An 89515-nucleotide genomic window follows, 5' to 3' on the forward strand; every position below is an offset into this window, starting at 1 on the left:
TGGCCGTTCACGACCGCGTAGGCGCGGACCGGGAAGGTGCCCATGCCCACCACCATCGGCGGGACGGCGTGGAAGCGGAAGCCGGTGTCGGGGAGCGCGCCCAGGCCGGTCATGTGCTCCACGATCGGGATGCCCGCGCCGAGCAGGAGCGTGTGCGCGGGGCGTTCGCCGCGCGGCGGGGTGTCGTCGATGTTCAGCGTGTCGATCCCGACGAGCGCCGCGCCCTGGGCCACGAGCCACCCGGCCGCCGCGGGTTCGAGGTAGGGGTGGCCGTGGAAGTAGTCCTCGGTGCCGAAGTGCCGGTCCCAGCCGGTCTGGACGAGCACGGCCTTCCCCCGCACGTCGTGTCCGGCGAACCGGTCCAGCCCCACCGAGCGCAGGCCCTCGGCCCGCACGACCACTCCCGGCAGGTCGGCGATCGCCTCCAGCGGCACCCCGGACAGGTCGGCGCCGTCGGGGTAGCGGTGGTACGGGGTGTCCAGGTAGGTGCCGGTGTTGGCGACCAGCTCGATGCTGCCGATGTGGAACTCGGTGCCGGGCGCGTAGACCTCGCGCGAGGCCTCTCTGGTCAGGTGCGCGCCGAGCCGCGGTCCGGGGACGCCCGGATAGGTACGCATGCCCTCGGTGATGGGGTGGCTCAGTTCGACCAGCCGGGTCATGGGGTGTTCACCGTCTTCTTCCTGGGTCTGGTCCTGGCCATCCGGGTGACGGCCGCCAGGCCGATCACCCCCCAGACGACGTTGAGGATCGCCGAGGGCCAGGCCGAGTGGTAGGCCGTATTGATCATCAGGGCGACCGCCCCGACGAGGTTGATCGTCTGGTACGGCATGCCGTCCCCGGCCATCCGGGAGGCGGACACCATGGCGTAGCCGTACAGCATGAGACCGGCGCCGATCCAGCCGAGCACGTTGACAAGGACGGACATCGAATCACATGCCGGTTGAAAAGGGGTGCATGCCGCAATGATCCCCGGCTGTCTCACTGAAGGGCAAGTTAAGCCTCCTTAATATCCGCGTAAGCTCAGCTGTATGGATATCGACCCCCGGCGGCTCCGGATACTCCATGAGGTCGCACGCCGCGGCGGCGTCATGCGGGCGGCCGAGGCGCTGCACCTGACCGCCTCGGCGGTCTCCCAGCAGCTCGCGCTCCTGGAGCGGGAGGTCGGGCTGGCGCTCCTGGACCGGTCGCAGCGCAGGATCACGCTCACTCCGGCCGGGCGGGTCCTCGCCGGATACGCCGAGCGGGTCGAGGAGGAGCTGGCCGAGGCGAAGCGGGAGCTGACCCGTTTCGCCGAGCTGCTGGCCGGGCCGGTGTCGATCGCGGCGTTCCCGACGGTCATCAAGCACCTGCTGGTGCCCGCCCTGGGCACGCTGGCCGAGCGCCACCCGCAGATCAGGCCCCGCATCCGCGAGCTGTACGGCCCGCCGGCCCTGGAGGAGCTCCGCCTGGGCGGCATCGATCTGGCCATCACCGAGCAGGACGCCGACAAGCCCGCCCCGGCACGCTCCTCGATCGTCTCCCACCGCCTCTACGTGGACGAATACCGCATCGTGGTGCCGCCGGGCTGGACGGAGGTCCCGCGTGAGGTCGCGGAGCTGGGCGGCGTGCCCTGGGTGGCGGGACCGCCGGACCAGGCGTGCGGGCACGCGCTGGAGCGGCTGGCCGCCCTGCACGGCTTCACCCCGCACCGGGCTCACGTGATCGAGGAGTTCCCGCCCACCCTCGCCCTGGTGGCGGCGGGGCACGGGGTGGCGATCGTGCCGTCGCTGGCCCTGCTGGAGGTCCCGGCGGGCGAGGTCGTGGTCACCGACATCACCGGCGTCGGCGCCCGCCGCCTGAACGCCGTCACCCGCGTCAGCCGTACCCGGTCGGGGGAGCCCGGCCCGGTGCAGGCCGTGGTCGTCGCCGCGCTCAGAGAGGCCGCCGAGGGGCTGCCCGCGCGGCTCGGTGAGCGCTACGGCGCCCGCTGACCGGCGGTCCCGGTGGTGTGCGGCCCGGCGGCTCCGGTCAGTCGGTGACGCGGGGGCCGCTGACCCGCTCCAGCAGCCGGGCCAGCCGGTCACGCAGACCCGGGCGGCGGTCGGTCTCGCCCGCCGCCATGCTGATCAGGTGCTGGGCCCCGTCGAAGGAGATCGGGGCCTGGCCGGGGACCGTCAGCGCGTCGTGGGCCAGCCCTTCCAGCTCGGGGTCGCCGCCGTCCAGGGCCAGGATGGTGGCTCCGGTGCGCCGGGCGTCGCTCACCCGTTCCAGCAGGGACCCGGGGGCCCGCTCCTCGGCCACGACGAACAATGTCTCGCCCCGCCCGGCCTGCTCGATCCGCTCCAGCCCGACCCGCAGGTGCGCGGGCGAGCCGGGGACGGGCGCCCAGCGCACCAGCGTGGGGGCGAGCTGGGGCAGCCCGGCGAGCCGGGCCTCATCACCGAGGTGCGCGGTCAGGTGCCAGGGCTCCTCCTCGGGCGTGCCGACCACCAGCAGGCCCCCGGGGGATCGCGTCGCGCGCAGGGCGAGCCCGAGCCGGCGGGTGTGCTCCACCCAGCCGGTCGAGTCCAGGATCTCGCGCAGGAGTGCCACCGACCGAGCGTCCATGTGCTCCATGGTGCCCCAGTCACCCCAGGTTGGTCCCGGGAACACGGGCCCTGGCATGATCTGAGCATGCCGTACGGCCGGGCGGACCCGGCGCCGACGGACCAGGACGACGAGGAGCGACGGGTGAGCACTGACAGTCTGGACGTGAGCGAGATCACGATCGGGATCCTGGGCGGCACCGGCGATCAGGGCAAGGGCCTGGCCAGGCGGTTCGCCATGGCGGGCCACACCGTGCTGATCGGCTCGCGCAGCGCGGAGCGGGCGCGGGAGGTGGCGGCGGGCCTCGGGGTGCCGGCCGGCGGCGCGGACAACGCGACAGTGGCGGCCGAGGCCGACGTGGTGATCGTGGCGACCCCGTGGGAGGGCCACAGGCCCACCCTGGAGTCCCTGCGGGCCGAGCTGGCCGGCAAGATCGTCATCGACTGCGTCAACCCGATGGGCTTCGACAAGCAGGGCGCCTACGCGCTGGCCGTCGAGGAGGGCAGCGCCGCCCAGCAGGCCGCCGCGGTCCTCCCGGACAGCCGTGTGGTCGCCGCCTTCCACCACGTCTCGGCCGTCCTGCTGCTGGACCCCGAGGTCGCCGAGATCGACCTGGACGTGCTCGTCCTGGGCGACGACCGTGCGGCCACCGACACGGTCCAGGAGCTCGCCGCCCGGATCCCGGGCGTCCGCGGCGTATACGGCGGCCGCCTGCGCAACGCCCACCAGGTCGAGGCGCTGACCGCCAACCTCATCTCCATCAACCGCCGTTACAAGGCCCACGCCGGCCTCCGCGTCACCGACGTCTGACACCGTCCCGACATCTGACTCCCGCACCGACGTCCGGCCCCCGCACGGGCCCGTCCGGAACGGCACGCAGCGGGCCACCCGGTGGCGTCACTCCCTCTGGGAGCTCGGCGTCCACGGGCCCTGAACCCGGGCGGCCGGCGCCGGACCGCCGGCCCGGACGGTGAGAGCCGTTCCTGCGGACCCCGTGCCGGCAGGGCCCGCGGGACAGGTCTCAGATCCAGCCGACGTCCTCGGCGATCCGGACCGCGTCGATCTTGTTGCGGGCGCCGGTCTTGGTGATGGCGCTGGTCAGGTAGTTGCGCACCGTCCCGGTGGACAGATGCAGCCGTCCGGCGATCTCCTCGGCCGGGGCGCCCTTCGCGGCCTCCCTGAGCACGGTGGCCTCGCGGGGGGTCAGCGGGCTCGCGCCGTACTCGATGGCGGCGGCCACCAGCTCGGGGTCCAGCACCCGCAGGCCCTGGGCGGTGCGCCGGACCGCCTCCGCCAGGTGGTCACCGGGGGCGTCCTTGACCAGGAACGCCTCGATGCCCTCCGCCAGCGCCCTGCGCACCTGGCCCGGCTGGCCCATCGCGGTGAGGATCAGGATCCGGCAGCCGGGCAGCGTCCTGCGCAGCTCCGCCGAGGCGGTGATGCCGTCGACCCCGGGCAGGTCGATGTCGACCACCGCCACGTCCGGCCGGGTCCGCAGGGCCTCGGGGACGATCCGGTCGCCGCGGACGACCTCGGCGACCACGTCGATGTCGGGCTCCAGCCTCAGCAGCGCGCTGAGCGCCGCCCTGATCATGTGCATGTCCTCGGCGAGCAGCACACGGATCATGCCGGCACCTCCATCGCGAGCCGGAACCCGCCGTTCTCGGTCCGCCCGGCGCTGACCGAGCCGCCCAGGCCGTCGGCCCGTTCCTTCAGGCCGGTCAGCCCGTTGCCGTCGGCCGAGCGCCCGTGGGCGCGGTCGTTGACCAGCTCCAGCCGTACGGTGCCGGCCCCGGCGGAGGTGGTGATCGAGCAGATCGTCGCCCGGCTGTGCCGCACCACGTTGGTGATCCCCTCGCGCACCGCCCAGGCCAGCGCCTCGTCGACCGGCCGGGACACCCGGAGCTCGGCGAGGTTGGTCTGGCAGCTCACCCCGGACGCCTCCAGCAGCGCGACCGCCCGGTGCACTTCCTCCCGCAGCGACATCTCCCGGTAGCCCCGCGCGACCTGCCGCACCTCCTGGGCGGCGTCCCTGGCCACGTGGACCAGCTCCGACAGCTCCGCCCGCGCCGCCTCGGGGTCGCGCTCGACCAGCCTGCGGGCGAGGTCGCCCTTGAGGGCGACGGCGGTCAGGCTGCTGCCCAGCCCGTCGTGCAGGTCCCGGGAGATCCGCAGCCGCTCCCGCAGCACCGCGGCCTCCGCCAGCTCCGTCCTGGCCTGCTCCAGCTCCTTGCTGACGACGACCAGCCGGACCACCCCGTAGATCACGAATCCGGTGACGAAGAGGGTGGTGACGGCGGAGAAACCCACGAGCGGGTTGAAACCCTGCGGGTCGGCGCTCCCGGCGGCTATGAAGTCGACCACCGCCATCGGGGCCAGGCAGCCGAGGGCCAACGGCAGCCGCAGGCGCAGCAGCACCGAGCCGAGCAGGATGGCTTGGGTGCCCCACCAGAAGCCGCCGACCTCGGCCGGGAGGATCACCATCGGGGCGTAGGCGGAGACCGCCTGCACCACGAGCCCGGCGACCGGTCCACCCGGCTCGGCGCCACGCAGGGCGGCGCGGACGTGCAGGAAGTGCGGAATGAAGAAACCGGGCAGCACGGCCGATAGCACGGCGGCCCCGGCCGCTCCGCCGTACCGGGCGATCACGATCACCGGGGAGACAGTGAAGCCCACGGAGAGCAGCACGATCACACCGATCGCCAGCCGCTGGGGGGTTATCCGCATATCAGCGAACCTATGGCCTTCGGGTCTCCCACCGGAACCAGCGCGCCGTCGCGAGGAGCCCGGCGACCCCCCAGACGGCCAGCTTCAGGGCCGGTACGGCGGCCGCCCGCAGGTCACCGGCGAGGGTGCCGTCCGCGGCGTAGGCCGCCTGGGCCGCCTCGACGAGGGCGCCGGTGGGCAGCAGGCCGAGCACCGTGCCGACCCAGCCGGGAAGGATCTCCAGGACCGGGCCGAAGCCACCGGCGCCGACACCGCTCAGAAAGAAGACCGGCATGGCCATGACGGCCGCCAGCTCCGTGCGGGGGACGATCGCGGTGAACGCCGTTCCCAGCAGGCACAGGACGGCGGCGCCCGCGACCACGAACACCAGATACAGCAGCGGGTCGCGCGGCGCGGGCAGGCCGGTCAGCGAGTACAGCGCCACCGAGACCACGGCCGTCAGCAACGTGCTCTGGACGACCAGGTTGCCGATCTCCCCGCCGGGGATGGCGGGATCGCTCAGCCCGGTGGTCCGCATCCGCTTGAGGACGAGCTGGTCGCGGCGGGCGGTGAGCGTGACCGCGATCTGGTTGAACGTCGCGAGGGTGAGGACCATCGCGAGCACCCCCAGGTGCTGGTTCAGCAGGAACTCCGGGTGGCCCGGACGGACCTTGTCCATCATGAACGGCAGCCCGATGCCCAGGCCCAGAAACAGCAGCACGGACGTGCTCAACGCGGTGCGGTCCCGCCAGAAGAGACGGCCGCTGAAGCGGGTCACCACCGCCAGATCGCGTGCGGACATGGTCATGCCACCTTCTTGTCGTTCTCCTCGCCGGCGGCGAGGTCCAGGAACAGGTCTTCGAGCGTCGCCGTGCGGACCTCCAGGCCGCGCAGGCGCAGGCCGCGCTCGCCGGCCCAGCCCAGCAGGGTCTGGGCGGCGAGGTCGGGGTCGGCGGCGCGGCAGACCGCGGTGCGGCCCTCCACCGAGGTGACGGGGATCGGCAGGTCCTCCGGGGCGACGGCGGGAGGAAGCTCGAAGGCGACCCGGCCCGTCTGGGAGGCCAGGGTCTCGGCCATGCCGCCGTGCGCGACGATCAGCCCCCGATCCATGATCGCCATGCTGGCGGCCAGTCGCTGGGCCTCCTCCAGATAGTGCGTGGTGAGCAGGATCGTGGTGCCCTGCCCGGCGAGGTCCCGGATGACCTCCCAGGTGTTCTGGCGCGCCTCCGGGTCCATCCCGGTGGTGGGCTCGTCGAGGAACAGGACGTCGGGCCGGCTCAGCAGGGCCAGGGTCAGGTCCAGGCGGCGCTTCTCCCCGCCGGAGAGCTGACGCACCTTCGTGGCGGCCCTGCCGCCCAGCCCGGTGAGCTCCAGGGCCTCCGCCCGCGAGCGGGGAGCGGCGACGAACTCCCGCCAGGCGTCCACGGTCTGTGCCACGGTCAGGTCGGGGAAGAATCCCGCCTCCTGGAGCATGATCCCGGTGCTCGCGCGGACCTTGGCCCGGTCCCTGGCCGGGTCGAGGCCCAGCACGCGCACCGTGCCCTCATCCGGAACCTGGAAGCCCGCAAGCACCTCCACCGTCGTGGTCTTCCCCGCACCGTTGCGCCCGAGCAGGGCGAAGATCTCGCCGCGCGGGACGTCGAAGGAGATGCCTCCGACGGCTACGAAGTCTCCGTAGCCCTTGGTGAGCCCGTCCACCTGAATCGCTTTCATGTCTCCGATCCTGGAGCCCGGCCTCCCCCGGCGACAGTGAGGAATTCACGACTCCGCTCAGACGACGAGGGCCCGCAGGGTGTGGGGGTGGCGGGCCCCGTCGTAGTCGTGCCAGGCGGCGGCGAGCCTGGTGACCGACTCGGTGAGCGTCTCCTCGGAGAACAGGAACGGCAGCCGCAGCCGGTCGCCGTGGCCGCCCGAGGGGTCGAAGGAGCGTCCCGGGGCCACCGCCACCCGGTGGCGGAGGGCCACCTGGGCGAAGGCGTCGGCGTCGCCGTGCGGCAGCCGCACCCAGATCGTCTGCCCGCCGAGCGCGGGTCCGGAGGTCCAGTCGGGCAGCAGTCTGGCCAGTTCGGCGCGGAGGTGGTCATGGCGCCGGCGGAGGAGGCCGGTGCGCTCGCGGCGCAGCTCGTCGACGCGGGACAGCAGCCAGGCCGAGGCGAGCTGGGCGAGCACGTCGCCGCCGAGGTCGTGGACGGCCCGCAGCCGGGCCAGCCGCGAGATCAGCGACGGCGCCGCGCGGATCCAGCCGACGCGCAGGCCGCCCCAGACCAGCTTGCTCAGCGAGCCGACGGTGATCAGTTGCTCCGCCGTCCCGTAGCAGGCCAGCGGGGGAGGGGGCTCGCCGGCGAAGAAGAGCTCGGCGGGGACCTCGTCGTCGATGACCGGCACGTCGTGCTCGCCGGCGAGCGCGGCCAGGCGGCGGCGGGTCAGCGCGGGCATGACCGCGCCGGTCGGGTTGTGGCCCGTCGGGACGACGTAGCCCAGGGCCGGCCGGTCGGCCAGCGCCGCGCAGAACTCCCCGGCGTCGGCGGCCGTGCGGAACAGGGCGGCGGCGTCCCGGAACGACTCCAGCGCGCCGGGGTAGGTGGGCGCCTCGGTCAGCACGGTGTCACCGGGGGATACCAGCAGGTTCGCCAGCAGGGTCAGCGCCTGCTGCGCGCCGTTGGTGACCAGGATCTGCCCGGCGGCGGTGGGCACGCCGCGCGCGCGGTAGTAGGACGCGAGGGCCTCGCGCAGCGTCGGGTGCCCGGCGGGGTGGTAGCCGATGTCGTGCCGGACCCGCGCCAGCCGGGCCGCCGCCGCCTGGTAGGCCTCGATCAGCACCGGGGGAGGCTCGTCCGGCGCGGCGCAGGTCAGCAGGGTGACGCCGTCCGGCGGGGACAGCAGGTGCAGGAGCAGGGGGTTGACCACGCCGCTGGGGGCGAGGCCGCGGGTGGCGGGCAGGTCGGCGGCGCAGACCCGGGTGCCGCTGCCCTGCCGGCGCACCACCTTGCCCTCCTGCTGGAGCTGGTCGTAGGCCGCGACCACGGTGCCCCTGCCCACCGCGAGCCACCGCGCGAGGACCCGGTCGGGGGGCAGCAGGGTGTCCGGAGGCAGCTCGCCGTCGTCGATCAGGGTGCGCAGCCGTACGGCGAGCAGGAGGTACAGGGGGCCCCGACCGGACGACCAGCGTCCGAGACGGGCGACAAGTTGCTCAGAATTGGCTCGCATGATGAACCAATCTTGCCCGATTGGCTCTGACAAGCGGCCAATCAGCCGGACATTCTTGATGCATGACTGAACTTCGTCCGGAGACCCGTGCCGTCCACCTCCCCCAGCCGCAGCTCCAGGGCAGCCGGCCCATCGCGGTGCCGCTCTACCAGACCTCGGGGTTCGTCTTCGACGACCCGGCCGTCTTCGCCGACGGGATGGGCCGCCCCGACGGGGCCTTCGTCTACGGGCGGCTGTCGAACCCGACGGTCCGGTCGCTGGAGGAGGCCGTCGCGGGTCTGGAGGGCGGCGTCGGCGCCGTCGCCACCGGGTCGGGCATGGGGGCCGTCAACTCCGTGCTGCTCGGTCTGCTCAAGCCCGGCGACCACCTGATCGCGCAGAAGCCGCTCTACGGCGGCACCGCCGCGATGATCAACGACCTGGTGGCGCGGTTCCAGATCACGGTCTCCTACGTGCCCGAAGACGACCCGGCGGCGCTGCGCGCGGCCGTGCGGCCCGAGACCAGGCTGGTCTACCTGGAGACGATCGCCAATCCGGTGACCCAGGTCGCCGACCTGCCGGGGATGTGCGCGGCGGCCCGCGAGGCCGGGCTGGTCTCGGTGGTGGACAACACCTTCGCCTCGCCGATCCTGTGCCGCCCGCTGGAGCACGGCGCCGACATCGTCGTCCACTCCACGACCAAGTATCTGAGCGGGCACACCGACGTGGTCGGCGGCATCGCGGTCTTCGCCTCCGAGGAGCTCTACCGGAAGGTGTGGCACTTCGCGGTCGAGCTGGGCGCCACCGCCGACCCGTTCGCCGCCTGGCTCACCCTGCGGGGCCTGCAGACCCTGCCGCTGCGGATGGAGCGCCACTGCTCCAATGCCCGCGAGCTGGCCGTCCGCCTGGACAACCACCCGGCGGTGTCGGCCGTGCACTGGCCGGGCCTGCCCTCGCACCCCTCGCACAAGCTGGCCACGGAGCTGCTGCCGGACTTCGGCGGCGTCTTCTCCTTCGACCTGACCGGCGGGCGCGCGGCGGGGGAGCGGTTCATGAGCTCGGTACGGCTGGCGCTGCTGGCGCCCTCGCTCGGCGGCGTGGAGACGCTCATCCTGCACCCGGCGACCACCTCCCACCGCTCACTGACGGCCGAGGAGCTCGCCCGCCACGGGATCGGCGAGGGAACGGTCCGGGTCGCGGTGGGCATCGAGCACATCGAGGATCTCTGGGCCGATTTCGCTCAGGCGCTTTCCTGATTTTTCACGTAATGCCACTGTGTAGAGCGAAAAGTCGGCCCTTTCGGAAGGTGGATCGATGCCGCTGAAGAGCTACGGGGTTCTCGTGGGGCGGGCCGTGGACAGCCGGCGCGAGGACGGCGCCGACACTCCGCACTACCAGGTCCACCTCGTCGACGGGGCGGGGACCTCCTACCGGATCGCCGTCAACGTCGAGTCCCAGCAGGCCCCTTCGGAGCTGCTCCATCTCGTCGACGAGGACTTCCGGCACCCCGTGACCGAGTTCCTCGCCCAGGCCGCCGGAGGCTGGAACGCGCTGCCGTCCCGTCCCGGCGGCGCGGCACTCGACTACATCCGGGGCAACCTGTTCGACCCCGCGGCCCTGCGCCCGCTCCCGCCCGACCTGCCGGGGGTGGACAACGACCTGGCCGACAGGCTCGACCACTACGTCCAGCGGGCGATCGCCGACCCCGGGGCGACCGTATACGCCTTCGGCGAGCGCTGGGGCCCCGAACCGGCGACCCCCGACAAGGTCTTCGGGTTCCGGCCCGGCAACGGCGTGCACGACATCCACATGAACCAGGGCAACTCCCGGCGCTTCCGCGGGGACGACGGCGTGTGGCAGGACGGCGGCCTGCTCCTGCGCTTCCCCGCCGAACCACGCTGGATCGCGATCTTCCTGGCCTTCCAGTCCCAGGCCTGGCACACCGACGACACCACCGGGCACGCCCTGGACGGCGCGCCCGAGCGGCCCGCCACCGGCCAGGAGCCCGTCCGCGTCCTCGCCGCGCTGGTCAACCCCGCCGGGCCGGCGCCCGAGCGCGAGGTCGTCACCCTGCTGAACGCCTCCCCGGAGCCGGTCGACCTCACCGGATGGCGGCTGGCCGACCGGCAGAAGAACGCCTTCCCGCTGCCGCCCGGCCCGCTGCCCCCCGGCGCCACGCTCCCGATCGCCGTCGGCGCCCCGTTCACGCTGGGCAACGGCGGGGGAGCGATCACGCTGCTCGACGCCGCCGGGCTCAAGGTCCACGGGGTCTCCTACGGCGCGGAGCAGGGCGGCCGGGAGGGCTGGACGGTCACTTTCTGAGCCGGGCGCGGATCCCGCGCGGGGCGTGGACGGGCCGCCGCCCCGGTGCTCCGGGATCTCCCGGGGCGCCGGGGCGGCGGCGGCGCGTCAGTGGTAGCTGTGCTCGGGGGTGGGGAAGGCCCCGCTGGTCACCTCGTCGGCGTAGGCGCGGACGGCCCTGTCCATCTCCCCGGCCAGGTCGAAGTATTTCTTGACGAACTTGGCGGGGTGGGCGGTCAGCCCCATCAGGTCCTGCCAGACCAGGACCTGGGCGTCGGTGGCGGGACCGGCGCCGATGCCGATGGTGGGGATCGACAGGGACGTGGTGACCCGCTCGGCGAGGTCGCTGGGGACGCACTCCAGGACCACGGAGAAGGCCCCGGCGTACTCCAGGTCCTTGGCGTCGGCCATGAGCTCGTCACCGGACTGGCCGCGGCCCTGCACCCGGTAGCCGCCGAAGGCGTTGACCGACTGGGGGGTCAGGCCGAGGTGGGCCATGACGGGGATGCCGGCCGAGACCAGGGCCTCGACCTGGGGGAGCACCCGGCGGCCGCCCTCCAGCTTGACCGCGTGGGCGCCGGCCTCCTTCATGAAGCGGGCGGCCGTCTCCAGCGCCTGCTGCGGTGAGGACTGGTAGGAGCCGAACGGCAGGTCGGCGACCACCAGCGCGCGCGACGAGCCGCGCACCACGGCGGCCGTCAGCGGCATGAGGTCGTCCACCGAGACCGGCAGCGTCGAGTCGTAGCCGTAGACGACCATGGCGGCCGAGTCGCCGACGAGCAGCACCGGGATGCCTGCCTCGTCGAAGACCCTGGCGGTCATCGCGTCGTAGGCGGTGACCATCGGCCACTTCTCACCCCGCTCCTTGGCGGCGGCGATGTCGCGGACGGTGATCCTTCGCCCTGTCTGGCCGCCGTAGAGAGCGGTCGGCCGACTGGTGACGGAAGAGGACATCAAACCCTCCAGAAGAGTCTCGAGGCGCCCCAGTGGCGTCCCCGGACGTTTCCGATGATTGCACGCGGTCGGCTGGTTAAACACCCCCGACCCCGGCGGTAATCCGGTGGCGGAAGTGTCGGTGCCGTACGCCACAATGCATGCGGAGGTAAGCAATCAAAATGGCTATCGAACCTTACCGTCGCCTGCTCGCCCTTCCGGGCGTGCGGACGTTGCTGCTGGTGGGCCTGGTGGCCCGGATCCCGTCCACGGCGACGGGCATCACGCTGACGCTGCACATCCGCAGTCTCGGCATGGGCTGGCTGGCGGCAGGGGCGGTCGGCACGGCCACCACGGTGGGGATGGCGGTCGGGGCGCCGCTGGCCGGACGGTTCGTCGACAGGCACGGCCTGCGTCCGGTGCTGGTGGTGACCACCGTCGCCCAGCTCGCCTTCTGGTCCTGCGCGTGGGCGCTTCCCTACCCCGCGCTGGTGGTCGCCTCGGTGGTGGCCGGGCTGCTGGGTCTGCCGGTCTTCAGCGTGATCCGGCAGTGCCTGACGGCCCTGGTCCCGCCCGCGCAGCGCAGGATCGGCTTCTCCCTTGACTCGATCATGGTCGAGCTGTCCTACATGACCGGACCCGCCCTCGGGGTCGTCGGGATCACCTCGCTCGGCAGCACGTGGACGATGTGCGTCGTCGCGGCCGGTCTGACCGGCGCCGGCGTGGCGTTGATCCTGCTGAACCCGCCGATCCGCTCGGCCGAGGAGCTCCAGGAGCCGGCGGAGAAGGTCCTGCGGCGCCAGTGGCTGACCCCGGGCCTGATCACGCTGCTGGGCACCGCGTCGGCGGCCACCTTCGTGCTGACCGCCACCGAGCTGGCGCTGGTGGCGACCGTCGAGCAGGCCGGTGACACGGCGTGGACCGGCCTGGCGATCGGACTGTGGTGCGTCTACTCGATGGTCGGCGGCTTCGTCTACGGCGGGCTGCCGCGGGGCTTCTCCCCGCTGGTCCTGATCGGTGCGATGGGCCTGTTCACCGTCCCGGTCGGCCTGGTGGGCGGCGACTGGCGGTGGGTGATCGTCGCGCTCGCCCCGGCGGGATTGCTGTGCGCCCCCGGCCTGTCGTCCACGATCGAGACCCTCAGCCGCTGGGTCCCGGCGGGTGCCCGCGGGGAGGCGATGGGCCTGCACGGCACGGCTCTGCTCATCGGCGGCGCGGTCTCGGCGTCGATCGCCGGAGCGGTCATCGACGGTGCCGGCGCGGGCTGGACCTTCGCCCTCGCGGGCCTGGTCGGCATGGTGATGGTGCTGGTGGCACTGCCGTTCTGGCGGCGGATCCCGGCGGCGGCCGAGAAGCCGGTGCCCGTCACCGTCTGAGCCCCCATCCGTTGACACGGGATGAATACGAAACGAAACTGTTGCGTATCGAAAAGATGAGCGCTACGGTTGCGTTGCGAAACTTTACCGTATCGAAAATGGGGTCCCATGGAACAGCAGCTTGGCCACCCGAGGCGGTGGCAGGTCCTGGGGGTGCTGGTGTTCAGCCTCCTGGCGGTCGTGCTCGACAACACGATCCTCAACGTCGCCCTCAAGACGATCGCCGACCCGGTGGAGGGCCTGGGCGCCACCCAGAGCCAGTTGGAATGGGCGATCAACTCCTACACCCTGGTCTTCGCCGGCCTGCTGTTCACCTTCGGTGTCATCGGCGACCGCACCGGGCGCAAGCGCATGTTGATGATCGGCATGGTGCTCTTCGGCCTCGCCTCGCTGGCCAGCGCCTACTCCCAGGATCCCGGGCAGCTGATCGTGGCCCGGGCGTTCATGGGGATCGGCGGCGCCGCGATCATGCCGGCCACACTCGCGATCATCTCCAACGTCTTCCCGCCGCAGGAGCGCGGCAAGGCGATCGGCATCTGGGCCGGCGGCGTCGGCATCGCCGTGGCGATCGGCCCGATCACCGGCGGTCTGCTCATCGAGCACTTCTGGTGGGGCTCGGTCTTCCTGATCAACCTGCCGATCGTGCTGATCAGCATGGTGCTCATCGCGCTGGTCGTGCCCGAGTCGCGTGACCCCAAGCCGTCCAAGCTCGACCCGGTCGGGGTGATCCTGTCCATCGTGGGTCTGGTCGCCATCACCTACGGCATCATCCGGGGCGGCGAGCTGGCCACCGTGGCCAGCGCCGAGGTGCTGGTCCCCACGCTCTTCGGCGTGGCCGTGCTGGCCGCCTTCGTCTGGTACGAGCGCCGCATCGACCACCCCGCCTTCGACGTCACCTACTTCCGCGACCCCCGCTTCGCCACCGCGGTCGGCATGATCGGCATCGTGTTCTTCGCCATGATGGGCGCGATGTTCTTCCTGGTCTTCTACCTGCAGATCGTGCTGGGCTTCAGCGCCCTGCAGGCGGGCGCGCTGATGATCCCGTTCGCCGCCGCGCAGATCATCTTCGCCCCGCTCAGCCAGCAGCTGGCCAGGCGCTTCGGCGGCAAGCTGACCGCCACCGTGAGCATGGTCATCGTGGCCGGCGCGCTGGCCGCCTACGCCCTGATGGACCAGAACACCTCGATCCTGGCGATCGAGATCGTCTTCTTCGTCCAGGGCGCGGCGATGGCCAACCTCATGCCGCCCGCGACCACCGCGATCATGGAGGCGCTCCCCCGGGAGAAGGCCGGCGTCGGCTCGGCCATGAGCAACACGGTCCGCCAGGTCGCCGGCGCGCTCGGCGTCGCCCTGCTCGGCTCCCTGCTGTCGGCCATCTACCGCGACGGGATCGCCCCCTCGCTGGCCGGCCTGCCCGAGCAGCTCAGGCACATCGCGGGCGAGTCGCTGACCGGCACGCTCAACGTGGCCGGCGGGCTCGGCGAGCGCGGCGCGGCGCTGATCGAGCCCGCCAAGCGGGCCTTCATGGACGGCATGCACACCACGGCCCTGGTCTCGGCCGTGGTCGCGCTGCTCGGAGCCCTGGTGGTGCTGAAGTGGCTGCCCGGCAAGAGCCCCGCGCTCCCCCCTGTCGAGCACATGTCCCAGGACAAGGAACCGGCAGTAGTGTAGGCACACGATGACCACGATTGACGAGACGCAGGCGGCCCGCCCGGCGGGCCGCCCCCGCAGCGCGAGGGCAGAGAAGGCGATCATCGACGCGACCCTCGACCTGATAGGCGAGGGGATGAACGTCTCCGAGCTGTCCATCGAGGCGATCGCCGCCCGGGCCGGGGTGGGCAAGACCACGATCTACCGGCGCTGGTCCAACAAGGAGGACCTGTTCGTCGACGCCCTGGCACAGCTCAAGTCGCCGCTGCCGCAGATGGGGGGCAGGTCGGTCCGCGAGGACCTGATCGCCTACCTCGAGGTCGTCCGGCGCGACGCGTGCGACGCGCGCAGGCGGTGCGTCATGAACATCGCGATGAACGACGCCGAGCGGCATCCGCGCCTGGTGGAGCGGATCCGGCAGGCCACGATCGAGCCGCGCAGGGCCGCGATGGTCGCCGTGCTGGAGCGCGGCGTCGCGACGGGCGAGCTCCGGGCGGATCTCGACGTGCCCGTCGCGATGGCGACGCTGGTCGGCACCATGATGTGGTACGTCCGCAGCGTGGGGTTCGGCGAGGAGCAGGAGATCCCGGACGACATCGCCGGACAGATCGTCGACCAGCTCATGGCCGGCCTCGGCCCCCGCTGAGACCGCCGCGGACCCCGTAGGCCGGCCGCCTGGAGCTTGACCGACCCGTCGGAGCCGGACCGCCGGATCCGCCCGGCGCCCAGTGGCCGCACCCCCGGGCGCTCCGGCCGCCCTCGGGGTGCCGGCCGGGCGTGGCGGAGGGCTCCGGGGCTCAGGCGATCGTCTCGCGCCAGTGGTTGGTGATGGGCAGGCGGCGGTCGCGGCCGAAGTTCTTGGGAGTGATCTTGGGGCCCGGGGGATACTGGCGGCGCTTGTATTCGGCCAGGTCGACCAGGCGGATGATCCGGGCGACGAGGGCCGGGTCGTGGCCGGCGGCGATCAGCTCGGCGGAGCCCATGTCCTTTTCGACGTAGTCGTCCAGGAGGCGGTCCAGCACGTCGTACTCCGGCAGGGAATCGGTGTCGCGCTGGTCGGGGCGGAGCTCCGCGCTGGGCTCCTTCTCGATGGAGTTCTCCGGGATGGGCGGCACCGCGAAGCCGTACAGGAACTCACCCGACGTCCCGGCCTGGGCGTTGCGCCAGCGCGACAGCTTCCACACCAGGGTCTTGAGCACGTCCTTGATGGGCGCGAAGCCGCCGGCGGAGTCGCCGTAGAGGGTGGAGTAGCCGGTGGCCAGCTCGCTCTTGTTGCCGGTGGTGAGGACCAGGTGCCCGTGCTGGTTGGACAGGCCCATCAGGATCATGCCGCGGACCCGGGCCTGCAGGTTCTCCGCGGCCAGGCCGGACAGCTCGATCTCCTTCTCGAAGCTGTCGACGATGTCGGCGATCGGCACGAGCTGGGCGTTGATCCCCTGCCGCTGCACCAGCTCCCGGGCGTCCTCCAGGGAGTGCTCGGAGGAGTAGCGCGAGGGCATCATCACCACGTGCACCCGGTCGGGGCCGATCGCGTCGGAGGCGATCGTGGCGGTCAGGGCCGAGTCGATGCCGCCGGACAGGCCCAGGATGACCGACTGGAAGTCGTTCTTGGTCACGTAGTCGCGGACCGCGAGGACCAGCGCCGAGTAGACCTCGGCGATGTCGTCGAGGTGCGGGGCGATCGAGGGCGGCTCCGGCGCGTACGGCTCGACGGGGAAGGCCGACAGCTCCAGCCGCTCCACCGTGATGACGGTCCCGTCGCCGGCGTCGACCTGGAAGGTGCCGAGGCCGCCGAACCTGGCCTCGGGCAGCTCCAGGTCCGTGATCAGCAGCTCCTCTGCGAACTGCGCGGCCCGCGCGACCAACTCGCCGGAGGCGGAGACGATGATCGAGTCGCCGTCGAAGACGAGCTCGTCCTGCCCGCCCACCTGGTTGGCGTAGGCGAGGGCGCAGCCCGCCTCCCGCGCCCGGCGGGCGACGAGCGCGAGGCGCACGTCGTCTTTCTCCTTCTCGTACGGCGAGGCGTTCGGCACCACCAGCAGCCCGGCTCCGGCCTCGGCCACCACCGCGACCGGCCCGCCCTCCTGCCACAGGTCCTCGCAGACCGCGATCGCCACGTCGACCCCGTGCAGCCGGAAGATCGGCAGCCGGTCGCCGCGCACGAAGTAGCGGTATTCGTCGAAGACGCCGTAGTTCGGCAGGTGGTGCTTGGCGGTCTTGGTGACCACCTGGCCCCGGTGGAGCAGCGCGGCCGCGTCCAGCGGGGCGCCCTTGGGCTGCCCCACGCGCGGCGCCAGGTCCGCCCGGTCCACGTAGCCCACGACCACCGGGACCTCGCCGAGGCCCTCGTCGGCCAGCCGCCGGGCGAGGGCCCCGACCGCGGCGATCGAGGCTTCCACGAACGAGCTGCGCAGCACCAGGTCCTCGACCGGATAGCCGGTCAGGAACATCTCGGTGAACACCACCAGGTGCGCGCCGCGGTCGGCGGCGCGCCGGGTCCATTCGACGACCTTGTCGGCGTTGGCCGCCAGGTTGCCGACCACGGGATCGGTCTGAGCCAGGGCGATACGGAGTTGAGCCACGTGCTCCACCTTATTCCCGGTCGCGCGGAGAGCCGTCCAGGGTGATCGACGTCGCGAGGCGCGCGACCGGCTAGCCGAGGACGCCGAGCAGGCCGAGATCCCTGGCCCTGGCGGGCTCGGTCACGCGCTGGAGCTCCTTGCCGGAGGCGTCCAGGACCACCAGGGTGTGGGCGGTCGCGCCCTTGACGCGGACCGCGAGGCGGCCGTCGCGCAGGTGACGGGCGCCCAGCAGCGTGCCCTTGACGGGGATGGCGATCTTCTTGCCGGTCTCGGTGTCGTAGATCGACGGGGTGAACGACAGCGGCCAGGAGCCGTCGCCGCCGGGGGCGTCGGGGCCGATGGCGTTCACCACGACCCGGCGGGCGTCGGGGGACAGGCTCTCCACGTGGTTGGCGAGCTTGACGCCGGGGGCCTTGCCGGAGACGCGGGACCTGGTATCCAGCAGGTGGACGCCGACGGTGTCGCCGGCGTAACCGGCGAGCGTCCTGCCGTCGGCCGACCAGGTCAGGTGGCAGGGGCCGAGGGTCCTGCCGGAGTCGACCGCGCCCTTGCCGTCCGCGCCGACCACGATCACGGTCGTGGCCGCGGCCGTGCCCTTCTTCGGGTAGGCGATCCGCTTGCCGTCGGTGGTCCAGGCGGGGGTCAGGCAGGGGCCGCCGTAGGCGGCGTCCTCGGCGATCACCTTGTCCCCGCCCGCGGACCTGACGTGCAGGCGGCTCCTGCCGTCGATCCAGGCGATCCGCCTGCCGTCGGGCGCCGCCGAGAACTGCCCGGCGAAGCTCCCGCCGCCGACGGCCAGGCCGCTCCAGCCGCCCCGGTGGGTCAGCACCTCGACCTTGCCGCCCTTGTGGCCGACGTAGAGGGCGCCCGTGACCGGCGCCGTCTGCGACGAGGCCAGGGCGGGAGCGGCGACGGCGGCGGTCGACACGGCGAGTGCGGCGCCGGCGGCCATGGCCCAGTGCTTCACAACGATCTCCTCAGATCAGTCCACTGACAGCTAGTTAGAGATCTGGGCGGCCGGAAAGGTTTACATCCGGCCGGCCGGAATCGGCAGGACAGCCTCGACCACCGTGCCGCCGCCGGGCGCCGCGCCGATCACGCACGTCCCGCCGAGCTCGGCGGCGCGCTCGCGCATCGACAGCAGACCGACGCCGGACCGCGGCCCGGCGGGCAGCCCGTGCCCGTCGTCCTGGACGCGGACCACCAGCGACTCGCCGCGCCGCAGCGAGACCACCGCCGAACGGGCCCGCGCGTGCTTGCGGATGTTGGTGAGGCCCTCCTGCGCGATCCGGTAGGCGGCCACCTCGGCGGCCGCGGGCAGGTCGGACAGGTCGCCCTCGGTCTCGACGGCCACCCGCGGCTCGCCCTCGACGGCCAGCGCCCGTACGGCGCCGGCCAGGCCGAGCTCGTCGAGGGTCGGCGGGCGCAGGCCGTACACCAGCTCCCTGATCTCCTGGCCGACCGCGTCCATGCCGTTGCGCAGCTCGGACAGGAGCCGGTCGGCGGAGGCGGGGGCGGTGCGCAGGCTGATCTTGGCCATGTTGATCGACATCGCCATGTCGGTCAGCGCGTGGCCGAGCCCGTCGTGCAGGTCCCGGCGGAGGCGGCGGCGCTCCTCCTCGCGCGCGGTGAGGATGCGCTCGCGGGAGCGCTGCAGGTCGGCGGTCATCCGTACGGCGTGCACCACGTCCGCCACGTAGGGGGTGACCACGGCGATCAGCCGGTCGTTGTGGGCCGCGGCGAACCGGCGGGGACCCGGGGAGCCCAGGAGCAGCCGCCCGACCGGCTCCCCGTGCCAGACCAGCGGCACCGCGCGCGGGGCCGGGCCCAGCAGGCCGACCTCCACCCGCCTGCCTCCCACGCCGTCTACCTCGACCACGACCCCGGTGACGCTCAGCCCGTCCCGGACCACGGCGGCCACGGCGGCGAGCGCGTTGGCGGGCTCGGTCTCGCCGGCCTCCTGGGCCAGCCGGGCGGCCAGGGCGCGCGGATCGCCGTGCGTGCCGTACATGAGCCGGTCGACCCACCGCCGGAGCAGGTGGCGGAGCGGGTGGAAGACGACCCCGGCGAACAGGGCCGCCGCCAGGCCGCCGACCCGGTCGTAGCCGGACAGGGCGAGCCCGGTGACCGCGCCGACCCCGAAGTAGACCGCGCTGATCGCGGTGATCAGCCCGGCGGCCACGAAGGCGCGGCTGATCACGGTGTCGATGCCGTACAGCCGGTAGCGCAGCACGGAGAAGGCGATGGCGACCGGGATCAGCCCGGTCGCGAGCGTGGCGGCCGGCGCCCAGTCCTCGCCGAGGAGCATGAAGACGATGTAGAGGGCGAAGGCGCTCAGCGGCCAGGCGATCTGGCGGCGCAGCACGGGGTCGGCCCGGCGGAAACGCAGCATCAGGGAGAGCAGCGACAGGATCGCGACGCCCATGATCAGCACCATCAGGAGCTGCTGGGGCTGCCTGCCGTAGGGGGCGAGCGCCTCGACCGCCAGCGGGTTCGGGATGACGCGGGGCAGCGGGTAGTCGTCCAGGGGCGGCGTCGGGCGCACGATCATACGGGCCGACTCCACCACCATCAGCGCGCCCGCCAGGACCACCAGCGGGCGCCAGCGCCGGGAGGGCAGCCGCCCGTCGGGGGAGTACAGCGGCAGCAGGCTCGCCAGCAGCATGCCGCCCATGATCCAGCCGATCCCCGCGGCGTAGCGGTAGTAGCCCGCCGCCGCCAGCGCGCCCTCGGCGCCCGAGCGGAGCATCATGCCGGTGGCGAAGATGTTGATCGCGCAGCCGAGCCCGCCGACGCACATCAGCCACGCGGTCGCCGGGCGTGAACGGTGGGCCAGCAGGAAGGCGCCCACCAGCGGGAAGGTCAGCCCTCCGGCGAGGTCGGGGGTCAGGAGCATGTCCGGGAACCAGCCGGGCGGCAGGCGCAGCGTGATCACGAAGCCGATCACCGTGAGCGCGACCGCGGCGGCGGCCACCACGATGATGAGGACCAGCCGCGTCGAGGCCATCAGGGCGGGCACGGCGGCCGCATCCCTCCGGCGCGCGGGCGCGGCGACACCGGCCGTGGTGTCCGCGGCCGTCCCGAGGGCGGGCGGCCGGGGAGCGGCGCTGGCCGCGGGCACCGGATCCGCCCGGGGCACGGCCCGGAGGCCCTCGGCGGCCCCGGGGGCCGGCGGCCCGGAGGTTTCCGGGGTCGCCGGAGTCCCCGGGACCTCAGGTGTTCCCGAGGTCCCTGAGGCCCCGGAGACGCCTGAGGTCCCCGAACCCGTCTCGTCGCTGTCGCGCCCCGCCACGAACATCGTTACCTGCCTATGCCACCCGGGTTGACCAGCCCCGACTCGTAGGCCGAGACGACGAGCTGGGCCCGGTCGAACAGCCCCAGGTGGTCCAGGAGCTTGGAGACCGACTCTGACACCGCCTGCTCGGAGACCGACAGGGTCGCCGCGATCTGCCGGTTGGTGAGCCCCCGGGCGACCAGCTTCATCAGGTCCAGCTCGGCGTCGCCGAGACCGGCGAGCGCGGGCGGGGCCGAGGGGTCGGTGTGCCCGGCGAAGGAGGCGATCAGGCGGGTGGTGACGGCCGGGTCGATCAGCGCGTCACCGGCCTGCGCGGCGCGCATCGCGGTGATGAGCTGCTCGGGGGCCGAGGTCTTGAGCACGAAGCCGCTCACCCCGGCCCGCAGCGCCGCGTAGAGGTTGTCGTCCGTGCCGAACGTGGTCATCATGATCACCTTCGGCGGGGACTCGTCGGCCAGGATCCGCCGCGCGGCGGTCAGGCCGTCCAGCCGGGGCATCTGGATGTCCATCAGCACCAGGTCGGGCGAGGTCTCCCGGACGGCGGCGATCGCCTGCTCGCCGTCCTCGGCCTCGGCCACGAGGTGGAAGCCGGGCTCGCTGTCGAGCACGACCCGCAGGCCGGTGCGGACCAGGGCCTGGTCGTCGGCCACCACGACGCGCAGCTCCGGCGGCCCCGCCCGCTCGGCCGTCCGCACCGGGACCGCCTCCTTCTCCTTGGGGGGAGAGGGCAGGTCCAGGTGGGCGGCCTGCGACAGCATGTCGGACTCCAGGCGCTGCAGGGTGGCGCCGAGGTCGAGGCCGAGCTCGTCGCGGAGCATCACCCTGGCCCGTCGGAGCGCTCCCAGCGCGTCGCCCTGCCTGCCGCTGCGGTAGAGCGCCAGCGCCAGCAGCCGCCAGGCCTCCTCCCGCAGCGGATGAGCCGAGGCGTGCGCCTCGAGGTCGGCCACCAGGGCGCTGGACTGCCCGAGCAGCAGCCCGGCGTCGGCGCGGCGCTCGACCGCGATCAGCCGCAGCTCCTCCAGCCGGCCCGCCTCGGTCACCGCCCACGGCAGGTCGGAGAACTCGGCCAGGGCGGGGCCCCGCCACAGCGCGAGAGCCTCGTCCAGGCGCTCCCACACCGCGGCCGGTCCGTCCTCCGTCTTGACGGCGCTCTCGAACTTCCAGGTGTCCACCTGTCCGGGGTCGGCGCGCAGGGCGTATCCCGGCGGGGCGGAGACCAGCACCTCCGCCTCCTCCCTGGGCGCGCGGCCGGGTTCCAGGGCGCGCCGCAGCCGCGAGACGTATCCCTGGATGGTGGACAGGGCCTGGGCCGGGGGCTCGCCCGGCCAGAGCTCGTCGATGAGCATGCTTACAGGGACGGCGCGGCCGCCCGCTACGAGGAGCCGGGCAAGCACCGCCATCTGGCGTTGTCCGCCGAGGTCGAGCACCACGTCGCCGTGGCGCGCCTGGAACGGTCCTAGGGCGCGAAATGTCAGCATTTCAGGCGCAAGCGTAGAGCCACCTGGTCCAATGTCATACGGCAATACCCACCATCGTTCGCAGGCTGTAAGAAATCATCGGTAGTCAGATCTCTACATTCAAGTTCAACGGCAGCACAGCTTCGACCACCGTCCCTCCTTCCGGGGGCGAAGCGATCACGCAGGTGCCGCCGAGCTCGGCGGCGCGCTCGCGCATCGACGCCAGCCCGACCCCCGAGCGCCGGCCGGGGGCGAGTCCGACCCCGTCGTCGCTCACCTGGACGCGCAGATCGTCGCCCCGCTCCAGGCGGACCCGGACCGCATCGGTCTGGGCGTGCTTGCGGACGTTGGTCAGCGCCTCCTGGACGATCCGGTAGGCGGCCACCTCGACGGCGGCCGGCAGCCCGGTCAGGTCGCCGTCCACCTCCACCACGACGTCGGGCCCGGCCATCTCGGTCAGCGCCTTGGCCAGGCCGAGGTCGTCCAGGGCGGGCGGGCGCAGGCCGTACACCAGGTGCCTGATGTCGCTGGTCACGCTGTCCATGCCGGAGCGCAGCTCGGTGAGCATGCGATCGGCGGTCTCGGGGGAGGCGCGCAGGGAGTGGCGGGCGACGTTGATGGACATGGCCATGCCGCTGAGCGACTGACCGAGGCCGTCGTGGAGATCGCGGCGCAGACGGCGGCGCTCCTCCTCCCGGGTGGCGATGATCCGCTCGCGGGACCGCCGCAGCGCGCCGACCAGCCGGACCGCGTGGGCGGCGTCGGCCACGTACGGGGTGAGCACGGCGATGACCCGCTCGTTGTGCGCGGCGGGCAGGCGCCTGACCCCGGGCGGGCCGATGAGCAGGTGCCCCACGGGCTCGCCGTGCCAGACGAGCTCGACGTCGCGCACCACCTCCCGCAGGTCACCCGCCGCGGCCTCGTCGGGTCCGCCCTCCTCGAACCGCACCGCGACCCCGGTCACCGCCAGGCCCTCGCGCAGCACGTCGAGGGTGGCCACCAGCCCGCCGACCGGGTCGGTCCGCTGCAGCCGCCGCCTGAGCTCCTCGGCCAGCGCCACCGGGTCGCCCTTGCTGCCGTAGAGCAGGCGGTCGGCGCCGCGCTGGAGCACCCGCCGGAGCGGGTGGAAGAACGCCCCGGCACAGAGCGCGGCGAACAGGCCGCCGATCCGGTCGACGTCGGACAGGAACAGGCTGGAGGCCGCCCCCACCGCCACGTACACGCCGCCGATCACGCCGACCAGACCCGCGCCGACGATCGTCCGCGTGATCAGCGTCTCGATGCCGTAGAGGCGGTGGCGCAGCACGGAGAACGTGATCGCGGCCGGGATGAGCGGGATCGTGAACGAGGCCAGCCACCACACCGGGTTCCCGATCACCCAGGGGACGATGAAGGCCGCCATCGCCAGCAGCGGCCAGAGGATCTGCCTGCGCTCCACGGAGTCCGCCCGCCGGAACCGCACGGCCAGCGAGGCGAACGCCAGCAGCATCGCCGCGTTGGTGAGCTGGTCCAGGACGACCTGGGCCCGCCAGCCGGGGGAGAGCCGGTAGGGCTCCTGGAAGGGCAGGAACTCCGCGCGGAGCGTGTCGGCCAGCAGGACGGCGACGGTGAACCAGATCAGGGGCCGCCAGCGGGGGGAGGGCAGGCGCCCGTCAGGGTAGAGCAGCGGCAGCAGCACCCCGAGGAACAGGATCGTGAGCTGCCAGCTCACGCCGACGACCGTCCAGATCGCCATGGGGGCCGCACCCCGGCCCAGGAAGGCGACGTTCACCGTCAGGCTGTTGACCGCCGAGCACATCCCGCCCAGGCAGAGCAGCCAGCCGATGACCAGCCGGGGGCGCTGGAAGACCAGCAGCGCCCCGAAGACCGGGAAGGCCGTGCCCGCCACGTCCTCCGGCGCGAACGGCAGCGGCGTGTAGGAGGGCTGCGGCAACTGCGCCGTGACCCAGATGTTGACGCATTCCATGGCCACGGACACGGCGGCGATCAACACCGCCGCCACCCGCGCCCGGACGGACGTCACCGTCGGTGACAACCGGCTCAGCCCGCGCATCGCCCCGGCCCTTCTGTGTCGTACTCAGAGGGACCCTAACGGGCGCCGACAACAATCCAATCAACAAGCGTTCAACGTGCGGCCGACACCGTACGGCGGCGCAGCGCCGGGCCGATCGCCAGCAGGCCCGCGGCGGCCACCAGGTTGACGGCGCCGACGGTCACCCAGAGTGCCACGGGACTCACCTCCAGCAGCCGGGTGCCGAGCAGCGGGGCGAGCATGGCGCCGCCCGACCAGGCGAAGCCGTACATGCCGGCGTAGCGCCCGCGCAGGTGGGGCGGGGCGAGCGCCGCCACGATCGCGCCCGCGACACCCGCGGTGACGACCTCGCCCAGTGTCCACAGGACGACCGAGACCGTGTATCCGGTGAGGTCGGAGACGAAGGCGGTCAGCGCGAAGCCCGCGCTGATGACGGCCAGGCCGAGGGCGAGCACGGTGCTGTGGTCGCGCCTGCCGAACCAGTCGCCGGTCAGCGGCTGGAGGAGCACGATCAGGACACCGTTGACGGCGATGACCAGGCCGTAGTCGACGGTGGTGAACCCCGTGTGGGTCATCGCCAGCGGCAGGGTGGTGAACGCCTGGGTGTAGGCCATGGTGGAGACGACGGTGATCAGGCTGAAGGCGACCATCAGCCGGTCCTTGAGCACGTCGGCGAAGCGGCCGTGCTCGCGCGCGCCCGGCGCGGGCAGCGTCTCCGGCACCGCCCGCCACACCAGCAGGCCGAAGACCAGTGAGGTGGCGGCGTTGATCCAGAACATCCAGCCGTACCCGACCCGGGCGAGCCAGCCGCCGGCCACCATCGCCACCGCGAAGCCCAGGTTCAGCGCCCAGAAGAGCAGACCGTAGGCGCGCGGCCGGTCGTCGGGTGAGACCAGGTCGGCCACCAGGGCGGTGGAGGCCGGCCGGTAGGCGTCCACGGCCATGCCGAGCACGAACATGGTGGCGACGATCGCCGGGAGCGAGGCGCTGTAGCCGAGCGCCACCATGGCGACCGCGGTCGCGACCATGCCGCCGGTCAGGGTGATCCGCCTGCCGAACCGGTCGGCCAGCCATCCGGCGACGATCTGCGACAGCAGCGAGCCGACGCCGAAGACCGCCATCACCGTGCCCGCGTCGGCGTAGGACATGTCGCGCACCTGGGTCAGGTAGACGCCGATGAACGGCTGGACCATCATGCCCACCCGGTTCACCAGCGTCCCGGTCCACAGGGCCCAGAACGCGCGGGGCAGGCCGCCGACCTTCGATCGCAGGAAACCGGGCTTGGCAAGGGTGGTGCTCGTCATGTGATCAGGGTTGGACACGCGTCCCGCCGTGCGCGAATCTTTTAGCCGTGCCTAAAAAGTCCTGCCACGTCGAGTGGATCTTCGCGCCGGACGACGTGGCCCGGATCCGCTTCGCCTTCTCCCCGATCTGGGAGCTGGTCACGAGCCTGCGCGCGCTGCGCGACCCGGCCAGGCACTCCCTCCACCTGCCCTGGGTGCGCGCCGTACGGTCCCGCCTGACCGGCCTCGACCTGTCGGAGCTGTTCGCGCTGGTCCCGCTCCGGGGCTATCTCGTCGACTTCGTCACCCCCACCCCCGAGACCCCGATGCCCGACTTCGCCGCCGACCTCGACCGGGTGCGGCGCACGCCCCCGGGGCGGGCGGCCGAGGAGGCGGGCCGGGTCAGCGGGTCCGACCCCCGCGTCATCGAGCGCTTCACGGCCGACCCCGAGGCGGGGGTGGCACGGGTCGCCGACACCCTGGAGCGCTACTGGGAGACGGCCTTCGCCGAGTTCTGGCCCCGGATCTACGGCCTGCTGGAGGCGGACGTGCTGCGCCGCTCCCGGCAGCTCGCCGTGGGCGGGGCCCGCGAACTCTTCGCCGACCTGCACCCGAGCGTGCGCTGGCACGGCGACCGGCTCAGCGTGGCCCGGCCCTGGCGCTACTCCGAGCCGATCGGCGGCGACGGCCTGGTGCTGGTGCCGACCGCCTTCTACTGGCCGGACACGGCCGTGATGGTCGAGCCGTACCAGCCGATGCTCCTCTACCCGGCGACGGGCGTGGGCACGCTGTGGGCCGCCGGCCCGCCGCCCGCCCCCGGGGCCCTCGCCGCGCTGCTCGGCCGCACCCGGGCGCAGATCCTGACCGCCCTGGCCGAGCCCGCGACCACCTCGGGGCTCGCCCGCCGGATGGCCCTCACCCCGGGGGCGGTCAGCCAGCACCTGGCCGTCCTGGCCGACGGGGGCCTGGTGACCCGCCGCCGCCTCGGCCGTGAGGTCGTCTACCGCCGCACCCCGGTGGGCGACTCACTGGTCTGCGCGTCCTGACCGGACGGCGGCGGGGCGGCGGGTGCGGCCGCCCGCCCCGCGCCGGGTGTCCGGCGCGCTCCGGCCCGCCGGACACGCCCCTCCACGGCGCACCGTGGAGACCCGCCAAGGCCCGCGGAGGCCCGTACGAGGCGGGCGGTCACCTCAGGTCACGCCGTACCGGCTGGACTCCAGGAGCCACTCCAACTGGGCCCGGGGAGCCGACAGGAAGGCGCACGCCACCTTGCTGACGTCCCTGGCCTGCGCCGGTGACAGCCCGAACCGGTCGAACAGCCCGGGCAGCCGCATGGCGGCGGCCCGCAGGTCCTGCGCGCGCTCGGCGATCCGGTCGTTCACCCACGCCACCGCGCCGGAGTCCGGGAGCCCGAACGCGGCGGCGGCGACCGTCACGTAGTTGTGCACGTCCCCGTTGGCGCGCTCCTTGGGGTAGGAGGCGACGTCGTTGCACCAGGCGGTGACGTCGTTGCAGGACTCCACCAGGGTCCGCCAGGTCGGGCTCTCCCGCAGCCTGGCCGGCACCTCCACCCCCAGGCACGGCTCCACCAGGTCGAACAGGTAAGGCCCGGCGGTCCCACGCCGGAGCGCCGGATACTCCCCGGCCGAGGGGACCCGTCCGGCGCGCCGGTTGTCCGCCTCCGCGCGGCAGGCCGCCCCCTGCTCCCGCAGCCCCTGGGCGAACCGCTCCCGCCACCGCGCGCTCATCCGCCCGGCGGTGATCCGCCACAGGTCCTGGAAGGCCGCTTCGACCGGCGCGGTGCCCTCCGCCCGGGCCGCCACGGCCTGCCGCTCCCGGGCCGGTACGGCCTCCCGCGGCTGGGGCGGCGTGACGCGGGCCAGGCGTCCGAGGCGCGCGAAGGCGGCCCCCACGATCTCGGCGGCGTGCCCGGCCGGTTTCTCGTCCCACTCGTCGTCGAAGTGGAACAGCCAGGTCAGCCACTTGGCGAACAGCAGGGCCGAGTCCATGCCGAAACCGGCGAAGGCCCGGCCGGCCATCCGCTCGAACCCCGCCCGCGCGGGCGTCTCCAGCCCCATCTCCCAGGACCACTCGGCGAGGGCGGTCTCGATCCGGTCGACCGAGGAGTGCATCCGGCACGGGGCGGCCATCACCGGGACCCGGTCGGCGAGAGGCAGCAGCAAGGCCGCGGCCACCGCGGGAGCCCGTTCCCGCGGTGGCCGCGTCCCCGCCTGGCCGGCCGTCCCGGTGGCCTCCCGGGGCGGCGTCTGTGTCAGCGTCTGTGTCAGCGTCACTACAGCGGACCGAACAGCCAGTTGCCGGCCGCGTTCGGGTCGGCGCTCGTGTAGTACTGCCGGACCGCCTCGACCAGCTCGCCGGAGGCGATGGTGCCGTCCCGGTCCCGGTCGAGCCGGTCGAAAGCCGTGTCCACGTCGTCGTGCGCCGTGCCGAACGCGGTCAGCAGGACCCGGAACCCGGCCGGGTCGACGAGCCCGTCGCCGTCGGCGTCGCAGAGCGCCGCGAGGGCCTCGGCGGCCGGCCTGAACGCCGTGTCGAACCGGTCTCCCTCGGCGAACGCCGAGATCATGCCGGTGCGGAACTCCTCGGGGGAGATCGCGCCGTCGCCGTCGGCGTCGATCTCGGCCGAGAGGGTCCGCCAGATCGACTCGAAGCCCTCGACGAGCCTGCTGCCGGCGGGCGAGGTCGGCGACTCGCCGAAGCCGATCAGGATCCGGGCCCCCAGGCCGAGCAGGTCGTCGCGCTCGATCTTCCCGTCGCCGTTCACGTCCATGTGCGCGAAGGCGCGCTCCAGTTTGTGCTTGAGAAGTTCAGGGCTCATCTTGACCTCCTGGTTACGTGAAGAACTCAAGCGGTTACCGCAAGTGACGATAGCGGGGTGATTCTAGGAGCAACTCCAGGTAAGCCCTGGGAATGGTCAAGAAAGCGCAGGCCACCTGGACCACCTCGCGGGAGTCGGCGAAGCCGAGCCCGTGCCGTTCCACGACCACGGGGATCGCGCGGGCGGCGGCCCACAGCTCCTCCATCCGGTCCACGACCCGGTCGACCACCCACTGCTCGGCCGCCGCGCCGCACAGGCCCAGGGAGGCCGAGGCCGCCGCCACGTAGCCGCTCCCGGCGGCCAGGTCGTCGCACCAGGCGGTCACGTCGCCGCTCGCCTCGACGACCGCCCGCCACTGCGCGCTCTCGCGGACCGGCGCGGGCACCTCCACCCCCATGCAGGGCTCCACCAGGTCGAACAGGCACTGACCGGACCGGGCCCTGCCCAGCGCCGGATACTCCTCGACCGGCGGCGTCCGGGTGTCGAGCAGCGCCGCGTGCTGGGCGCTCAGCCCGGCCAGGAACCGCGCGCGCCACTCGTCGCCCATCCCGGGCGCGCAGCTCCGCCACAGGTCGGCGAAGGCCCGCTCCAGCGGCGGCCCCGGCTCGCCGCCGCCGGCCACCGTGAGCACCCCGGCGAGCGCCGAGGGCTCCTCGCGGAAGCGGGAGGTCCAGGTCAGCCAGCGCGCGAACAGCGTGGCCGTGCCCATGCCGTACCGGGCGAAGGCCCGCCCGGCCAGCAGGTGCGCGCCCGCGCCGGGCTCGGTGTCCAGGCCGACCCTGCGGGACCAGTCGAGCACCGCGGCCTCGATCTGGTACGTCGACGGGTGCATGGGGCACGGAGCCGCCATCGCCGCCAGCCGTTCGGTGAGCGGGACCGGCAGCGTGGCCCCGCCCGATGGTCTGTCAAGTCCGGTGCGCATCGTCTCTTCCCCCGAATAGAACTTCAGCCGCTCCGGCGCACACTGTAGGAGGGGATGGGGCAGGTCACGCGGAGGCACGACGAGGCAGGTCACGCATGGGCACGGCGGCTCCGATGCCGCATCTCACCGCCGTTGCTCGTAACGTGTGCGAAACACGGAGCGGGCAGACTGGTAGAAGACCAGGCGTGTCGCACCACGTCGGAGTCGGCGATGAAGGAGAGAGTTTTGGACCGCCAGCAGGAGTTCGTTCTCCGCACCCTCGAGGAGCGCGACATCCGGTTCATCCGGCTGTGGTTCACCGACGTCCTCGGCTTCCTCAAGTCGGTGGCGATCGCCCCCGCGGAGCTCGAAGGGGCCTTCGCCGAGGGCATCGGCTTCGACGGCTCGGCCATCGAGGGCTTCGCCCGCGTCTACGAGTCGGACATGCTGGCCAAGCCCGACCCGTCGACGTTCCAGATCCTGCCCTGGCGCAGCGAGACGCCGGGCGCGGCCCGGATGTTCTGCGACATACTCATGCCGGACGGCTCGCCCTCGCACGCCGACCCGCGCTGGGTGCTCAAGCGCACCCTGGCCAAGGCCTCCGACATGGGCTTCAGCTTCTACACCCACCCCGAGGTCGAGTTCTTCCTGCTGAAGAACCGGCCCGAGCGCGGCGCGCGCCCCGAGCCGATCGACGACGGCGGCTATTTCGACCACACCCCGCACAGCTCCGGCCACGACTTCCGGCGCAACGCGATCATGATGCTGGAGTCGATGGGCATCTCGGTCGAATACAGCCACCACGAGGGCGGCCCCGGCCAGCAGGAGATCGACCTGCGCTACGCCGACGCGCTCACCACCGCCGACAACATCATGACCTTCCGGCTGGTCATGAAGGAGGTCGCGCTGGAGCAGGGCATCTGGGCGAGCTTCATGCCCAAGCCCTTCACCGAATACCCCGGCTCCGGCATGCACACCCACATGTCGCTGTTCGAGGGCGACCGCAACGCCTTCTACGAGCCCGGCGCCGACTACCAGCTGTCCAAGGTCGGCCGTTCCTTCATCGGCGGCCTGCTCGCGCACGCCGCCGAGATCACCGCGGTCTGCAACCAGTGGGTCAACTCCTACAAGCGCCTGTGGGGCGGCGCCGAGGCGATCGCCGGGGCCGGAGGCGAGGCCCCGAGCTACATCTCCTGGGGCCACAACAACCGCTCGGCCCTGGTCCGGGTGCCGATGTACAAGCCGCACAAGAGCGGCTCGACCCGCATCGAGTTCCGCTCGCTCGACTCGGCCTGCAACCCCTACCTGGCCTTCGCGGTGATCCTGGCCGCGGGCCTGAGGGGCATCGAGCAGGGCTACGAGATGCCCCCCGGCGCCGAGGACGACGTCTGGGCGCTGACCTCGGTCGAGCGCCGCGCGCTGGGCATCCAGCCGCTGCCCCAGTCGCTGGATGAGGCGATCGCGGTCATGGAGCGCAGCGAGCTGGTCGCCGAGACCCTCGGCGAGCACGTCTTCGACTACTTCCTGCGCAACAAGCGGACCGAGTGGCGCGAATACCGCCGCCAGGTCACCGAGTTCGAGCTCGGCCGCTACCTGCCGGTGCTGTAAGACCAGCGGAAGATTCTCGCAGTCTGAGGGCGCGGGGCCAACGGTGAAGGATCGTTGACCCCGGGCCGTCTCATCCGCTCCGGGCCGGCGGCGGGCCGTACGAGATATCCGATCAAACACAGGCAGCGGAGAGTTTCCCGGGAGTATGCTCTGCGCCGTGCGCGCCGGCGCTCCGTCCGGGACGGCCGGCGGCGCGCTCGTGCGGCCGCCGCCCACGGGGCGGGTCCTCCACCGTGAGCGCACGCCGGACGGCATGCCGCCCGGGTCCCGGCTGCCCGGGACCACCGACCCCTGGTTCGCTGTGTACGCAACGACTCCGGTAAAATCGGTCGGTCTGTTTAGAGTGATTTTTGAGGATCAATAGCCATATAAGGCAATAGGAGGTGCGGCATGACGACGGCTGCCGAGCTGCAGACCGTGTTGACCGTTCCGGCGCGTTTCCGCGGGCCTGAGGGCACCGCGAACGGCGGATGGATCGCGGGCACGGTCACCGAGGCGTTGCACGGCGCCCGGCACGACTCGGCCGTCGAGGTCACGCTGCACGCCCCCACGCCGCTGGAGACCGAGCTGGCCGTGCGCCACCTGGCCAACACCGCCACCCTCACCCACGGCGACACCCTCCTCGTCGAGGCCATCCCGGTCGCCGAGCAGCTCGACGCCCCGGCCTTCGTCCCCTTCAACAAGGCGGCCCTCGCCGAGAGCGGTTTCGCCGGGCTCACCGGCCACGCCTTCCCCGGCTGCTTCGCCTGCGGCATGCGCGACCCCGGCGACGGCCTGCGGATCTTCCCCGGCCCGGTGTCCGGCACCGACGTGGTCGCCGCCGGCTGGCGGGTGCCGATGACCGTCACCGACGAGGACGGGGCCGTCCCCGACTCGATCATCTGGGCCGCGCTCGACTGCGTCACCGGCTGGGCCCACTTCGGGCCCGGCGAGTCGGCCCTGCTCGGCCGGCTGACCGCGCAGGTCCACCGCCGGGTCTACCCCGGCGGCACCTACTCCGTGGTGGGCCGCGCCACCGGCCGGGAGGGCCGCAAGCTCTTCGGCGAGAGTGCCGTCTACGAGGTGGACGGCACCCTGGTGGCCGCCGCCAAGGCCGTCTGGATCATCCCCGCCTGACCCGTCCGGATCACCCCGCCTGACCCCGCCCCGGGGCCGGGACGGCGGGCCGCCCGTGACCCCCTGGAGGCCGGGCGCCGCCGGTCGGCTCCCGGGCCGAACCAGAACGATCTCTCCGGCGTCTGATCCCACATGGAATCACAGCCGTTGGCCCCCGACGACCCGCAGCGGATCGGGGGCTACCTGCTCGCGGGGCGTCTCGGCGTGGGCGGCCAGGGAGTGGTGTACGAGGCCTACGACGGGGCCGGCGGACGGGTCGCGATCAAGGCCCTGCACCCCGGCGCTGCGGGCAACGGGCAGGTCAGGGCCCGCCTCGCGAAGGAGGTGACGGCCGCGACCCGGGTGGCCTCCTTCTGCACCGCCCGGATCATCGGTGCCGATCTGGAGGCCGACCGCCCGTACATCGTCAGCGAGTTCGTCGCCGGCCCCAGCCTGCGCCAGGCCGTACAGGACTCCGGCCCGCTGGGCCAGGACGCGGTGCACCGGCTCGCCGTCGCGGTGGCCACCGCGCTGACCGCCGTGCACGCCGCCGGGGTGGTCCACCGCGACCTCAAACCCGACAACGTGCTGCTCGGCCCGGACGGCCCCAGAGTGATCGACTTCGGTATCGCGCGGACCGAGGAGATGACGCTGAGCGCGACCGGCGCCATGATAGGCACGCCGAAGTACATGGCGCCCGAGGCGCTCAACGGCGGCCGGGCGGGCCCGGCCGCCGACGTCTTCGCCTGGGGCGCGGTCGTGCTCTACGCCGCCACCGGGCATGACCCCTTCGACGCGCAGTCGGCCGGCGCCGCCATGTACCGCGTGCTCACCAGCGAGCCCGACGTGTCCGTGCTGCCCGAGCCGCTGCGCGGACTGGTGTTCGCCGCGCTCGCCAAGGAGCCGGACGGCCGGCCCGCGGCCGGTGACCTGCTGCTCGGGCTGCTCGGGCACGCCACCCTCGACGAGGGCGTGCGGGTCGCCGCCGACCTGCGCCCGGCCGGGCCCGAGGGCGCCCCGACGCTGGGACGGCTCGCCGAGGAGGTGTTCGCCCGGCTGAGCCCGCAGGAGCAGCGGCAGGTCCCCGAGGTCCTGCTCCGCCTGGTCAGCGCCGACGGGCACGGCGTCCGCAGCGCCGACCGCGGCGAGTTCGGCCCCGGGGCCGAGGGGGTGATCGCCGTGCTGTCCGAGGCGGGACTGCTCGGCGTGTCCCCGAAGGACGTGCGGATCACCCGGCCGGGACTGCTGCCGGCCTGGCCCCGGCTGCGGGAGTGGGTCGAGGTCGAACGCCCGGGGCTGGGCGTCCACGCCGAGCTGCGCGAGGCCGCCCGGCGCTGGGACCGGCGCGGCCACCGGGACACCGACCTGTTCCACGGGCCGCCCCTGGAGCAGGCCATGCAGTGGGCCGCCACCGGGCGCCGTCACCTGAAGCTCAACGACACCGAGACGGAGTTCCTCGCCGCGGCCGCCGCCCTGACCCGGCGGCGGGCCCGCACCCGCCGCGCGGTGACCGGCGTCCTCGCGGGGCTGCTCGCCGTGACCCTGGTCGCGGTCGCGCTCGCCGAGAGCCGGCGGATGGAGCTGGCCCGCTCGCTCGAGCAGGCGGAGGCGCGCCGCCTGGCGGCCTACGCCGACGACCTCCGGCAGGGCGACCCGGTCACGGCCATGCGGCTCAGCGTGGCCGCCTGGCGGCTGTCCGACGTCCGCGAGACGCGTGCGGCGCTGTTCAGCTCGCTGGTGCAGCAGGATGTGGGGGCGCTGGATCCCCCCGAGCCCGGCGCGCGGTACGCCCTGGGCCCCGGCGGCGCGACCCTGGTCGGCGTGGGCAAGGACGCCATCCGGGTGTGGGACGCCGTCACCGGGAGGCGGCTGCGGACGATCGAGACCCCCGGCCTCGGCGCCCTGGGCGTGTCCGCCTCCGCCCGTCACGCCGCCGTCGACACCCCGAAGGGGGTGACCCTGTGGGATCTGGCCGCGGGCGCCCGGCTGCCGGGCGCGTTCGGGGCCGCCGGGGACTCGGCCCGGCTCGGTCCGGCGGGGAAGGTGCTGGTCTCCTCCTCGAAGACGGAACACGTGATCCGCGAGGTGGCGACCGGCCGGGTCGTGCTCAGGGTGCCCGAGACCCCCGGCCTGTACCAGGTCGAGATCGGGGGAGACGACCGCTACGCGGCCACCACCGTGCAGGGCGGTGGCCCGGTCCACCTCTGGGACCTGCGCACCGGCAGGCGGATGCCGGTCCCGGCGGCCGGCCACGCCGTCACCGACGTGGCCGTCAGCCGGGACGGGAGGGTCCTGGCGCTCAACGGCGGCGGCAGCACGTCGTTCTGGAACCCGCGGACCGGCCGGCTGATCGCGCGGAGCGTGGACACCACGGTCGACGGGAACGTGGTGCTCAGCCCGGACGGCCGGCTCGCCGCCGTGCTCGGCCCCTACGGGCTGGAGGTCATACGGGTGGCCGGCGGCCTGTCCGTGCTCCGGCGCGGGATGGCCGTGCCCGACTCCGAGAACCTGCGCTTCACCGCCGACGGGCGGACGGTGCGCTACGCCGACCCCGCCGGCCGGGTGGTCTCCCTGGACGTCGCCACCTTCGCCGGCGGGCGCCCGGTGGACGGCGGCCTGCTGCTCGGAGCGGCCTTCCGCCCCGGCGGCGATCTCGTCGCCGTGCAGCGCCGGGTCGAGGGGGAGCGGGCCGTCGAACTGTGGGACGTGGCGGGCCGGCGCCGGCTGCGCCGTATCGAGGTGCCCGGCCCGGAGCAGGAGGGCTACCAGAAGAACGCCCTGGCCTTCAGCCCCGACGGGCGGACCCTCGCCATCGGACCCGGCGACGTCCCGGCCGTCACGCTGTGGGACCTCACCACGATGAGACGGGTCAGGGAGCTGAGATGGGAGGCCGGGGGGACTTACGGCCTCGCGTTCACCCCGGACGGCCGCCGCCTGGCGGTCGCGGGGACGGAGGGCGGCCGGAACGCGGTGCGGATCTGGGACGTCGCCTCCGGTCGCCCGGGCCGCCCGCTGGGCGTCGACGCCCAGGTCGTCGCCTTCGGGCCGGGCGGTGACCGCCTGGCGTACGGCGGCACGCGCAACGGGCTGCTGAGCCTCGCCGACGGCGCGGCACGGGACGTCCCCGGGATGGAGGGGGCCACCGCGGCCGCCTTCGCCCCCCGCGGCGGGTCCCTGGCCGTGGGCGACGGTCAGGGGCGGGTCCGGCTGTGGGACGCGGCGAGCGGGACGCCGCGGGGACCGGTCGCCGACGCCCACGTGTCCGAGGTCGGCAGGGTGGTGTTCTCTCCCGACGGGAGCCTGCTGGCCACCACGGGTGATTCCGTGCGCCTGTGGGACGCCGGCACCGGGCAGGGCTTCGGCCTGGCCGACCTCGGCGTCTCCGGGGTGATGGACCTGGCCTTCACCCCGGGCGGCCGGTCGCTGCGCGTCATCGGCTGGGACGGGGCGATCGTGGAGCGGCCGCTGGGGCCCGGCGCGCTGTCGGCGGCCGTCTGCCGGCGCGCGGGCGGCGGTCTCCCCCCGGACGGCTGGCGCAGATACCTCTCCCCGGAGGTGCCCTACCGGGCGACCTGCTGACCCGGGTGACAACTTCCACCGGATAAATCGCCTCCCGGGGTGCAGTTTCCGGCACGGCGGGCGATTAGGTTCGGCGGGCATGGCCTCCCCTTCCGCCGTGCCGCCGGACCTCGCCGCCGCGCCCGTGCCGTGGTTCGAGCGCTTGCTGATCGTCCTGTTCGTCGTCGTGCCCTTCCTCGCCGTGCTGGCCGCAGTCCCGTTCGCCTGGGGATGGGGGCTGGGATGGCGGGACGTGATCATCGCCGTGGCGATGTATCTCGTCACCGGGTTCGGCGTCACCGTCGGCTACCACCGGCACTTCACCCACCGCTCCTTCCAGGCCAGGACGTGGCTGCGGGTGCTCATGGCCGTCGCCGGGGGTATGTCGCTGCAGGGGCCGGTGATCCGCTGGGTGGCCGATCACCGGCGCCACCACAAGTACGCCGACAAGGAGGGCGACCCGCACTCGCCCTGGCGGTTCGGTCCCGGCTTCGCCGGGCTGGCCAGGGGGCTCTCCCACGCCCACGTCGGCTGGCTGTTCAGCCCCGAGCGCACCTCCAGGCGGCGCTTCTGCCCCGACCTGCTCGCCGACCGGCCCATCAGGTTCCTGTCGCACAACCTGACCTACGTGCCGGTCGTGCTGCTCTCGCTCGGTCTGCCCGCGCTGGCCGGCGGCCTGTGGGGCGGTTCCTGGCAGGCCGCGCTCACCGCCTGTTTCTGGGGCGGACCCGTGCGCGTCTTCGTCCTGCACCACGTGACCTGGTCGATCAACTCGATCTGCCACACCTTCGGCAAGGAGGAGTTCGCGGTCAGGGACCGCTCCCGCAACGTGCGGTGGCTGGCGCTGGTCTCGCTGGGGGAGGCGTGGCACAACCTGCACCACGCCGACCCCACCTGCGCCAGGCACGGGGTGCTCCGCGGCCAGATCGATCCGAGCGCCCGGCTGATCTGGCTGTTCGAGCGGCTCGGCTGGGTCTGGGAGGTCCGCTGGCCGGACGCCGGACGGGTCGCCGCCCGGCGCGTGCCCGCCGGGTGAGAGGCCGGCCCGCGGGGGAGACGCGGGCCGGGCAGGTCACGCCGCGGCGCCGCCGGTCACCGGACCAGGCGGTCGGCGACCAGCGCGGCGCAGCGGTCCTCCATCAGGATCGTGTAGTGGTTGCAGTCCTCGACCAGCTCGTCCTCCAGAGCGGGCAACCGGCCGGTCCAGACGGCGGCCAGCTCGTCGGGGATCATGCCGACGGGCTGGTCCAGCAGCCCGCGTGGGGCCCGCAGCAGTGACAGCGGCGGCTTCAGCGCGTGCAGCGCGGCGCCGATCGCCTCGCTCTCGGTGAGCAGCCACCGGCCGTCCTGGCGGACCGGCTCCTGCTGCGCCCGTGAGCGCACCGCCCCCTCGGGGCCGGCCGCGTCGTAGCGGACGTACTCCTCCACCAGGTCGTTCCAGTTGCCGGCGAAGGCCGGGTGCGCCTTGAAGAAGCCGACGTAGGCGTCGGTGCTCGGGAAGGTCTGGCTGAGCCGGGCGATGGCCGGGCCGAGCGTGGCCGACAGGACCTCGTCGGGGTCCAGGCCCGTCGGCAGGGGCAGCGGGAGCCCCCCGTCGACCAGCACGACCTTGGCGTAGTCGCGGTCGGCCGCGGCGAGCGCGGCGACGTAGGCGCCCATCGAGTGGCCGGTGAGCACGATGTCGGACTCCGCGCCCACGGAGCGGGCGACCAGGTTGACGTCCTCGGCGTGCCGCCGCAGGCCGTACGGCCCGGGCAGCTCGGCGCTGTGGCCCCGGCCCCGCAGGTCCATCGCGACCAGCGACCACTCGGCGGGCAGCCGCCGGGCGACCCCGCTCCAGGCCATGAGCGAGGCGGTGATGCCGTGCACGGCCACGATCAGGCGTGGCCCGGTGCCGAACCGGGCGACGCGCAGCCGTCCGCCGGGGACCTCGACATCGCCGAAGACAGGGCTCAAGGGGTTCTCCTCAGGGTCGGCGGGACGGATCACGCGCCGGGCGGCGGTCGCGTCTCGCCGGTCGCGGTCCCGCGCCGCTCGTCGAGCGCGGCCGTACGCACGGCCGGCCGATCGCCTGGCACCGCCTTCATGGTGGCGGGTGCCCTCAGCCGAGGTCAATGTCCGGATAATCACCTCCTTTCGGTTATATCCATCAGAGGCGTGCACTATGGATTGATATGGGTCCTGTACTACCGAAGGCCGATAATTGCCGCATGAGGATTACCGTCATCGAGCACGAAGCAGACGCCGGCCTGGGATTCTTCGCCGGGTGGCTGGCCGCGGCCGGGGCCGGCTGCGAGGTGGTCCGGCCCTATCTGGGCGAGGCGGTGCCCGAGCGGGCCGCCGACGGGCTGATCGTGCTCGGTGGCGAGGCGGCGGCCTGGGAGGACGGGCGCTTCCCCTGGCTGCCCGCCACCCGCGACCTGATCCGCGTCTCGGTCGAGGGCGGCGTGCCGACCCTGGGGATCTGCCTGGGCGCCCAGCTCATGACGCTCGCCTGCGGCGGCGCCGTCGAACGGGGCGAGCACGGGCTGGAGGTGGGCGCGCGACAGGTCGTCCCGCTCCCGGAGGCCGGCGCCGACCCGCTGTTCGCCGGGCTCGGCCCCGCCCCGGCCGTCCAGTACCACCGAGACGCGATGACCCGCCTCCCCGAGGGCGCCGTACGGCTGGCCACCGGCGACCCCTACCCCGACCAGGCCTACCGGCTGGGGGAGCGGGCGTGGGCGGTGCAGTTCCACCCCGAGGCGACCGCCGAGATCTTCACCGGCTGGACCGGCGGCTCCGCCGATCACCTGACCGCCCAGGGTTACTCGGTCGAGGAGCTCAACACGCAGGTGAAGGAGGCCGAGGAGCGCCTGGCCGGCACCTGGCGGCAGCTCGCCGAGCGGTTCGCCGCCCTCGTACGATCCGGTGGGGGCCGGAGGCGAGCGTGACCGCGGGCAGACGCGCGCCTTTCGATCCGCCGGGGTAGGGATGTCGGGGTAGGGATCGGGGAAGGGGCCGCCCGTGCTTGCGATCGACGACGACGGAGGGTCGGTGAGCGCCGTGCCCCGCATGCAGACGACCGCCGGGAGGCTGGCCAGGATCGGCTTCGCCGACGGGGCCAGGGCCGAGCGGCTGCTCGACGGGCTGGGACCCGAGGCGGTCGGCGACCTCGGGCTGCTGGAGTCCCTGGTCGCCGCGGCGGATCCCGACCTGGCGCTCACCTCGCTGAGCCGGCTGGCCGAGCAGGACCCGGGCGTCCTCGGAGCGCTCCGCGCCGACGCCGGCCTGCGGGCCCGGCTGCTCGGCGTCTTCGGCGTCAGCTCCGCGCTCGGCGACCACGTGGTCAAGCATCCCGAGCACTGGGGCCTCCTCGGCGGGGTGCAGGCCGTACGGCGCCCGAGCGCGCAGGAGCTCCGCGCCGAGCTGCTGGCCGCGGTCGGGGCCGAGCCCGACGACCCCGAGCCGCGGGCCGCGGACGCGGGCACCGCCACCCTGGTGGCGCTCCGGGCGGCCTACCGGGGACGCCTGCTCCGGCTGGCCGCCCGGGACGTCACCGGCGTGGTCTCGCTCACCGAGGTCACCGCCGAGCTGTCCGACCTGGCCGGGGCCGCGCTGGAGGCGGGGCTCGCCGTCGCCCGCGCCGAGCACGCCGAGCCCGGCTCGGTACGGCTGGCCGTCATCGGCATGGGCAAGTGCGGGGCGCGCGAGCTCAACTACATCAGCGACGTCGACGTCGTCTTCGTGGCCGAGCCGCGCGAGGGCGTCGACGAGACCCAGGCCCTCCGGCTCGCCACCCGCCTGGCCCAGGGCATGATGCGCGCCTGCTCGGCCAGCACCCCCGAGGGGTCGCTGTGGGAGGTGGACGCCGCGCTGCGCCCCGAGGGCAAGGCCGGCCCGCTGGTCCGCACCCTGGCCAGCCACCAGGCCTACTACCGGCGCTGGGCCAAGACGTGGGAGTTCCAGGCGCTGCTGAAGGCCCGCCCGGTGGCGGGCGACTCCGAGCTCGGCGAGCAGTACGTCTCGGCGATGAACGAGATGGTCTGGCAGGCCGCCACCCGCGACAGGTTCGTCGAGGACGTGCAGGCCATGCGCCGCCGGGTCGAGGAGCACGTCCGCGGGGACGGGGCCGAACGCCAGCTCAAGCTCGGACCGGGCGGCCTGCGCGACATCGAGTTCGCCGTCCAGCTGCTCCAGCTCGTCCACGGCCGGCTGGACCCGCTGCTGCGCCGCCGTGCCACGCTCTCCGCCCTGGCCGCCCTGTCCCGGGGCGGCTACGTCGGCAGAGACGACGCCAAGGCCCTCGCCGAGGCGTACACCTTCCTGCGCCGGGTCGAGCACCTGATCCAGCTGCACCGGCTCCGCCGTACCCACGTGGTGCCCGAGGGCGCCGCCGACCTGCGGCGGATCGGCCGGAGCCTGGGCATGACCAGCGACCCGGTGGGAGAGTTCACCACCCGGTGGAAGCGGCACGCGATGGAGGCCAGGCGCCTGCACGAGAAGCTCTTCTACCGGCCGCTGCTGCAGGCCGTGGCCCGCCTGCCGGAGTCGGAGACCCGGCTGTCGGCCGCCGCCGCGCAGGCCCGCCTGGAGGCGCTCGGCTACACCGACCCGGCCGGGGCGTTGCGCCACATCGGCGCGCTGACCAGCGGCGTCTCGCGCCGCGCGGCGATCCAGCGGACCCTGCTGCCCGTCATGCTCGGCTGGTTCGCCGACGCCCCCGACCCCGACGGCGGCCTGCTCGGCTTCCGCCAGATCTCCGACAAGCTCGGCGCCACCCCGTGGTACCTACGGCTGCTGCGCGACGAGACCGCGGTGGCCTCGCGGCTGGCCCGGCTGCTGGGGACCAGCCGCTACGTCACCGGCCTGCTGCTGCACGCCCCCGACGCGGTGGCGATGCTCGGCTCGGACGCGGAGCTGGCCCCCCGGCCCGCCGAGGCGCTGCTGGCCGAGGCGCGGGCCACGGTCGGCCGCCACCCCACGGAGGCCGAGAGCGCGGTGGCCGCGGTGCGCGGGCTGCGGCGCAGGGAGCTGTTCCGCACGGCGGTGGCCGACCTCACCGGGCACATCGACATCGAGAAGGTCGGCCAGGCGCTGTCCACGCTCAACGACACGACGGTCCAGGCCGCGCTGGACGCCGCGATCAGCAAGGTCGAGATGGAGCGGCGCGTCCCCCTGGGCACGAGGTTCGCGGTGATCGCGATGGGCCGCCTGGGCGGGTTCGAATGCTCCTACGGCAGCGACGCCGACGTGATGTTCGTGCACGGGCCGCTCCCGGGGGTCCCGGAGAGGGAGGCCACCGACGCCGCCTTCGCGGTGGCCAACGAGCTGCGCCGCCTGCTGTCCCTGCCCGCCCCCGACCCGCCGCTGCTCATCGACCCCGACCTGCGCCCCGAGGGCCGCCAGGGGCCGCTGGTGCGCACGCTCGCCTCCTACGCCGCCTACTACGGGCGCTGGTCGTCGCCGTGGGAGTCCCAGGCGCTGCTGCGCGCCCGCTTCTCCGCCGGCGATCCCGAGCTCGGCACGGCCCTCCTCACGCTGGCCGACCCGCTGCGCTATCCGGCCGGCGGCATCCCCGACGCGGCGGTGCTGCAGATCAGGAAGCTGAAGGCGCGGATGGAGGCCGAACGGCTGCCCCGTGGAGCCGACCCGGCCCTGCACACCAAGCTCGGCCCGGGCGGGCTGTCCGACGTGGAGTGGGTGGCCCAGCTCATCCAGCTCCGTCACGCCGGACGGCTGCCGTCGCTGCGGACCACCCGGACCCTGGAGACGCTGCGCGCGGCGGTCGCCGAGGGCCTGCTGACGGCCGCGGACGAGTCCTCGCTCGCCCAGGCGTGGCGGTCCGCCTCGCGCATCCGCGACGCCATCGTCCTGGTCCGGGGCCGCGCCGCCGACTCCATCCCGGGCGACCTGCGCGAGCGCGCGCTGATCTCCCGCGCCCTGGGCTACCCGCCCGACAGCAGCGAGGACCTCGTGGACGACTACCGCCGGGTCACCCGCCGGGCCCGCCAGGTCGTGGAGCGCGTCTTCTACGAAGACTGAGCCGGACCTTCCGGGAAGACCAGCCCGGCCCGCCGTCACGCCGGCCGAGCCGTTCGCACGGAGGGCATTGCGCTTGGCGGGACAGACGTGTATCAACGGTGCGGGTGATCCATTTTGATATCTGTTTACGTTGATCTGGCCATCGGCCTGGTGCTGGCCTTCCTGTTCCTGTCGCTTCTGGTGAGCGGGGTCAACGAGGGCTTCGTCAGGCTGTTCGGCATCCGCAGCAAGTTCCTGTGGGCCTATCTCCGCGACACCATGGACGGCGGCCCGCAGGAGGGCCGCTCGTGGATCCCGGCGAAGGTGGCCGACGTCTTCGCCAGGCTGCCCTTCTCCAAGGACGATCCGCGTCCCAGGCACGATCCGGAGCCCCCGCCGCCGGTGGTCGAGCCGGTCCCGGTGGACCCCGAAGTGGTGCTCGCCACCGAGACGCCCGCGCCGCCGGTCGACATGACCGGCCGGCTGTACGGCCGGCTCCAGGAGATCGACCGGCCCAGGGGAGCGCGGACCAGCATCGCCGACATCCCGCCCGAGCGCTTCTCCGGGGCGATGATGGAGCTGGTCTCCGCCGAGGAGGGCGGGGTCGAGGGCCTGCTCGCCAAGCTGGAGGCCATCGGCAGCCCGCTGGCCGGGCACCTGCGGGGCGTCTGGGAAGGCGCGCAGCGGGACATGGGGAAGTTCCGCAAGGGCGTGGAGTCCTGGTTCGACGGGGAGATGCAGCGGCTGTCCACGCTCTACCGCCGCTACGTCAAGTGGGTGGTCTTCGCGCTGGGCCTGGTGCTGACGCTGCTGTTCAGCATGGACGCGCTGGAGTACGGCAAGACCCTGCTGCGCGACAACGCCTACCGCGCCGGGGTGGCCGCCATCGCGGGCGGCGGCCAGGACGGCCTGGCCGCGCTCAAGGACAAGTGCGCCGTGGCCGGCGCCGTGGAACCGTACTCCTGCGTGACCGAGTCCTTCAGCTCCCCGGCCCTGGTCAAGATCTTCGACCACGCCATCGTGAGCGTGACGATCCCTCCCGACGGCTCGGAGGACCCCTCCTTCAACTGGAACGGCGGCGTCTGGTGGGACCGTCTGACCACCCCCGGCCACTGGCCCGGCTACCTGATCAGCGTGGTCGCACTGCTGTTCGGCGCCTCCTTCTGGTGGGACGTCCTGCGCCGGCTGACCGGCATCCGGGGCGGCCGCCCGTAGCCCGGCGCCCCACGGGATGCCGGGCCGGAGCGTGCGGCCACGGCTCGGGCCGGAGCCGCGCGGGCCCGTGGACGGAGGTCAGCCGTTGCGCAGCTCCGCCAGGACCCGGTCGACCTGGGGCAGGGGGTCCGGCCCGAACGGGCGGAGCACCACCGTGTCGGCCCCCGCCTCCCACAACGACCTGACCTGGTCGGCGGCGACCGCGGGGGAGCCTACCGCCATCACGACCTCGTCCGGGGCGACGTGCAGGAACTCCGCCGAACCGGCCGCCAGCCGCGCGCCCACCGAGGCGTCGTCGCCGACGTACAGGTTGGTGAACACCACCAGCTCGTGGCCGTCGCCGCCGGTCAGCTCCCGTGCCGCCGCGATCTGGGCCGGACCGACCCCCTCGGGCAGGATGGTGCCCTGGGCCGCCCGCCCGGACAGCTCCAGCGAGCGGGGCCGTACGACCCCGGCGAGGACCGGTGGCGCGGTCGCGGGCGGATGCACCAGGCTCACCCCGTCGATCCGTACGGCCCGGCCCTGGAGGGTGAGCGTCTCGCCGCGCAGCAGCGTGCGCACGGCCACGATGGTCTCCTCCAGCAGGGCCAGCGGCGAGGGGGCCAGCGCGCCCACCTGTCGCATCCAGTCCTGGACGCCGTGGCCGATCCCGGCCGCCAGGCGGCCGGGGTGCACGCGGGCCAGGTTGCCGAGCTCCATGGCCAGCAGGGCCGGATTGCGCAGCGGCGCCGGGGTGATCCCGATGCCCACGCGGAGCCGTTCGGTGACGGCGAGCGCGGTGGCCGCCGACGAGATCGATCCGGTCCAGCCCAGGTCCTCCACCACCCAGACGTCGTCCACCTCGGCCGCGTCCAGATGGCGGCAGAAGGGGATGAGTGACTCCGGGGGCAGGTCGCGGTCGAACATCACGCCCAGGCGCATATCTCTCCTACGGGTTTCTACGGGTACGGATGTCTCTACAGGTAACGGAAGTAGCCGGCGAAGCCCTTCACGGCTCTCAGTGAGTCGATCCGTATCTCGGTGCCGGTCCTCAGCGCGTTGATCATTCTGCCCTGGCCGATGTAGATGCCCACGTGGTGGGTCTTCGCCGAGCGCTTGCCGATCTTGCCGTAGAACACCAGGTCACCCGGGCGCGCCTTGGCGGCGGACACCTCCGTCAGCCGCCTGACGTGGTCGTCGGTGTTGCCCGGCCCCAGGACGTCACGGCCGTAGGCCAGCCGGTAGACCCATCTGGCCAGCCCGGAGCAGTCGAGGCCGAGGGTCCTGGTGGCGGGACAGGGACGGATCGCGCCGGTGTAGCCCTGGCAGGTGCCGAAGGAGGGGCCGGGGGCGTCGTCGTGACCGCCGCCCCAGGAGTAGGGGATCGCCCCGCCGGGCCAGCCCGGCTGCTCCTGCCCGGCCTGGATGGCGTGGGCGATGGCGGTCACCCGGTTCAGGACGGCGGGCAGCAGCGGCACCGAGCCGCTGACGGTCAGGAAGGTCCCCACGAGCACGGTCGCAGCGGCCAGCGACCGGCGGTGCACGGGGATTCCCGGGTGCCGCCGTCCGCCCAGGGACGTCCCAGCCATGTCCACCCACCTAGATTTATCACCGTAAATCACGATCATTCTGCCTAATGCGCCGCTGTTCCGCGCCGCAGGCGACCGTCGAAGGCAGGACGCCGGGGGGCGGGACGAGGAGGACGGCGCCGATGACGCCGGTGAGGTGGAGAAACGGTCATCTCCTGTCCTGGCGGAGCGCCCTCACGCCGCACGCGGGTGCCCGGAACGGCCCGGGGGCACCGCGGGGTCACCCGAGTACGTGATGGGTCTGGGTAAGTCACGACACGCTGTATTACGCACGGTGACCAATCTCCACTGCATCCCTACCGTGATGTTACTTTCGGTGACGTAGCCAACCCGGTTGGTCATCTATCCGGATGGGACGGGAGCATCGGCGATGTCAAGAAACGGCTAGGCCGGGTGGCGATGGTGACAGGCATGCTCGTGGCCGGCATCGCCAGGTCGATGGGGGAGACGAGTTCGGCGGCCAAGGCCGCGCCGGGGGAGACGGATTCGGACACCGTCACCGCGAACGTCGAGGTGCTCGGCTCGATCACGCTGACGAACCTCGCCCCCTCCTTCACCCCCACCGGCCGCCCCACGGAGACCGTCGAGACCGCCGACCCGGTGGAGTTCACCGTGACGACCAACAACTTCGCGGGCTACACCGTGACGGTCTTTCCGGCGGCCGCCGAACTCCAGGGCACCGGCGGCAACCCCGAGACCATCCCGATCAGCTCGCTGCTGGTGGAGCAGATCACCGGCGGCGCGTTCGTCCCGCTGACCTACGGGAGCCCGGTCGAGCTGTACCGCAAAACCGGTCCGTCGGCCTCGACCGGAGACGACTTCGAGCACGACTACCGGATCACGATCCCGTTCGTGCGCCCCGACACCTACTCCGCGACCCTCACCTACGTGGCCACCACCCTGTAGGCGGACCCCGTGGCAGGTCCCTCATCCCCCACCCGGACAGCGGCACTGTGGAGCCGAAGGTGACTGTATGGCCAAGGCGTGGGCGCGCCGCCGTCCTGGCCGCGCGTTCCTGCTGTGGGCGGTGGGTCCGGCCGGTCCGCTGGCGGCGGGGCCGGCCGGCGCGGGATCGGCCCCGCCCACCCCCGGAACGGACTTCTCGCTGACGGTGAGCCCGACCCGCCTCGCCGTCCAACCCGGTGACATCGGTGAGAAACAGCGGTTCCAGGTCGTCAACCAGGGCGAGCGCCCGATCGACGTCGAGGTCCGCAAGGCCGACTTCAAGCCCGACCTGGACGGGACGCTGCTCTTCCAGCCCAAGGCCCCCTACTCCGCCAGCAACTGGGTCACCGTCACCCCTGACCGTTTCCGCCTGCCGGCGGGGAGGACCAGGTCGGTGTCCGTCCGGATCAGCGTGCCGTCCGCCCCGGAGCCAGGAGACCACCAGCTCGCCCTGATCTTCAGGGTGCCCGCCGGCACCGGTGCCGGCAACATCCGGGTCAACCGGGGGATCGGCGCCCCGGTCTACATCGCCGTCCCCGGACCCGTCGACGACTCGGCGGAGGTCACGGGCCCGCGCGCCCCGGGCTTCGCGCTCGGCGGGCCCCTCACCTTCACCACCACGGTGCGCGACACCGGGACGTGCACCGCGACTTCCGCGGCGACGACCGCCTGCGGCTGCGGGTGAACGGGGAGAGCGTCACCTTCCCCGACTTCACCGTGGGCCGGGGCGCCACCCGCGAGATCGCCACCACCTTCGACCCGCCCCTGTGGTGCCCGTGCCGGGCCGCCGTGTCCATCCCCGGCCCCGGCGGGACGCCGACGGCCGCGACGGCGACCGTGGTCGTCCTCCCGCTCCACCGGCTGGCGGCCGTGAACCTGGCGGCCGCGGGCCTGTATCTCCTGGCGAGACACGCGCGCCGGCGCTACCGGGCCCAGGTGCGCGCCGCGGCCCACGCCCTGAGCGGTGCCGACGGCGAGGGTGGCCGGCCGTGTGACCGTACGCATGACGCCGGCCCACGGGGTGACACGCATGACGGCGGCCCATGGGCGGCACCCAGGTGCGAGAAGGCGGCCGACGACGAGCAGGGAGCGCTGAACAACGCCGCCCCGGCCGGCATCCGGGGATCCCGGGTTCACACTACGGGCCTGCACGCGCCTCACGCCGTCGGGGGAGGAGCGCATGCGGAAGGCCGTCGAGCGCGCCCTGAACGGACGGCCGCCCGACGGCCTCACGCGGGATGCCTGAGTGTCCGGTATGTGCCCCGGCGGATCACCCGTCAGGGTTTCCGCAGGTCACGGCCTAACCGATCAGACGTCGTAGTAGAGCTCGAACTCGTGCGGGTGGGGACGGAGCCGGATCGGGTCGATCTCGTGCTCGCGCTTGTAGGAGATCCAGGTCTCGATCAGGTCCGGCGTGAACACGCCGCCCTCCAGCAGGTATTCGTGGTCGGCCTCCAGGGCGGCGAGCACGTCGGTCAGCGAGCCCGGGACCTGCGGGATGTTACGGGCCTCCTCCGGAGGGAGCTCGTAGAGGTCCTTGTCGACCGGCTCGACCGGCTCGATCTTGTTGCGGATGCCGTCGATGCCCGCCATGAGCTGGGCGGCGAAGGCGAAGTAGGGGTTGCAGGACGGGTCCGGAACGCGGAACTCGATGCGCTTGGCCTTCGGGTTGGAGCCCGTGATCGGGATGCGGATGCACGCCGAGCGGTTGCGCTGGGAGTAGACCAGGTTGACCGGGGCCTCGTAGCCGGGGACCAGGCGGTGGTAGGAGTTCACCGTCGGGTTGGTGAAGGCCAGCAGCGACGGGGCGTGCTTGAGCAGGCCGCCGATGTAGTAGCGGGCGGTGTCGGACAGGCCCGCGTAGCCGACCTCGTCGTAGAACAGCGGCTCGCCGTCCTTCCACAGCGACTGGTGGCAGTGCATGCCGGAGCCGTTGTCACCGAAGATCGGCTTGGGCATGAAGGTGACCGTGTGGCCGTGGGCCAGGGCCGTGCTCTTGACGATGTACTTGTACAGCATCAGGGTGTCGGCGGCCTTGAGCAGCGTGTTGAAGCGGAAGTCGATCTCCGCCTGGCCGGCCGTGCCGACCTCGTGGTGCTGCATCTCCACGTCGATGCCCGCGTCGATGAGGTTGCGCACCATCTCCGAACGCAGGTCGGTGAAGTGGTCCATCGGCGGGACCGGGAAGTAGCCGCCCTTGTAGCGCGGCTTGTAACCGAGGTTGCCGCCCTCCTGGGCCTTGCCGGTGTTCCAGGCGCCCTCGATCGAGTCGATGTGGTAGTAGCTGGCGTGCGCGCTGGTCTCGAACCGCACGTCGTCGAAGATGTAGAACTCGGCCTCGGGGCCGAAGAAGACCGTGTCGGCGATGCCGGTGCCCTTGAGATACTCCTCGGCCTTGCGGGCGACGTTGCGCGGGTCGCGGCTGTAGGCCTCGCCCGTCAGCGGGTCGTGCACGAAGAAATTGATGTTGAGCGTCTTGTGCTGCCGGAAGGGGTCGAGCACGGCCGTGGTGGGGTCGGGCAGCAGGAGCATGTCCGACTCGTGGATGGCCTGGAAACCCCGGATCGACGAGCCGTCGAACATGAGGCCGTCGGTGAAGACGCCCGCTCCGAAGTTTTCCGTGGGAAAGGTGAAGTGGTGCGTCGTCCCCGGCAGGTCGGTGAACCTGACATCGACGAACTGCACCCCCTCGTCCTTGATGAACTTAAGGACGTCGTCGGCGGAGTTGAACACGCGAACCTCCCAAGGGGCACGGGCCATCAGAGCCGAACGTAGGTCTGTGCCGTTACCGCCCCGTGTCTCGTCTGTTTCACTCGTGTTAAGGGAAAGCCGCCTTCACGGTAGCCCCGCGTCCTGCCGGAGCGGGCACGAAGGGCCGTCCTTTGCCGGACTTTTCACGTCTGAACCGTCCGTTTCCGGACCTCCGGACCATCCGTTTCCCGGACCCGGACCCGGACCGTCCGGTCCCGGGTCCGCGCGCCCTCCGGCTCCTCAGGTCCGCGACACCCGTGCGCAGTCCTCGTGCTCCGGGTCGTCCTCGCGGGAGTAGGGGTCCCGGAGGGGGCCGGTGGCCTCCTCCGCCTCCCCGCCGGGACCGGAGTCCGGGTGGAGCGGCCGCACGGAGCCGTCGTCGATGTCGCACCGCGCGGGAGAGACCATGCCGCTGTTCCAGCGGGTGAGCCAGAAGCGGAGCCGGCCGCCGTCCTTCCACGCCTCCAGCGTCCCCATGCTGTGTTTGACGAGCCGCATCGTGCTGTCCGGCCGGCCCGGCCGCCGGACGGCGTAGACGAACAGGTGGTTCACCTTGACCCGGACCCCCGGGCGGCCGTCGCGGCGGAAGGCGGACAGCCGGGCGTCGCCGTCCACCTTGACGGTCTCGACGGCGAGCTCCGCCGTTCCGGGCGCCAGGCTGGTCACCCACCACCGGCTGTTGGACCCGTCCTTCCCGGGACGGTCGAGCTCCTTGACGAATCGCCTGCGCTGTTCGGGGTCGAGCAGGCCGATCAGCTCCGTGGGCCTGCCGCCGGCCAGCACCCCGCGGTCCAGGTCCGAAGCCTTCAGCAGCTTCACCGTCCGCTCCAGGGCGGCGGACACCTCCTTGGCGCTCAGCCCGCCCATCGCCCTGGCCGGCGGCATCACCAGTCCTCCGGCGCCGTCGGCGTACTTCTCGGCGGGCGAGCCGTAGAAGGGGAGATCTGCGCCGGCTCGACGGCGGCCGGCGCGGTCTCCCCGGGGGCCGCGCCGGGGTCCCGGGCGCCGGCCACGCCGGGGGACTGGCCGGTGAGGGCGGTCCGGATCCGGTCGACGACCTCAGGGCGGTAGGCGACGTACGCTCCGGCGCCCGCCACCACGGCGACCACGGTGAACGCGGCGATCCGCCTCCGGCGGCGCCGGGAACGCGGCGGGCGCGTCTGCCCCCGCCTGGCCGCCCTGCTCATCCTCCGGCGTTCGTCCTGGCTGATCTGGGCGGTGAGCGCGGCGAAACGCCGGTCTATGTCATCTATGTCAGACACTTGGGGGGTGCTCCGAGGATGTGCATGAGAGACGGTTGATCCACATGATGTACGGCTTGCGGGTGATCCGGGTAGTCGGCTCGGGCGGATGCGGGGGCGGTCCGCCGGGCGGATACCGTTTAGCCATGAACAGCAGGCAGCAGCCCCGTTGGACCCAGACCTGGCTCGGCGGCGTCAGGTCGGCCGGAGTCGACCTGGGCTACCCGGGGGAACGGCTCGGCCTGCCCCAGGAGGGCAGCGGCGCGGTCGCGGGGTTCGGCCGCCGGATCGGCGCCGTCGTGATCGACTGGCTGATCTGCACCTGGGCCATCGCGCAGGGGCTCCTGCGGGTGAACCCGGCCGAACAGGGCTGGGTCCCGCTCGCGATCTTCGCGGTGGAATACATCGTGCTGGTGGGCACCATGGGCATGACCTTCGGCATGCGGCTGTTCGGCATCCGGGTCGCCGCGCTCGGCGGCGGACGTCCGGGGCTCGTGGCGGTGCTGGTCCGGACCCTGCTGCTGTGCCTGGCCGTACCGGCCCTCATCTGGGACCGCGACCAGCGGGGCCTGCACGACCGGGCGGCGAACACCGTGGTCGTGCGCCTGTAGGTCCGCGGGGCGCCCAGAGCGGCCCGGACAGGTGGGCGGAGCGGCGGGTCTCAGGCCCGCCGCACGCAGCTGAAGATCGCGGTGCCCGGCAGGTGACGGCCGCGCAGCGGGCTCCAGCCGCCCCACTCGCGGTCATGGCCGTCGGGCCACTCCGGTTCGGTCAGCCCCTCGACGGACAGGCCCGAGGTGACGATGAGCCCGATCCAGTCGGCCATCGTGCGGTGGTGCTCGACGTAGGACGGCCGCCCGTCGTCGCCGATCTCCACATACGGTGAGCGGTCGAAGTAGGACCGGTCGGCGGTCAGCCCGCGGGGGCCCGGATCGTCGGGGAAGGCCCAGCGGACCGGGTGGCTGACGGAGAAGACCAGACGGCCGCCGGGGCGCAGCACCCGGCGCGTCTCGGCGAACACGGCCGCCGCGTCGGCCACGAACGGCAGCGCGCCGAAGGCCGAGCAGACCAGGTCGAACGACCCGTCGGCGAAGGGCAGGGCCTCGGCGTCGGCCTGGACCACCGGGAGCGGCGCGCCGGCGTCGAGGTCGATCCGGCGGGAGTGCTGGAGCTGCCGGAAGGACAGGTCGAAGGCCGCCACCCTGGCCCCCTGCCCGATCAGCCACCGCCCGCACTGTCCCGCGCCGCAGCCGATCTCCAGGACGTCTCTGCCGGCGACGTCGCCCAGCAGGCGGGCGTCGGCCTCGTCGAGGCCCTCCGGACACCAGACGAAGCCCGAGTCACGGAGGAACTCCCCGTGCTCGGCCTGGTATCCGTCCGCGGCGCCGTCCCACCAGCCGCGGTTGGCCCGGGAGGTGCCGGCGGCGTCCACCTGACGCCGGTCGACTCCTGCGAGGTCCATCAGCGCATCTTCGGGCGGGGCATCCGCGCCCCGCGCGGCAGCGGGCCCTTGGGCATCGGCAGCGTCTGCGGAAGGGCCTTGAGGCGGTTGTTGATCTCGTAGACCGCGGGCTTCTTGAGGTTGCGGGGCAGCTTCATCAGGTGGCGCTGCAGCTTGGCCAGGGGGATCTGTCCCTCGCCGTCACCGGACTGGATGTCGTAGACCGGGACGTCGAGCGCGACCCGCTGGACCCGCTTCTTCTCGGCCACCAGCATCTTCTGCACGCGGCTGCCCGGTCCCTCCGAGACCAGGACGATGCCGGGGTAGCCGACCACGCGGTGCACGATGTCCTGGTCGCGGTTGACCGCGACGGCCGGGGTGACCTCCCAGTTGCCGCGCATGCCCTGCAGGATCGCGGCGGCGGCGCCGACCTGGCCGTGCAGCATCGAATACTGCGACCTCTGGGCGATCTGGCCGAACACCACCAGGCCGACCGTGAGGGCCAGCATGATCCCGATGACGAGCAGGTACCAGAACAAGCCCGTGACCAGGCCGATCACTATGAACAGCGCGAGCGTGCCGAGCGCCGACGCGTAGACGATCGGCATCCCCTTGGGGTTGGCCTCCTTGATGATCTGAGCGATCATGCGGAGTTGCTTGATGCGCCCCGGGCGCTCTGGGTCTTCGGGCTTCTTGGCCATGTTCTGAAGGATACAAATCCATGGGTCAAGATATGAAAACGTGACCTGCCGCGCGCCGGTGGACGGACCGGTGCGCGGCCCCGGAGGCGGCCCGGCGGACAACGCGCAGGGCCCCGCGCGAAACGCGCGGGGCCCTGGGCCGAGATGCCGGATCAGGCGTGCTGACGGGCCTCGATGGCCTGCTTGTAGAGGCGGCCGGCCCGGTAGGAGGAGCGGACCAGCGGGCCGGACAGGACTCCGGCGAAGCCGATGGCCTCGGCCTCCTTCTGGAGCTCCACGAACTCCTCGGGCTTCACCCAGCGCTCCACCGGGTGGTGGCGCGGGGTGGGACGCAGGTACTGGGTCACGGTCAGCAGGTCGCAGCCGGCCTCGTGGAGGTCGCGCATGGCCTGGACGACCTCCTCGCGGTCCTCGCCCATGCCGAGGATCAGGTTGGACTTGGTCACCAGCCCGGCCTCGCGGGCCTTGGTGATCACTCCCAGGGACCGCTCGTAACGGAACGCGGGGCGGATGCGCTTGAAGATCCGCGGCACGGTCTCGATGTTGTGCGCGAAGACCTCGGGCCTGGCGGAGAAGACCTCCTCGAGCTGGCCCTGGTCGCCGTTGAAGTCGGGCACCAGCAGCTCGACGCCGCAGCCCGGCAGCAGCGTGTGGATCTGCCTGGCGGTCTCGGCGTACAGCCACGCGCCGCCGTCGGGCAGATCGTCACGGGCGACCCCGGTCACGGTCGCGTAGTTGAGGCCCATCTGCTGGACCGACTCGGCCACCCGCCGTGGCTCGTCGGTGTCGTATTCCTTGGGCTTGCCGGTGTCGATCTGGCAGAAGTCACATCGCCTGGTGCACTGGTCGCCGCCGATGAGGAAGGTGGCCTCACGGTCCTCCCAGCACTCCGAGATGTTGGGACACCCGGCCTCCTGGCAGACGGTGTGCAGGCCCTCGCGTTTGACCAGTGCCCGCAGCTCGGTGTGGTTGGGACCGGTCCTGAACTTGGTCTTGATCCACTCGGGCTTCTTCTCGATGGGGGTCTCGGCGTTGCGGACCTCCAGGCGGAGGAGCTTTCGGCCTTCCGGAGCAACGGTCATGCGACCTCCTTCGTCGGTCGCGGGACCGAGGTGCTGTCTCTATTCGCTCGCTCGCTACGCTCGCTCACCGCCCCAGCTTATGTCCCACCGGAGAATGGCCACACATGAGGGGGCGGCGCTCCGGACCGGCGGGTCCCGCGCGGGGCTCAGCGCCGGAAGAGCTCCTCCTCCGGCAGCTCGAAGGCCCGCGCGCCGAGCGCCTCGGCCAGGTGCTTCTCGGCGTACGGCATGACCTCGTCGACCACGATCCTGCGGCCGGTCTCGGCCGACAGCGAGGAGACCCCGGCGTCGCTGATCCCGCACGGGACGATCCGGTTGTACCAGCTCGGGTCGTTGGAGCAGTTGAGCGAGAATCCGTGCATCGTGACGCCCCCGGCGACCCTGATGCCGATCGCGCCGACCTTCCGGTCGGGCAGGCCGTGCGAGGGGTCACCGGCCACCCAGACGCCGCTGCGCCCCTCCACCCGGCCGGCCTGCACCCCGAAGTCGGCGCAGACGTGGATGAGCGTCTCCTCCAGCAGCCGGACATAGGAGATCACGTCCAGCGGCTCGCCGAGCCTGACGATCGGATAGCCCACCAGCTGCCCCGGGCCGTGCCAGGTGATCCGGCCACCCCGGTCCACGTCGATGACCGGGGTGCCGTCCGCGGGCCGTTCGTTCGGGGCGGTGCGCTTGCCGGCCGTGTAGACCGGCGCGTGTTCGAGCAGCAGGCAGGTGTCGGGGATCTCACCGGCCACCCGGCGGGCATGGATCCGCCGCTGGAGATCCCATGCCTGCTCGTAGGGGAAGTCAACGCCGAGACGGACGATCGCCAGGTCACTCACGTCTCAAGAGTAGTTGACCCGCCCTTGGTCATGACGTGAGAAGCCGAGGCTCGATGCGGAACTCCTTGACCCCGTTGGCCCCGTCGTGCTCCACCCGGTAGGCGTAGCCCTCCGGATCCACGCTGACGGCCTGGATGAACTCGGTGCCCACGTAGTGCAGGGCGACGCCCTCGTCGGCGGCGTAGCCGCCGGGCAGCTCGCCCGAGGCCACCGCCTCGTGCAGCAGCCGGCGGCGCTGCGGGTCGGAGTTGTAGTGGACGCCGCACGAGTGGGGGAGCAGGCCGAGACCGTCGGCCCACGTCCGCAGCGTCGGCCCGAAGGAGTCGGTGTTGCCGCCCACGTGCCAGCACAGCGCCCCCGCGCTCTGCCCGGACAGCACCACACCCGACCGCCACGCCTCCTCGAACGCCTCGTCCAGGCCGTGCAGCCGCCACAGCGCCGCCAGGTTGGCCACGCTGCCGCCGCTGACGTAGATGACGTCCTGGCTCAGGATCCACTCGCGCGGGTCCTCGACGTTGGGCATCGGGAACACGGTCAGGTGGCTGACCTCGACGTCCCAGTCGCGGAAGGCGCCGTACATCTTCAGCAGCCAGTCGGAGTCGTCGCCCAGGGCGGTGGCGAGCAGGCCCAGCTTGGGCCGGTCCTGGCCGGTCAGGTCAAGGGCGTATCGCAGCAGCGCGCTGGCCTCGATGAATCCGTGGCGCGCGGACGGGCGGAACGAGCCGCCCCCGATGGCGAGGATGTGAGACTGCCCGGACCTGCCCATATGTGATCTCTCCAATGGCTTCAGCGGAAACAGGGACCCTAGAGTACGGCGGCGAGTGCCTCGTTGAGACCCGTATGCCGGAACGCATGGCCCGCCTCCAGCAGGCGCCGGGGGATCACCCGCTGCCCCGTCAGCACCCCCTCCCCGGCGAACTCCCCGAGGGCCGTGCGCAGCAGGAAGCCGGGTACGGCCAGCGGCATGGTGGGCCGGTGCACGGCCTCCCCGAGAGCCCTGGTGAACTCCGCGTTGGTGACCGGCTCCGGCGCGGTCAGGTTCACCGGGCCCGAGATCTCCGGATCCTTCAGGACGTGCCGCACGGCACCGACCCAGTCGTCGATCGAGATCCACGACCAGTACTGTCCGCCCGACCCCAGGGGCGCCCCCAGCCCCAGCTTGAAGATCGGCAGGATCCTGGCCAGCATGCCGCCGTCGCCGCTCAGCACCAGTCCGGTGCGGAGCAGCGCCACCCGGACGCCGGCCTCCCGGGCGGGCGCCGTCTCGGCCTCCCACGGGACCACGACCTCCTGGGCGAGGAACCCGCTGCCCGGCGGCGCCGTCTCGTCCACCTCGCGGTCCCCGGTGTCGCCGTAGAAGCCGATCGCCGAGCCGGACAGCAGCGTCGGCGGCCCGGCCGCCAGCCCGCCCAGCGCCGTCACCAGCGTCCTGGTCCCCTCGATCCGGCTGCGGACCACCTCGCGCTTGACGTCGTCGCTCCAGCGCCGGTCGCCGATCCCCGCCCCGGCGAGATGGACCACGGCCTCCGCGCCCTCCAGGGCCGCCGGGTCTATGAGCCCCTTCGCCGGGTTCCAGAACGACTCGTCGGCGCCCTGCGGCGCCCGCCGCACCAGACGGACCACCCGGACGCCGTCGGTCCGCAGAGCCCTGACCAGAGCCGATCCCAGCAGGCCCGAGGACCCGGTCACGATGATCGTCATATCGTCCAATCTAGTCGACCTCCCCTGAGATCTTCGGGAGCCCGGCGGCCGGCGGATTCACCGGGTGCGGACCCGGCGGGCGAAGACCGGACCGGACAGGTCACGGCCTGGACAAGTCGCGGCCGGAGAGGTCGTGGCCGGGAGAGGGCACGGCCGGAAAAGGACCGGGCCGGCCCGCGGATGCGGACCGGCCCGGTGGGACGAGAACGGGGACTAGGCGTTGAGGCCCAGCTGGTTCTCGAAGCGGCCCTCCTCGAGACGGCGCTTGATCGTCGTCAGGAAGCGGGCGGCGTCGGCGCCGTCGACCAGGCGGTGGTCGTAGCTGAGCGCGAGGTAGACCATCGAGCGGACGGCGATGACCTCGCCCTCGGCGGTGTCCAGGACGACCGGGCGCTTGACGACCGCGCCGGTGCCCAGCATGCCGACCTGCGGCTGGTTGAGGATCGGCGTGTCGAACAGCGCGCCACGGCTGCCGGTGTTGGTCAGCGTGAACGTGCCGCCGCCGAGCTCGTCCGGGCTCACCTTGTTGGTGCGGGTGCGCTCGGCCAGGTCGGCGATCTTACGGGCGAGGCCGGCGATGTTGAGGTCGCCCGCGTCCTTGATCACCGGGACGATCAGGCCGCGCTCGGTGTCGGTCGCGAAGGCCAGGTGCTCGGCGTCGAAGTAGGTGACCTCGTTGGTCTCGCTGTTGATCGTGGCGTTCAGCTTCGGGTGCTGCTTGAGCGCCTCGATCGTGGCCAGGGCGAAGAACGGCATGAACGAGAGCTTGACGCCCTCGCGCCGCTGGAACTCGGCCTTCGCGCGGTCACGGAGCTTGGCGATCTTGGTGACGTCGACCTCGACCACGGTGGTGAGCTGGGCCGAGACCTGCAGCGACTCGACCATGCGCTTGGCGATGGTCTGACGCAGGCGCGACATCTTCTCGGTACGGCCACGCAGCGTGGTGTCCACCGCGACCGGCTCGGGGGCCGGGGCGGCGGCCTGCGGGGCGGCGGCCGGAGCCGCGGCCTGCGGGGCCGGGGCCTGGGCGGCGGCCTGCTCGCGCTGGTTGCGGGCGGCCTCGAGCACGTCCTGCTTGCGGATGCGGCCGCCGACGCCGGTGCCGTTCAGCGTGTCGAGGTCGACGTTGTGCTCGCCGGCGAGCTTGCGGACCAGCGGGGTGACGTACGGGCTGTCACCGGAGACGGGAGCGGCCTGCGGGGCCGGAGCGGCCGCCTGGGGAGCCGGGGCCGGAGCGGGAGCGGCGGCCTGCGGAGCCGGAGCCGGGGCCTGCGGGGCCGGAGCCGGGGCGGCGGCCTGCGGCGCCGGAGCCGGAGCCGGAGCCGGAGCGGCCGCCTGCGGGGCGGGCTGCGGGATCGAGGAGATCGGCTGGGCCGGGGCGGGCTCGGGCTCCGGAGCGGGGGCGGCCTCCTGGGCCGGGGCCGCGCCCGCGGAGCCGTTCTCGTCGATGACGGCCAGCTCGGCGCCGACCTCGACGGTCTCGTCCTCGGCCACGACGATCTTGGTGAGGATGCCCGCCGTCGGCGACGGGATCTCGGTGTCGACCTTGTCGGTGGAGACTTCGAGGAGCGGCTCGTCGGCCTCGACGCGCTCGCCCTCCTTCTTCAGCCAACGGGTGACGGTGCCCTCGGTGACGCTCTCGCCGAGCTGGGGCATCTGTACGGACTTCGGCATTGGGTGTCTTCTCTCGTGTTCCGAGTGAGGGCTCGTGGTTAGTTGTGGACGTGCAGCGGCTTGCCGGCCAGGGCCAGCATGGCCTCGCCGACGGCCTCGGACTGGGTCGGGTGCGCGTGGATGAGCTGAGCGACCTCGGAGGGCAGCGCCTCCCAGTTGTAGATCAGCTGGCTCTCGGTCACGAGCTCGCCGATGCGGCGGCCGACCATGTGCACACCGAGCACGGGGCCGTTCTTCTCGGCGACGACCTTGACCGCGCCCTGCGTCTGCAGGATCTGGCTCTTGGGGTTGCCGGCGAGGTCGTAGGTGAACTCGACGACCTCGTGGCCACGCTCGCGGGCCTGGGCCGAGGTGATGCCGACCGAGGCGACCTCGGGGTCGGAGTAGGTGATCCGCGGCACGCCGTCGTAGTCGATCGGCACCGGGTTGAGCCCGGCGATGTGCTCGGCCACCAGGATGCCCTCGGCGAAGCCCGCGTGGGCGAGCTGCAGGGTCGGGATCAGGTCACCGACCGCGTACACGCCCGGCACGCTGGTCTGGCAGAACTCGTTGACGGTGACGGTGCCGCGCTCGACCGCGATGCCCGCCTCCTCGAAGCCCATGCCCGAGGAGACGGCGCCGCGGCCGACGGCGACGAGCAGCAGCTCGGCGTCGAGGGTCTTGCCGTTGGCGAGCGTGACGACCACGCCGGTGTCGGTGGCCTTGACGCCCTCGAAGAAGACGCCCAGCTCCTGCTTGATGCCGCGGCGGCGGAAGGCGCGCTCCAGCAGCTTGGAGCTGGACTCCTCCTCCAGCGGGAGCAGGTGCGGCAGGGCCTCGACGATCGTCACCTCGGCGCCGAAGGAACGCCACACGCTGGCGAACTCCACGCCGATGACGCCGCCGCCCAGGACGATCACCGAGGTGGGCACCCGGTCGAGCTTGAGCGCGTGCTCGCTGGTGATGACCCGCTCGCCGTCGATGTCCAGGCCGGGCAGCGACCGGGGGGCCGAGCCCGTCGCCAGCACGATGTTGCGGCCCTCGTAGACCTCGGAGCCGACGGCGACCCGGTTCGGGCCGGCGAGGCGGCCCTCACCCTCGATGATCGTGATGCCCTTGCTCTTGAGCAGGCCCTGGACGCCCTTCCAGGCGCGGGTGACGATCTTGTCCTTGAACGCGTGGACGCCGTCCATGTCGATGCCCTCGAAGCGGGCCTTGACGCCGAACGCCGCGCTCTCCCGGGTCTCGTCGGCCACTTCCGCCGAGTGCAGAAGGGTCTTGGTGGGGATGCATCCCCGGTGCAGGCATGTGCCGCCGATCTTGTCCTTCTCGATCAGCGCGACCGTCTTGCCCAGCTCGGCCGCCCGCAGGGCACAGGCATACCCACCGCTACCGCCACCCAGGACGACGATGTCGTAGGGGCCGCTGCCATCAGCCACAGGAAAGCTCCTTGTTCGGATTCGATTACCGTCTTCACGGTCGCGCCCGCTCCGTGCCCTGGCTGGTTCGGCGGAAACTGATCCGCGTCCACGCCTCCCCCTCGGGCACGGCTCGCCGCATCGCCGGGGCCTCGCTCTTGGCCTGGCCCCGACAACCGCATCTTTTCATTTGTCTACGTCGGCTGTGACCCGCTTGCGCGGCGCCGCTAGCCCGCGTAGCGCTCGGCGAGGCCGACGAGGGTCCGGGTGATCGCCCCGGTGCCGCCCTTCGGCGTGTAGCCGTGGGGCTCGCCCTTGTTGAAGGCCGGGCCCGCCATGTCGATGTGTGCCCAACGGACTCCGTCCGGCACGAATTCCCGCAGGAAGATGGCCGCCGTCAGCATCCCGCCGAAGCGCTCGGGGTGCAGGTTGGCGATGTCGGCGACGGGGGAGTCGAGCCCCTTGCGGAGCTCCTCCGGCAGGGGCATGCCCCATGCGGCCTCGCCCTGCTCGGCGGCGGTCCGGACGATCTCCTCGCGGAGCTCGTCGTCGTTGGACATGACGCCGGCCGTACGCCAGCCGAGCGCGACGATCTGGGCCCCGGTGAGCGTGGCGACGTCCACGATCAGGTCGGGGTTGTCCTGCCCGGCGCGGGCGATGCCGTCGATCAAAACCAGGCGGCCCTCGGCGTCGGTGTCGAGGACCTCCACGGTCTTGCCCGCGTAGCTGGTGAAGACGTCGGAGGGACGCTGGGCGCTGCCGCTCGGCATGTTCTCGGCCAGGCACAGGTAGCCGACGGCGTTGACCTTCAGCCCCAGCTTGGCGATCGCGACGAGCGCGCCGAAGACCGCGCCCGCACCGCTCATGTCGGACTTCATCCAGTCCATCGAGGCCGACGGCTTGAGCGACAGGCCGCCCGAGTCGAACGTGATGCCCTTGCCGACGAACGCGACCGTCTTGGCGGCCTCCGGGTGGCTGTAGGCGAGGCGGACCAGGCGCGGCGGATTGACCGAGCCCTGGCCGACGGCGACGATGCCGCCGTAGCCCTCCTCCTTGAGGGCCTTGTCGTCCAGGACCTCCACCGAAAGCCCGGCCTCCGAGCCGGTCTGCTCGGCGATCTCGGCGAAGCGGGCCGGCCACAGGTCCGAGGGCGGGGTGTTGACCAGGTCACGGACCAGGGAGACCGATCCGGCCACGGTGGCGGCGCGCTCGACCGCGGCCTGGGCGTCGCCGGCGCCGCTCAGCACGGTCAGCTCGGCCACCGGGGCGGTCTGCTCGCCGGTGGTCCGGTAGGTGGTGAAGGAGTAGGTGCCGAGCAGGCCGCCCAGGGCGACGGCCCCGGCCCGCTCCGCGTCGGCGGCGGGCAGCGCGAGCGCGACGCGGGAGGTCCCCGCGAGGGCGCGGGTGGCGGCGCCGGCGGCGCGGCGCAGGGATTCGGCGTCGTAGCCGCCCTCGGGAGCGTCACCGAGGCCGACGACGGTCAGGAGCGGAGCGGCCAGCGCGCCGAAGGTCGGAAGCTTGGCGATCTCGCCCGGCCTGCCCTTGACGCCCATCGAGACGAGTGTCGCGGCGAGCCTGCCGCCGAGCGCCTCGTCCACGTTCTCGGCCCCCGGAGCGGGCCGCGGGCCGTCCGGACCGGTATGGACGCCGACGACCAGGGCATCGGTATCAAACGAGACAGCGTTGTCAGTTGAGTTCAGCCGCACAGTGGTCACGTCGCCCGATGCTAGTCGGGCTTGCTCAGTACGCATAAACGAGGGTTCGTCCTACGAATCACCGGGCCGGATGGTGCCAGTGCGATTAGCATCATCTGAGCGGATGGTGCTAATGTCGCTATCACTATGCTGCTCACCTTGGATCTGAACGATCCTCGGCCCCTGCACGGACAGGTGGCCGAGGCGATCCGGCGCGCCGTCGCGGAGGGCTCCTACGCGCCCGGAGACCGGCTCCCGCCGGCCCGCGACCTGGCCGAGGCGCTGGGCATCAACGCCAACACCGTGCTGCGCGCCCTGCGCGACCTGCGCGACGAGGGGCTGCTGGAGTTCCGCCGCGGGCGCGGCGTGAGCGTGCTCAGCCGCCCCGATCCCCGCAGCGTGCTGGAGGACAAGCTCCGGTCGCTGCTCGCCGAGGCGGGCCAGTACGGCTACCGGAGCGACGACGTCATCGAACTGATCAGGGAGATCTCGTGACCGGGCCGGGCGCCCGGCCGCTGGAAGGAGACGACGACATGGGTCTGCGAAGCAGGTTCGTCTGGGCGGCCGCCGGCTGGGTGGCGCTGGTGGCCGCCGTGCTGGCCGCGGTGCCCCTGGCGCTGCGCGGCCGGCTCCCCGACCCCATGGCCTTCCACTGGGGTCCCTCGGGCGCCCCCGACGGGTCGGCGCCGCTCACCGTCGCACTGGCCGCCGTGGTGGTGACGTGGCTGCTGGTCGGGTGTGGCGTATGCGTCGCCACCGCCCTCAAGCCCCGGGCGCTGCGCCGCCGAGCGGGCCGGATGGGGCTCGGGGCGGTGCTGGGCGGAGGCGGCCTGGCCTGCCTGGCTCTCCAGCTCGCCACCGTGTCGGCCAACCTCGACGCGCCCGACTGGCGGCGGGCGGGCGGCCTGTCCCTCGCCGCGCTGCTGGTCCCCGCGGGACTGGCCCTGGGCGGCTGGCTGGGCGCGCTCGCCGTCCGCCCGGGCCCCGACGAGGTCTCCCTCCGCGGCGGCACCGACGCCGACCTGCTGGAGCTGCGCCCCGGCCAGCGCGCGGTCTGGGTCTCCTCCGCCCGCAACGGCTGGCTGCTGGCCGTCGGGGCCTCCCTCACCGCCGCCGGGGCGGGCCTGCTGGTGGCCGTGGCCTTCGGTGGGGAGACCGGCCTGTGGTCCCCCCTCGTGGTCATGATCGTCGCGGGTCTCCTGGCCGTGGCGCTCAGCTCGGTGCGGGTGCGGGTCGCCGAGGACGGTCTCCAGGTCTCCTACGGCCCGCTGCGCCTGCCCCGCAGACACGTCCCGCTCGCCAGGCTCGACCGGGCCTGGGCGGAGGAGCGCTTCCCCCGTGAGGTGGGCGGCTGGGGCGTCCGGGGCCTGCCCGGCGCCGCGACGGTCATGCTCCGGGGCGGAGACTGCCTCGTCGTGCGCTACGCCTCCGGCGGCGAGCTCGCCGTCTCGGTCGACGACGCCGAGCGCGGTGCCGCCCTCCTCAACACCCTCGTCCTGCAGACCGCCCGCTGACCCGGGCCCTGCCCGCGTCCGATCCGCGCCCGTCCGCGGAGATCCCCCGAAGGTGATGTCATGCCCCGCCGTCCGACCGACCTCTGGCTGTTCCTGCTCACCGCGTACGGCCTGTCCTGGCTGTCGGCCCTCCCCATCTGGCTGACCGGCGCGTCCCTCGCCTCTCCCCTGGTCGTGGTGGTGGGCGTCGCGATGATGTTCACACCGGCGCTCGGCGTCCTGGCCGTCCGGCTGTACGGCCGGCGGCGCGCGGAGCCCGGGACCACCTGGCGCGAATGGGCCGGGCGGACGGGGCTGACGCTGGGCGAGCGCCGGGGCCGCACGCTCGCGCTCACCGCGCTGGCCTGGCTCGGCACCCCGCTGCTGGTCGTCGCGGCGATCGCGCTCAGCGCCGCCGCCGGGCTGCTCGCCGTGGACCTCGACGGGTTCAGCCTGTTCCGCCAGGGCATGGCCGAGGCCGGCGGGGGACGCGCACCCGGTGTGGCCCCCGAGACGCTGGCCGTCGTGCAGTTCGCGTCGGCGTTCCTGGTCGCCCCGCTGATCAACTCGGTCGCCGCGTTCGGCGAGGAGTGGGGGTGGCGCGGCTGGCTGCTGCCGCGGCTGATGCCGCTGGGCACCTGGCGCGCGCTGCTGGCCTCCGGGGTGATCTGGGGCGCCTGGCACGCCCCGCTCACCCTGCGCGGCTACAACTATCCCGAGCTCGGCGCGTGGGCGGCGCCCATGTTCGTCATCTTCTGCGTGGTCTACGGATCCGTGCTCGGCTGGCTCCGCCTCCGCTCCGGAAGCATCTGGCCCGCGGTCGTCGGCCACGGCGCGCTCAACGCGTCGGCGAGCCTCGTCCTGCTCGTCGGCGACGCGGCCGACCCGCCCGACCTCGCCGTCGCCGGGATCACCGGGCTGGCCGGATCGGCGCTGCTGGCCGCGGTCGCCGCCGTGCTGTTCACCCGCTGGCCGGTCGGGCGGCCCGCCCCGGCCGCCGTCTGAGGCCGGTCGGGCGGCCGCTCAGGTCGTGGGCCGAGGCCGGGTCAGCCCACGACCACCGCGCACACGACGAGAGCGGTGGCGGCGGCGGTCTCGACGAGCGCGCCGAGCACGTCCCCGGTGATCCCGCCCAGCCGCCGCACGGCCCTGCGCCGCAGGGCCCAGGCGGCCACCAGCGCGGCGACGACGGCCACTGCGGGTCCCCAGAAAGGCGACGGGGCCGGAGGACAGGGGCCGGCGGCCGTCCAGCCGGAGAGCCCGGAGAGCCCGGAGAGCCCGGACGGCGCCATGACTCCTCCGATGGTCCCGTAGGCGCTGCATGGCTCGCTCTCGTAGGAGAGCGCGCCGTCGGGCACCGGGGCCGGGAGGGGTGATCCGAAGGCACCGGCGGGCGACAGGAACGTCAGGGCCGCCGACGCGGCGAGCATGAGCGCCGTCACGGCCAGCGCGGGGCCCCGCCGTACGGTGCCCGCGACCATCGCGCCGAGCCCGCCCGGCCGGGCGGAGGGCACCCCCGCCCGGCAGGCCCAGGTGAGCGCCAGCCTCCCCGCCACGCAGGCCGTGACCAGCGCGATCGGGCCCGCTCCCGTGGCGGCGACCTCCGACAGCGCCGCCACCTGGGCCAGCATGGTGAGCACCAGCGTCACGACGCCGAACGGGCCGATGTCGGAGCGCTTCATGATGTCCAGCGCCTGCTCGGCCGGCCTGCCGCTGCCCAGCCCGTCGGCCAGGTCGGCCAGCCCGTCCAGGTGCAGCCCCCGGGTGAGCAGCGCCACGGCCGCCACGGCCAGCACCGACGCCGGCAGCGGGGTGATCCCCAGCCACAGCGCCACGGCGAGCACGGCCCCGCCGGCGGCGCCGAGCAGCACCCCCATGAGCGGGGCGAGCGTCATCGCGATCCCCCCGGCCCTGCGGTCGACCACCCCCGGCCGGACCGGGAACACGCTCAACGTGCCGATCGCGAGGCGGACCCCGTCGGCGAACGTGGACGGCCTCTCCGGAGGCGGAGTTCCAGACACGGTCGACGATCGTAGCCCGGACGATCCCCCAGGCCGCGGCCCCGTCCGGCCGGGGCGCAGGGCGGGCGGACGCTCCGCGCCCGGACGGGTGGGCCAGGTGCCCATGGCCGGCAGGGGCGCAGGGAGACCGGTCATGGGCGTCGGATGGGGGAGCCGTCGGTCCGGTAGGGGATCGATCAGGTGGGCAAGGAGGCCGACCGGTCTGGCAGGAGCGGTCGGTCCGGTAGGGGATCGGTCTGGCGGGGATCGGTCAGACGGGCAGGGGGAGGAGGCGGCCGGCCACCACCAGGGCGACGTCCTCGGATTCGAGGGCCAGCCGCTGGTTCAGGCAGCCGAGGGCGTCGCGGAACATCCGGCCGCTGGAGGTGGCGGGCACCACGCCGAGCCCGACTTCGTCGGAGACCGCCACGACCTGGACGCGGGCCTGCCGCCAGGCGTCGACCAGCTCGTCGCATCGGGCCGTGACCGCGTCCCGGCCGCCCCCGCCCGACCAGGCGTCGCACTCGTCGAAGACCGCGGCGACCCAGGTGCCGAGCCCGTCGATCAGCATCGGGACCTCGGCGGTCCGCAGCAGCCCGGCCAGGTCGGTGGTCTCGGCCGTGCCCCAGTGGGCCGGCCGGCGGTCCCGGTGCGCCCGGACCCGGCGGGCCCATTCGGCGTCGTCTCCGCCGGACGGCCCGGTCGCGACGTAGAGGACCTCGGGCTCGCCCGCCAGCCGGAGCTCGGCCTCGGCCGACTTCCCCGAGCGCGTCCCGCCCAGGAGCAGGGTCCGGCGGGGCCGGGACGGCCGATGGGGGACGGGTCCGCCGAGGTCGAGGACCGTCCCGTCGGGGACGGCCCGCACCCCCCACAGCTCGGCCCGCCGGGCCAGCTCCGCCTCCGTCGGCACCCGGTGGTCGACGTCCACGGCCACGACCTGGGTCCGCCCGTCGATCACGCCCCGGCGGCGCAGGTCCCCCAGCCGTTCCGGCCGCTCCAGCACGTCGATCAACACCAGATCGCAGGCGGGCCGCTCGCCGTCCGCGTGCGCCGTGCACCGCAGCTCGCCGTGCTCGTCCGGCATCCCGGGCCGGTCCGGGGGAGGGCCGGGGAGCGGGGCGGCGTAGAGGATCCGGTGTCCGCCGGGGGTGGTCAGGGCGAGACCGTCCGGACCGGTGGAGACCCGGTGGCCGGGCGGGAGCGGGCCGGTGGGCGGGAGCCGTACGGAGCCGGCGAGGGCGACTTCGGTGGGACGGCGATGACCGGGGGTCAGGCGCGCGCAGGAGGCGCACCCGCAGCCCGGGACGGGCCAGCCGCCGGCCGCCGCCGTGCCGGAGATCAGGACCTTCACCGCCTCAGCGTACGGGCGCGGGATCCGTCCCCGGAGGCCGGGCGCCGTCCGGGGGCCGGGCGCGACGGTCCGCGCGCCACGGCCGCGGGGGTGGCCGATGTAGGGTTCGCTGAGCTGGCGGCGGCACCGGGAAAAGCCCGCGAAGAGGAGCGTGTGACATGGCTTGGCACTGGCGTTACGAAAACGCGGACGGCGGCGTGGTGACCGAGGGGGTCGCACCGTCCGAAACGTTCCCGAGTCAGGCGGATGCGGAGTCATGGCTTGGTGAGAGCTGGCGTGAGCTGCTGGAATCCGGTGTCGAAAAGGTCACCCTGTTTGAGGACGACCGGATTGAATACGAGAAAATGTCGTTGCGCGCCGAGTGAATGAGAAACCCCCGGCGCTCCGTTCCACAATGGAGCGCCGGGGGGTTTCCGCCTGTCGCGGTGACGACGGGCGCCGCGGTGACTACGGGCGCTTCTGGGGGCTGACGGTCTTGGCCGGGTCGCGCTCGACGATCGGGCCGAGGACATCGTCGATCTTCTTCAGCACCTCGTCGTCCAGCTTCACACCGGACGCCTTGACGTTGTCGCGGACCTGCTCCGGCTTGGTCGCGCCGATGATGGCCGAGGCCACGTTCGGGTTCTGCAGCACCCATGCCACGGCGAGCTGGGCCATGCTGAGCCCCAGGTCCGCGGCGATCGGCTTCAGGTCCTGGACGCGGGTGAGGACGTCGTCGCCCATGAGCGCGGAGATGAAGCCGCCTCCGGACGGGTCGGTGGCCCGGGAGCCGGCGGGCGGCGGCTGGCCCGGCAGATATTTGCCGGTGAGCACGCCCTGGGCGATCGGGGACCAGACGATCTGGCTGAGACCCTCCTTCTCCGACAGCGGCACGACCTCGGCCTCGATGACCCGCCACAGCATCGAGTACTGGGGCTGGTTGGAGACCAGGCGGTCGAAGCCCATCTCGTCGGCGATCTTCAGGGCCCGGGAGATCTGGTCGGCGGTCCACTCGCTGACGCCGACGTAGAGGACCTTGCCCTGCCGTACGAGATCGTCGAAGGTCTTGAGGGTCTCCTCGAGCGGGGTCTCGTTGTCGAAGCGGTGGGCCTGGTAGAGGTCGACGTAGTCGGTCTGCAGGCGGCGCAGCGAGCCGTGGATGGACTCGGTGACGTGCTTGCGGGAGAGACCACGGTCGTTGGGGCCCTTGCCGGTGGGCCAGTAGACCTTGGTGAAGATCTCCAGGGACTCGCGGCGCACCCCCTTCAGGGCGCGGCCGAGCACCTCCTCCGCCTTGGTGCCCGCGTACACGTCGGCGGTGTCGAAAGTGGTGATCCCCTCGTCGAGCGCCGCCCGCACGCATTCCCGGGCGGCGTCCTCCTCGACCTGGGAACCATGAGTGATCCAGTTGCCGTAGCTGATCTCACTGACCATGAGGCCGCTACGGCCAAGGTGGCGGAATTCCATGGCTTCGACCCTAGTAGGTGTCATGCGGGCGACCGATTCGGGATACTCTGCCCGGCGTGTTGCGGTTGATCACTTCTAGATGGGTACGGCTGGCACTCGTGGCCGCCGTGGCGGCGGCGATCGTCGTGGCGGTCCTGCGTCTGCGCCGCCCCCCGGCCGCCTCCGGGGCCGCCCTCCGCGCCGAGCCGGAGGCCGTCCCCCGGCCCGGGCCCGGCCCGGCCCCCGCAGCGCAGTGGCCCCCGGCCCCGATCCTGGGCACCCCCACCGCCCGCGACCTGGACCGCTACGCCACCAGGGCCTACATACCCCGCTTCCTCACCGCGGCGCCCCCGGCGCGCGAGCCTCTGGACCACGCCACCCACCGCCGCCTGGTCCGCTGGGGCGCCGCCGCGGCCGCGCTCTGCGTGCTGGTCTTCGCCACCCAGGCACTGGAGAACGCGACCTTCTCCAAGGGGACGACGGCCACGGAGGCCACCGGGGAGGCCTGGTTCGAGGACCCGTCCGATCCCGCGGCCGGCTCCTGCTACCCGGGCTGGGCGCCGCCCACCACGGCGCCGGGCACCCGCGCCGTCACGCTCTGCCCGGAGGACGGCGACGCGGACGTGCCCGAAGACTGGTCGCAGGCGGACGCGTCCTCCCCGGACGCCACCCCGGCCCCGGACGCCGGCGCCTCGGCGGAGCCGTACCGGGCGGTCCCCGACGCGGACTGCCGGCCGATGGTCCGGCAGGCGCGGGTGCGGCCGCTCAGCCCCCGGGTCACCCGGGCGGTGAACAGGCAGTGGGCGCGGATCGAGAGATGGCTGAAGGCCAACGCCCCCGCGGCCCACCGCACGCTCGCGCCGCCGGCCAGGGCCCGGACGATCGCGGTCGCGGAGGCCCAGATGGGCCTGCGCTTCCCCAACGACCTGCGCGCCTCCCTGCTGAGGCACAACGGGGCCGACACCGCGGGCGGGTTCGGCCTCCTGGCCAACGGGCTTCTCGACGTCCGCGGGATCCGCGACACCTGGCGGGGGCTGTGCGAGGTCGAGGACCAGGACGAGAGCTCCGACCCGCGCGCGGAGTGGTGGGACGGACGGATGATCCCCGTCGGCGCCGACGGGAGCGGCAACCACCTTGTGATCGACTCGATGAGGCGCGACGTGGGGGAGACCGACAACGAGGGCCAGTTGAACTTCACCCCGGGCGGGATCGCGGTCCGCTCGCACTACGCCCTGCTGAAGGCGGTCGCCGAGGCGCTGGAGACCGGCGGCTCCGTCGGCTACTGGAGGCCCCGGGCGGTCGACGGGGTGCTCGACTGGGAGGTCGTGGACTGACGGCGCCCCGCCCCCCGGGGAGGGGACGGGGCGCGGGGCGCACCGCTCCGGCGGGAGCGGGGGCCTACTTCTTCGGCGGGACGGGCTTGCCGCCGGGCAGGAAGGCGGGCGGCGGGAAGCGCAGCTTGCGGATCTGCAGCGCGCGCATGGCGGCGTAGAAGCCGACCCCCTTGACGTTCTCGCCGGGGAACTTCTCGGCCACCAGCTTCTTGACCTTCCAGGACACCCAGACCGAGGTGAACAGCACGCCGACCATCATGATCGGCCAGCCGACCGTGATGACGGCGGCGTAGATGTACTGGCGGCTGGCGGCGGGGAAGGGGACCCAGGTGAGCAGCAGGATCAGCAGCGAGAACGGCAGGAAATACTGGCTGACGATCCGGCGGGAGTCCACCCAGTCGCGGGCGAACTTCCGGGCCGGGCCCCGGTCGCGGGCCGGGAAGTAGCGCTCGTCGCCGCGCATCATGCCCTCGCGCGCCTTGACGCGGTCGTTGGCCTGGCGCTCGCGGAGCTGCTTGTAGGCCTCTTTGCGGTTCTGGGGGGCGTTCACCGGCTGGCGGCGACGGCCTTCGGCGTCCCGGCGCTTGGGTGTGGGACGCCCCTTGCCCGCAGGCTTAGGATCGTTAGCGGAGACGGGGGAGTCGTCCGCGGTGGTCTGGGTACGTCGGAACACATCGTCAGCCTACCGGGACTGCAACTTAGTGACGCCCTCGTGCGTTATGCGTAGGGTGAACCCTAAGTGACTCCGGCGCTTTTCACGGGGGGCCGGAATCACTGGGGAGACCCGAAGCGCATTTGAAGAAGGGGACGGGCCGACGCGCATGAGCGTGATGAAGAGACTTTCCATGATCTTCCGGTCCAAGGCGAACAATGCCTTGGACAAGATGGAGGATCCACGCGAAACCCTGGACTACTCCTACCAGCGTCAGTTGGAGTTGTTGCAGAAGGTGCGCCGGGGAGTGGCCGACGTCGCCACCTCGCGCAAGCGGGTGGAGCTGCAGATCAACCAGATCGAGGCCCAGTCGCGCAAGCTTGAGGAGCAGGGCCGCAAGGCGCTCGGAGTCGGCCGCGAGGACCTCGCCCGCGAGGCGCTGACCCGCCGGTCGAGCCTGCAGACCCAGATCGCCGACCTCCGCGTGCAGCACGACAACCTGCAGGCCGAGGAGGAGAAGCTCACCACCGCCTCGCACCGGTTGCAGGCCAAGGTCGACTCCTTCCGCACCCGCAAGGAGACGATCAAGGCGACCTACACCGCGGCCGAGGCGCAGACGCGGATCAACGAGGCGTTCTCCGGCATCTCCGAGGAGATGGGCGACGTCGGCCTGGCGATCCAGCGGGCCGAGGACAAGACGGCCTCGATGCAGGCCCGCGCGGGCGCCATCGACGAGCTGCTGGCCAGCGGCGCCCTCGACGACTTCAGCGGGCAGCGCGGCGACGACATCCAGGCCGAGCTGGACCGCATGGGCGGCGGCCACGACGTGGAGCTGGAGATCGCCCGGATGAAGGCCGAGCTCGGGCAGGGCCCCGCGCCCAAGAGCGCGATCGAGTCCGGACCGCCCCAGCAGCACCAGCAGCCGCAGCAGCAGCCGCAGCAGTCCCCCCAGACCCAGCAGTACCGCCAGCCGGGGGAGGGGCTGTGATCGTTCGCATCATGGGCGAGGGCCAGACCGAGATCGACCCCGGCGACCTCGACGTCCTCAACGCCCTGGACGGTGAGCTGGAGGCGGCGATCGAGGCCGGTGACGAGGAGGCCTTCCGGGCCCGCCTGCACGACCTGCTGGACAAGGTCCGCCACGTCGGCAAGGCGCTCCCGGACGACAGCCTGGAGTCCTCGGAGCTGATTTTGCCTCCGGCCGACGCTTCCATGGAAGAAGTGCGGGAGATGCTCGGCGATGAGGGGCTGATTCCCGGATAGTTTGGGCATATGGCACACACCCGGTTCGCCCCGGACCGGGGCCTGACCAGTCGCATGGTCCTGACCATGCTCCTGCTCGGACTGCTGTATGTCCTGTTCGTGAGCGTGCTGATCGCGCTGGGCGTCCAGACGGTGGCGGTGCTGCTCATCGCGGGCGGCACTCTGCTGGTCCAATACTTCATGTCCGACCGCATCGCGCTGTTCGCGATGCACGGACGTGAGGTCACCCCTCAGCAGGCGCCGGAGCTGCACGGCCTGGTCGACCGGCTCTGCGCCATGGCCGACATGCCCAAGCCTCGGGTGGCGATCGCCGATTCGGACGTCCCGAACGCGTTCGCCACCGGCCGCAACCAGAAGCACTCCGTGGTGTGCGTGACCACCGGACTGCTGCGCCGCCTCGACCGGGCCGAGATCGAGGGCGTCCTCGCCCACGAGATGTCCCACGTCGCCCACCGCGACGTCGCCGTGATGACCATCGCCTCCTTCCTCGGCATCGTCGCCGGGCTCATGACCAGGTTCGCCCTCTACAGCGGCCTGGGGCGCAGCCGCGACGACCGGGGCGGCCTGCCGATCGGCCTGATCGTCATGCTGGTCTCGATCCTGGTGTACGCGGTCAGCTTCCTGCTCACCCGCGCCCTGTCGCGCTACCGCGAGCTGGCCGCCGACCGCGCCGGCGCGCTGCTCACCCAGCGTCCCTCGGTCCTGGCCGGCGCGCTGGTCAAGATCAGCGGGGAGATGTCCCGCATCCCGACCAGGGACCTGCGCGAGGCCGAGCCGTTCAACGCCTTCTTCTTCGCCCCCGCGCTGGCGGGCCGGTCCGGACTGGCCACGCTGCTGGCGACCCACCCGCCGCTGGAACGGCGCCTGGAACAGCTCGCCAGGATCTCCGCCCAGCTCGGACAGGGAGTGTGAGCGGTGAAGTGGTGGGATGCGCTGCTGGGCCGTACCGAACCCGCCGAGCCGGACCTGGACGCGCTGTTCGCGCTGCCGTCGGCGGCGGTGACCCTGCAGGCCGCGACCGGGCTGACGCCGACCGGGACCGGGTCGGTCTGCTTCCGCCCGGCCGAGGGCGGGGCCTTCACCGAGCTGGAGCGCGACGTCACCCGGCTGCTCGCCGCCGGGGGCGCCCCGCCGGTGGAGCAGTCCAAGGACACCTACGGCTACGACTGGCTGCTGGTGCGCCGCTCACCCGAGCAGCTCGGCGAGCTGGTCACCGACCTGCACGGGGTCAACTCCTCTCTTGAGGGGGCGGGCTTCGGCCCCTGCCTGCTCTGCTCCCTGGTCTCCTTCGCCGACGAGGACGCGCGCAAGCTCGCCCTGGTCTACCTCTACAAGAGGGGCTCCTTCTACCCGTTCGCGCCGCTGTCCGGGCAGCACAGGGACAACGCGCTGGAGCTTCAGGCGCGAGCCGCGCTGGAGGGGGAGCTCCCGATCGAGCCCGACCTCGGCCGCTGGTTCCCCCTCTGGGGCGCGCCCGGACTGTAGAGCGATGCGCGCCCGGTGGAGGCTGACCCGGATCGCGGCCTGCGCGTTCGCCGTCGCGGGCCTGTGTTACAGCGCCTGGCTGCCGGCGCAGTTCCTCAACGCCGCGATCGGCGGGACGGGCGCGTACGTCAGCGAGCTGGCGGCGGTCGACCAGCCGTGGTCGTGGCTGGTCCGGGCGGCCGACGTGGCCGCCGGGATCGCGTGCCTGACCGCGGTGGCCCTGGTCCCCGACGAGCGCCCCGGCCGGCTGGGGACGGCCGGCTGGCTCGCCCTCGCGCTGCTGGGCGCGATGACGGTCCTGGACGGCGGCCTGTTCCCGCTGGACTGCGCCGCGCTGAGCGACCCCTCGTGCGCGGCGGCCGAGGCGGCCGGACGGGTCTCGGCGGCCCACCGGATCCACACGGCGACCAGCGCGCTGGCCTCGGCCGGAGCGGTGCTCAGCCTCATGACGCTGCCGGTGAGCGCGCTGCGGCGGCGCAGGTGGCCGCTTGTCGGGTACGGCGGGGCGGTGCTGGCCGTGCTCATGGCCGTGGCCACAGTGTGGACCCTGGCGGCCATCGCCACCGGCGCCCCGGTGGGGGTCGCGCAACGTCTCCAGGTCGCGGTCACCGGGCTCTGGCTGCTGCTGCTGGGGGCCGCGCTGTGGCGGGACCGGACGGCGCCGGCCCCGCCGAAGTCGCATGTCCTGCTGGAGGGGGCCGGGACGCCGCCGGTGCTGATCTGCGCGGGAATGGCGGGGGCGTGGTTCCACTGGGACGGGGTCGCCGCCGACCTGAGCCGCGACCACGTGGTGATCCGGTTCGACCGGCCGGGCCTGGGGCTCAGCTCCGGCCACCGCGGCCCGCCCACGCTGCGCGAGGAGGCGGAGCGGATCGGCGCGCTCGCCGAGTGCCCGGTGGTGGTCGGGCACTCGGCGGCGGGCCCGCACGCGGAGGCGTTCGCCCGGCTCCATCCCGGGCGGGTGGCGGGGCTGGTGCTGGTCGACCCCAGCTGCGAGCCCGCGCCCGGGCCCCGGAGCGGCGCGCGCGCGGCCGCCGTGCGCGCCGTGCAGCGCGCGCTGCCCGCCCTCGGCGGCACGTTCGGCGCGACCGCCGCCGCCTGCCTGGTGCTGCCCGCCGCGCACCGCCTCGTCATGGGGGCGGACGGGCGCGCCCGGGCGGTGTACGGCCGGGGCCGGGTCCTGGCCGCCGCGGCGGCCGAGTGGCTGGCCTATCCGGACATGGCCGCCGAGCTCGGCGAACTGCGCCGGAGCCATCCCTTCCCGGAGGTCCCCGTCGTCATCCTCAGCGCCGGCCCGGAGGACCGCTGCCACCAGGAGCTGGCCGGCCTCCTCGACGCCAAGCTGATCCTGCTGCCCGGGACCGGGCACCAGGTGCAGCTCGAACGCCCCGAGGTGATCGCCGAAGCAGTCCGGATGCTCGGCAGATTTCACGATACGTAGCCGGGTATACGATTTGAGTAGCGATCATCTCGGGGGTGATGATGGCATCTCGGCTGGAGGACCGGCGCTGGACGGCGGCGGTGCCCGGGGCGCTGGGCGTGTTCTTCGCGGTGCTGGCGGCCTACTCGGGGCTCATCGCACTCGTCGGGCCGCTGCGGAGGCTGCTGCGGCCGGCCACCGAAGTGATCAGCACCAGCATCTTCTCGGTCGAGGCGAACCTCGGCTACGCGGTGTTCCTGGCGATCCTCGCCGGGGCCGTCGCCCGGCACAAGCGCGCGGCGTACTGGCTGCTGGTGGTGCTGCTGTCGTTGAACATCGCGCTCGACGTGCTCCTGCTGCCACTGGTCCACCTCTTCGGGGACGGCGCCGTCCGGGGGTTCAGGTCCGCCTGGCTGCTGATCACGGGCACGGTCAACCTGGTCTTCGTCACCGGCCTGCTGGCCGTGCTGGTCCTCGCGCGCCGCGAGTTCTACGCCAAGGTGCAGCGCGGCGCCTTCCGCAAGGCGCTGCTCACCCTCGCCGTCCTGTTCGCCGTGTCCTTCGGCGTCGCCTACCTGCTGGTCACCCTCTTCCCCGGCACGCTGGCGGCGCCGGGCCGGTTCGCCTGGGCGCTGGAGAAGGCGCTGGGCGGCGCGGTCACCCTCGACCTCGACCGGGTCGGGCACCCGCCCGCCTGGGTCGGCTTCGTGGTGGGCCTGCTGACCGCGGTCGCGATCCTGTCGGCGTTCCTGGTGCTGTTCCGCTCCCAGAAGGCCAGCGCCGAGCTGCCCCCGGCCGAGGAGGCCGCGGTGCGCGCCCTGCTGGCCGCCAGGGGAGAGCGGGACTCGCTGGGATACTTCGCCACCCGCAGGGACCGGACCGCCATCTTCTCGCCGAGCGGCAAGGCGGCCGTCTCCTACCGCGTGGTCGCCGGGGTCAGCCTGGCCGGAGGCGATCCGATCGGGGACGTGGAGGCGTGGGAGCCGGCCATCAGGACGTGGATGGAGCAGGCCGGGGAGTACGGCTGGACCCCGGCGGCCATCGGCGCCAGCGAGGAGGGCGCCAGGGCCTACAACCGGGCCGGACTGCGGGTGCTCCAGCTCGGCGACGAGGCCGTGATCGAGGTGGCCGGCTTCACCCTGGACGGCCGGGAGATGCGCGGGGTGCGGCAGGCGGTCAACCGGGTCGAGCGGGCCGGATACACGCTGCGCGTCCGCCGGCACGAGGAGCTGAGCCCGGAGGAGATGCGCCGGATCATCGACCGGGCCGAGGCGTGGCGGGACACCGAGGCCGAACGCGGCTTCTCCATGGCGCTGGGCCGTCTGGGAGACCCGGCGGACGGCAGGTGCGTGCTGGTGGAGGCCCTCGGGCCGGACGGCGGCCACGCCGCGCTGCTGTCCTTCGTGCCCTGGGGTGAGCGCGGTCTGTCCCTGGACCTCATGCGCCGCGACCGCGAGGCCGACAACGGTCTGATGGAGTTCATGGTCTCCGGCCTGGTCAGGCAGGCGCCCGCGATCGGGGTGGAGCACATCTCGCTGAACTTCGCGGTCTTCCGCGCCGCCTTCGAGGAGGGGGCGCGGATCGGCGCCGGTCCGGTGCTGCGGGCCTGGCGGGGGATGCTGTTGTTCTTCTCCCGGTGGTGGCAGCTGGAGTCGCTGTACCGGTCGAACGTGAAGTACCGGCCCGACTGGGTGCCGCGCTACCTCGCCTACGAGGACGGCCGCGACCTGCCCAAGGTGGGTCTGGCCTCGGCGATCGCCGAAGGCTTCCTGGGGCACGGGCCCAGCCTGCCCACCCTGCTGCGGCGCGGGGAGCATCCCGCCCGCCCGGTGGCGGAGAAGCCGGCGGCGCCCCCCGCGGTCCGCGCGCCGGGGACGGGCGGCGGCCGCCGGCGGGGCCCCGCCGTACCGGAGCAGGTCAGGGTCCGCCTGGCCAAACTGGAGCGGCTCCGGGCCGAGGGCGGCGAGCCGTACCCGGTGGGCCACCCGCGCACCCACACCGCCGCCGAGCTGCGCCGGGCCCACCCCGCTCTGGCCGCCGACGCGCGGACCGGGGAGCGGGCCGCGGTGGCCGGGCGGGTGACGCTGGTCCGCGACCACGGCGGGCTGCTGTTCGCCACGGTCGCCGACTGGAGCGGCACCCTCCAACTCATGATCACCCGAGCCGCCGGCCTGGACCGCTGGCGCCGCGCCGTGGACCTGGGCGACCATGTCGCCTGCACCGGCGAGGTCGTCACGAGCAGGACCGGGGAGCTGTCGGTGCTCGCCGACGGGTGGACGATGACCGCCAAGTGCCTGCGCCCGCCGCCCGGCCGGCACCGCGGCCCGGCCGGCCCCGAGGCGCGGGCCCGGAAGCGCCACCTCGACCTGGTGGCCGACCCCGAGGCGCGCGAGACGCTGCGGATCCGGGGCGCCGTCCTGAACGGCCTGCGCGCCGCCCTGATCCGGCGCGGCTTCCTGGAGGTCGAGACGCCGATCCTGCAGCCGGTCCGCGGCGGTGCCTGCGCCCGGCCCTTCACCACCCACATGAACGCCTACGACATGCGCCTCTACCTGCGGATCGCGCCGGAGCTGCACCTGAAGCGGCTGTGCGCGGGAGGGGCGGAGCGGGTCTTCGAACTCGGCCGGGCCTTCCGCAACGAGGGCGTCTCCTACAAGCACAACCCGGAGTTCACGCTGCTGGAGGCGTACCAGGCGTACGCCGACTACCGGACGATGCTGGAGCTCGCCCGCGAGCTCGTCCAGGAGGCGGCCACCGCGGCGTTCGGCGCGCCGGTGATCCGCAGGCACGGGCAGGAGATCGACATCTCCGGGCCGTGGCGGACGGCCTGCGTGAACGAGGCCCTCTCGGAGGCGGCGGGGGAACAGGTGGGCCCGGACACCTCCGTCCAGGAGCTCCGCAAGCTGGCCGACCGGCTGGCGGTGCCGTACGACCCGGAGTGGGGGTGGGGCGCGATGATCCTGGAGCTGTACGAGCGGCTGGTGGAGGAGCGGACCGTCGAGCCGGCCTTCTACACCGACTTCCCCTCGGAGGTCTCCCCGCTGGCCCGGCCGCACCGCCGGGACGCCCGGCTGGCCGAACGGTGGGACCTGGTCGCCTTCGGCGTCGAGATCGGCACCGCCTACTCCGAGCTGACCGACCCGCTGGAGCAGCGCCGCCGCCTGACCGGGCAGTCGCTGTCAGCCGCCGCCGGAGACCCGGAGGCGATGGAGCTGGACGAGGACTTCCTGCGCGCGCTGGAGTACGGCATGCCGCCCACCGGCGGCCTCGGCATCGGCGTGGACCGGCTCCTCATGCTGCTGACCGGCAGGTCGATCCGGCAGGTGCTGTCCTTCCCGCTGACCCGGCCCCGGAGTTGATGCACTGATCGTGACCATTTGCCCCCACAATGGACCGTAAAAAGTCCTTAAAGGGAGGGTGTGGTCATGCCGGACCTCGCGTCCTTGCGGCCTGGGGATCCCGAGCAGGTGCGGGAGTACCGGCTCACCGCGCGGCTCGGTGAAGGGGGCCAGGGGACGGTGTACCTCGGCGTGGCGCCCACCGGCGCCCGCGTCGCGGTCAAGCTGCTCCGGGCCGACCTCGCCCAGGACGAGGAGGCTCTGGAACGTTTCATCCGCGAGGTCAGCACAGCTCAGCGGGTCGCGCCGTTCTGCACCGCCGCGGTCATCGACACCGGTGTCGACCAGCACCGGCCCTACATCGTCAGCGAGTACATCGACGGCCTGACGCTGGACGCCGTCGTGGCCCAGGAGGGACCGCGCGAGGGCTCGGCCCTGCACCGCCTGGCGATCGGCACCGTGACCGCGCTCGTCGCGATCCACCAGGCCGGGATCGTGCACCGCGACTTCAAGCCGTCCAACGTGCTGCTCGCCCCCGACGGCCCCAGGGTGATCGACTTCGGCATCGCCAAGGCGCTCGACCGGACCTCCACGCTGACCGCGATGGCGATCGGCACCCCCTCCTACATGACCCCCGAGCAGCTCGCGGGGGAGGCCGCCGGCTCGCCCGCCGACATGTTCGCCTGGGGCTGCACGATGGTCTTCGCGGCCACCGGCGCGCCGCCGTTCGGCACCGACAGCCTGCCCGCGATCTTCAACCGGATCATGAACGTGGAGCCCGACCTGCGGGCGATCGCCGATCCGGCGCTGCGTGAGCTGGTGGGGCAGTGCCTGTCCAAGGACGCCGCCCTGCGGCCCACGGCGGGGGAGGCGCTGCTGCGGCTGCTCGGCCACGCCGGCGGCGCGCCGGGCGTGCCGGGGCCCACCGCCCCCCGCGGGATCCTCGCCGAGGGGTCGGCCGCCGCCGCGCAGCAGACGGGCCCCGGTCCCAACGGCTACCGGCAGCCTCAGCAGACCGGCCCCGGCGGCCACCAGCAGACCGGTCCCAACGGCTACCGGCAGGCCCACCAGACCGGCCCCGGCGGCCACCCCCAGACCCACCCCGCCGGTCCGGGCCATCCGCAGCAGGGCGGGCCGGACCACCAGTGGCAGCGGGGACCCGGCTACCCGCAGCAGGCGCCCCCGCCGCCCTACGGCGGCCCCGGCCGGGGGCCCGCGGCCTACCCGGCCCCGGGCGCCCCGCCGTACCCGGGGGCGGGCCCCGCGGCCAGGCGCGGGCGCGGCGTCTGGATCGCGGTCGGCGCGGGGCTCGCGGTCACGCTCGTCGCGGCCGTGGGGATCACCCTGACGCTGCGCGGCGGCACCACGCCCGATCCGGTGCCCTCCCCCCTGGCGGACGGCACCCGGCCGACGGCCGTCTCCCGGTCCGGAGACCCCGTCGCCACCGCCACCCCCGCCGCCACCCCGGCGGTCTCCGCCCCGCCCCAGGCCACCAGGACGGTCAAGCTCCCGGGCAGCTCGATCACGCTCCACGAGAGCGACGACGACCCGATCAAGCTGAGCTCCTACAGCCTGGACTGGGACAAGAACCTCTACGTCCGCACCTCCGGCACCGCCGGCTTCACCAAGAACGACAAGTACTTCCAGTACACGGTGAACGCCTCCGGCACCCACGCGCTGGCCACCGACAAGGTCTACGACAAGAACAACTACGCCGTCGTCTCCGTCGTCGACCGGCGGTCGGGCTCGGTGAGCAAGGTCAAGATCACCAAGGCGCCGGTCTACCCGACCCTGCCGCAGTGGTCCCCGGACGGCAGGCAGGGCCTGGTGACGCTGTACGAGGCGGTCGGCGACACCAGCAAGGAGTACGGCTACGCGGTCATCGACATCGCCAGGAAGAAGGCCAGGATCGTCCGCGTGAAGGAGAAGGACGCGGGCACCTGGAGCTACTTCTGGCGAGGAGACGGCCGGGCGGTCGGCACCTGGGCGCTGACCGGCAAGACCCAGCGCATCCGCTTCTACGACCTGCAGGGCACCGTGCTGCAGACCCTGCTGGACGTCGGCACCCCGATCACCGTGGAGGGCGACGACATCTCCCCCTCGGGCACGCTCCTCATGACGTACTGCAAGGAGACCAAGAAGGAGATCTGCGTCTGGTCCACCGCCGCCGACGCCGAGGCCCAGGTCAGGATCCCGTTCGCGACCAAGCGGCTCATCGGCTGGTACGACGACCGGCACATCGCCGGCTGGCGGCGCAAGGGCGCCGGCTACGAGGCGGTAGTGATCGACTTTCAGGGGAAGGTGAAGCGGGTGCTGGCCACCAGCACCAACGCCAAGGAGTATGACAAGCAGTTCATGCGCTTCACGCGGGAGGACTGAGTTGAGGGACTGGACCCACGCCGAGCACGCCGAGGCCACCGGCCGGGAGATCACCCGGATGGCGGAGGTCCTGCGGGACCGTGACATGTCCACCCCGGTGCCCACCTGTCCGGGCTGGGACCTGGCCGCGCTCACCGCCCACACCGGCGGCGTGCACCGGTGGGCCGCCGCGATGGTGCGCGACCTGGCCGAGCGGCGCTACGACCGCGACAAGATGGAGCTGGGCCTGCCCGCCGACCCCGGCGGCTACGCCGCCTGGCTGGGGGAGGGGGCCGGCTCCCTGCCCGAGGCGCTGCTGTCCCGGGAGCCGCAGGCGCCGATGTGGGCCTGGGGCGGCGACCGGCGCGTGCGGTTCTGGTCGCGGCGCCAGCTCCACGAGACCGTGGTGCACCGGGTGGACGCCGAGCTCGCGCTGGGCCTGCCGGTCTCGGTCGAGGAGGACGTGGCCGCCGACGGGGTCGAGGAGTTCTTCGACATCCTGCCGTACGTGCGCTGGAGCCCGGGTGTGGCCGAGCTGAGGGGCGCGGGCGAGACGATCTCCCTGCAGGCCGACACCGGCGCCGGATGGGTGGTCACCGTCGATCCCGACCGCTTCCATCACGCGCGCTCCCTCCAGCCGGGGACCGTGACCGTCCGCGCCGCCACCGCGGCGGACCTGCTGCAGGTCGTGTGGGGGCGGCGCAGCCCCCAGGACTACGGCGTCGAGGGCGACACCGGGCTGCTCGGCTGGTGGCTGGAGCGCGCCGTGATCTGAAGTTCAAGATATGACAGGGCACACCGGCGGCTCCTCGTCGCGGTCCTCACCTCGTGATGCCATGAATCTATGATCAAGATGTCTCACACCGTGGCCATGGCCGCACTCGTCACCATGGGAATGTTCGGCGGGACCGCGTCCGCCGACACCGGCATCGGCTCCGGCTCCGTCAAAGTGACGGCAGACGACGACCAGTCGCAGATCACGGTCGTGGGGGAGGGGAACCTGTCCTCCACCCCCGACGTCATGCGCCTGAACGCCGGCGTCGAGGTGCGCCGCGCCACCGCGGGCGCGGCCTTCGCCGACGCGCGCAAGGCCGCCGTCAGACTGACCGAGGCACTGCTCGCCGCGGGGATCGCGGCCAAGGACCTGCAGACCAACGAGCTGTCTCTCGGCCCCGAGTATGAGACCTATCCCAAGGTCTCCGGATACCGGGCGGCGCAGGGCGTCGAGGCCGTGGTGCGCGACATCGAGGCCGCCGACAAGGTGATCGACGCGGTGGCCGCGATCGGGGAGGAGGCGCGGTTGAGCAGCGTCTCCTTCGAAGTGTCCGACACCCGCAAGGCGCTCAAGGCCGCACGCGACGCGGCCTTCGAGGACGCCAACGCCCGCGCCGAGCAGTACGCCATGCTGGCAGGCGACAAGCTGGGCCGCGTCGTGTCGATCAGTGAGGAGGGCGGCACGCCGCCGTCGCCGATCAGGTTCGACGCCGCCCCGCTGGCCGGAAAGGCCTCCATCAGCCCCGGCCAGCAGACCGTCTCGGTCCGTGTCCGGGTGGTCTACGAGCTGCAATAGCCCCGGCGAGCAAGACGGGCCCCGGCGCTCGCAGCGCGCCGGGGCCCGTCTCGGAGACCGGTCGGGGTCAGGGGAGGGCCAGCATCCGGTCCAGGGCCACCTTGGCCCAGTGGGTGGTGTCCTCGTCCACGGTGATCTGGTTGACGACCTGGCCGGCCGCCAGCGACTCCAGCGCCCACACCAGGTGCGGCAGGTCGATCCGGTTCATCGTCGAGCAGTAGCAGACGGTCCGGTCCAGGAACGTCACGTTCTTGTCGGGGAACATCTGCCCGAGCCGCTTGACCAGGTTCAGTTCGGTGCCCACCGCCCACGACGACCCCGCCGGAGCCTCTTCGAGCTTCTTGATGATGTATTCGGTCGAGCCGACGTGGTCGGCCTTGGTGACCACCTCGTGCCGGCACTCGGGGTGCACCAGCACGTTGACGCCGGGGATCCGCTCGCGGACGTCGTCCACGCACCCGGCGGTGAAGCGGCCGTGCACCGAGCAGTGACCCTTCCACAGGATCATCTTGGCGTCGGCGAGCTGCTGGGCGGTCAGCCCGCCGTTGGGCCGGTGCGGGTTGTAGACGACGCAGTCCTCCAGGGACAGGCCCATCTCCAGCACCGCGGTGTTGCGCCCCAGGTGCTGGTCGGGCAGGAAGAGCACCTTCTCGCCGCGGGAGAAGGCCCAGTCGAGGGCACGCCTGGCGTTGGAGGAGGTGCACACGGCGCCGCCGTTGCGCCCGCAGAACGCCTTGATGTCGGCGCTGGAGTTCATGTAGGTGACCGGGACGGTGACACCGGCGATCCCGGCGTCCTCCAGCGCCTCCCAGCACTCCTCGACCTGGTCGAAGGTGGCCATGTCGGCCATCGAGCACCCGGCCGCGAGGTCGGGCAGCACGACTTTCTGCGAGTCGCCGGTGAGGATGTCGGCCGACTCGGCCATGAAGTGCACGCCGCAGAAGACGATGTACTCGGCGTCCGGCCGGGCCGCCGCCTCCCGGGCGAGCTTGAAGGAGTCGCCGGTCACGTCGGCGAACTGGATGACCTCGTCACGCTGGTAGTGGTGGCCCAGCACGAAGACCCGGTCGCCGAGGGCGGCCTTAGCCCGCCTGGCGCGCTCCACGAGCGCCGGATCGGAGGCCGACGGCAACTCGCCGGGACAGTCGACACCGCGTTCACTGTGCGGATCGGTCCCCCGGCCGAGGACGAAGAGCGGAAGCCCGGTCTCGGTGGTCGTCACGGCCACACCCCCTTATCGTCGAACTGACGACTAATGATGACACACGTCGGAGGGGGCTTTATTCCGGGGTGAGGGGGTAGTTCCGGACGGAGGAATGTGTAGCTGCCAGTGGGTGTTGGTAGCGTCTAAGAAGGACGTCAGAAACAGACAGCCGTTCCGATCGGGCGGTTGACGCAGACGCGGGAGTCACCACATGTCGGTTGAGAGCAGTGAGACCACGGCGCAGGGCCTGATCCTTAGTGACGCGGCCGCCGCCAAGGTCAAGAGCCTGCTGGAGCAGCAGGGCGAGGAAGGTCTCCAGCTGCGCGTGGCCGTGCAGCCCGGCGGCTGTTCGGGCCTCCGATACCAGCTCTTCTTCGACGATCGTTCGATGGACGGCGATATCGTCACGGACTTCAACGGTGTCAGCGTGGTCACCGACCGGATGAGCGCCCCCTATCTGGTGGGCGCCACGGTCGACTTCGTCGACACGATCGAGAAGCAGGGCTTCACGATCGACAACCCGAACGCCACGGGCTCCTGTGCCTGCGGCGACTCGTTCAACTAGGCGCAAGAGCCGCGCGCCGGCCCCGCGGAGGTGAGATATCCATCACCTTGCGGGGCTTTCGCGCGTCTACGGGGTCCCATAGGGGCCGTCGCGCGTGTGCGGGGTCGCGTATTCTTGCGGGGTTTCAATGCTCACCCCTTCCCTTAGATGCTGACAACGAGGAGAAAGATCCCGTGCGCATCGCCGTCACCGGCTCAATCGCGACCGACCACCTGATGACCTTCCCGGGTCGCTTCGGCGACCAGCTCGTCGCCGACCAGCTCGACCGGGTCTCCCTGTCGTTCCTCGTCGACGACCTGCAGATCCGCCGCGGCGGCTGCGCGGCCAACATCGCCTTCGGCATGGGCTGCCTGGGGCTGGACCCCGTCCTGGTCGGTGCCGTCGGCGCTGACTTCGCCGACTACCGTTCCTGGCTGGAGCGGCACGGCGTCGACTGCGAGTCGGTATACGTCTCCGAGCTCCACCACACCGCCCGCTTCCTGTGCACCACCGACGAGGATCACAACCAGATCGCGTCGTTCTACACCGGTGCGATGGCCGAGGCCCGGCTGATCGAGCTCGGCCCGATCGTCCAGCGGCTCGGCGGCCTGGACCTGGTGCTGGTCAGCCCCAACGACCCCGACGCGATGCTCCGGCACACCGACGAGGCCCGCCAGCGGGGCATCCCGTTCGCGGCCGACCCCTCGCAGCAGCTGGCCCGCATGCCCAGCGACCAGATCCGCCAGCTGGTCGACGGCGCCGCCTACCTGTTCGGCAACGACTACGAGAAGGGGCTGATCGAGCAGAAGACCGGCTGGTCCGACGAGGAGATCCTCGACCGGGTCGGCGTCCGCGTCACCACGCTGGGTCCCAAGGGCGTGGTGATCGATCGCAAGGGCGAGCCGTCCCTGCACGTCCCCCCGGCTCCCGAGCTCGGCAAGGCCGACCCCACCGGCGTGGGCGACGCCTTCCGCTCCGGCTTCCTGTCCGCCCTGGCCTGGGGTCTGTCCCTGGAGCGCTGCGGCCAGGTGGGCAACCTCACCGCCACCCACGTCCTGGAGCGCGTCGGCGGTCAGGAGTACGAACTGGGGCAGAAGGTCTTCCTGGAGCGCTTCGCCGCCGCCTACGGCGCCGAGGCCGCCGCGGAGGTGGCCCGGTCCGTGAAGTGCCACTACGCCTGAGCGGCCCCGCCGCGGCGGAGCCGGCGGGCGGCCACCGGCCGCTCACGGGCTCCGCCGCGGGCCGTGTTCCCGCCCCTGGGCGGCGTCGCCCGTCGTGAGGTCCGTGCCACCCGCGGGCCGTGTTCCCGCCCCTGGGCGGCGTCGCCCGTCGTGAGGTCCGTGCCACCCGCGGGCCGTGTTCCCGCCCTTGGGCGGCCTCGTCCCTCGTGAGGTCCGTGCCGCCGGGGCCGGAGTGCCCGGGGCCGGGCGGGCCCCGGGCGGTGCGGGGTCAGGCCCCCGTGTAGATGTGATGGACGAAGTCGGCGAGCTGGTCGTCCGGAAGATGTCTGGCCAGATCAGCCTCGCTGATCATCCCGACGATACGGTTGTTCTCGATCACCGGGAGCCGCCTGATCTGGTGCTCCTCCATCTTGGCCAGGACCTCCCCGACGGTGGCGTGCGCGGCCACCCAGACCAGGCCCGCGGCCATCTCTCCGGCGGTCACCCTCGACGGGTCCTTGCCCGCGGCCACGCACTTGACCACGATGTCACGGTCGGTGATGATCCCCTTGAGCCGGTCGTCGCTGCCGCAGACCGGCAGCGCGCCGACGTTCATCTCCCGCATCATCTGCGCGGCGCGGTCGAGCGTCTCGTGCGCCTCTACGCAGCGGGCCCCCGGGCTCATGAGGTCCTTGGCGGTCTCTCCGCTCATTGTTCCCCCCGAAACGTGTGCTGGGCTTTCAGGGGGTCCTACCCGTTTCCCGGCGGGTCAGTAGTTGCGCCGCACGTGGATGGCCCAGCCGCCGCCGGGCAGCTCGTAGCTGGCCACGTGGTGGTGGGACTTCAGCCGGCACCAGGCCGGGATGTCGGTGAAGGCCGCGGGGTCGTCGGCGAGGACCGAGACGATCCCGTTGCGCGGGACGTGGTTGATCTGCTCGGCGAGCATGATGATGGGGATCGGGCACTTCTTGCCCAGCGCGTCGATGGTCAGCGCCGGAGGCTGGGTGGATCCCTCCGTGGCGGTCTGCCTGGACGTCATGAAACCTTCACTCCCCGAATGTCGATCACGACCTTACGCCCGCCTCCTCGCGGATCCTCTTCACCATGTCCGGCAGGACGGCGAGGAAGCGGTCGACGTCCGCCGCGGATGCGCCCTGAGGCAGCGATACCCGGACGTTCCCGTGGGTAAGCACGCCCATGGCCTCCAAAACGTGTGATGGACGAAGCGTACTCGCCGTGCAGGAACTACCGGACGATATGGCGAATCCTGCCTTATCTAGTTCTGTCAACAATGCCTCACCTTCTACGTAAAGACACGAAAAGGTGACAATATGCGGGGCTCGTGCGACGGGATCGCCGATGACCTCGACGTCGGGGACGAGCCGGGGCACCTCGGTCCTGATCCGGTCCACGAGCGCCGAGAGCCGGGCCGACTCCTGCGCCGACTCGGCCGCCATCGCGCGCAGCGCGGCGGCCGCCGCGACGATCGCCGGCACGTTCTCGAAGCCGGGGACCCGGCGGCGCTCCCGCTCGTCCTCGGGGAGCGGGCTGCGCCACCGGGTGCCCTTGCGGACCACCAGCACGCCGACCCCCGCGGGGCCGCCCCACTTGTGCGCGCTGGCCGTCAGCACCGACCAGCCCCGCGGCGGCGGCATCCGGCCCACGGACTGCGCCGCGTCCACCAGCAGCGGCACGCCGGCCTCGGCGCACAGGGCCGCCGCCGCGGCGACCGGCTGGACCGTGCCGACCTCGTGGTTGGCGCTCTGCAGGCAGGCCAGGGCCGTGCCGTCGGCGCGCACCGCCTCGCCGAAGGCCGTCAGGTCCACCGTGCCGGTGCGGCCGACGCCGACCGTCTCGACCGAGCCGCCGTCGCGTTCGTGGACGCCGGCGGCGTGCAGCACGCTGGAGTGCTCCACCGCCGAGGTCACCAGGCGGCGCCCGGCGCGGCGCCGTCCGTGCAGGGTGCCGAGCACGCCCAGGTGCACCGCCTGGGTCCCGGAGGTGGTGAAGGAGACCTCGTCGGGCCGGGCACCGAGCGCTTCGGCGACCTCGGTGCGCGCCTGTTCCAGTAACATCCTTGCCCGGCGGGCGGGACCGTACAGTCTCGCCGGATCGGCCCAGCCGACGTCGAGCGCCGCGATCAGGGCCTCGCGTGCCTGAGGGTGCAGCGGCTCGGTGGAGGCCGCGTCGAAGTACGCCACGCCTCAATCGTCGCATCAAGCGCGGCGCAATCGGGGGCTGCGCGGGAGGGCGGGGGTGGTCCGCGCTAATGTGTCCCCCAGCGTAAAGCTGTGAACTACAAGTTGTGAACATGAATAAACGACCGCCCAGGAGTGACTCCTGGGCTTCATCTGTGGGGTAGGCGATCCGTGAGTCCGACCCGCCGTTCTGCACGGCGTCCGTTGGCCCGCCGCCGGGTGCCACGCGCTGCCGCTCTGGCGCTGGTGTTGGTGTCCGCGACGGCGTGTAGTGCCGAAGACTGGTCCCGTGGCGGCTTGCCCGGTGGCGTCACCAAGCAGGCCGAGACCGTCCAGAATCTGTGGAACGGATCCTGGATCGCCGCTCTCGCCACCGGTGTGGTCGTGTGGGGCCTGATCCTGTGGTCCGTTGCCTTCCACCGCAAGAAGAAGCACTCGAAGGATGAGCTGCCGCCGCAGGTGCGCTACAACCTCCCCATCGAGATCCTCTACACGGTGGTGCCGATCATCATGGTCGGCGTGTTCTTCTTCTTCACCGCGCGCGACCAGAACTACATCAACATCGTGTCCGGCCAGGCGCCGGTGAAGGTCAAGGTCGAGGGCTTCCAGTGGAGCTGGCGCTTCACGACCGAATACAACGGCAAGAAGGTCGAAGTCGTCGGCAAGCCCGTGGGCGACTACACCCAGGGGCCGCAGCTGATGCTCCCGGTCAACCAGAAGGTGGAGTTCGACCTCGTCTCGCCGGACGTCATCCACTCCTTCTGGGTGCCGGCCTTCCACTTCAAGCGGGACGTGATCCCCGGGGTGGAGAACAAGTTCGAGGTCGACACGCTGGACAAGCCGGCCGTCTACGCCGGCCGGTGCGCCGAGCTCTGCGGCGTCGACCACAGCCGGATGCTCTTCAACGTGAAGCTCGTCCCGCAGGCCGAGTTCGACCAGTACATCGCTAGCCAGGCGGGTGCCCAGTGACCGCACTTAACGAGCCCATCGCCCTCGCGCCGGTGACGACCCGCAAGGGATCGATCATCACCAAGTGGGCGTCGTCCACCGATCACAAGATCATCGGGCACCTCTACCTGATCACTTCGTTCGTGTTCTTCCTGATCGGCGGCGTCATGGCGCTGATCATGCGAGCGGAGCTGGCGCAGCCGGGCCTGCAGATCACCAGCAACGAGCAGTTCAACCAGCTGTTCACCATGCACGGCACGGTCATGCTGCTGATGTTCGCGACGCCGCTGTTCGCCGGCTTCGCCAACGAGCTCATGCCGCTGCAGATCGGCGCCCCCGACGTGGCGTTCCCGCGCCTGAACATGGTCAGCTACTGGCTGTTCACCTTCGGCAGCACCATCGCCCTGTCGGGGTTCATCACCCCGGGCGGCGCGGCCAGCTTCGGCTGGTTCGCCTACACCCCGCTGTCGAACGCGATCAGCTCGCCGGGCGTCGGCGGTGACCTGTGGATCGTCGGCCTGACCATCAGCGGTCTGGGCACGATCCTCGGCTCGGTCAACTTCATCACCACGATCGTCTGCATGCGCGCCCCCGGCATGACCATGTTCCGGATGCCGATGTTCACCTGGAACGTGCTGCTCACCTCGATCCTGGTGCTGATGGCCTTCCCCGTGCTGGCCGCCGCGCTGCTGGCCCTGGAGGCCGACCGCAAGCTCGGCACCCACATCTTCGACTCGGCCACCGGCGGCGCGCTGCTCTGGCAGCACCTGTTCTGGTTCTTCGGCCACCCCGAGGTCTACATCATCGCGCTGCCGTTCTTCGGCATCGTGACCGAGATCCTGCCGGTCTTCAGCCGCAAGCCGCTGTTCGGCTACATCAGCCTCGTCGGCGCGACCATCGCCATCGCGGGTCTGTCGATCACGGTCTGGGCGCACCACATGTTCCCGACCGGACAGGTGCTGCTGCCGTTCTTCTCGTTCATGACCTTCCTCATCGCGGTCCCGACCGGAGTGAAGTTCTTCAACTGGATCGGCACGATGTGGCGGGGACACCTGTCCTTCGAGTCGCCGATGCTGTTCTCGATCGGCTTCCTGGTCACCTTCCTGTTCGGCGGCCTGACCGGTGTCATCCTCGCCTCGCCGCCGCTGGACTTCCAGGTCGCCGACTCCTACTTCGTCGTGGCCCACTTCCACTACGTCGTCTTCGGCACCGTGGTGTTCGCGATGTTCGCCGGCTTCTACTTCTGGTGGCCCAAGTTCACCGGCAAGCTGCTCAACGACACCCTGGGCAAGGTGCACTTCTGGACGCTGTTCATCGGCTTCCACACCACCTTCCTGGTCCAGCACTGGCTCGGCGCGCAGGGCTTCCCGCGCCGCTACGCCGACTACAGCCCGATCGACGGCTTCACCGACCTGAACATGGTCTCCTCGGTCGGCGCCTTCCTGCTGGGCGCCTCCACGCTGCCGTTCCTCTACAACGTGTGGAAGACCCACAAGACCGCGCCGAAGGTCACCGTGAACGACCCGTGGGGCTTCGGCAACTCCCTGGAGTGGGCGACCTCCTGCCCGCCGCCGCGGCACAACTTCACCTCGCTGCCGCGCATCCGCTCCGAGCGCCCGGCGTTCGACCTCAGATACCCCTACGCCTCGGCCCCGCGTGAGCAGCAGGAGGAGACCCGATGAAAGTCCAGGGTTGGTTGTTCATCCTCTGCGGGATCTTCTTCGCCGCAGTGGACGTCGTCTACTGGTTCTGGTCGAGGGAGCCGGTCGGCACGACGGCGATGGCCATCTCGGTGGGCTTCGCCTTCATGATCGGCTACTACCTGATGTACACGGCCCGCCGCATCGGCGACCAGCCGGAGGACAACAAGCAGGCCGAGATCAGCGACGGCGCTGGGGAGCTCGGCTTCTTCAGCCCGCACAGCTGGTGGCCGCTGTTCGTCTGTCTGGCCGTCTCGCTCGCCGCGGTCGGGCTGGTCATCGGCTGGTGGCTGTTCATCATCGGCGTCTTCGCGATCATCATGAGCATGATCGGTTTCGTCTTCGAGTACTACCGGGGTCACTTCTCGCACTGATCCCGGCCGATCTCCGCTGAGAAGCGGGCCACGGAAGATTTCCGTGGCCCGCTTTTTTGTGTTTGTTGGCTGTTCATGAGGCATGCCGTACGTGGTGCTCCGCTTACTCCGGGTAATAACAGAATCAGTCGATCAGTCCGGGACGGGGGAATTCACGTGAGGCAGGCGATCCGCGGTTCGAGCCAGGGGGCCGGGCTGCTGGCCTTGGTGCTGGTGGCCTCATGCTCGGCCGGCACCGGCACCGACGTACGGGGCGGGCCGAGCCCCGCGAGCCACGCCGACGCCACCGTCACCGTGCTGCCCATCGACAAGACCGGCAGGGTGCCGACCGACACCACCGTCCTGGTGGCCGCCCGCGGGGGGACCCTGAAGAAGGTGACCGTGAAGGGCCGCGGCGGCCTCCTGCCGGGCACGCTGAGCGCCGACGGCACCCAGTGGCGCAGCCGGGGCACCGCGGCCCCCGGCACCTCCTACCAGGTCAGCGCCACCGCGGTGAACCCGGCCGGCAAGGTCACCCAGACCACCACCTCCTTCTCCACCGTCAAGGCCGACAAGACCTTCGCCATCGAGACCTTCGTCCCCAACGAGGACATGACAGGTCTCACCGTCGGCGTCGGCATGCCGGTGATGATCACTTTCGACCAGCCCATCACCGACCGCGTCTCGGTGGAGCGCAACCTGCTGGTCCACACCTCCAAACCGGTCTTCGGGGCGTGGCACTGGTTCGACGACAAGACGGTGCACTTCCGCCCCAAGGAGTTCTGGCCGGCCCACACCAAGGTCCGGGTCGAGGCCCGCCTGGCCGGCGTGCGCGGCGGCGAGGGCCTGTACGGCGCGCGGAACCAGCGCATCGAATTCAAGATCGGCCGTTCCCAGATCACCCGGGGGAGCACCGACACCCACCACCTGACCGTCAGGCGCGACGGCAGGAAGGTCCGCGAGATGCCGATGAGCGCGGGCCAGGGCGGGACCTGGAAGTACTACACGACCAGCGGCATCCACCTGGCCATGTCCCGCGAGCCCGTCACCGTCATGACCTCGCCCGGGATCGGGCCCGGCCAGGCGGGCTACTACCAGATGACGGTCTACAACACCGTCCGCATCTCCAACAGCGGCGAATACGTCCACAGCGCCCCGTGGTCGGTGGGCTCGCAGGGCTACTCCAACGTCAGCCACGGCTGTGTCAACGTCAGTCCGGCGAACGCCAAGTGGTTCATCGACAACACCCTGATCGGCGACCCGATCATCATCACCGGCTCGCCCCGGGAACTGGAGCCCACCAACGGCTGGGGGCACTGGCAGGAGAACTGGAAGCAGTGGCTCAAGTGGAGCAGCGTCAAGCACTTCACCACCGAGGCCCGCTGACCGCGCCTGCGCGGGCCCCTGGGGGCGCCGTACGGCCTTGAACCGGGGAGAAGGGACACGTGCGCGTGAGGAGCCGTGAGAGGCCTCCAGGGCGGTCCCTGGAGGGCCCGGGGCCGTGCCGGTGGGGCCCGGAGGGGCATGGCTCGGCCGGGTGACCGGGGCGGGCGGCGGGCGCGGTGGGCGTGGAAGCCTCTGAGGAGGCCGTACGGCCCGCCCGGCGGGACGTGGGCTCCCCTGGGGGCTGGGACGTAGGAGCGCCTCAGGGGCCGTCTCGGGGCCGCCGGGGACCGTCCCGGAGGCATCGGGAGACCATTCCGTGCGGCGCCGGGGACCGTCCCGGGAAAGCCGACAGGGCCCGGACACCGAGGTGTCCGGGCCCTGTGCGTGGCGGATCAGTGGCGGGTGAGGGACTTGTCTTCCTCGCCCGCGCCGATGGCCGCGTGCTCGTCGTGACCGTGGTCACCGTCGAGCGGGATCTTCTCGCCGCCGTAGGCCTTGCTCATCTTGGCGCGGAGCTTGCCGAGCGGGCCGCGCATCCCCTTGGGCGGGATGCCGTCGACGTCGACGTCGGTACCGGTGATCGTCGGGATCGCCGACTTGCCCCGGACGTGCGCCTCGATGGCCTCGTTCGGCGGGACGTGGACCTCGATGTATTCACCCGAGGGCAGGCGCTTGATGACGCCGGACTCCACGCCGTGCCCGATGACCGCGGCGTCGCTGCGCTGCAGGCCC

The 89515-nt window shown here is 72.5% G+C and carries 79 protein-coding genes and 1 pseudogene (1 of these 80 only partly in view); 38 read left to right on the plus strand and 42 right to left on the minus strand.

The genetic code is table 11. The features are described from left to right. Both ACZ6R6_RS21310 and ACZ6R6_RS21315 read right to left on the minus strand, forming a co-directional pair. A protein-coding gene (locus tag ACZ6R6_RS21310) for a cyclase family protein (protein WP_470095731.1) crosses the window boundary here: on the minus strand, positions 1 to 659 show its 5' portion. It extends 40 nt beyond the left edge of the window; only the first 659 of its 699 coding nucleotides appear in the window; the start codon lies at positions 657 to 659; its stop codon lies off the left edge, out of view. Continuing rightward, on the minus strand, positions 656 to 925 hold the full coding sequence (locus ACZ6R6_RS21315; protein ID WP_470095733.1) for a CBU_0592 family membrane protein: 270 nt from the start codon (positions 923 to 925) through the stop codon (positions 656 to 658). Before ACZ6R6_RS21315 ends, ACZ6R6_RS21310 begins: the two co-directional genes overlap by 4 nt. Positions 926 to 1028: 103 nt before the next feature. Here ACZ6R6_RS21315 and ACZ6R6_RS21320 point away from each other — a divergent pair, with 103 nt between their 5' ends. Then, the gene (locus ACZ6R6_RS21320; protein WP_470095735.1) at positions 1029 to 1970 is read left to right on the plus strand and encodes a LysR family transcriptional regulator; all 942 of its coding nucleotides are present in this window, start codon (positions 1029 to 1031) and stop codon (positions 1968 to 1970) included. Between the two features lie 37 nt (positions 1971 to 2007). Here ACZ6R6_RS21320 and ACZ6R6_RS21325 read toward each other — a convergent pair whose 3' ends face one another. Further along, complete coding sequence (locus ACZ6R6_RS21325) at positions 2008 to 2586, minus strand: hypothetical protein (protein ID WP_470095737.1); 579 nt, start codon at positions 2584 to 2586, stop codon at positions 2008 to 2010. Between the two features lie 123 nt (positions 2587 to 2709). Between ACZ6R6_RS21325 and npdG the strand changes: the two genes are divergently transcribed. Then, positions 2710 to 3375, plus strand: coding sequence for an NADPH-dependent F420 reductase (gene npdG / locus ACZ6R6_RS21330; RefSeq protein WP_470095739.1), 666 nt, complete (start codon positions 2710 to 2712; stop codon positions 3373 to 3375). A gap of 211 nt (positions 3376 to 3586) precedes the next feature. On the opposite strand, the gene ACZ6R6_RS21335 is transcribed toward npdG, so the two are convergent. Genes ACZ6R6_RS21335 through ACZ6R6_RS21355 form a run of 5 tightly spaced genes read right to left on the minus strand, consistent with a single transcriptional unit; the run spans position 3587 to position 8478 of the window. Next, positions 3587 to 4192: a response regulator transcription factor gene (locus tag ACZ6R6_RS21335; RefSeq protein WP_470095741.1), complete on the minus strand. Its 606-nt coding sequence runs from the start codon at positions 4190 to 4192 to the stop codon at positions 3587 to 3589. Then, positions 4189 to 5292 carry a sensor histidine kinase gene (locus ACZ6R6_RS21340; protein WP_470095743.1) on the minus strand — a complete coding sequence of 368 codons (1104 nt, stop codon included), beginning with the start codon at positions 5290 to 5292 and terminating at the stop codon, positions 4189 to 4191. The genes ACZ6R6_RS21335 and ACZ6R6_RS21340 overlap by 4 nt, the downstream gene beginning before the upstream one ends. A 10-nt stretch (positions 5293 to 5302) precedes the next feature. Further along, the gene (locus tag ACZ6R6_RS21345) at positions 5303 to 6073 is read right to left on the minus strand and encodes an ABC transporter permease (RefSeq protein WP_470095745.1); all 771 of its coding nucleotides are present in this window, start codon (positions 6071 to 6073) and stop codon (positions 5303 to 5305) included. A 2-nt stretch (positions 6074 to 6075) separates the two neighbouring features. Continuing rightward, positions 6076 to 6984, minus strand: coding sequence for an ABC transporter ATP-binding protein (locus ACZ6R6_RS21350; protein ID WP_470095747.1), 909 nt, complete (start codon positions 6982 to 6984; stop codon positions 6076 to 6078). Positions 6985 to 7041: 57 nt separating this feature from the next. Further along, positions 7042 to 8478: an aminotransferase-like domain-containing protein gene (locus ACZ6R6_RS21355; protein ID WP_470095749.1), complete on the minus strand. Its 1437-nt coding sequence runs from the start codon at positions 8476 to 8478 to the stop codon at positions 7042 to 7044. 62 nt (positions 8479 to 8540) lie between these two features. Here ACZ6R6_RS21355 and ACZ6R6_RS21360 point away from each other — a divergent pair, with 62 nt between their 5' ends. Together ACZ6R6_RS21360 and ACZ6R6_RS21365 are read left to right on the plus strand one after the other, a co-directional pair. Beyond that, complete coding sequence (locus ACZ6R6_RS21360) at positions 8541 to 9713, plus strand: trans-sulfuration enzyme family protein (RefSeq protein ID WP_470095751.1); 1173 nt, start codon at positions 8541 to 8543, stop codon at positions 9711 to 9713. Positions 9714 to 9771: 58 nt separating this feature from the next. Continuing rightward, positions 9772 to 10779 carry a DUF2278 family protein gene (locus tag ACZ6R6_RS21365; RefSeq protein WP_470095753.1) on the plus strand — a complete coding sequence of 336 codons (1008 nt, stop codon included), beginning with the start codon at positions 9772 to 9774 and terminating at the stop codon, positions 10777 to 10779. Between the two features lie 87 nt (positions 10780 to 10866). On the opposite strand, the gene panB is transcribed toward ACZ6R6_RS21365, so the two are convergent. After that, positions 10867 to 11712, minus strand: coding sequence for a 3-methyl-2-oxobutanoate hydroxymethyltransferase (panB, locus tag ACZ6R6_RS21370; protein ID WP_470095755.1), 846 nt, complete (start codon positions 11710 to 11712; stop codon positions 10867 to 10869). A 161-nt stretch (positions 11713 to 11873) separates the two neighbouring features. On the opposite strand from panB, the gene ACZ6R6_RS21375 reads away from it, so the two are divergent. The 3 genes from ACZ6R6_RS21375 to ACZ6R6_RS21385 all read left to right on the plus strand — a co-directional run bounded on the left by ACZ6R6_RS21375 (position 11874) and on the right by ACZ6R6_RS21385 (position 15363). Then, positions 11874 to 13067 (plus strand): MFS transporter, encoded by a 1194-nt coding sequence (locus ACZ6R6_RS21375; RefSeq protein ID WP_470095757.1) that lies wholly within the window; start codon positions 11874 to 11876, stop codon positions 13065 to 13067. Positions 13068 to 13175: 108 nt separating this feature from the next. After that, positions 13176 to 14738, plus strand: coding sequence for an MFS transporter (locus ACZ6R6_RS21380; protein ID WP_470095759.1), 1563 nt, complete (start codon positions 13176 to 13178; stop codon positions 14736 to 14738). Positions 14739 to 14745: 7 nt separating this feature from the next. After that, positions 14746 to 15363, plus strand: a complete 618-nt coding sequence (locus tag ACZ6R6_RS21385; RefSeq protein WP_470095761.1) for a TetR/AcrR family transcriptional regulator — start codon at positions 14746 to 14748, stop codon at positions 15361 to 15363. 151 nt (positions 15364 to 15514) lie between these two features. Here the strand turns inward: ACZ6R6_RS21385 and ACZ6R6_RS21390 are convergent, their stop codons facing one another. The 6 genes from ACZ6R6_RS21390 to ACZ6R6_RS21415 all read right to left on the minus strand — a co-directional run bounded on the left by ACZ6R6_RS21390 (position 15515) and on the right by ACZ6R6_RS21415 (position 25387). Further along, entirely contained in the window at positions 15515 to 17299 is a 1785-nt protein-coding gene (locus ACZ6R6_RS21390; protein ID WP_470095763.1) for an NAD+ synthase, read from the minus strand. Positions 17300 to 17369: 70 nt separating this feature from the next. Next, a complete protein-coding gene (locus ACZ6R6_RS21395) occupies positions 17370 to 18266 on the minus strand; it encodes a TolB family protein (protein ID WP_470095765.1) in 897 nt (298 codons plus the stop codon). Positions 18267 to 18326: 60 nt separating this feature from the next. Further along, the gene (locus tag ACZ6R6_RS21400) at positions 18327 to 20318 is read right to left on the minus strand and encodes a sensor histidine kinase (RefSeq protein WP_470095767.1); all 1992 of its coding nucleotides are present in this window, start codon (positions 20316 to 20318) and stop codon (positions 18327 to 18329) included. Between the two features lie 281 nt (positions 20319 to 20599). Continuing rightward, positions 20600 to 22072 (minus strand): BTAD domain-containing putative transcriptional regulator, encoded by a 1473-nt coding sequence (locus ACZ6R6_RS21405; protein WP_470095769.1) that lies wholly within the window; start codon positions 22070 to 22072, stop codon positions 20600 to 20602. Positions 22073 to 22157: 85 nt separating this feature from the next. Continuing rightward, positions 22158 to 24104, minus strand: coding sequence for a sensor histidine kinase (locus tag ACZ6R6_RS21410; RefSeq protein ID WP_470095771.1), 1947 nt, complete (start codon positions 24102 to 24104; stop codon positions 22158 to 22160). 71 nt (positions 24105 to 24175) lie between these two features. After that, a complete protein-coding gene (locus tag ACZ6R6_RS21415) occupies positions 24176 to 25387 on the minus strand; it encodes an MDR family MFS transporter (protein WP_470095773.1) in 1212 nt (403 codons plus the stop codon). A gap of 47 nt (positions 25388 to 25434) precedes the next feature. On the opposite strand from ACZ6R6_RS21415, the gene ACZ6R6_RS21420 reads away from it, so the two are divergent. Further along, positions 25435 to 26412, plus strand: a complete 978-nt coding sequence (locus tag ACZ6R6_RS21420; RefSeq protein ID WP_470095775.1) for an ArsR/SmtB family transcription factor — start codon at positions 25435 to 25437, stop codon at positions 26410 to 26412. A 144-nt stretch (positions 26413 to 26556) separates the two neighbouring features. Here the strand turns inward: ACZ6R6_RS21420 and ACZ6R6_RS21425 are convergent, their stop codons facing one another. The 3 genes from ACZ6R6_RS21425 to ACZ6R6_RS21435 are packed head-to-tail and all read right to left on the minus strand — an operon-like array spanning position 26557 to position 29127. Then, positions 26557 to 27660 carry a terpene synthase family protein gene (locus ACZ6R6_RS21425; RefSeq protein WP_470095777.1) on the minus strand — a complete coding sequence of 368 codons (1104 nt, stop codon included), beginning with the start codon at positions 27658 to 27660 and terminating at the stop codon, positions 26557 to 26559. Next, positions 27660 to 28205: an EF-hand domain-containing protein gene (locus ACZ6R6_RS21430; RefSeq protein WP_470095779.1), complete on the minus strand. Its 546-nt coding sequence runs from the start codon at positions 28203 to 28205 to the stop codon at positions 27660 to 27662. The genes ACZ6R6_RS21425 and ACZ6R6_RS21430 overlap by 1 nt, the downstream gene beginning before the upstream one ends. A gap of 34 nt (positions 28206 to 28239) precedes the next feature. Further along, positions 28240 to 29127, minus strand: a complete 888-nt coding sequence (locus tag ACZ6R6_RS21435; RefSeq protein WP_470095781.1) for a terpene synthase family protein — start codon at positions 29125 to 29127, stop codon at positions 28240 to 28242. Positions 29128 to 29352: 225 nt separating this feature from the next. Here ACZ6R6_RS21435 and ACZ6R6_RS21440 point away from each other — a divergent pair, with 225 nt between their 5' ends. The 4 genes from ACZ6R6_RS21440 to ACZ6R6_RS21455 all read left to right on the plus strand — a co-directional run bounded on the left by ACZ6R6_RS21440 (position 29353) and on the right by ACZ6R6_RS21455 (position 36403). After that, positions 29353 to 30714 (plus strand): glutamine synthetase family protein, encoded by a 1362-nt coding sequence (locus ACZ6R6_RS21440; protein ID WP_470095880.1) that lies wholly within the window; start codon positions 29353 to 29355, stop codon positions 30712 to 30714. Between the two features lie 390 nt (positions 30715 to 31104). Beyond that, positions 31105 to 31830, plus strand: coding sequence for a hypothetical protein (locus ACZ6R6_RS21445; RefSeq protein ID WP_470095783.1), 726 nt, complete (start codon positions 31105 to 31107; stop codon positions 31828 to 31830). A gap of 132 nt (positions 31831 to 31962) precedes the next feature. Further along, the gene (locus tag ACZ6R6_RS21450) at positions 31963 to 35388 is read left to right on the plus strand and encodes a serine/threonine-protein kinase (RefSeq protein ID WP_470095785.1); all 3426 of its coding nucleotides are present in this window, start codon (positions 31963 to 31965) and stop codon (positions 35386 to 35388) included. A gap of 79 nt (positions 35389 to 35467) precedes the next feature. Beyond that, the gene (locus tag ACZ6R6_RS21455) at positions 35468 to 36403 is read left to right on the plus strand and encodes an acyl-CoA desaturase (RefSeq protein WP_470095787.1); all 936 of its coding nucleotides are present in this window, start codon (positions 35468 to 35470) and stop codon (positions 36401 to 36403) included. Positions 36404 to 36459: 56 nt separating this feature from the next. Here ACZ6R6_RS21455 and ACZ6R6_RS21460 read toward each other — a convergent pair whose 3' ends face one another. Next, positions 36460 to 37323 (minus strand): alpha/beta hydrolase, encoded by an 864-nt coding sequence (locus ACZ6R6_RS21460; RefSeq protein WP_470095789.1) that lies wholly within the window; start codon positions 37321 to 37323, stop codon positions 36460 to 36462. Positions 37324 to 37577: 254 nt separating this feature from the next. Between ACZ6R6_RS21460 and ACZ6R6_RS21465 the strand changes: the two genes are divergently transcribed. From ACZ6R6_RS21465 to ACZ6R6_RS21475, 3 genes are all read left to right on the plus strand, one after another. Then, a complete protein-coding gene (locus ACZ6R6_RS21465; protein ID WP_470095791.1) occupies positions 37578 to 38297 on the plus strand; it encodes a type 1 glutamine amidotransferase in 720 nt (239 codons plus the stop codon). A 121-nt stretch (positions 38298 to 38418) separates the two neighbouring features. Continuing rightward, positions 38419 to 41388 carry a bifunctional [glutamine synthetase] adenylyltransferase/[glutamine synthetase]-adenylyl-L-tyrosine phosphorylase gene (locus ACZ6R6_RS21470; protein ID WP_470095882.1) on the plus strand — a complete coding sequence of 990 codons (2970 nt, stop codon included), beginning with the start codon at positions 38419 to 38421 and terminating at the stop codon, positions 41386 to 41388. Between the two features lie 114 nt (positions 41389 to 41502). Further along, positions 41503 to 42582: a hypothetical protein gene (locus ACZ6R6_RS21475; protein ID WP_470095793.1), complete on the plus strand. Its 1080-nt coding sequence runs from the start codon at positions 41503 to 41505 to the stop codon at positions 42580 to 42582. A gap of 78 nt (positions 42583 to 42660) precedes the next feature. Here the strand turns inward: ACZ6R6_RS21475 and ACZ6R6_RS21480 are convergent, their stop codons facing one another. Both ACZ6R6_RS21480 and ACZ6R6_RS21485 read right to left on the minus strand, forming a co-directional pair. Next, on the minus strand, positions 42661 to 43503 hold the full coding sequence (locus ACZ6R6_RS21480; RefSeq protein WP_470095795.1) for an LLM class flavin-dependent oxidoreductase: 843 nt from the start codon (positions 43501 to 43503) through the stop codon (positions 42661 to 42663). A 35-nt stretch (positions 43504 to 43538) separates the two neighbouring features. Further along, entirely contained in the window at positions 43539 to 44150 is a 612-nt protein-coding gene (locus ACZ6R6_RS21485) for an NlpC/P60 family protein (RefSeq protein WP_470095797.1), read from the minus strand. Positions 44151 to 44543: 393 nt separating this feature from the next. Between ACZ6R6_RS21485 and ACZ6R6_RS21490 the strand changes: the two genes are divergently transcribed. Together ACZ6R6_RS21490 and ACZ6R6_RS21495 are read left to right on the plus strand one after the other, a co-directional pair. Then, positions 44544 to 45056 carry a hypothetical protein gene (locus tag ACZ6R6_RS21490; protein WP_470095799.1) on the plus strand — a complete coding sequence of 171 codons (513 nt, stop codon included), beginning with the start codon at positions 44544 to 44546 and terminating at the stop codon, positions 45054 to 45056. Positions 45057 to 45123: 67 nt separating this feature from the next. Further along, entirely contained in the window at positions 45124 to 45780 is a 657-nt protein-coding gene (locus ACZ6R6_RS21495) for a hypothetical protein (RefSeq protein WP_470095801.1), read from the plus strand. A 623-nt stretch (positions 45781 to 46403) separates the two neighbouring features. Here ACZ6R6_RS21495 and glnA read toward each other — a convergent pair. The 3 genes from glnA to ACZ6R6_RS21510 form a co-directional block, all read right to left on the minus strand. Next, positions 46404 to 47828 (minus strand): type I glutamate--ammonia ligase, encoded by a 1425-nt coding sequence (gene glnA / locus ACZ6R6_RS21500; RefSeq protein ID WP_470095803.1) that lies wholly within the window; start codon positions 47826 to 47828, stop codon positions 46404 to 46406. Positions 47829 to 48086: 258 nt separating this feature from the next. Then, positions 48087 to 48731, minus strand: a complete 645-nt coding sequence (locus ACZ6R6_RS21505) for a hypothetical protein (RefSeq protein WP_470095805.1) — start codon at positions 48729 to 48731, stop codon at positions 48087 to 48089. Next, positions 48731 to 49108 (minus strand): hypothetical protein, encoded by a 378-nt coding sequence (locus tag ACZ6R6_RS21510; protein WP_470095807.1) that lies wholly within the window; start codon positions 49106 to 49108, stop codon positions 48731 to 48733. The genes ACZ6R6_RS21505 and ACZ6R6_RS21510 overlap by 1 nt, the downstream gene beginning before the upstream one ends. A 125-nt stretch (positions 49109 to 49233) precedes the next feature. Between ACZ6R6_RS21510 and ACZ6R6_RS21515 the strand changes: the two genes are divergently transcribed. Next, complete coding sequence (locus ACZ6R6_RS21515; protein ID WP_470095809.1) at positions 49234 to 49698, plus strand: RDD family protein; 465 nt, start codon at positions 49234 to 49236, stop codon at positions 49696 to 49698. A gap of 50 nt (positions 49699 to 49748) precedes the next feature. Here ACZ6R6_RS21515 and ACZ6R6_RS21520 read toward each other — a convergent pair whose 3' ends face one another. The 9 genes from ACZ6R6_RS21520 to ACZ6R6_RS21560 all read right to left on the minus strand — a co-directional run bounded on the left by ACZ6R6_RS21520 (position 49749) and on the right by ACZ6R6_RS21560 (position 59658). Next, entirely contained in the window at positions 49749 to 50549 is an 801-nt protein-coding gene (locus ACZ6R6_RS21520) for a class I SAM-dependent methyltransferase (protein ID WP_470095811.1), read from the minus strand. Next, the gene (locus ACZ6R6_RS21525) at positions 50549 to 51229 is read right to left on the minus strand and encodes a DUF4191 domain-containing protein (RefSeq protein ID WP_470095813.1); all 681 of its coding nucleotides are present in this window, start codon (positions 51227 to 51229) and stop codon (positions 50549 to 50551) included. Before ACZ6R6_RS21525 ends, ACZ6R6_RS21520 begins: the two co-directional genes overlap by 1 nt. 152 nt (positions 51230 to 51381) lie before the next feature. After that, positions 51382 to 52311 (minus strand): lipoyl synthase, encoded by a 930-nt coding sequence (lipA, locus tag ACZ6R6_RS21530; RefSeq protein ID WP_470095815.1) that lies wholly within the window; start codon positions 52309 to 52311, stop codon positions 51382 to 51384. A gap of 146 nt (positions 52312 to 52457) precedes the next feature. Continuing rightward, positions 52458 to 53135 carry a lipoyl(octanoyl) transferase LipB gene (gene lipB / locus ACZ6R6_RS21535; RefSeq protein WP_470095817.1) on the minus strand — a complete coding sequence of 226 codons (678 nt, stop codon included), beginning with the start codon at positions 53133 to 53135 and terminating at the stop codon, positions 52458 to 52460. A gap of 28 nt (positions 53136 to 53163) precedes the next feature. Then, positions 53164 to 53901 carry a Type 1 glutamine amidotransferase-like domain-containing protein gene (locus ACZ6R6_RS21540; RefSeq protein WP_470095819.1) on the minus strand — a complete coding sequence of 246 codons (738 nt, stop codon included), beginning with the start codon at positions 53899 to 53901 and terminating at the stop codon, positions 53164 to 53166. 38 nt (positions 53902 to 53939) lie between these two features. Then, positions 53940 to 54836 carry a TIGR01777 family oxidoreductase gene (locus tag ACZ6R6_RS21545; protein ID WP_470095821.1) on the minus strand — a complete coding sequence of 299 codons (897 nt, stop codon included), beginning with the start codon at positions 54834 to 54836 and terminating at the stop codon, positions 53940 to 53942. A 213-nt stretch (positions 54837 to 55049) separates the two neighbouring features. Next, a complete protein-coding gene (sucB, locus tag ACZ6R6_RS21550) occupies positions 55050 to 56510 on the minus strand; it encodes a 2-oxoglutarate dehydrogenase, E2 component, dihydrolipoamide succinyltransferase (protein ID WP_470095823.1) in 1461 nt (486 codons plus the stop codon). Positions 56511 to 56548: 38 nt separating this feature from the next. Beyond that, complete coding sequence (gene lpdA / locus ACZ6R6_RS21555) at positions 56549 to 57928, minus strand: dihydrolipoyl dehydrogenase (protein WP_470095825.1); 1380 nt, start codon at positions 57926 to 57928, stop codon at positions 56549 to 56551. A 206-nt stretch (positions 57929 to 58134) separates the two neighbouring features. Then, entirely contained in the window at positions 58135 to 59658 is a 1524-nt protein-coding gene (locus tag ACZ6R6_RS21560) for a leucyl aminopeptidase (protein WP_470095827.1), read from the minus strand. Between the two features lie 102 nt (positions 59659 to 59760). On the opposite strand from ACZ6R6_RS21560, the gene ACZ6R6_RS21565 reads away from it, so the two are divergent. The 3 genes from ACZ6R6_RS21565 to ACZ6R6_RS21575 are packed head-to-tail and all read left to right on the plus strand — an operon-like array spanning position 59761 to position 62099. Continuing rightward, positions 59761 to 60096: a GntR family transcriptional regulator gene (locus tag ACZ6R6_RS21565; protein WP_470095829.1), complete on the plus strand. Its 336-nt coding sequence runs from the start codon at positions 59761 to 59763 to the stop codon at positions 60094 to 60096. Positions 60097 to 60134: 38 nt separating this feature from the next. Continuing rightward, complete coding sequence (locus tag ACZ6R6_RS21570) at positions 60135 to 61115, plus strand: DUF1648 domain-containing protein (RefSeq protein WP_470095831.1); 981 nt, start codon at positions 60135 to 60137, stop codon at positions 61113 to 61115. Positions 61116 to 61175: 60 nt separating this feature from the next. Beyond that, a complete protein-coding gene (locus ACZ6R6_RS21575; protein WP_470095833.1) occupies positions 61176 to 62099 on the plus strand; it encodes a lysostaphin resistance A-like protein in 924 nt (307 codons plus the stop codon). Positions 62100 to 62140: 41 nt separating this feature from the next. Here the strand turns inward: ACZ6R6_RS21575 and ACZ6R6_RS21580 are convergent, their stop codons facing one another. Together ACZ6R6_RS21580 and ACZ6R6_RS21585 are read right to left on the minus strand one after the other, a co-directional pair. After that, positions 62141 to 63115, minus strand: a complete 975-nt coding sequence (locus tag ACZ6R6_RS21580) for an adenosylcobinamide-GDP ribazoletransferase (protein ID WP_470095835.1) — start codon at positions 63113 to 63115, stop codon at positions 62141 to 62143. A 250-nt stretch (positions 63116 to 63365) separates the two neighbouring features. Beyond that, positions 63366 to 64445, minus strand: a complete 1080-nt coding sequence (locus ACZ6R6_RS21585) for a bifunctional adenosylcobinamide kinase/adenosylcobinamide-phosphate guanylyltransferase (protein WP_470095837.1) — start codon at positions 64443 to 64445, stop codon at positions 63366 to 63368. Positions 64446 to 64603: 158 nt separating this feature from the next. Here ACZ6R6_RS21585 and ACZ6R6_RS21590 point away from each other — a divergent pair, with 158 nt between their 5' ends. Beyond that, the gene (locus tag ACZ6R6_RS21590) at positions 64604 to 64810 is read left to right on the plus strand and encodes a hypothetical protein (protein ID WP_306857555.1); all 207 of its coding nucleotides are present in this window, start codon (positions 64604 to 64606) and stop codon (positions 64808 to 64810) included. Positions 64811 to 64892: 82 nt separating this feature from the next. On the opposite strand, the gene ACZ6R6_RS21595 is transcribed toward ACZ6R6_RS21590, so the two are convergent. Beyond that, complete coding sequence (locus ACZ6R6_RS21595) at positions 64893 to 65891, minus strand: aldo/keto reductase family protein (RefSeq protein WP_470095839.1); 999 nt, start codon at positions 65889 to 65891, stop codon at positions 64893 to 64895. Positions 65892 to 65947: 56 nt separating this feature from the next. Here ACZ6R6_RS21595 and ACZ6R6_RS21600 point away from each other — a divergent pair, with 56 nt between their 5' ends. After that, complete coding sequence (locus ACZ6R6_RS21600) at positions 65948 to 67204, plus strand: SMI1/KNR4 family protein (RefSeq protein ID WP_470095841.1); 1257 nt, start codon at positions 65948 to 65950, stop codon at positions 67202 to 67204. Positions 67205 to 67268: 64 nt separating this feature from the next. Here ACZ6R6_RS21600 and ACZ6R6_RS21605 read toward each other — a convergent pair whose 3' ends face one another. Beyond that, the gene (locus tag ACZ6R6_RS21605; protein ID WP_470095843.1) at positions 67269 to 67877 is read right to left on the minus strand and encodes a DUF3043 domain-containing protein; all 609 of its coding nucleotides are present in this window, start codon (positions 67875 to 67877) and stop codon (positions 67269 to 67271) included. A 148-nt stretch (positions 67878 to 68025) separates the two neighbouring features. Between ACZ6R6_RS21605 and ACZ6R6_RS21610 the strand changes: the two genes are divergently transcribed. The 9 genes from ACZ6R6_RS21610 to ACZ6R6_RS21650 all read left to right on the plus strand — a co-directional run bounded on the left by ACZ6R6_RS21610 (position 68026) and on the right by ACZ6R6_RS21650 (position 79290). Beyond that, positions 68026 to 68844: a PspA/IM30 family protein gene (locus ACZ6R6_RS21610; RefSeq protein WP_470095845.1), complete on the plus strand. Its 819-nt coding sequence runs from the start codon at positions 68026 to 68028 to the stop codon at positions 68842 to 68844. Continuing rightward, on the plus strand, positions 68841 to 69119 hold the full coding sequence (gene pspAA / locus ACZ6R6_RS21615) for a PspA-associated protein PspAA (RefSeq protein ID WP_470095846.1): 279 nt from the start codon (positions 68841 to 68843) through the stop codon (positions 69117 to 69119). Before ACZ6R6_RS21610 ends, pspAA begins: the two co-directional genes overlap by 4 nt. 9 nt (positions 69120 to 69128) lie before the next feature. Next, positions 69129 to 70031, plus strand: coding sequence for a zinc metalloprotease HtpX (htpX, locus tag ACZ6R6_RS21620; RefSeq protein WP_470095848.1), 903 nt, complete (start codon positions 69129 to 69131; stop codon positions 70029 to 70031). A gap of 3 nt (positions 70032 to 70034) precedes the next feature. After that, the gene (gene pspAB / locus ACZ6R6_RS21625) at positions 70035 to 70604 is read left to right on the plus strand and encodes a PspA-associated protein PspAB (protein WP_470095850.1); all 570 of its coding nucleotides are present in this window, start codon (positions 70035 to 70037) and stop codon (positions 70602 to 70604) included. 4 nt (positions 70605 to 70608) lie between these two features. Continuing rightward, positions 70609 to 72045, plus strand: coding sequence for an alpha/beta fold hydrolase (locus ACZ6R6_RS21630; RefSeq protein WP_470095852.1), 1437 nt, complete (start codon positions 70609 to 70611; stop codon positions 72043 to 72045). Positions 72046 to 72083: 38 nt separating this feature from the next. Next, the gene (gene lysX / locus ACZ6R6_RS21635; RefSeq protein WP_470095884.1) at positions 72084 to 75383 is read left to right on the plus strand and encodes a bifunctional lysylphosphatidylglycerol synthetase/lysine--tRNA ligase LysX; all 3300 of its coding nucleotides are present in this window, start codon (positions 72084 to 72086) and stop codon (positions 75381 to 75383) included. Positions 75384 to 75449: 66 nt separating this feature from the next. After that, positions 75450 to 77741 (plus strand): protein kinase domain-containing protein, encoded by a 2292-nt coding sequence (locus ACZ6R6_RS21640; protein ID WP_470095854.1) that lies wholly within the window; start codon positions 75450 to 75452, stop codon positions 77739 to 77741. A gap of 1 nt (position 77742) precedes the next feature. Continuing rightward, positions 77743 to 78495: a maleylpyruvate isomerase family mycothiol-dependent enzyme gene (locus ACZ6R6_RS21645; protein ID WP_470095855.1), complete on the plus strand. Its 753-nt coding sequence runs from the start codon at positions 77743 to 77745 to the stop codon at positions 78493 to 78495. A gap of 69 nt (positions 78496 to 78564) precedes the next feature. Beyond that, positions 78565 to 79290 carry an SIMPL domain-containing protein gene (locus tag ACZ6R6_RS21650; protein ID WP_470095857.1) on the plus strand — a complete coding sequence of 242 codons (726 nt, stop codon included), beginning with the start codon at positions 78565 to 78567 and terminating at the stop codon, positions 79288 to 79290. A 67-nt stretch (positions 79291 to 79357) separates the two neighbouring features. On the opposite strand, the gene nadA is transcribed toward ACZ6R6_RS21650, so the two are convergent. Continuing rightward, on the minus strand, positions 79358 to 80512 hold the full coding sequence (gene nadA, locus ACZ6R6_RS21655) for a quinolinate synthase NadA (protein ID WP_470095859.1): 1155 nt from the start codon (positions 80510 to 80512) through the stop codon (positions 79358 to 79360). A gap of 193 nt (positions 80513 to 80705) precedes the next feature. Between nadA and erpA the strand changes: the two genes are divergently transcribed. Together erpA and ACZ6R6_RS21665 are read left to right on the plus strand one after the other, a co-directional pair. Beyond that, positions 80706 to 81059, plus strand: a complete 354-nt coding sequence (gene erpA / locus ACZ6R6_RS21660) for an iron-sulfur cluster insertion protein ErpA (RefSeq protein WP_306857577.1) — start codon at positions 80706 to 80708, stop codon at positions 81057 to 81059. 173 nt (positions 81060 to 81232) lie between these two features. Next, entirely contained in the window at positions 81233 to 82219 is a 987-nt protein-coding gene (locus ACZ6R6_RS21665; protein ID WP_470095861.1) for a carbohydrate kinase family protein, read from the plus strand. A 268-nt stretch (positions 82220 to 82487) separates the two neighbouring features. Here the strand turns inward: ACZ6R6_RS21665 and ACZ6R6_RS21670 are convergent, their stop codons facing one another. The 3 genes from ACZ6R6_RS21670 to ACZ6R6_RS21680 are packed head-to-tail and all read right to left on the minus strand — an operon-like array spanning position 82488 to position 84399. After that, positions 82488 to 82910 carry a CBS domain-containing protein gene (locus tag ACZ6R6_RS21670; protein ID WP_470095863.1) on the minus strand — a complete coding sequence of 141 codons (423 nt, stop codon included), beginning with the start codon at positions 82908 to 82910 and terminating at the stop codon, positions 82488 to 82490. Between the two features lie 57 nt (positions 82911 to 82967). Further along, a complete protein-coding gene (locus ACZ6R6_RS21675) occupies positions 82968 to 83237 on the minus strand; it encodes a sulfurtransferase TusA family protein (protein WP_306857580.1) in 270 nt (89 codons plus the stop codon). A 25-nt stretch (positions 83238 to 83262) separates the two neighbouring features. Further along, a complete protein-coding gene (locus ACZ6R6_RS21680; RefSeq protein WP_470095865.1) occupies positions 83263 to 84399 on the minus strand; it encodes a cysteine desulfurase family protein in 1137 nt (378 codons plus the stop codon). 216 nt (positions 84400 to 84615) lie between these two features. Here ACZ6R6_RS21680 and ctaC point away from each other — a divergent pair, with 216 nt between their 5' ends. The 4 genes from ctaC (at position 84616) to ACZ6R6_RS21700 (ending at position 88783) form a co-directional block, all read left to right on the plus strand. Beyond that, positions 84616 to 85365, plus strand: coding sequence for an aa3-type cytochrome oxidase subunit II (gene ctaC, locus ACZ6R6_RS21685; protein ID WP_470095886.1), 750 nt, complete (start codon positions 84616 to 84618; stop codon positions 85363 to 85365). Continuing rightward, complete coding sequence (gene ctaD / locus ACZ6R6_RS21690) at positions 85362 to 87026, plus strand: aa3-type cytochrome oxidase subunit I (RefSeq protein ID WP_470095867.1); 1665 nt, start codon at positions 85362 to 85364, stop codon at positions 87024 to 87026. Before ctaC ends, ctaD begins: the two co-directional genes overlap by 4 nt. Then, positions 87023 to 87418 carry a cytochrome c oxidase subunit 4 gene (locus ACZ6R6_RS21695; RefSeq protein ID WP_451934701.1) on the plus strand — a complete coding sequence of 132 codons (396 nt, stop codon included), beginning with the start codon at positions 87023 to 87025 and terminating at the stop codon, positions 87416 to 87418. Before ctaD ends, ACZ6R6_RS21695 begins: the two co-directional genes overlap by 4 nt. A gap of 156 nt (positions 87419 to 87574) precedes the next feature. Next, a complete protein-coding gene (locus ACZ6R6_RS21700) occupies positions 87575 to 88783 on the plus strand; it encodes a L,D-transpeptidase (RefSeq protein ID WP_470095869.1) in 1209 nt (402 codons plus the stop codon). Between the two features lie 392 nt (positions 88784 to 89175). On the opposite strand, the pseudogene ACZ6R6_RS21705 reads toward ACZ6R6_RS21700, so the two are convergent. Continuing rightward, positions 89176 to 89515: pseudogene (locus ACZ6R6_RS21705) on the minus strand (cytochrome bc1 complex cytochrome b subunit); the annotation flags it as partial.

The organism is Streptosporangium sp. NPDC048886 (assembly GCF_055586905.1).

Coding starts and splice junctions, on each gene's coding strand:
- ACZ6R6_RS21325 (WP_470095737.1), bottom strand. CDS start 2,586: ATGGACGCTCGGTCGGTGGCACTCCTGCGCGAGATCCTGGACTCGACC.
- ACZ6R6_RS21640 (WP_470095854.1), top strand. CDS start 75,450: ATGCCGGACCTCGCGTCCTTGCGGCCTGGGGATCCCGAGCAGGTGCGG.
- ACZ6R6_RS21435 (WP_470095781.1), bottom strand. CDS start 29,127: ATGCGCACCGGACTTGACAGACCATCGGGCGGGGCCACGCTGCCGGTC.
- ACZ6R6_RS21495 (WP_470095801.1), top strand. CDS start 45,124: ATGGCCAAGGCGTGGGCGCGCCGCCGTCCTGGCCGCGCGTTCCTGCTG.
- ACZ6R6_RS21485 (WP_470095797.1), bottom strand. CDS start 44,150: ATGGCTGGGACGTCCCTGGGCGGACGGCGGCACCCGGGAATCCCCGTG.
- ACZ6R6_RS21350 (WP_470095747.1), bottom strand. CDS start 6,984: ATGAAAGCGATTCAGGTGGACGGGCTCACCAAGGGCTACGGAGACTTC.
- ACZ6R6_RS21520 (WP_470095811.1), bottom strand. CDS start 50,549: ATGGACCTCGCAGGAGTCGACCGGCGTCAGGTGGACGCCGCCGGCACC.
- ACZ6R6_RS21540 (WP_470095819.1), bottom strand. CDS start 53,901: ATGGGCAGGTCCGGGCAGTCTCACATCCTCGCCATCGGGGGCGGCTCG.
- ACZ6R6_RS21465 (WP_470095791.1), top strand. CDS start 37,578: ATGAGGATTACCGTCATCGAGCACGAAGCAGACGCCGGCCTGGGATTC.
- htpX (WP_470095848.1), top strand. CDS start 69,129: ATGGCACACACCCGGTTCGCCCCGGACCGGGGCCTGACCAGTCGCATG.
- ACZ6R6_RS21430 (WP_470095779.1), bottom strand. CDS start 28,205: ATGAGCCCTGAACTTCTCAAGCACAAACTGGAGCGCGCCTTCGCGCAC.
- ACZ6R6_RS21445 (WP_470095783.1), top strand. CDS start 31,105: ATGACGACGGCTGCCGAGCTGCAGACCGTGTTGACCGTTCCGGCGCGT.
- ACZ6R6_RS21385 (WP_470095761.1), top strand. CDS start 14,746: ATGACCACGATTGACGAGACGCAGGCGGCCCGCCCGGCGGGCCGCCCC.
- ACZ6R6_RS21575 (WP_470095833.1), top strand. CDS start 61,176: ATGCCCCGCCGTCCGACCGACCTCTGGCTGTTCCTGCTCACCGCGTAC.
- ACZ6R6_RS21610 (WP_470095845.1), top strand. CDS start 68,026: ATGAGCGTGATGAAGAGACTTTCCATGATCTTCCGGTCCAAGGCGAAC.
- ACZ6R6_RS21355 (WP_470095749.1), bottom strand. CDS start 8,478: ATGCGAGCCAATTCTGAGCAACTTGTCGCCCGTCTCGGACGCTGGTCG.
- ACZ6R6_RS21525 (WP_470095813.1), bottom strand. CDS start 51,229: ATGGCCAAGAAGCCCGAAGACCCAGAGCGCCCGGGGCGCATCAAGCAA.
- ACZ6R6_RS21505 (WP_470095805.1), bottom strand. CDS start 48,731: ATGCCGCCGGCCAGGGCGATGGGCGGGCTGAGCGCCAAGGAGGTGTCC.
- ACZ6R6_RS21675 (WP_306857580.1), bottom strand. CDS start 83,237: ATGACGTCCAGGCAGACCGCCACGGAGGGATCCACCCAGCCTCCGGCG.
- ACZ6R6_RS21405 (WP_470095769.1), bottom strand. CDS start 22,072: ATGCTGACATTTCGCGCCCTAGGACCGTTCCAGGCGCGCCACGGCGAC.
- sucB (WP_470095823.1), bottom strand. CDS start 56,510: ATGCCGAAGTCCGTACAGATGCCCCAGCTCGGCGAGAGCGTCACCGAG.
- ACZ6R6_RS21360 (WP_470095751.1), top strand. CDS start 8,541: ATGACTGAACTTCGTCCGGAGACCCGTGCCGTCCACCTCCCCCAGCCG.
- ACZ6R6_RS21595 (WP_470095839.1), bottom strand. CDS start 65,891: ATGGAATTCCGCCACCTTGGCCGTAGCGGCCTCATGGTCAGTGAGATC.
- ACZ6R6_RS21345 (WP_470095745.1), bottom strand. CDS start 6,073: ATGTCCGCACGCGATCTGGCGGTGGTGACCCGCTTCAGCGGCCGTCTC.
- ACZ6R6_RS21410 (WP_470095771.1), bottom strand. CDS start 24,104: ATGCGCGGGCTGAGCCGGTTGTCACCGACGGTGACGTCCGTCCGGGCG.
- ACZ6R6_RS21365 (WP_470095753.1), top strand. CDS start 9,772: ATGCCGCTGAAGAGCTACGGGGTTCTCGTGGGGCGGGCCGTGGACAGC.
- ACZ6R6_RS21335 (WP_470095741.1), bottom strand. CDS start 4,192: ATGATCCGTGTGCTGCTCGCCGAGGACATGCACATGATCAGGGCGGCG.
- ACZ6R6_RS21415 (WP_470095773.1), bottom strand. CDS start 25,387: ATGACGAGCACCACCCTTGCCAAGCCCGGTTTCCTGCGATCGAAGGTC.
- ACZ6R6_RS21545 (WP_470095821.1), bottom strand. CDS start 54,836: ATGACGATCATCGTGACCGGGTCCTCGGGCCTGCTGGGATCGGCTCTG.
- ACZ6R6_RS21670 (WP_470095863.1), bottom strand. CDS start 82,910: ATGAGCGGAGAGACCGCCAAGGACCTCATGAGCCCGGGGGCCCGCTGC.
- ACZ6R6_RS21630 (WP_470095852.1), top strand. CDS start 70,609: ATGCGCGCCCGGTGGAGGCTGACCCGGATCGCGGCCTGCGCGTTCGCC.
- ACZ6R6_RS21380 (WP_470095759.1), top strand. CDS start 13,176: ATGGAACAGCAGCTTGGCCACCCGAGGCGGTGGCAGGTCCTGGGGGTG.
- ACZ6R6_RS21470 (WP_470095882.1), top strand. CDS start 38,419: ATGCAGACGACCGCCGGGAGGCTGGCCAGGATCGGCTTCGCCGACGGG.
- ACZ6R6_RS21570 (WP_470095831.1), top strand. CDS start 60,135: ATGGGTCTGCGAAGCAGGTTCGTCTGGGCGGCCGCCGGCTGGGTGGCG.
- ACZ6R6_RS21560 (WP_470095827.1), bottom strand. CDS start 59,658: ATGCGTACTGAGCAAGCCCGACTAGCATCGGGCGACGTGACCACTGTG.
- ACZ6R6_RS21515 (WP_470095809.1), top strand. CDS start 49,234: ATGAACAGCAGGCAGCAGCCCCGTTGGACCCAGACCTGGCTCGGCGGC.
- ACZ6R6_RS21455 (WP_470095787.1), top strand. CDS start 35,468: ATGGCCTCCCCTTCCGCCGTGCCGCCGGACCTCGCCGCCGCGCCCGTG.
- lipA (WP_470095815.1), bottom strand. CDS start 52,311: ATGACCGTTGCTCCGGAAGGCCGAAAGCTCCTCCGCCTGGAGGTCCGC.
- lysX (WP_470095884.1), top strand. CDS start 72,084: ATGATGGCATCTCGGCTGGAGGACCGGCGCTGGACGGCGGCGGTGCCC.
- ACZ6R6_RS21590 (WP_306857555.1), top strand. CDS start 64,604: ATGGCTTGGCACTGGCGTTACGAAAACGCGGACGGCGGCGTGGTGACC.
- ACZ6R6_RS21480 (WP_470095795.1), bottom strand. CDS start 43,503: ATGCGCCTGGGCGTGATGTTCGACCGCGACCTGCCCCCGGAGTCACTC.
- erpA (WP_306857577.1), top strand. CDS start 80,706: ATGTCGGTTGAGAGCAGTGAGACCACGGCGCAGGGCCTGATCCTTAGT.
- ACZ6R6_RS21375 (WP_470095757.1), top strand. CDS start 11,874: ATGGCTATCGAACCTTACCGTCGCCTGCTCGCCCTTCCGGGCGTGCGG.
- ACZ6R6_RS21320 (WP_470095735.1), top strand. CDS start 1,029: ATGGATATCGACCCCCGGCGGCTCCGGATACTCCATGAGGTCGCACGC.
- panB (WP_470095755.1), bottom strand. CDS start 11,712: ATGTCCTCTTCCGTCACCAGTCGGCCGACCGCTCTCTACGGCGGCCAG.
- ACZ6R6_RS21340 (WP_470095743.1), bottom strand. CDS start 5,292: ATGCGGATAACCCCCCAGCGGCTGGCGATCGGTGTGATCGTGCTGCTC.
- ACZ6R6_RS21650 (WP_470095857.1), top strand. CDS start 78,565: ATGATCAAGATGTCTCACACCGTGGCCATGGCCGCACTCGTCACCATG.
- ACZ6R6_RS21315 (WP_470095733.1), bottom strand. CDS start 925: ATGTCCGTCCTTGTCAACGTGCTCGGCTGGATCGGCGCCGGTCTCATG.
- ACZ6R6_RS21695 (WP_451934701.1), top strand. CDS start 87,023: ATGAAAGTCCAGGGTTGGTTGTTCATCCTCTGCGGGATCTTCTTCGCC.
- ACZ6R6_RS21450 (WP_470095785.1), top strand. CDS start 31,963: ATGGAATCACAGCCGTTGGCCCCCGACGACCCGCAGCGGATCGGGGGC.